Origin of the sequence: Acinetobacter sp. Brlt_5 (assembly GCF_051949055.1) — a bacterium.
Classification (GTDB): Bacteria; Pseudomonadota; Gammaproteobacteria; order Pseudomonadales; family Moraxellaceae; genus Acinetobacter; species Acinetobacter indicus.
Genome location: NZ_JAYJLP010000001.1, coordinates 285,561 through 393,831, shown reverse-complemented (window position 1 = coordinate 393,831; position 108,271 = coordinate 285,561). Strand labels below are relative to the sequence as shown.

Below are 108,271 nucleotides of genomic sequence, written 5' to 3'. Positions count from 1 at the left end.
CCTGATAGGTCGTTAACAGATTAAAAGACTGGTTCGGATTGAAGGTACGGGCATCTCCGCCGTTGATCAGATCTTTGAGGCTAAACTGGGTATAACCAAAACTGAGATTGAGATGATCGCTTAACTGTCCGGCAAGGCTGAATTCATACCCTTGAGAACGTAAATCGCTGACCTGGGTTTTGCGTAACGTCGGAATGCCATCAGAGTCGCGTAGCGGATAATTACTTTGTTCTGTCCTGAAGATGGCCATGGTGGCAGTCAGTCTGTCATCTAACCAGGAACTTTTAATGCCGGCTTCGTAACTTTCACCTTCAATCGGTTTATTGAGATTGCCATCTGCCGCTTTGCTGGTTTGCGGACGGAAAATGGAGGTATAGCTTAAATAGCCGGTATATTCAGGACTGAAGTTATACGTCAGGCCGGCATAGGGGAGGACTTTATCTTCATCATAAATGGTGTCGGTACCATAACTGCTGCCTGTACTTTTGGCTTGTACATAATTGGCACCAAGCAGTACTTTGAGATCATCATTCAGATGCAGACGGGTGGCGGCATACAGGCTCTGATTTTTCTGCCGGATATGCATTTCCCCACTGGTTTTCGATAGATCCCAGCTCGGTTCTTCCGGGGTAAAACTGGCTAAATCTGTGGTGAGAGGCTGGGCAAAACGACCTCCGTAACCCAGTTCATCCAGCTGGTTTTCTGCCCAGATATACCCGACAGATGCTTCATGACGTTGTCCCCAGAGCAGATAAGTACCACTGAAACTCAGACTGGCTTGCTGCTGTTTATTGTCATCCAGATACATGCCCGGATAGAGAAACACGCCTGATGTGCCATCAGCCCCTGGCCGGCCGGACAGATATAAAAGTTTTGCATCCCGTTTTGTCCGCTTTTTGTCATAGCTGAGTTTGGCCGTCCAGTCACCCCCGAGTTTTTTTTCAATCTCGGCAAAATAGTTTTTAATATTGCTATCCCAATAGGCCCAGTCCGGACTGTAATTATAGTTTTGTGGATAATGAAGCTGTTCGCCTTCGGTGTTGATGAGCGGATTGGAACCCCAGTTCACGCTATTCGGTTGATGCTGGGTTTCGCTATACCCGGCGGTCAACAGGGTGGTATCGGTCAGATCTGCTTCTAGCACAGCCCCGACACCGTTTTTCTCCAGGCTATAACGCTCCAGATAACTGTCACCCGTCTGCTGATAACCAAACAGTCGCCCTCGGATTCTGCCATCTTCCGTCAGGGCGGAGGATACATCGGCTTCATAGCGCTGGGTATTCCATGAACCGTAACTGGCATTGAGTGCTGCCTGAAAGTCCTGAGTCGGGCGTTTTCGAATCAGGTTAATGGTTGCGCCCGGATCGCCAATCCCATTATTCAAGGCATTGGCACCTTTAACGACTTCAATCCGGTCAAATAAAAAACTGTCCGGATTGTCATTATTATAATTATAGCCTTCAAGCGGCAGCCCAACGCCGTCGACCAGCACATTGGAAATTTCAAAGCCGCGTGAGAGGTAAGAGCTTCGTTCCGTTTCCTGATTGCTCACCATAATACCGGGGGTGTTGCGCAGGACATCGCGGGTATTGTTCAGACTAAAGTCATCCAGTTGCTGGCGCGTGACCACGTTGACCGTTTGTGGCGTTTCTTTGAGCGGAATATTGAGCTTGGAGGCTGTTGCAGAGTTTTGAATCATATAGCTTTGAGTATGTTCAGAACTTTGATTTGCCTTAGCGGGTTCAGCGGTCATGGTAATGGTGGCGAGCTGCTGCGTATCTTCTGCAAAACTTTGTTGACTCACTAAAATTGTAAGACTTAGCAAAGATAGCTTGAAGGATGGGTGCACGATGTAGGACATTTTTGTTAATGAAAATGATAATAATTATCATAAATATTATTTGTTAATTTATTGCAAAGCAATCCTGAATCCATAGGAAATATGAATGAAAGATGAATAAATCATAGAAAAATTAGGAGGTCGTGCGCTTAAGTGTGAGATAGACGGTAATTATTATTAGAAATAAGAAAGGGTTAGTGTATTAGCTATTTCTGGCCAGTTCATCTTGTATATATTGCTATATATTCTTTTAAATATTCTGGTTGGATGTTTTGGTGTTAAGTGATTGGCTTTTGAATAAGAATTGGGGGATAGAGGAGGTATTTTGCATCTTAGTCTATAAGAGATGACCTCAATTCAATGATCGGGATAATGCAAAGCTTCTTTATCAAAGTTTTGCTCTGGTGAACAGGATTGGTGTCATATTGCTGTCAGCCATTTTTCAGTTCAACCACCTGAGTTCCTGTTCGCATCGAGATGACTTCATTTTTGAGCTACTCATATCAGCCCCTATGAATGACAGATAATTCAGTGACCTAGATGTTTTCATAAAGATAGACCATACAAAGAACTGAGCCTATTTAAGCATCTTTATTCAATCCGGTATTCAAAGGTATTTTTAATTTTAGCAACTTCAACAGCCTGACCATTGACGATCCGTGGCTGGTATTTGAACTGCCGGGCTGCATTGAGTGAAGGACGCACAAATATCGGATCACAGTCTGTTAATGCTTTAGGATTTACCACTTGGCCTTGAGTATTCACGCTATATTCGACCGTGCAGTTGCCTTCCAATTCATTCTCCAGTGCTCGCATAGGGTAATCCGGTTTCACTTTTGAAATCGGTTTGTAGTTTTTTTCATCAAATACAGGCGGAGGTTGTGTATTTTCCGCCACTATCGGTTTGCTGACAGATGGCGCCGGCTGTGTGGTCGCAGCAGGCTGGGCCGGTGCAGGAGGAGCCTCATGTGTCACTACTGCAGTAGTTTGCATGGTGGTGGATGTATGATCTGTCATTGCTTGTGAGCTGGTGATTTTGGGTTGAGGATTTGGCTCTGGTCTGGCTTTGGCAGATTGGTTTGAAACTGGCTTCGCTTTAACCGGCTGAACGGGTTGAGTTGGCGCGGACTGGACTGGTGCAGCGACTGGGGGCATTACTTGAGATTGAGCTGGTTCTTGAGTTGGCGCATGTTTAGGTCGGAGCTGAGATGATATGTCATCTTTTGGAAGCTGTACAAATTTAACCTGTACTGACCTGGGTGTGACTTCTTGGATGGGACGGTCAAAATTCTGGTTTAACACGCTGTAGACCAGGGTGGCATGCAATACAGCCGTCACAGAGAAAGCGACAGCAGTGGCTGGATTGATCCGTGATATGCTTTTCACTGATCCTGCTCCTCGGTGACTAGGCCCAATTGCTCAACGCCACTTTGTTGTAGCAATCCAATGGTTTGTGCAACAAGCTCATAATTGGCGCTACGATCCGCACGAATAAACACCTGAATATCCTGATGGATTTGTAGCAGTGGAGATAATTTTTCTTTCATTTCTGTCAGACTCGTTGCCCGATCGGTGACTTGTGTAGTATCGACACTTTCTCCCACATTCCAGTAATAGCGGCCATCTTCTTGAATCGAAATAGTAATGACTTTTTGTTCCTTGGGGGTGACCAGAGTTTCAGCTTCCAAATTCGGCAAGTTCACTTTTATGCCTTGGGTGAGCATGGGGGCAGTGATCATAAAAATCACCAGCAGCACGAGCATCACGTCGATATAGGGAACAACGTTCATTTCTGCGTTGAGTGCGTGCTTTTTCTGACGTTTCTGCATGTGGTATTAATTCCCTGCCTGTAAAAAACGCAGCATTCGGGTTTGTAATTCATTGCCGAAACTGTAATAACTATTAGAAATTTTTTCTGCACGGGCACTCAGGCGGTTATAGGCAATCACCGCAGGAATGGCTGCAAATAAACCAATGGCGGTGGCAATTAATGCTTCCGCAATACCCGGTGCGACAGCGGAAAGGGTGGCTTGTTCAAGCTGAGACAGGCCAATAAAAGAATTCATGATGCCCCAGACGGTGCCAAACAAACCGATATAGGGGCTGACTGAACCCACAGTCGCCAGAAAACTCAGGTGCTTTTCCAGCTTTTCTTCCTGTTCACTGACACTGGTGAGCAAACGTCGTTCAACTTGATCGGTCACCGCTGCCGAGGAGAGGCGAGTGCTGGTATGTTGAAGTGTATGAAATTCATCCAGGCCGGCCTGATAGATCTGCCCAAGCCCCCCTGATTTCGGTTCGGATGGTTCGGTTGTGGCAAGCGGAAAAGGCTGTTGGCGGAACTGGCTTAAAAAGACTTTATTCGCAGCTGTTTCCTGACGCAGACGAATACTCTGTTTGATAATGACATACCAGCTAATAATGGATGCCAGTAATAAAATCAGCATTACTGCTTGAACCAGCAGACTGGCATGGCTAATCAATTCCCATACTGAAAGCTGTGCTGCAGATGGATTCGACATAAAAACCTCAATAAAATTATTCTTAGATGAAACACAGGTACAGCGCCGTAGGCTGTACCTGAGGCAAGGGCTTATTCCAGACCCAAGGCTTGTGCAATTTTTTCCCAGGCCACATATTTGTAGTTCTGATTGCCTTCTGGCATACGCTTACGTCCGTCCTGAACCACCAGCATACCTTTTTTCCAGATACCTCCCAGATTGGCTGAGGTCACCTCAAGCCCGTCCGTTTCAGAGACCGCATCAATCTCGTGATTCAGATTGGCCGAGATTTTAAATTTCCCGCGCAGCTGATAAGGGGCGGCAGCATCGACCACAACATAACTGTCATCTCCCTGGCTGGAAATGACCAGATAATCACGTACTTGACTTTTATAAATGGCCAGTCCTTCAATGTCTGCCTTGACCTGTTCCCCAACAGTAATCACCGGTTGTAGCTGAATCTGTTTAGGGTCATCCAGCCTGGTGGTCCACACCACTTTTGCTTCTTCACCGACATAGATCCGGTCATGTTCATCATCCACCACACAGCCTTCAGGCTGGCTAGACACTTTAAACCTAAGGACTTCCTCTGCGCTCAGGCCGCTTGCCTTGCTTTGAATCTTATATTGCACAAAAGTGCCATTTTTATCGTTTGGAATGGCAAAGGTTTCACCTTGCCGGTTCTGGTACATACAGAATCCATAGATGTTATTGAGATCTGTTGGCAGTTCTCCTAAATCTTTGACCTGTCCAGTTTTTTGATGGATGCTGAACAGGTGAAGGCTGTTCTGATCGCGGTTGGTGGCGATGGCTAAATCGACTGTCTGTTGCCCCAGTTTGAAATTCGGTCGAATATCAACATTATTCAGACGGCCGACTTTTAAGTATTGCAGCTGTTTCCCGTTCAGGTCGTAGACCGCAAGGCCACCTTGTTTATCTGTACCCACTACACGTGACAGACGTGGGTTAGCCTGATTGACCCAGATTGCGGGATCATCAGCCGCATCACCACGGCTTGGAACCAAATCGGTTTCGACATCTGCCGGAATGGCTAAGCCTGCTTTTTTAGGAGGCAGGGCTTGCGTGGTCCAGTTAATGTTCAATAGCTTGATCTGATCATCAACCAGTAACAGCTGTTTCTGGTCTTGGGTACCTTTCAGGCTGATACGTTCAGGCTCATCTACATTCTGTAGAGAGAGCGGAGGTAATTTGTGCCATGAAGTACCCTCAATGCGATAGCGGTACAGCATAGCTTTGGATTCATCCATTGCTGCCAGTGCATTGTCGATCAAGCTTAGTCCGCTAACATTGCCTAGAATTGATCCATGCGGATGATTCAAATCTACTGGATAGCGGATCAGATCTGCTTCAGGATCTGCCTCATAGGCCCAAATGCCCACATCTTCTTCATTGATATACAATTTGTCATGATGGTCATCTACCACACAAAAACCACTGTTGGGTGGCAGGCTCATGTTACGAATAAAACGAGGGCTAATCTGGTTTGAGCCTCCAGACTGAATCATCCATTGCTCCCCGATACCTTCTTCTCCCACCAGAAAGCTATATAAAGATTGATCAGGCGTGAGATACAGGCAGTTATCTTCGGTTTTAAAGCTACGGGCCGCCAGATAGACAGGCTTTGCCCAGGTTCCGGTGTTTAAATCAAAACGGAAAATGACCGGTCGCTGCTGAAGTAAATCAGTGGTCTGGATAATCAGCTGTTGGCCAATGCTGCGATAGTCAATTTTACTGAACGAGCCGGGAATATGCTGTACACGTTGGGCATTTGAATTCCACAGGCTTAGGCCTTGGGTTTTGCTGCTGGTGAGCACTTGAGCATTTAAACCATCAATCTCAATCCAATGTGCATCTTCGACGGTGATGGGTAACTTGAAAATTTGCTCCACCGGCAGCACAGGCTGATCCAATGCTGAAAGAGTCTGTTCCAGATGAAGCGGGCTGCTGATGGTATTCTTTTGGGTATGAGCAGAGGAGGTGCAGCCAGATAAAGCCACAAGCGCTGCACAGAAGGTGCTTAATTTAAAAAGCATTGTCATGATTTTTCTCTAAATAAAAAGTACCCAAAGCCAAAGTGGCTTTGGGTGAGCTAAAGGCTTAGAAATGTGTGAATTTCAGACCAACTTTATAGCTCGGGCCGTATTCTTCGTATTGCGCGTTATAATGACGATTGCCGTTATAGTTGTAATACACTTCATCGGTCAGGTTTTGTGCATTAAAGAACAGCTGGATATTTTTGTTAAAATTCACATGACCGCTCAAATCAACAAACACCTGATCATCGGTATATAAATCTTTTTCTGGCTCATCAATGCCAGAAATTTCATTCAGATAACGGGATTTATAGTTGGCGGCAAGACGCAGACCCACACGGTCGTTTTCCCAGCCGATCATGGCATTACCGACCACTTTAGATTGGCTTGGAAAATTAATGGTTCGGGTCATTAATTCACCATCGACCATACCATCAATATCGGCTTTGGCACGACTGAAGGTGCTGTTGAGACCAAAGATGAAGTTATGCCATTTTTGGCTATAGCCGAGTTCTACACCGTAAATTTTGGCGGATGAACCGTTTTTGAAAGTCATGGCTTCATCAAAATCAGTCCAGTCCCCAGTGCCTGCAACGTTAGCGTTATAAATAAAGTGATCAATATCTTTATAGAACGCATTCATGGAAATTACGCTGGCATCACCAAAGTATTTCTCTACGCCTAAATCGAAGTTGGAGGCTTCCAGCGCTTTAAGATTTGGATTACCAAACTCGGCTTCATCACCATCAATATAAATTCCCGGTCGGGATTGTTCAAAGTTTGGACGTACCACAGTATTGGTCCATGCGGCTCTTAAAATAGCATCACTACTTAATTGATATTTAAGATGCAGGCTCGGTAACCAGTGATCATAATCATTTTGGGTGGAAACAGAGCTGCTTTCACCGTCCAGAATCCGATAGCCTTGTGTTTCAAAATCGGTATCTTCATAGCGTAAACCCGCAATCACCCGTAACCGATCAAAATCAATGGTATTCATGACGTAAGCGGCATGAATATCTTCCGAAGTTTTATAATCGTTGATGACCGATTCTTCAGCATCTCGCCAGTCATTCAGGTTGAGCTGGGCCAGTTGGTTATGGATCGGGCCACTAGACAAGGTCGGGCCGAACTGTGCCAGTTCATAATGACCGTTTGAACCAAAATGGGCAGGGGATGTGTCTAAATCTTCAACTTTCCAGATTTCAGTATCATTGGTTTTGGTGCGCTGGCTGACTTTTGCCCCAAATTTGAAGATAGATGCATAATCGTTGAGCAGATAATCGCGGCTCAGATCGAATTTGGCATTTTTCTCTTTATCTTTGGCTGTGCTTTTTTCCCATTCTACTTCATCGAGTTCATATTGGCTTGGGTCATAGAAGCTGGCCGCGCCTTTCACGACAGGAATACGCGTGCTTGAATATTGCAGATCATCAAATTCACCGACAAATCCGGCACCGGCAATACCGCCCGGATTCTTTTCCGAGGCTTCGCTATAGCCGAGCTGAGCTTCCAGCGTCCACTGATCAAAACGGTTTTTACCGCCTAGCACAAAGGATTTAATTTCCTGGGTTTCTTCACGTTCTTTCAGTTCACGAACTACTTCTGCACTGCCTGGTGTATTTATGGCGAGCGGATCGGAAAATTCAACACCTGCAGCCTGACGGGTTTCATTGTCCTGGAAGCGGCTATATAAGGTACGTAAATAGTATTCACTGTTCTTATTTGGTCGAAAATCGAAATTCAGGCCCGCGCCCAGACGTTCACGTTCAATATCATATTGACGCATTTCTGTTTCTTCGAGCAGGCCATCCTCCCATTTCCCTCCGGTTTCAACGTTATCTGAACCAAAGGTACGCTCTTGCCAGCTCAGGGCTGCAGCGACACCAAAATTATCGGTGCCGGAACCGAGACTGAATTTCTGGCTCACCGCACCTGATACTTTCGGGCTATATTCTTCACGTTTTTCATCATAACCGCCTTCAACTGCAGCCGTATAAAACAGGCCGTCATGATCAAACGCCGACAGACTTTCAACCTGAATGGTCCCGCCCAGTGAGTTTGCATCCATATCTGGAGTTAAGGTTTTAACCACGGTTAAAGACTGCACTAGTTCTGCAGGTAAGACATCCAGCGCTACACCACGGCGCGATGCTTCTGGTGCAGGAACCAGCGTGCCATTAATCGTAACCGCATTCAGATCGGTGCCCAAACCTCGCACTGTAACAAAACGGCCTTCACCCTGGTCACGTTCAGTTGACACTCCAGGAATCCGTTGTAAGGCTTCCGCTGCGTTATCATCAGGTAGTTTTGCAATGGCATCGGCATGCACCACGCTGGAAATCGAATCGGATTTGCGCTGTTCTTTTAATGCTTCATTGATACTTGCGGCCTGTCCAATTACACGGACGTATTCGGTTGCGGTTTCGGCTGCCAGACTATGGCCAGTGGCCAACATACATAACACTAAAGTGCTGACCTTAAAGGTAAATGCTGCTGTTTTATTACTGCAATGAGTGCTCATTTATATTATCCCCAAAGAGCGCAATGGCTGTTTGTTGAGCACCTTAAATTTGGTCAATGACTAAATGATGACAATAATAAAAGCTGAAATGATATCCACCGATGTTTCAGTCCGGTTTGAGCTGATTTGATGGAAATATTGAGGCTCATGAAGAGCAGAAACGCGTATAAGCACCTGTTAGCAGTGGCATTAAAAGCGAAGCGACAGACTTTTTAAAATTTATCCTGAGCTGATTTGAAAATCGGGCAAAAGCGGCTTGCAATTAAATTGTCATAAAATACTGCTTAGCTTATGAAAACAATAATTATGTTCGGGCTATGCTAAAACCATTCTTCTACTATCCACGGCACTTTTTACTGGTGATGATCATGGCCATCGCCTGTCTGGCTTTTTTTATGCTGTCCGGAAATTTTAAAGCACACTGTGAAATTCAGGTGATTGACGTGATTGGGGAGGGGCTGGCCTGTTTACTGACTTTGTTATGGATTTATCTCATTCTGAAAAGCCGTCCAAGAGGCTATGTGACCCGATATTTTTATTGGGGACTGACCTTTGTCTTTCTGGCTTTATGGATGGATGTGCTGGATGAATTTATTGCCATCCCCAAAACATTGGTTTGGGATGATTTACTGGAATCCTTTACTACCCCTATCGGTTTTATTGTGCTGACCATTGCTATGGTGAACTGGCATAAAGAGCAGCTGGTCTTGTCCAGAAAATTGCAAACCAAAGAGCATGTATTTCGGGATCACCGTTTATTTGATGCGATTACACCGCTGGCAGATGCCCAATACTTTAAACAGCAATTACAGCATGAAATTAACCAGCGCCATCATTCGGCAAAAAATATCCATCTGATGATGATCAATATTAAAGATTTAAGCGCCATCAATAGAGAGTTTGGTTTTGATACGGGCAATCAGGTCTTGTCGGTCATTGCACAAACCATCAGTCTGAATATCCGACCGTGTGATCTGGTCTGCCGTTTGGCCGGTGACAAATTTATTTTGATGCTGCTGGATCTGGCTGATGCACAGGTTGAGATCATGGCCAGAGAACTGCAGAAATGTATTCAGTCACAAATTTTTTATACACATCAGGATTTTCAGAAATTTAACATCGACTGCCGCTATACCATCAGTGAAGTTCAACAAGACAGCCCAGCTACGGAAATCCAGAAATTATATAAACAGATGAAACATCAGCAGATTATCAAGTTAAGAACAAGGATGTCGGTATGAGCTATCAGAATGATCAGTTGATTCTGCCGACTTATCTGGCACCTGCATTATTGATTGATTTAGCTGAGATGTACGGTGTAAATCCTAACCGTATTTTAAAAGGAACACCGGTGTTTATTGAGGGGCTGATCTCGGTGAATCAGTGTGTTAGTGTCGAACAGCTGATACACATGATCAGGAATTTGCATGAGAGTATTGTGCATCCTGAAGTGCAATTTTTATTTGGTCAGCGTTATATTGAAACTTTAACGCATCCGGCCTTAAATGCCATTGCGTATAGCCAGAATATTAAAGAAGCGATACAGCGCTATGTCGAGTTTCATATATATTTAAGCCCTTGGCTGACGCCGGTGGCTTACTATTCTGATCATAAAATTATTCTGTTCTGGCTAAATAGCCAGGAGCGTCATGCCACCTCTCTGGTTATTAGTGCCATGACGGCTGTCCGGACAATTTTGCTCAATAGTACCCAGGAAGAGCTGAAGATGAACTATCACTTTGTCGGTGCAGAGCCAGAATTTATTGAGCAGTTCTGGGAACATCTGGGAGAGAATATTCAATTTAACAGTCTGGTGAATGCCATACAGATTGATATTCAGGAGTGCACACAAAAACAGAATTATCAGACCAGTGCGATGCGCCAAGCCTACTATCATCAGGCGAAAGTGCTGCAACAACAGTCCGGTCTGGAGCAGAGCTTTCTGCAAGAGGTACATCATTTTTTGATTCGTAACATTCATCAGGCACCGAATCTGGAAGAATGTGCAGAATATTTTCAAATCAGTATTGCGAGTTTTAAGCGAAGATTGAATAAACATAATACCAGTTATCAGCAAATGCTGGATCAGGCCCGTTTGTTCACGTCTATACAATTAAAGACCTTATTTGCCTATAACGATGAGCAGGTCGCCGACTATTTAAATATTAATGATATTCATAATTTTAGAAGGGCATTTAAGCGCTGGAGTAATGTGGTTGTATCCTGATTTAGAGGATTTTATAGAGAGCTGAGACAGGTTTCGGCTTTGAGTTGAGGCCTTGATTGATGTCTCGGATTTCCAAGTGAGTTGCAATTTAATTTCCGTTATTTGTAAGCGTCCGCTGAGCCCCACTTTTTCTAACTCATTAATACCGCGATAGTGTCCACTAAATTTTAAGTGGACACCTATTTATGGATTTAAAGATAGTTATAGACAGCACACCAACGCTAAAAAAGCCCCGTCGAACCTTCACTGCTGAATTTAAACATCAACTTATTCAGCAATGCCAGCAGCCAGATACATCGGTGGCTAAGGTCACAATGCAACATCAGATCAATGCCAATCTGTTGCATAAATGGATTCGTCAGTCCAGATCAATGGTTCCATCATTAACAACCCCATCTTGTCCACAGACCGACTTCCTTCCCGTCATTCTTCACCCGACGCCAGTCAAACAAGAAGCACCTTCGCCACCTGTGCCAGAGAGGAAAGCTACCGCTCATATCAGGATTCCATTACATGATGAACAATGTTCCGTAAGGGATCAGATGATCGAAATCGAATGACCGGTGGAGTCTGCAACTGAATTACTGCTTTTACTTCAGGGCTTGATCAAATGATCCGTATCGATGAAATCTGGTTGTCTACCCAGCCCATGGACATGCGTGCGGGTATGGATACGACCCCATACAGGCAGCTTAGAAAATTCGCCAAAGCAATCAGCGCCTCTTCACCACGTTCACTGCCATGTAGGCAGCTTAGAAAATTCACCAGAATTTTCAGTATGACAGGACCAGGTTCACTGCCATGTAGGCAGCTTAGAAATGGGTGCTTTTTTATTGCCAGATCAAGAGGAGGTTCAGTGCCATGTAGGCAGCTTAAAAACACCCAAAATAAAACCGGAGCATTGCCCCGGTTTTATTCATCATCTATTTATTCTTCTAATAGACTTCTTAACATCCAGGCAGTTTTTTCATGTACTTCCAGTCGTTGGGTTAGTACATCCGCAGTTGGCTGGTCATTGGCTTCTTCCACCACATCAAAAATACTGCGTGCGGTCCGTGCAACTGTTTCATGGGCACGAACCAATAACTCCACCATTTCATTGGCTTTTGGTACACCTTCGACTTCTTCAATTGATGCCAGTTTCACAAATTCTTTATAGGTACCCGGTGCCGGAAAACCCAGCGCACGAATCCGCTCGGCAATAACATCCAGCGCATTCCATTGCTCGGTATATTGGGTCATAAACATGGTGTGCAGGCTGTTAAACTGTGGCCCGGTCACGTTCCAGTGGAAATTATGGGTCATTAAATATAGGGTATAACTGTCGGCCAGAAGTCGGGAAAGCCCTTCGACAATTTTGGCCCGGTTATCTTCAGAAATACCAATATCAATATGCATCGATGCTTTTTTCATTTTCGCCATGAGTCGCTCCCAAAGCTTGTCGTTATAAGGAATCAGATGATCAACATACATGAATGTAGCACAGTTGCTGCTGCAAAAAGATTGCAGATGGTAGTAATACTGTATAAGCATCATCACCAGAAATCAGATGAATTTTGAAGATGCTGAGAACGCGCAGATTAGGAGATAGAAAAGTCAATTTGAACAGGGAAGATGAGATAGGATGGATGATCTGCCAGAAATAAATGAAGAATGAGGCCGGCTCATTCTTCATCAGGGATGGAGCACTTAGTTCAATTTTTCATGCTGGATACTGTCACGATAATAGCGACAACCTTTATATAGCAGGAATACGCCAATCACACCGGCTACTGCATTGACAATAGAAATCGAGTGGCCGACCATCAGCGTGTTTTCAAAATAGTTATCGGTAATTAAAGCCACAGCCGTAGTACCCACACCCAGGGCAATCAGGTTGGAGATTAGCAGGAATTTGGCAGAAACCTGAGCACGGAGCTGGTTAGGGGTCAGCATTTGTGTTGCGGCAGCCGAGGCTGGAATCGGGAAGGTCGAGAAGAACATGGCCACAAAAATCAGTGCAAACGATAAGTACAGATTATCTACCTGGGTAAACAGCACACTTGGAATAATCAGCGCTGCACAGCCCAAAGCACCGGCACGAATAGCCGCATCGCTATAGCCACGTTTGGAGAAAAAGTCGATGAGCCAGCCGCAGAACAGCGCGCCCGCCGTATTCGCCACCAGAATAATACAGCCCAAGACATAACCGGTCTGACTGGCATCGAGACCAAAATGACGCATGTAATAGGCCGGTGCCCAGCCTAATAACGAATACAGCATCATGGTGTAGAAAGAGAAGCCAATAAAATGACAGAAGAAGGTTTTCTTGTGCAATTTAATAAAAGCCACCGAGTTTTTAAATGAGGCTTTAACGACTTCACCATCCTGACCGACTTTCACACCTTTACGGCTGGGTTCACGTACGGTCAGAATCATCACCAGGGCCAATAATACACCCGGTAAACCGACAATAAAGAAAGTCAGTTGCCAGGTTTTTAATTCACCAATTATTGGCAATACCACAAAATCGACTTCTTTTAATAAGCCAATCACGTAGCCGCCAATCAGGAAGGCCAGACCAGAACCAATAAAGGCACCAATCGCATAAACACCTAAAGCACGGCCAAGTTTTTCTTTCGGGAACAGGTCAGCCACAATCGAGTAGAAGGCAGGTGACAGGGCCGCTTCACCGGCGCCGACACTTAAACGTGCTAAAAACATCTGGATGAAGTTTTTACTTAAACCACAAGCCGCTGTGGCCAGACTCCAGAAGGCAATGCCGATAGAAATAATTTTAATCCGTGATTTTTTATCGGCCAGTGCGGCAATGGGCACACCCATAAAGGCATAGAACAGCGAGAAGGCCAGGCCTTGCAATAAGCTGAACTGGGTATCACTGAGCATTAAATCGGCCTTAATTGGCTCAATCATTAAGGACAGAATCTGGCGGTCTACAAAAGACAGGATATAGGCCACCATACAGATAATCACCACATACCACTGATAGGTACTGCTGCTGTCCTGCGAACTAGGCGTGACCGGCAGGTCAATGGGATGAGCCGCTTCAAACTGTTTGCTTTCGGGTTGAATATTCCTTTCAACCGCATCTATCTCTAGAGTTTTATCATTCATTGTGCAACTTCCTGTGCTGAACGTATAAGATAATATGATACGTTTTAAACCTTGTTATTTTTGTTTTGTATCGTCTATCTTCAATTTATTCCTTTCTGCACAGCGGGTCAATCTGTTCTGAATAAAAAGATACATATTTTTAAGTATAAATAAAAAAAAGGAATCATAAAGATTCCTTTTCTTGGTTCAATATAGTTCGGCTTAAGCTTCGCCACGTTCTACCAGTGTCAGAATATCGTAGGTGGCGACCAGTTCATTACGCTGGTTTTTCACTTTAATATCCCACACCACCACGCCGTGTGGCTTCTGGCTTGGGTCGCGTTGCTGTTTCGGGGTTTTCTGCTTGCAGGTCAGCTCGACCTGAATGGTATCACCAATTTTCACCGGCTCGACAAAGCGCAGGTTGTCCATGCCGTAGTTGGCAATCACCGGGCCAGGCGCAGCATCAACAAACAGACCGGCTGCGGCCGACACCACAAAGTAGCCGTGTGCGACACGCTCTTCAAACAGCGATTCTGCCGCGGCAATTTTGTCCATATGTGCATAGAAATAATCACCGCTTAAGCAGGCGAAGTTCACCAGATCGGCCTCGGTTACGGTACGGCGTGCGGTGAGCAGACGTTCACCAACACGTAATTCATCAAACGATTTTTTAAATGGATGAACCCGATCTTCAAACACCTGAGCACCGGCGGTCCAGCTATGCCCAATCTGGGTCATGGCATTCGGTGAACCTTGAATTGCGGTGCGTTGCATATAATGTTTTACCGCGCGCAAGCCGCCCAGTTCCTCACCTCCACCAGCACGACCCGGACCACCATGCACCAGATGCGGCAATGGCGAACCATGACCGGTACTTTCTTTGGCGCTTTCCTCATCCAGCACATGCACACGGCCATGCCACGGGGCAATCTTGGCAATCAGCTGTTCAATATTCTGCTCGCAATCACGTACCACCGAGGCCACCAGACTACCTTCACCGCGTGCCACCAGACCGGCCAGTTGTGCCAGATTATCATAGGCCATCAGCGTTACCACCGGACCAAAGGCTTCAATCTGATGCAGGCTGCTGGCCTGTTCAGGCTGTTCACAGACCAGTACAGTTGGCGGATAGAATGCGCCGAGTTCGGGTTGATCGGCCTGAATACTAAAGTCCTGACGTAAATGGCTACCAAAGACAATTTGGGCTTCCTGGCTTAACTGTTCCACCTTGGCCGCCACGTCCTGTTTCTGTTTGAGGCTGGCCAGTGCACCTATGGTGACCTGATCCAGCTCCGGATTACCGACTACCACTTTTTGCAGCTTGGCAATCAAACGTTCCTGCACGGTCGCTAAAAGTTCACGTGGCACAAAAGCGCGACGAATTGCAGTACATTTCTGTCCGGCTTTGCTGGTCATTTCACGGAAGACTTCACGCACAAACAGGTCAATCGCCGTATCGCTGGCCTGTTCCGTCAGAATGGCGCTGTTGACAGAATCGGCTTCCATGCTAAATGGAATCGAGTACTGATTCAGGTGCGGATGCGCACGTAATTTCTGGCCGGTTGCAGCAGAACCGGTGAAAGTCACGGTATCTTGTGGATTCAGCTGCTCAAACAGGTCATAAGTCTGGCCGCAAATCAGCTGTAATGCACCTTCCGGTAAATACCCGCTGGCATGAATAGCTTTAACTACGGCATGGGTCAGCTCGGCACCTTCGGTCGCCGGTTTAACAATACACGGTACACCGGCCAATAAGGTTGGCGCGATTTTTTCCAGCATGCCCCAGATCGGGAAGTTAAAGGCATTAATATGCACCGCCACGCCTGCTTTCGGGCTTAAGAGGTGTTTGGCGCCAAAAGCGCCATGCTTGGACAGCGGAATCCAGCTGTCTTCCACCCAGGCGGTTTCATCGCTCAGTTCGCGGCGCACCAGACTGGAGTAGGCAAACAGGGTACCAATACCACCTTCGACATCAATCCAGGCATCTTTACGGGTACAGCCGGTGGCTTTGGCCAGTTCATAAAAATCTTCTTTACGTTCCAGTAGATATTGCGCCACCTGTTTTAGTGCATTGGCACGCTGATGAAAAGTCCAGGAGGCAATCGCCGGGCCATGCTGTTTGGCATAGTCGACCACCGCACGGGTATCGAGGCCAAAGCTGCTGACCTGATAAATGGTTTCACCGGTAATGGCATGCTGTACCGGACGGAAATCCTGACTCGCAACAAATTCCTGACCGCATACCAGTGAGCTTAAGGTCTTCAGTGCCGGGCGAACGCTTGAATAATCAGTCGCTTGCGATTCCGTCTGCGCTGTCTGGGTGTCTAACTCAAGCATGATATAACTCCTTTTATGATACGTTTTGAGTAATATTTTAGTTTTGATGTTTTATAATTTCTGATTTTAACGCGATTTTGTCAATCATATTTCTACTCAAATTTTGCAATAAAAAATTTTTTAAAAAATAAAAATATTAAAAAACAATAAATTGATTTAATTTTGTGAATTATTTTATTTGATACTTAAAAATTAATATTGATTTTTAAAATGTATCGTTTTAATTTTAATGCCAGAACACTTGGGATAAGTGAGGATAAAATGACAAATCAACTTCACAGCTTTGAGCAGGCAATTGAAAAGGACATTTCAATTGAACCTAAAAACTGGATGCCAGAGGCTTACCGTAAAACCCTGATTCGCCAGATTGGTCAGCATGCACATTCCGAAGTGGTTGGCATGTTGCCAGAAGGCAACTGGATTACCCGTGCACCTAGCTTAAAACGTAAGGCCGTATTGCTTGCCAAAGTGCAGGATGAAGCCGGTCATGCGCTGTATCTGTACAGCGCGGCAGAAACTCTGGGCGCCGACCGTGATGACATGATGGACAAGCTGATTGCCGGTCGCATGAAATATTCATCCATCTTTAACTATCCAACCCTGAGCTGGGCCGATGTAGCCGCGATTGGCTGGCTGGTCGATGGCGCAGCGATTGTGAATCAGGTCGCGCTTTGCCGCACCTCTTATGGTCCATATGCCCGTGCCATGGTGCGCATCTGTAAAGAAGAAAGTTTCCATCAGCGCCAGGGCTTTGAAGCCATGATGCAACTGGCCAACGGTACGCCAGAACAAAAACAGATGGCGCAAGATGCAGTTAACCGTTTCTGGTGGCCGGCGCTGATGATGTTTGGTCCAAGCGATGACAACTCGCCGAACAGCGCGCAAAGCATGGCCTGGAAAATCAAACGTTTCAGTAATGATGAACTGCGTCAGAAGTTTGTCGATAACACCGTACCGCAAGTGTTGCAGCTTGGCCTGAGCGTGCCAGATCCGGATTTACGTTTTAATCAAGACACTGGTCACTACGAGTTTGGCGAAATTAACTGGACCGAATTCTTTGATGTGATTGCCGGCAAAGGCGCATGTAACCACGAACGCATTGAAGCGCGTCGTAAAGCCTGGGAAGGCGGCAAATGGGTGCGTGATACCGCAGCCGTTTATGCCCAGAAACAACAGACCCAGCAACAACAACAGAAAGTTGCTTAAGCAGCTCACATACGGAAATGAAGAAGGAATACGCTCATGGACAATAAAAATCACTGGTCGTTATATGAAGTGTTTGTACGCAGCAAACAGGGTTTAAGCCATCGTCATGTTGGCAGTCTGCGTGCATCTGATGATGAAGTGGCGCTGCAAAATGCACGTGACGTTTATACCCGCCGCAATGAAGGGGTGAGCATCTGGGTGGTGAAATCGGAACTGATTACTTCATCTCAACCAGATGAAAAACCGGAATTTTTTGATCCTTCACTGGACAAAGTCTATCGTCATCCGACGTTTTACAATATTCCAGATGGCATTGAGCACATGTAAGGAGCAGTACAATGAATCAAACTGTATTAGCACAATTTCTCCTGCATGTGGGCGACAGCCAGCTGATTTTATCGCACCGTCTGGCCGAGTGGTGTGGCCATGCGCCGGAACTGGAGCTGGACATTGCACTGGCCAATATCGGTCTGGACCTGCTCGGTCAGGCACGTACCGCTTTAAGTCTGGCTGGTGAGATTGAAGGTTTGGGCCGTGATGAAGACAAACTGGCTTATTTCCGCACCGAACGTGAATACCGCAACCTGTTGTTATGTGAACAGCCGAATGGTGACTTTGCCCAGACCATGGTACGCCAATGGTTAATGGATCTGTATCACCTAGAACTGTTTACAGCTTTAAGCCAGAGCCAGCAGGCCGATGTCGCTGCTTTTGCGGTGAAATCTTTAAAAGAAGTCAAATATCATCTGCGTTTTTCTACCACCTGGATGGAGCGCTTAAGTCTGGGCACCGCCGAAGCGCATGAGAAAACCCAGCAGGGTTTGAACCAGTTATGGCGTTTTACTGCAGAGCTGTTTGAACAGAACGCGGACGAGCAGCAGCTGGTCGCACAGGGCATTTTACCAGACTTTGCACCTTTAAAAGCCGCCTGGACGGCTCAGGTACAGACCGAACTGCAACGTTTTGGCCTGAGCCTGCCAGACACGGGTGCGTATCGTAGCGGTGCCAAACAGGGCCTGCATACCGAACACCTGGGCTTTATTCTGGCCGAACTGCAATATATGCAGCGTTCCTATCCAAATATGGCCTGGTAATTCAGCTTGATCACAGGGAGTGAGTCGCATGAATTTAATTCGACATTGTCTAGATGAATGCTGGGATGCGCTGGCGCAGGTGTCTGATCCGGAAATTCCAGTGCTGTCGGTGCTGGATCTGGGCATGATTCGCGGCGTTGAACTCAACGCGCAAGATGAAATTGTGGTGCGACTGACCCCGACCTATAGCGGCTGTCCGGCCACAGATCTGCTTAAAGATGAAATTACCGCGGCGTTTCAAAGTAAAGGTCTAACCCCGGTTCAGGTGGTGGTGGATTTATCTGAAGCCTGGACCACCGACTGGATGAGCGAAAGCGGCAAGCAGAAGCTGCAGCAGTACGGTATTGCACCGCCACAAGGCCAGTCACATCAATGTGGTACGCATGTGGCGCTCAGTGATGGCATTCGCTGTCCACACTGTCATAGCCAGCAGACCAAATTATTAAGTGAATTCAGTTCCACAGCCTGCAAAGCCTTATACAAGTGTCAGGACTGTCTTGAACCGTTCGACTATTTCAAATGTATATAAGCATGACAAGCACCGTCGGCATGCAAGAGGGATTTTTACATGAGCCAATTTATACCTTTAACCATTAAATCAATTCAGCCACAAACCGAACAGGCCATCTGTATTGCCTTTGATCTGGCACCTGAACAGGCTGATTTATTCCAGTATCAGCCAGGCCAGCATCTTACCATCCGTCATTTGACCGAGCAGGGTGAAATCCGTCGTTGTTATTCAATTTGCAGTGATCGTGCTGAAGACATGAGCATTGCCATCAAGAAAATTGATCAGGGCCAGTTTTCGACCTGGGCCAATGAACATCTTAAAGCCGGTGATGTACTGGAAGTGATGCCACCACAAGGCGTATTTTTTCAAAAAGCAGCCAAAACTGGCGGCCAGAATTATCTTGGCTTTGCTGCTGGTAGCGGCATTACCCCAATTTTGTCGATTGTGAAATCGGTGCTAAACCATCAGCCGGGCGCGCACTTTACCTTGGTTTATGGTAACCGTTCCTGGAAACAGACCATGTTCTCGGAACAGATCATGGATTTAAAAGACCGTTATAAAGAGCGTCTGCAACTGGTCAATGTTTTCTCGCGTGAACTGAATGACAGCCAGTTACTCAATGGCCGGATTGATGCGGAAAAACTGCAACAGCTGTTTCAGGCCGGTCTGATTCATTCCCAGTTCGATCACTGCTTTGCCTGTGGCCCGGAAGAGATGATGAATGCAGTGGAAACAGTGTTACCAGAACTGGGCATCGAGCGCAGCAAAATTCACACCGAGCGTTTTAATACCGGCACTGCACCGAAAGCCAGCGCGGCACAAATTGAAAGCCGTAGCGAAGAGAAGGTTAATATTATTCTCGATGGCCGTGAGCTGATTGTCGACGTTTCCAAACAGGATGACAGCATTCTCGATGCCGCCTTACGTGCCGGTGCTGACTTGCCTTATGCCTGTAAAGGTGGGGTCTGTGCGACCTGTAAATGCAAGGTGCTGGAAGGTGAGGTCGAAATGGCCATCAACTACAGCCTGGAAGAAGATGAAGTGGCCAAAGGCTATGTGCTGAGCTGTCAGGCACGTCCGACCAGTGCCAATGTGCGCTTGAGTTTTGACGAATAAGCAGCGGACAGGGAGTCACAAGCCATGGATTATTTAAAAAGCAGTCTGGCTGCGCCGGGTGTGGTGTTAATTGAACTGAACCGCCCGGAAAAGCGTAATGCCTTGAACAATGCCACCTTAAAAGAACTGGCTGGTCATCTGCAGCAGCTGGATGCAGATTCCAGTGTAAAAGCCGTGGTGATTACCGGCAATCCGCAGTGTTTTGCTGCCGGGGCAGATTTAAATGAACTGGCACAACTGGATGTGGTGAGCATCCAGCAGGATCAGCGTCCATTGCTGTGGAAAGGTATTGATGAATTTTCCAAGCCACTGATTATGGCGGTCAATGGTTATGCGCTGGGGGCAGGTTTTGAACTGGCCCTGCATGGCGACATGATCATCACCGGTGAAAATGCCCAGTTTGCACTCCCTGAAATTGGTTTGGGCATGTTACCAGGCGCCGGTGGGACCCAGCGTTTGGCGCGTCTGGTCGGACAGCAACTGGCGATGCGCTGGGCCATGACCGGGGAGATGGTCTCCGCCAATACCGCCTTGCAACACGGCATTAGCAGTCAGGTCTGTCCAAGCGGCCTTACGGTGCAATATGCACTGGAACTGGCAACAAAAATTGCAGCGCAGGCGCCACTGGCCATCCGCGCCATCAAACAGTCCTTAAAGTCGATTCATGAAGTGACCTTGAGCCAGGGCCTCAAATTAGAACGTCAACATTTTGTCTGGCTGGCCGCGACCCAAGACCGTCAGGAAGGCATTCAGGCATTTTTAGAAAAAAGAAAACCGGAATTTAGAGGTGTGTAATGGATTACCAAACAATTATTGTCGAAGAAAAAAATGCAGTGGGCTATTTGACCTTTAACCGTCCGAAGCAGCTCAACAGTTTTAATGAAACCATGCATCAGGAAGTGTCCAAGGTTATGAAGGCCTGGGCCAAAGACAGCAAGATTCGCGCGGTGGTCATTTCTGCCGAAGGTCGTGGTTTCTGTGCCGGACAGGATTTGAATGACCGCGTGGTCGATCCGAATGCCGATGCACCAGATTTAGGCCTGTCAATTGAAAAATATTACAACCCTTTAATCAAGCTAATTACCGATATGCCCAAACCGGTGCTGTGCGCAGTCAATGGGGTTGCGGCCGGTGCTGGTGCCAATATTGCTTTGGCCTGTGACATTGTACTGGCGGCAAAATCGGCGTCTTTTATTCAGGCTTTCTGCCGTTTAGGTCTGGTTCCGGATTCTGGCGGCACCTGGTTCCTGCCGCGTCTGGTTGGCCGTGCCCAAGCCATGGGGCTGGCCATGCTGGGTGATAAAGTCAGCGCAGAACAGGCGCTGCAACTGGGCATGATTTGGCAGGTGGTAGAAGATGATCAGCTGAAAGCCGAAGCCGAGAAAATGGCCGAGCATTTAGCCAAACAGCCGACCTATGGCCTGTCCTTAATTAAAAAAGCCATTCATGCTGCAGCCGACAATAATCTGGATGAACAGCTCATTCTGGAACGTGACCTGCAGCGTCTGGCCGGCCGTTCAAGTGATTATAAAGAAGGCGTCCAAGCCTTTATGCAAAAACGCACACCGCAATATACAGGATGCTAATCATGGAACAACTTTGTTTACAGCAGGCCCGTGTCGCGGTGATTGGCGCCGGCACCATGGGCATTGGTATTGCACAATTGGCGGCGATGCATGGCCATCCAACCCAGCTGTTTGATGTGGATGTGCAAAAATCTGAGGCTGGTTTGACGCAATTGAAAACACAGCTGGAAAAACGTGTTACGGCCGGGAAAATGACAGCGCAGCTGTTAGAGCAAACGCTGGCCAATTTAACGATTGCCAGCGATCTTCAGGCACTGGCGAATGCGCAACTGGTGGTTGAAGCCATTGTGGAAAAGAAAGAGGTCAAACAAGCGCTGTTTCAGCAACTGGCAGCACTGTGTCCGGTAGAAACCATTTTTGCCTCTAACACCTCATCCATTTCCATTACCGCCATTGCCGCGGCAATTCCACAGCCTGAGCGTGTGGTCGGACTGCACTTTTTTAATCCGGCACCGGTAATGAAACTGGTAGAAATTATTCGTGGCCTGAAAACCTCAGCAGAGATTGCACAGGCATTGTTCAGCCTGATGCAAAGTTGGAATAAAGTGCCAGTGACGGCCAAATCAACTCCGGGTTTCATTGTCAACCGGGTAGCGCGTCCTTATTATGCCGAAGCTTTTCGTGCCTTACAGGAAAATGTCACCACGCCTGAACAATTGGATTTTATCATGAGTGAATGTGGCCGCTTTGCCATGGGGCCATGTGAACTGACCGACTTAATCGGGCAGGATGTCAATTTTTCCGTGACCCAAAGCGTGTATCAGGAATTCTTTTATGAGCCGCGCTATCGTCCGTCTTTAATCCAGAAAGAACTGGTGGATGCCGGCTGTTTCGGCCGTAAAAGCGGGCAGGGTTTTTATGATTATCGTCAGGCTGAACGTTCACCGGCCTATCGTTTGCCGGCCATGCCGAGCGTTGCACCGGGTGAACTTGAGATTGAGGTCAATGGGAGCTGGTCACATTCTAGCGGCTTGATCTCGCGGATTCAGGCTGCCTCACAGCTGAAAGTACAGTGTCAGCCACAGGCAGATGAAGAGATTGTACTAGGTGATGTATGCCTGCGTTTAAGCCGCGGTGAATCGGTCGAGCTGGACTATAGCAAGGACAAAGTGGTGCTGATGGACTGGCATGCTGACTGGAATGCAGCACAGGCACTACCAATCGTGGCATCACCGGCCTGTAACGCAGCCGATATCGCCAAAGTCGAGCAGTTTTTTGCCGCGATTGATCTGATACCAATCTGGACTAAAGATCATGCAGGTCTGTATGTGCTGCGTACCATTTCCATGCTGGTGAATGAAGCCAGTGAAGCAGTGCTGCATGCTATAGCAACCGAACAAGATATTGATTCAGCAATGAAATATGGTGTGAATTATCCGCAAGGTCCATTCCAGTGGGCAGAAAAAATTGGATATAACACTATTTTACAAATTTTGAAAAATATGTATCGTATTTATGGTGAAGAACGCTACCGTTGTAGTATATATTTAAGCAAGAAGGCTGCACAGGAACGTACGCAGTCAGAGCAAGAATTAGAATTTCGCCAAGCAGGCTAAGGAAACCACAGGACATGGAACAGGTATTTATTTGCGATGGAATTCGCACCCCAATTGGCCGTTATGCCGGTGCATTCAGCAGCATCCGTGCAGATGACCTGGCTGCCTTGCCAATACAGTATTTAAAAGCCCAGCATCCTGAACTGCCTTGGCAGGAACTGGATGAGGTGATTTTAGGCTGTGCCAATCAGGCTGGTGAAGATAACCGTAATGTGGCGCGTATGGCTGCCTTGCTGGCCGGCATGCCGGACAATGTCGCGGGCATTACCCTAAACCGTCTTTGTGCTTCAGGTTTAGATGCGGTTGCCACAGGCGCGCGTATGATCAAGGCTGGTGAAGCGCGGTTTGTACTGGCCGGTGGGGTCGAGTCCATGAGCCGTGCGCCTTTTGTCCAGTCCAAACCGGAAACCGCTTTTAGCCGTACCCCGGAAATTTTTGACACCACCATCGGCTGGCGCTTTATTAACCCGAAATTTAAAGCGCAGTTTGGCGTCGATAGCATGCCGGAAACCGCCGAGAACGTTGCAGAAAAATACCAGATACATCGTGCCGATCAGGACCTGTTTGCCTATCGCAGTCAGCAGAAAACTGCAGTGGCCCAGCAAAACGGGATTCTGGCCGAAGAAATTATGCCGGTTGAGATTAAAGACCGTAAGAAAAACAGCATCATCTTCCAGACCGATGAGCATCCACGTGCTGACACCACGCTGGAGGCTTTAGGCAGCCTGAAAACCCCGTTTCGTAAAGAAGGTGGTTCAGTCACTGCTGGTAATGCTTCCGGGGTAAATGATGGCGCTGCCTGTGTCATGCTGGCCAATCAGGCTTTTGTCGATCAGCATCAGCTCAAGCCTTTGGCAAAAGTGGTGGCTTCGGCCAGTGCCGGTGTTGAAGCTAAATATATGGGCATTGGGCCGGTGCCGGCGGTACGTAAAGTACTGGCGCTGACCGGGCTAACCCTGGACCAGATGGATATCATTGAGTTGAACGAGGCCTTCGCCGCACAGGCACTGGCGGTGACCCGTGAACTGGGCTTGCAGGATGATGATGCCCGGGTCAATCCAAATGGCGGCGCGATTGCCTTGGGACATCCACTCGGGATGAGTGGAACGCGTCTGGTGATTACCGCCATGAAAGAATTAAAACGTCGTCAAGGGAAATATGCACTGTGCACCATGTGTGTCGGTGTGGGCCAGGGCGTGGCCATGATTATCGAAAATGTGGATGAGGACACATCCAAGTAAAAAATACAGCACTCAATCAGGATGATTGAAAAGGAGTAATAAGATGAATAACAATGTAATGGAAAAAATCGAAACTGTTTCAATCGATGAGTTACGTAGCATCCAGCTGCAACGCATGAAAAAAACGCTGCAGCATGCCTACCAGAACAGCCCGGTGTATCAAAAGAAGTTTGATGAAGCAGGGGTCCATCCTGATGATTTCAACACTTTGGAAGATCTGGCCAAATTCCCGTTTACCACCAAACAAGATTTACGAGACAACTATCCGTTTGGCATGTTTGCCGTGCCACAGGAACAGATTGTGCGTGTGCATGCCTCATCAGGCACCACCGGCCAGCCGACCGTGGTCGGGTATACCCAGCAGGATATTCAGACCTGGTCAGATGTGGTAGCACGTTCCTTACGTGCAGCCGGTTTAAGTGCCAAAGATACCATTCAGGTGTCCTATGGTTATGGTCTGTTTACTGGCGGTTTGGGGGCGCATTATGGCGTAGAGCGCTTAGGTGCCACGGTTATTCCAATGTCGGGCGGCCAAACCGAGCGTCAGGCGCAGCTGATTCATGACTTTAAGCCTACTGCTTTAATGGTTACGCCATCTTACTGCCTGAATATTATTGAAGCGCTGGAAAAGAAATTTGGCACAGCCAAAGACTGTTCTATCCGTACCGGTATTTTTGGTGCCGAGCCGTGGACCAATGAAATGCGCAAGGAGATTGAAGAGCGCTTGGGCATTGATGCACTGGATATTTACGGCCTGTCTGAAGTAATGGGGCCGGGTGTAGCAATGGAATGTCTGGAAAGCAAAGACGGCCCAACCATCTGGGAAGATCATTTCTATCCGGAAATTATCAATCCGGAAACTGGTGAAGTCCTGCCAGATGGTGAACTGGGCGAGCTGGTCTTTACCACCATCACCAAAGAAGGCATGCCGGTGATCCGTTACCGTACCCGTGACCTGACCCGTCTGTTACCCGGCACGGCACGCACCATGCGTCGTATGGACAAAATCGTTGGACGTAGCGATGATATGATGATTATCCGCGGTGTGAACGTGTTCCCGTCACAAATTGAAGAGCAGATTTTGCACATTCCGCAGCTGATTCCGAATTATCAGATTCATATTTGTAAACAGGGACGCCTCGACACATTGCATATTCAGGCAGAAATGCGTAAAGATACCAATGATGTTATGGCGCACCAGTTGGCGGGGCAGTTAAAAGCCCAGATTAAAACCATGGTGGGCATTAGCGTGACGGTGGATGTGTTGCCGGAAGGCAGCCTGCCACGCTCAGAAGGTAAGGCGCAGCGGGTATTTGATATCCGAAAGTCTGCATAGGTTCAGTGGGCGATTGACTGCGGTCAATTGCCCTCACAAACAGGGTGTGAATACATCGCAATGAATCCAAAATTAAAACAAAGTATTGATGATTTTATTCAGCATGAAGCCTTAAGTGGCACATCGCTGATTATGACCGTATTTGGTGACTGTATTTTTCATCGCGGTGGGATTATCAGTCTGGCCAGCCTGATCCAGCTGATGGATGTGTTTGGCCTGAACGAACGTTCGGTGCGTACCGCTGTGTTTCGTCTGGTACAAAACGGCTGGTTGGTGTCGGAAAAAATTGGCCGCACCAGTTATTACCGTATTACCGAAAACAGCCGCCAGCGTTTTATTATGGCGGACCAGAAAATTTACAGCTTCCAGCACAAGGAATGGGATCAGAAATGGGATCTGGTACTGCTCAGTTCGGTCGAGCTGGAAAATAAAGCCATTTTAAAGAAAGAACTGGAATGGCTCGGTTTTGCCAATATTGCCACCAACGTGATGGCTTATCCGGGTTGTGATCATCTGAAACTGCAAAATCTGCTACTGAATCTGCAAATGACCGATCAGGTGGTGATCTTTAAAGCTGAAACCTTGCAGTTATGGCAGGAGTCGTATCCAACCATTAAACGCATGGTGGCAACCAACTGGCCAGTGCCAGAATTGCATCAGCGTTATGAAAAATTCATGGGTGATTTCCGTGAATTTCTGAATCTGGTTGATGCCGAAGATGAACTGGACCCGGTACAGGCCTTCCAGATCCGGATTTTGCTGATTCATCAGTATCGCCGGATTTTGCTGAAAGATCCGAACCTGCCGTTTGAGCTGCTGCCATCGGACTGGTTATCGCTGAATGCACGCAACTTAAGTAGCAATCTGTATCAGCGTGTGGTCAGTGCCGGAGAAGAATTCTTTATGGAACTGGCGCGCACGTCGGAAGGTTCAATGCCACCGGCGCATCCGCAATTCTTCAAGCGTTTTGGCGGTATTAAAATAGAAGAACCCAGCTCATTGGCTTGAGTCTATTCATAGAGCTTCCTTGCTTCGTGGTGGGGAAGCATCTACTCTGCTTATTTTAAAGGAATAAAATATGCCGTGTTACTCCATTGATGGTGTGATTCCTGTGGTGCATCCGCAGGCTTATGTGCATCCAACTGCTGTACTTATTGGCGATGTGATTATTGAAGCCGGGGCTTATATTGGCCCATTTGCTGCCTTACGTGCCGACTTTGGCCGGATTCATATTCAGCAAAATGCCAATGTGCAGGATTCCTGTACCGTGCATGGTTTTCCAGACAGCGTGACGCTGGTAGAAGAATATGGCCATATCGGACATGGGGCAATTTTGCATGGCTGCATCATTCGTAAAAACGTACTGGTTGGCATGAATAGCGTGATTCTGGATGAAGCGGAAATTGGTGAAAATACCATTATTGGCGCCAACAGTACCGTGAAAGCCAAAGCTCAGATTCCGGCCAATGTCCTGGCACTCGGCAGTCCGGCTAAGGTGGTGCGGCCACTGGAAGACAAGGAAATTGCCTGGAAACGTCATGGCACCCAGCAATATATTGAACTGACTGCACGCTGTCTGCAGAGCATGCACGAGGTTGAGCCATTGCCTGAACAAACTGCCTCACGCCGTACCTATCGCGATTTTTCCGCCGAGCATGTGATTAAAAAACAGGCTTAAGTGAATATAAAAACCTGTGATCTTTAGGTATATCGCATTGTTGATCCCATAAAAAAGCGCTGAATCTATCAGCGCTTTTTCTATCTTATCTCTACATAGACCAATATTTACACGGGCGCTTCCATCAACACCTGACCATATTGTTCGCGTAAATCTTTTTTCAGCATTTTGCCGGTCCCGCTGAGCGGAATACTGTCAACAAAAATAACCTTATCGGGAATCTGCCATTTGGCCACTTTATCGGCATAATAATCCAGCAGTTCGTTTTCGGTAAGCTGGCTATCCGGCACTTTCATGGCAATCACTACCGGACGTTCATCCCATTTTGGATGGCTGGCGGCAATCACTGCGGCCATGGCAATTTCCGGATGGCACATGGCCAGATTTTCCAGTTCTACCGATGAAATCCATTCACCACCCGATTTAATCAGGTCTTTAGAACGGTCACTAATGTGCAGGAAACCATCACTGTTCAGACTGGCAATATCGCCGGTATCGAACCAGCCATCACTGGTCAGGGCAGATTCCTCTTTGCCAAAGTAACGCTCAATAATCCAGTGGCCTTTAATCTGTAAATTGCCGGTGGTCTGGCCATCACGTGGCAGCAAGTCGGTGCCTTTTTCTGCCGAAGCCAGACGTAAATCTACCCCAAATGGTGGACGACCTTGAGACAGTCGTAACTGGGTTTTCTCCTCCGGACTGAGCAGTTCATGCTTGGCTTTGAGCTGGTTGGCAGAACCCAGCGGACTGGTTTCAGTCATGCCCCAGGCATGAATGGTGTCGCAGTTATACTGCTCTTTAAAGGTTTTCAGCATCGCTGGCGGACAGGCCGAGCCACCAACCACATTGCGGTTCATGCTTTCCAGCGTGCTGCCAGACTGTTTGGCTGCGGCCAGTAGACCTTGCCAGATGGTTGGTACCCCCAAGGCCACGGTGACTTTATAATTATCAATGAGCTGTACCAGACTGGCACCGTCCAGCCCTGGTCCCGGTAAAACCAGGGTTGAGCCAACCATCGCCGCAGCATACGGTGTGCCCCAAGCATTGACATGGAACATTGGAACCACGGGCAGCATTACATCTTTGGCCGATAAATTCAGGGAGTCGGGCAGGCTGATGCCATAACTGTGCAACAAGGTGGAACGGTGACTGTAGAGCACGCCTTTTGGATTACCGGTGGTGCCTGAGGTGTAGCACAGGGAACTGGCCATATTCTCATCCAGTTCTGGCCAGTCAAATGTCTTGGACTGGGCGGCAATCAAATCATCATAAAACTGAACTTCAGGCAGTTTTTTCCGGACCGCATCATCCGGTGCATCCAGACAGATAAAATGCTCCACCTGAGGTAAATGCTGTTTTACCCCGACAATTAGCGGCAGGAAGGTTTTATCAAAAATTACCACCCGGTCCTGAGCATCATTAATAATAAAAATCAGCTGTTCAGGAAACAGACGCGGGTTAATGGTATGGCAGACCAGACCACTCCCGGAAATTGCATACCAGCTTTCCAGGTGACGATGATTGTTCCAGGCAATGGTCGCCACACGGTCACTCTGCTCTAGGCCCAAGGCCTGCAGGGCATTGGCAAAGCGTTTGGCATTCTCTGCCACAGCGGCCCAGTCGGTGCTGCTCATGCTGCCATCGGTATTTTTTGAAATGATGGGTGTATCGCCATGATAGCGTGCTGCATGTTCAATCAGCGAGCTAATCAATAACGGTTGATACATCATACGTCCAAGCATGTTGATATCCTTATTCCATTTTTTTTGTTTAAATAATGTCTTGTTTCTTGACTACTTTTCCGAGGCATCATTGCCGAAAAAGGCTGTTTTTTTAATCCTAAACACTTGCGTGATGAAATCAAGAGGGGATTACAAAAAATCTGTTTTGTACCACTTTTAAACCAAAAAATGCGCTAGCTATTTGAATATAGAGTAAAAGCTTCAATAAGTATGATGAATGAAGTTCAAAAGAAGTCATTGAAATAACATTTGATCTTTTTAAAAAATGTGTTAAAAAATGAGTATAACCAATTTTGGTTATGCTTGTTTCAGGATGAAATAAGCGGTAAGAAGCTGAATGAAAAAATAATCAAAAATAGGAGTGTTAGGATGCTTCAATTATTAAAAAACTTTTTCTGTTTACATATTTATGAATATGAGCAAATGGAGGAAATTGGTGCGCATATTGAGTGTCGTAAGTGTGGGGCCAATAAATCATAGAGGGGATCAAACCGGATTCAAAAAAGAAGTGGGCTAGACTCACTTCTTTTTGTTTATACGCTGCATTAACATCCGCGCAGGCTCATCTCAGCCGTTAAATAAATCTCATTCCAAGCTGCTTTATTTACTGCCGTTTCAGGCTAAAATCCTGACATCTCTCTATAACTGAATATGCATATGGCCAAAGATTTTAATGCCCCAACCTATATTGTAGATGATCAGCTCAGCGATACCTTAACCTGGCTGTGTCAGCATCAGGACTGTTTTGATGCTTTTCATTTTGATGTCATCAAGCAGGAACTCACGGTTTATCATGCCAATGGTGCCGATCTGATTAAACCGGGTATGTATCTGAATGCCAATTATGGCCTGTTGATTACTTCATAAAAAAAGCCCATCCAGAAGATTAATGCCAGTCAGTTAAGCAAACATTAGCAAAATGTAGTAAAAATGAGTGTATGCCAATACGCTCATTTTTTTATGACTTTATCTGAAAATTTAGATTGCACTCATCAGGAGAAGAAAATTACCTGCCGAACATGTTGTATGGTTGGTGATTGGGCTTGCCTTGTTTCGAGATCAGCCGATTCGATATGTCGTAGAGCAACTCAAACTTGTATTTGGTACAACAGACTATTGTGTCCCTAGTGCAGCAGTACAGGCTCGACAACGCTTAGGACACGAGCCTTTGAATGCTTTATTCTCTTTACTTAGTCAGGCTTGGTTTCAAGAGTCCCAACAACAATATGCCAACTTTCAAGGGCTTAGTGTTTGTGCTGTTGATGGGGTAGTTTGGTCTATGCCACTGACAGATGAAAACTTTAATCACTTTGGTTCATCTAAAGGCAAAACCGCTCCTGCACCGTATCCTCATGTGAGAGCAACCTGTCTGGTGAATACCCATACCCATGAAATTATTGATGCCCAAATAGGGAGCATGGATCAAGGTGAACTTACCCTGGCAAATCGATTATCTCCTCCATCACAGAGTGTTACTTTGTTTGATCGAGCCTATTTCTCTGCTGACTTTCTGATTGAATGGCAAGCACGTGCAGAGGAAAGTCACTGGCTTATGCGAGCAAAAGATAATTTACGCTACGAGATCATTCAGCGTCATTCCTCACATGATTTTCATATCAGAATGCCAATCTCAGCAAGAGCTAGGAAGCTTAATCCTACACTAAGAGAGTATTGGGAAGCACGTTTGATTGAAGTTGAGCAAGCAAGGAAAATTAGACGTTGTATCACTTCACTCACTGATTCAAAGACTTATCCATTAATTTCCTTAGCCAAGTTGTATGTTCAGCGCTGGGAAGTCGAAATGTGTTATCGAGAAATTAAAAGTGATTTACAGGAAGGCAGACATTTAAGAAGTAAACAGCCTGATTTAGTTTATCAAGAATTATGGGGTGTATTTATTGCTTATAACGTGCTGAGAAGACAAATGAAATATATGGCTCAACGGGCAAAAGTGAGTCCTCTGAGAATCAGCTTTCATATTGCATCCATCAGTATTCTGAATATTTTAAGATTCACTTCATTGGATTCAGCAGGTAATTTACCCAAGCATTTAGAAGGTTTACTGGAAAAATCCAAGAAATACATTTTACCTGAGAGAAGAGCGAGAAGTTGCCCTAGGGTTGTGAAGGGAAAACCGCAGAAATACCCAAGAAAATGCCAGTCAATTTCTTAACTGACTGGCATTACATCCAGAAGATGGGCTTTTTCGTGTGATGCGGATTAAACCGCCATCGCATCTACCGACAGTTCCTGAACGGTCGGTTTGGCTTTTTCCGCCACTAGTCCCAGTTTCTGGAACAGTTGACGGTCTTTACCTTCACCGGCATTCGGGGTGGTCAGCAGCTTTTCACCCGAGAACAGCGAGTTGGCACCGGCCATAAAGGCCAGGGCCTGATCTGAATCAGATAAAGATTCACGACCGGCAGACAGGCGGATATAACTGGTTGGCATGATAATGCGCGCCACGGCAATAGTACGAATCCATTCGGTGACATCCAGTTTTTCTACATCGGCCAGTGGTGTACCTTCAATTGGCACCAGCATGTTAATCGGTACAGATTCCGGATGAATCGGCAAGGTGGCCAGTTCATGTAACAGGCCAATCCGATCCTGGGTATCTTCACCTAAACCGACAATACCGCCGCTACAGACTTTCATGCCGGCATTACGCACATGCTCTAGGGTATTTAAACGGTCATCGAAGCTGCGGGTACTAATAATATTGGCATAGTATTCGCGCGAAGTATCGAGGTTATGGTTGTAATAATCCAGGCCGGCATCTTTCAGGCGTTCTGCCTGAGACTGGTTCAGCATACCCAGCGTCATACAGGTTTCCAGACCCAGCGCTTTTACTTCACGCACCATTTCCAGCACATAAGGCATATCGCGTTCATGCGGATTGCGCCACGCTGCGCCCATACAAAAACGTGAAGAACCTGATTCCAGCGCTTCCTTGGCTTCCTGAATCACTTTTTCAACGGCAATACGTTTTTCAGCTTCCAGCTGTGAATCATAATGAGCCGATTGAGAGCAGTATTTGCAGTCTTCCGGGCATTTACCGGTTTTAATCGAGAGTAAGGTACTCACCTGAATGGTATTGGCAGCAAAATGCTCACGATGTACACGCTGCGCCTCAAAAACCAAATCTAAAAACGGTTGCTGATAAAGTGCCTCAATTTCTTCACGAGACCAATCATTACGTACCGGACGCATACTGCTCATAAGTCTGTCCCTAATTATCCATATTTTACATACTACATATTAAGCAAAAGCGGCAGGCGCTTCATTAGCAAAATATGACGTAATCCAAAAACAAAGTCCACCTGAAGTGGACTTTGTTGAGTGAGGGAACATGAACTTCAGCATTATTCACGATGGTTGCCGTGCATGTTCTGGTTTTGCAGATCGGCACGGTGCTGTTTATTCAGCATCCGGTCATCCTGTTCATGCTGGTTGTTTTTAGGGCTATCAATAGGCCCTTGGGGTTGCTGCTGTTGCTGTTTTAAATGTTCAGTCTGCTGTTCAAGTTCCTGCTTTTGCTGTTGTTTCTGCTGCTGTTGGTTTTTATGATGCGTTTGCATAATAAATTCCTCCTGATGACAACATCTTTTCTGTTGGATTCCTCTATTGAGCCACAATTCAGTACCACGCGCTGTAGGGCTTGTGTGGGGATCTGTGAGCTCAGGTAAAGAAATGAAAAATTATGCAGATTTGGTCAACTGCTCCTGAATGGCCCAGTCAATATGCACATTCACCACCTCATCATGCGGCGTTTTGGCCTGTTGTAGCTGGGCAATAATATCTGCGGAATAAGGCGCATTGCCCAGACCAATCGCAATATTGCGTTTAAAACTCTGATAACCGGTCCGTCTGAGTGGACTGCCTTCGGTGCAGGCCAGGAAGGTGGCTTCATCCCATTGCCAGAGTTCCAGCAGGCTCATCCGGTCTAGCCCATGACGCGGGGCAAAATCATCCAGCGGAGTCAGCTGGGCAAAACTGTTCCAGGGGCAAATTAACTGGCAGTCATCACAGCCAAAAACCCGGTTGCCAATCGGTCGGCGCAAATCTTCTGGAATAATGCCTTTATATTCAATGGTTAAATAGGCAATACATTTGCCCGCATCCAGCACATAGGGTTCCACAATGGCTTTGGTCGGGCAGATGTCGATACAGGCACTACAGGAACCGCAGTGCGCCGTGGCCGGTTCATCAAACGGCAACTCAAGCGAGCTAAACAGCTCACCTAATACAAAGAACGAACCGGATTTTTTATGAATCAGCAGGGTGTGTTTACCGGTCCAACCCATGCCGGCACTTTCGGCCAGCGATTTTTCAAAGATCGGGGCTGAATCGGCAAAAGGGCGCGATTCAAAATCACCGATTTTGTCCCGAATTCGGCTGGCCAGAGTTTTAAGACGACCACGCATGACTTTATGATAATCACGGCCGCGGGCATAACGCGCAATAATGGCGCTATTGGGTGCATCTGGGACTTGTCTTGGCGCAGGCCGATCGACCAGATAATTCATGCGCACACAAATAATGCTTTTGGTGCCCGGCACCAGTAAAGCCGGGTTGGCACGTTTCTCCAGATTTTCGCCCAGAAAATGCATATCTGCCTGATAACCTTGCGCTAAATAGGCTTCCAAACGGGGTAATTCTGCTTGAGCATCGGGCCGGGCAATGACACAATCAGCAAAGCCCAGTGCTAAAGCCTGCGCTTTAATCCATGCTTTTAACTGGACGGGATCGAGTTGATTGACCGGAATATTTTGCATGGCAGGCGATGAGTTCATAATGACAAAACAAGGGAAAAACAATGCATCCACAAGTTTATCATAGCCGTGATATTCAAGCATGGGAGCAGCGCTGGTTTGCTCGGCAAAACTCGTCTTATGGCCTGATGCAGCAGGTGGCCTGGTCGATTGCCCAGCGCGTCGTTCCCGTTTTACAGCAGCACGACTATCAATATGTAGCCGTTTGCTGCGGGCAGGGCAATAATGCCGGGGATGGCTATCTGCTGGCTAAATATTTACAGCAGGCCGGTTTTCAGGTGCATATTTATGCGGCTGAATTGGGTTCCTCGCCTGATTTGCAGCAGGCTGAACACGAGGCCCGAGCGGCTGGCCTGGATATTCAATCCGGTTTTCAGTTTCAGCAGTCGTATGAGGTCTATATCGATGCGCTGTTTGGGATTGGCCTGAATCGTGAACTGAGCGCTGAGTGGCAACAGATTATTCATCAGATGAATCAGCAACGTGGCTTGAAAGTCGCAATTGATATTCCAAGTGGCTTGGATGCCAATTGCGGTCAGCCTTTACCCTGTGCAATTCAGGCCGATTTAACCTATAGCGTATTGGGTTTAAAAGCTGGACTCTTTACCGGTAAGGGCAAAGCCTACGCCGGACAGGTGGAAGTGATTGCTGCCATTCCTCCCGATGCCGAATTACATGCCATCGCCCAATTGGTACCCACCCAGATTCAGCTGCCACCACGACAGGCTTTTGGTCATAAAGGCAGTTATGGGCATGTGCTAGTGGTCGGCGGTCATGCTGATATGGGTGGCGCGGTAATAATGGCGGCGGAAGCAGCGTTTGCGGCCGGTTGTGGCAAAGTGACCGTGGTTTGTGATGCCAAACATCATACGGCTATTTTAAGTCGCGCTCCGAATATCATGCTGCGCGATATTAACACTCTGCAGGATGATGCCATTGAACAGCTGCTACAGCAGGTCGATGCCATCTGTTTTGGTATGGGACTTGGACGTGATGACTGGGCTGCCCGTCAATATGCACTATGGTTGCCGAAACTGTTACAGGCTGAACTGGAACGGGTACTCGATGCAGATGCCTTATGGTTTCTGGCCGCACATCCGCAGCAGTTACCTGAAGGTAGTTATTTAACGCCACATCCGGGTGAGGTGGCGAAACTTTTAGGCCTAACGACAATGGAGGTTGAGCAGAACCGTTTACAGGCCATTCAGGAATTACAGGCCCGTTATGGCGGCCAGTGGGTGCTTAAAGGCGCGGGCAGCTTGATTCTGGAAGATCAGCTCTGGCTATGTACTGCCGGCAATGCCGGGATGGGCACGGGCGGCATGGGTGATGTTCTGTCCGGCATGATCGCCAGTTTAAAAGCACAATATCATACTGAACTCAGTTTACATGAGATTGTCACTTTACATGCGCAAGCTGGAGATGTACTGGCGGAATCCGGTATGCGCGGACTTCAGGCACAGCAGATGAATCAGGCCATTTATCAGGTCGTGAACAGGTGAGAGATGCAAGCACTTAAAATTATTATTCAGGGAAATGTGCAGGGCGTGGGGTATCGCCGCTGGTTTGAACAGCAGGCGCAAGAACTGCAGCTAACCGGCTATGTCAAAAATCTGGACAATGGTGATGTCGAAGCAGAAATTATTGGCGAGGAAATGCAGATTCAGGAAATTCTGAAACGCAGTCTGGTTGGACCATTGCGGGCACAGGTCACTAAAATTGAGCGCATCCCGTTTGATCCGGCAGAACGTGAATACACCCATTTCCAGATGATCCGTTAAGTAGAAACTCCCGATTTGGACATCCCCTCACCGGGATCAAGATGGCTTCCAGTTAGCGCCGTCTGCTGCTAGAACGGCTACGGCCGCGCGCCATACCACCCAGGGCATTCAGTACCGCCATTTTGCTCATACTGCCGGAGGCGTGGGCATGGCAGATGGCAGCGGCCAGCGCATCAGCTGCATCAGCTTGCGGTTTAATGCTTAAATTTAACAGCTTCATCACCATCATCTGCACCTGTTCTTTATCGGCTGCCCCATAGCCGACCACAGACTGCTTGATTTGGCGGGCGGTATATTCCGCCACCTGTAAATCCAGATTGGTCAGTGCGGCAATGGCAGCACCACGCGCTTGACCCAGTTTCAGTGCCGAGTCCGGGTTTTGCGCCATAAAAACCTGTTCAACTGCGGCCTCAGTCGGGCCATGAAATTTTACAATCCGGTCAATACCACCAAAAATACGTTTCAGGCGTTCAGGCATTTCCGTGGTTTCGGTCCGAATGGTGCCGGCATCTACAAAACGCAATTTTGAGCCATCACGCTCAATAATGCCGTAACCGGTAAGCCGGGAACCGGGATCGATACCAATAATCAGTGACATGCCAAGCCTTAAAAAATTACATCAAAATGAATTATATGATTTTACAGCGGTATTGTGTGAGGGAATTTGCAGCAACCGGTGCGGATACTCAAGACTATCAACAATGCTTCAAACTCGCTGGAGCTGCTATTAAAAATAGCAGGGACAATATATAGGTTATCTTGGTAAAAAAGGCTGCATCTTCATTTTGGCTTAAGTTTCGGGGTTTATACTGTACATCTACAGTCAAAAGCCGTGCAGTACAGTGGCCGCGGCAGTGTTTATCGGGCTGTGGCTGCTGCTCGTGTATGCGGCTTATGTTTATTTTTATCGTGCTACAGCATAAAGCTCAGGTCTGTCATTGAAAATATTAATGACAGGCCTGCACTTTAAAAATAGAATAATGCCCATATTGTTACATAAGCGTGTCAAAAAAAGCTTGATGCTGATTAAGCAGTTGATGCCTGCACTCTATTTATTTTGTTGAGATTAGATTAATTTTCATGAAATTATTTCTTATTATTCTGGCTGGTTTAATTCTGGAAGTATTCGTCTGGATCGGCGTGGGTGACCTGGTCGGTAGCATGTGGTACGTGTTCTTCTGGTTTATTGCCGCCTTCTTTATTGGTATGAATCTGATCCGTAAGTATTCTGCGGGCATCATGCCACAAATGCAGCAGATGCAGATGGGACAAATGAGTGCAGATCCGGCATTAAGCAATAACTTGCCTAAAATCTTTGCAGGTTTCCTGCTGTTGATTCCAGGTCTGATCACCGATGTGCTGGCTGTGCTGATTATGATTCCGGGCGTACAAAATGCCTTTAAAGCGGCCATGATGAAAGCGATGATGAAACGTCAGCAAGCCATGATGAACCAGATGATGGGGGGCATGATGGGCAATATGAATGGCATGGGTGGTGGTGCACAAGGCCAGAATCCGTTCGCCGATCTGATGCGTCAGATGCAGGACATGCAAAACCAGCAGGCGGGCCGCGACTCGACTATTATTGATGGTGAAGCGCGCGAAGTGACGCCAGAAGCAAAAAAAATTGAAATGAAAGATGTGAATAAACACTAAGCCATCTTTATTTGAAAAACCGGATCTGCAAGGATTCGGTTTTTTTATGCTTGCAGTGCTCGTATATTTTTGAACGGGCGATATAATAAATGACTTTTTAAGCTTCTCCCTGTGTTATGTCCTTACTGTTGACCATTTGTGCCTTACATTTTGTGGCACAGCTTAGTCCCGGCCCCGATATTATTCTGATTGCCAAAAGCTCGGCATCGACCACACGTCGCAATACCATTCATATTATTGCCGGAATTTCATTGGGCATTGTGCTGTGGGTGGTTTTAACCCTGCTGGGCTTTACCGTTCTGGTCGAGCAGTTTCCATGGATTCAGCAGGTGCTAATGCTGATAGGCGGTTTGTTTCTGGCGAAAATGGGCTGGGCCATGCTCAGTGGCGGACTACGCAGTTTAAAACAGTCTAGTGCACTGGAGGATGTGCAGGCACAGAGCTCTGCACAGAAAAACTATTTTTTACTGGGCCTGTTCACCAATTTATCTAATCCTAAAACCCTGATTTATTTTAGCAGTGTATTTTCATTGGCGCTCAGTTCATCGGCCAGTGATTATTTAAAAGCACAGCTGGCAGTGATTATTCCGCTGCAAACCTTCCTGACCTTTGTGTTGCTGATGCTATTATTGTCACAGCCGAAAATTAAGGCGGTGTACCAGCGTTCAGGCAGTTATATTGATATTTTATCGGGCGCCTTATTCCTGATTTTTGCCCTGTGGCTGGGCTATGACGCCATCGGTATGTTCTGATTCAGAATCTGGTTGATCCTGTTCACTAACCAAAGCAGAAACAGCCGTTTCTGCTTTTTTATGGGCAGATGAATAACGGTTTGGTGCCAGAGTGGTTTCGGTATTTTCAGAGCCATGAAAACGGCGGCTGCGGTTGGCGCGTTCGCGTAATCCGCCTTTTTTGATCAGTTGTACCATCTTCATCCTCCTGTATTTCAGTCCGCTAGTTTAAACAAAAGGGCAGCCGGATGCATCTGACTTAAGAGTAGTCCGATAAAATTATTGGCAGAGAATACGGTGTTAAAGCAGCAGCTTAAGTGTCTGAAAGCGTGCATAAAAAGATAAATAAAGTCAACAAAAGCAGGCAGGGTTTACTTAAGCTTACATAGACTCACCAGTAATAGAGCTTGCTATGCTACACAGGCTCACATAAGATAAAACAATATTACAAAAAGCGTTTTTCGCATGATGTAAAAATAAAAACAAGAATTACAGTAAATTAGGAGAACTGCCTATGCTGTACCATCAATACCATTGCTCATGTTGCAATCAAGTGGTGGCGTCAACAGAAAAAGAATGTCCAAATTGCGGTTCACACAATATTCGTAGTCCTTATGGTTTCTGGATGTTCTGTATTTTAAGTTGTCTGGCCTTTGCGGTTATTTTTAAAGTCGTGCATGTCTATTTGCAGGACCATCAGGAAACCCCAACACAGCCGACTTTATTGGAAGTCTTAAAACAGGAATCCAGCTAACTGGATTCCTTGAATCTGATGAGCTTAACTCAACTTTCGTTTAGCGGGATGACGCCAGAAAAGCGGCCTGATTCAGCACCGACAGTTCAGTATTAATGTCAAAAATTTTCCCGTGAATCTTGTCGATGCCAAAACTTTGCAGACGCGCCGTGTGCATCTGTAAATATTGTTCTGCATGATGCTTTGTATCAAACAGGTAAATCCCGCCAGCCTGCTGGGTGTCACTATTTTCGGTCCAGATTTTCCAGATGAGACCTGGTTCCTGGTTAATACTGGCTGCCAGCTCGCGATAGGCCGTGGTCATTTCTGCGCCAAAAGGGCCATTTGAAGGGAAATCAACCTGAAGAATTACCGCCATCATGTTCATCCTGTTTTAAATGTTCCATCTTATTGTAAACAGTTTATGTTTTTATAAAATGATATTTCTGCCCAGAATTGCGATAAAGCAGACAATAAAAGACCCATCACGTGGATGGGTCTTTTAATATCTTCAGAGCTTAAAGGCCAGCAGCGGCTTTTAAGATATCGACTTTGTCGGTTTTTTCCCAGGTAAAGGCAGTGTCTGAACCTTCGCGGCCAAAGTGACCGTAGGCAGCAGTCTGCTTGTACATTGGTTGTAACAGGTCCAGCATACGGGTAATGCCGTATGGACGCAGGTCAAAGTGTTCACGGACCAGCTGAACAATCAGTTCATCAGCCACTTTACCGGTGTTAAAGGTATTAATTGAAATTGAAGTTGGCTCAGCCACACCAATTGCATAAGACACCTGAATTTCACATTTGTCTGCCAGGCCAGCAGCGACAATATTTTTCGCCACATAACGACCCGCATAAGCAGCAGAGCGGTCTACTTTCGATGGGTCTTTACCAGAGAAGGCACCACCACCATGACGCGCCATACCACCGTAGGTATCTACAATAATTTTACGGCCAGTCAGACCACAGTCACCCACTGGGCCACCAATCACAAACATCCCGGTCGGGTTGATGTGGAATTTGGTGTCAGCATGGAACATGTCAGCAGGAATGATCTTTTTCACGATTTCTTCAATCACAGCTTCTTTCAGCTGTGCTTGACTAATTTCAGGATCATGCTGGGTTGACAGCACCACCGCATCTAAACGTACTGGTTTGCCATTTTCATAGGCAAAAGTCACCTGGCTTTTCGCATCTGGACGTAACCAAGGCAGGGCACCGCTACGACGCAGTTCAGCCTGTTTTTCCATTAAGCGATGCGCATAAGAAATTGGCGCAGGCATCAGCACATCCGTTTCACGGCTGGCATAACCAAACATCAAGCCCTGGTCGCCGGCACCCTGATCTTCAGGTTTTTGACGGTCTACACCTTGGGCAATTTCTGGTGACTGCTTACCAATCATGTTAATCACGGCACAGGTTGAACCATCAAAGCCGAGGTCAGAATGATGATAGCCAATACCATTTACGGTTTGACGTACAATCGCTTCAAAGTCCACATTGGCTGTGGTTGTGATTTCACCCGCAAGTACGACCGCACCGGTTTTTACAAGCGTTTCACAAGCAACCCGCGCATATGGGTCTTCTTTTAAGATTGCATCCAAAATGGCATCACTGATTTGGTCAGCCATTTTATCTGGATGGCCTTCGCTTACAGATTCCGAGGTAAATACAGCGTACTCGCGCATAAGTCCTATCACAGTTATTTCAAAAGACGCAATATGTTACATCGAGTTAGACTTTAGGACTAGCTCAATACGACCAAATTGGCTGAATTTATTTCAATTCAATGACTTTTTATCTGATATAGGCATTTAAAAAACTGATATAAAATCCAAAACGGTATAGATTCATCATCCGGATAAACTTGAGTTTTAATTCAATAAATCACTATTTTAAAAGCGGCTGTATTCTTATAATTTATATTAGGAATCAACCAATTATCTTGTTTTTAGAGTTTTGGGGAAATGCTGTCTGTCATCTTTTGGTCGTCATCATGCTCTAAAATGAAGTCTGTTACTGTTGAGCAGGATTGTGCAGTTTTGAATTAAATTGAATGAATTTCACAATGAGCGCTTTTTTGTATAAAAAACCATCCAAAAAGGTCAGTTATGTAACGGGGAAATCCGGATGAGCTACCCGGTTATTCGCCAGAACTTCAATTTTCTCATGCCTCTAGCCAGGAATTGTACGAAAATGCGCAGGCAAACGAATAAATACCGAAAAATTACCGCTGAGGCTTTACCCCATACGCTTTTTTTAAGACAATAGACGTGTTTTGAATTCCTATTCATCTTCCTTTATTAAACGATTTATTTGGACTCTGACCTATGACGACCCCGCTTAATGAACGTCGTATTGCAAACGCAATTCGTGTATTGGCTATGGATGCCGTGCAAAAAGCAAATTCCGGACATCCAGGTGCGCCGATGGGGATGGCAGACATCGCTGACGTGGTGTGGCGTGAATTTTTAAATCATAACCCGACAAACCCGCAATGGGCTAACCGCGACCGTTTTGTTTTATCCAATGGTCATGGTTCTATGCTGCATTATGCGCTGTTACATTTAACCGGTTATGATCTTTCAATTGAAGATTTAAAAGCATTCCGTCAACTACACTCTAAAACACCAGGTCACCCGGAATACGGCTATGCACCAGGGGTTGAAACCACCACTGGTCCACTTGGTCAGGGTATTGCCAATGCGGTTGGTTTTGCTCTGGCTGAAAAGACACTGGCAGCGCAGTTCAATAAAGATGATATGCAAGTGGTTGACCATTACACCTACTGTTTCCTGGGTGATGGCTGCCTGATGGAAGGTATTTCTCACGAAGTATGTTCACTGGCCGGTACTTTAGGTCTGGGTAAACTGGTGGTTTACTATGATGACAACGGTATTTCAATTGATGGTGAAGTTGAAGGCTGGTTCTCTGATGACACTGAACAGCGCTTCCTGTCTTATGGCTGGCAAGTACTGAAAGTTGATGGTCATGATGCAGATGCTATTCGTGAAGCAACTGTGGCTGCCAAAGCTGAAACCGCTAAACCAACCATTATTATCTGTAAAACCATTATCGGTTTAGGTTCACCAAACAAACAGGGTAAAGAAGATTGCCACGGTGCACCGCTGGGTAATGATGAAATCGTGTTAACCCGCGAAGCGCTGGGCTGGACCGATGAAGCGTTTGTAATTCCTGAAGATGTGTATGCTGCTTGGGATGCGAAAACCAAAGGTGCTGAAACTGAAGCTGCCTGGAATGCTACTTTTGCTGCCTATGCAGCAAAATATCCTGCAGAAGCGGCTGAATTAAAACGCCGTTTAAGCGGTGAATTACCAGCAGAATTCCTGGCACAGGCCGATGCCTATATTGCTGAAGTGAACGCGAAAGCAGAAACCATTGCGACCCGTAAAGCCAGCCAGGATACGCTACAGGCTTTTGGTCCATTATTACCTGAATTATTGGGTGGTTCTGCGGACCTGGCTGGTTCAAACCTGACGCTTTGGAAAGGTTGCCAGGGCGTACAAGACAATGCCGCAGGTAACTATGTGCACTACGGCGTACGTGAATTTGGTATGACCGCGATTGCCAACGGTGTGGCGCTGCACGGCGGTTTCATTCCTTATGTAGCAACATTCTTAATGTTCATGGAATATGCGCGTAATGCCGTACGTATGTCGGCGTTAATGAAGCAACGCGTAATTCACGTTTATACTCACGACTCGATTGGTCTGGGTGAGGATGGTCCTACGCACCAGCCAATCGAGCAGATCGCATCGTTACGTGGTACGCCAAACCTGAACACATGGCGTCCATGTGACACGGTTGAAGCTGCGATTTCCTGGAAATCTGCTTTAAGCCGTGCGGAAGGTCCATCTGCGTTAATCTTCTCTCGTCAAAACCTGCCATTCCAGGCGCGTACTCAAGCGCAAATTGAAAACGCGGCCAAAGGTGGTTATGTGCTGGCTGAAGAAAAAGGGGAATTGAAAGCAATCATCATTGCGACTGGTTCTGAAGTGGCCTTGGCGATGGAAGCACATGCACAGCTTGAAGGTGTACGTGTAGTATCTATGCCATGTGCTGAAGAATTCATGCAGCAAGATGCGGCGTATCGTGAAGCGGTTCTGCCATCGAATATCCGTGCCCGTGTTGCGGTTGAAGCAGCGCATGTCGATTACTGGTGGAAATTTGTGGGTCTGGACGGCCGCGTGATTGGTATGACCACTTACGGCGAATCTGCACCAGCCAAAGATTTGTTCCAGCACTTTGGTATTACCACGGAAGCAGTAGTTGCTGCGGTGAAAGAACTGACGGCTTAATCGCTCAGAAATTTCAAAAAAGACGCTCCGAATGGGGCGTTTTTTTATGCTAGTTTAAAAGGCTGAATGATATAAAAGAAGACCCACATGACAGCAATCAGTATTGTGCCTTTGGCACAGACCAGTCAGCCGCAATGGCAAGCACTTTGGGTCGGTTATCAGGCCTTTTATCAAACCAAGTTATCAGATGAACTGAGTGCCCATACCTGGCAGCGTCTGACATCAGCCGAGTCTGCGCATATGTATGGTTTTGCGGCACTGTTTGAACAGCAGATGGTCGGCTTTGTTCATGTGATGGAACATGACAGCTGCTGGACATTCAGGCCTTATGCCTATTTGCAGGATTTATTTACTCACCCCGATTATCGCGGGCAGGGTGTGGCCAGATTACTGATTGAACAGGTCTATATGGAAGCCAAAAAACGCCAGTGCGACCGGGTTTACTGGCTGACACAAGAAGCCAATCAAACTGCACAAATATTGTATGATAAAGTGGCACACAAGACCGGATTTATTCAATATAAACAAAGTCTGTAACGGCATCCATGCGTTAATCGTTTCATTGCTGCAACAGAACGTTTTATCTGTAGCAATGAACTCTAACAAGAAATCTATACACTAATAAGCATTCAAAAAGCGAGATAAAAGCATGAACTTTAAAGCACTTGTACTTGGTTTGGCGGTTACTTCAGTAGCAACAGCTGCGTTGGCAAAACCAGTGGCGTATCAAATTGACCCGACCCATACTGCAACTGTATTTAGCTGGGATCACTTTGGTTTCTCTACGCCATCAGGTAACTTCTCTAACATTCAAGGTACCATTAATGTTGATGAGAAACAGCCAGAAAAATCATCTGTAAACGTGACTATTCCATTAAACAGCCTGAACACCAACGTCAAAGCGCTGGATGAGCACTTAATGGCAGCAGACTGGTTTGATGCAGCAAAATATCCAACTATTACTTTCAAAAGTACCAAAGTTGAAACTCAGGACAAAAAGAACTTTAAAATCACAGGTGATTTAACCGTGAAAGGTGTAACGAAACCTGTAGTTCTGGATGTAGTACTGAACAAACAGGGTCCACATCCAATGACCAAAGCGGCAACTGTTGGTTTTAATGCCACCACGTCATTTGACCGTTCAGCATTTGGTATCGCCGGTTTTGTACCAAATGTAGGTGATAAAATTACTGTAAACATCACCACTGAAGCTTCTGTTGCTGCGAAAAAATAATTGCAAAAACAGCTAAAAAAAGCACCCGCTTCAGGGTGCTTTTTTTATGACGATGATAAATGTAAGGGCAATCTAAAGCTTCCGGTCAGCTTTGAGATTTTAAGCCGGCCAGAAACTGACCCAGAACCGTCGCGCTGACCTGTTGCAGTTGCGGCGCGTATTGCTGATGAGCGGCGCGTAAGGCGGGAATATTAATCTGGGCCTGACGTAATTCACAGGTATGGCCAATCAGCCATTTTTCTAAACTGTCTGCTGCAACTTCAGCATGAAACTGTAGTGCCAGAATATGTGGTCCGACCCGGAATGCCTGATTCGGATACAGGTCGGAGCTGGCCAGTAATTCAGCCTGTGCTGGTAAATCAAAAGTATCGCCGTGCCAATGCAAGACCGGTGTGTTGGCTAATGCCGCCAGTGGGTTATGCGCTGCATCTGCCAGACTGAGGCGGCTCCAGCCAATTTCTTTGGCATGGCCAGCATAGACTTTGGCACCCAAGGCATGAGCAATGAGCTGTGCACCCAAACAAATACCAATAGTGGGTAAATTCCTCTCTAAACGTACTTTTAGTAAGTCTATTTCTTGTTGTAAGAAAGGGTAGTCTGTGGTTTCATAAACGCCAATTGGGCCACCCAAAATAATCACTAATCCTTCATGCGCAAACGCCTTTTCTAGATTTTCCACACCAGCTTCAAAATACCGTACCCGTAAACCTTGTTCATACAGGACATCTTCCCACGCGCCGAGGTCTTCAAATGCAAGATGTTGAATGGCATAGACAGTGTCGGGTAAATCGAACATGGCAGATACTTCAGGCTGAAAGGGAGATTTAATGTAACGTGAAATAATCCTGAACTAAAGTGTAATACTTTAATAAAGGATAGATTTTTAATTTTATCTTCCGGTTTATAACACGCTGAAAGAGCGTGCTGCGAAAGTCATAGCATTTTATGTCGCAATAAAAACGCCCGATGCAAATACATCGGGCGCAGCTTGAAACGGTAACTTCAACGCTGTTGGAATCCTAAAGACGAGTCTTTAGAAAAAGCCAGCAGGTTTAGTTGAGTAGCTCACCAACAAGTTTTTGGTTTGTTGATAATGTTCTAACATCATCTTGTGGTTTTCACGGCCAATACCTGATTTTTTATAACCACCGAAAGCTGCATGCGCAGGGTAAATGTGGTAACAGTTCGTCCAAACGCGGCCCGCTTGAATAGCACGACCTGCACGGTAAGAAGTGTGCGCAGAACGTGACCAAACACCTGCACCTAAACCGTAAATGGTGTCATTGGCAATTTTAATGGCTTCATCAAAGTCTTTAAATGTAGTCACAGAAAGCACTGGGCCGAAAATTTCTTCTTGGAAAATTTTCATGTCATTGGTGCCTTTGAAAATTGTCGGCTCAATATAGAAACCACTGCCAACTTCATGACGTTCACCGCCACCCGTTAAAACTTGCGCACCTTCGGCACGACCTGTCGCAATACAACCCAAGATTTTGTCTTGTTGTTCTTGTGACGCCTGCGCACCAATCATAGTTTCAGTATCAAGCGGGTGACCTGTTTTAATACGTTTAACACGTTCTATCGCTTTTTCAAGGAAACGGTCAGCAATACTTTCCTGTACGAGCGCACGTGATGGACAAGTACAAATTTCACCCTGATTCAGCGCAAACATAGCAAAGCCTTCGAGTGCTTTGTCTAAGTAGTCGTCATCTTGCGCCATAATATCTTCAAAGAAAATATTTGGAGATTTACCACCAAGCTCCAAAGTCACTGGAATGATGTTTTCAGTGGCGTATTGCATGATCAATTGACCGACCTGGGTCGAACCTGTGAATGCAATTTTGGCAATACGTGGATTGGTTGCCAATGGGCGACCCACTTCTACACCGTAACCATTGACTACGTTTAATACGCCTGCTGGCAATAAATCTTGAATCAGTTCGACCAAAACTAAAATGCTGGCAGGGGTTTGTTCTGCAGGTTTAAGTACGATACAGTTACCCGCAGCCAAAGCAGGTGCAAGTTTCCATGTTGCCATTAAAATTGGGAAGTTCCATGGAATAATTTGCCCCACAACGCCCAACGGCTCATGAAAGTGATAGGCAATGGTATCTTCATCAATTTCAGAAATTCCGCCTTCTTGGGCACGAATACAGCCTGCAAAATAACGGAAATGGTCAATCGCCAATGGAATGTCGGCAGCCAATGTTTCCCGAACAGGCTTACCATTATCCCATGTTTCTGCCACTGCCAATAATTCTAGATTTTGTTCTAAACGGTCTGCAATTTTTAATAAAATGTTAGAACGTGTCGTTGGAGATGAACTGTTCCATTGTGCTTTGGCTTTATGGGCTGCATCTAAAGCCAGTTCAATGTCTTCTGCCGATGAACGTGGGACTTTGGTAAATACTTTGCCATCTACAGGAGAGATATTTTCAAAGTATTCGCCTTTTACAGGGGCGACCCACTCGCCACCAATAAAGTTTTCGTATTGTGCTTTAAATTGAACTTTTGAACCGGGTTGATTGGGATCTACGTAACGCATAATTCTCTTCCTTTGATGGTTTTTTATAATCTGCCGTCATCTTTACCGTTTAGCACAATCCTGTATCTAAAATCAGGTTAAATTTACGGCTAAGGTATAAGGTACTTTAGTACGTTATTTGTTTAGCATACCAATATAAGGTTGGAAAAAGGTTGGAAAGTTGCAGGTTTACAAGCAGCGAACAAATCCTTACAAAAGTAAGCGGTACAATGGATGTAATGCCCACAGGATTGTGAGAATCAATAATGATGAAAAAACAAGACCTATTGAAAAAAAGGCAGCATATTGAACAGTTTAGACAAAGCAGCAGTTTATCGCCGCTGCATGCTCAGCAAATTCAGCAGAGTATTTTAAAATCATGGCAACGCTCTCAAATTGCTGAAATTCCTGTTGATCGGTTGGCAGCCCCGTTAAATTATAGTCTAACGCATACACATGGTGGTTCGGCCTTACAACGTGCTGTGCAAAACTGCGCAGAAGATTTAAGACATATCGCACAGCAGTCCGACATGGTGGCAGCCGTGGGCGATGTGGGCAGTACAATTATTTGGACGGCAGCGAGCGCGCAAATGCGTAATGTGGCGGAACAGGTGCATTTTGTAGAGGGCGGGCAGTGGCGTGAGGAGTTGGTAGGTACCAATGCTTTGGCTTTGTCACTTAAAACGCAGCAAGCAAGTTGTGTGTTTTCCAGTGAACACTTTATGTCATCATTACATGACTGGGTTTGTTATGCAGCGCCTATTTTAGACCCTTATTCCAAACAAGTATTGGGCGTAATTGATTTATCGACTACTTGGAAAAACCATAACAGTTTGGGGATGTTGGCAGCAGAACGCTGTGCTTCTTTGATTCAAAATGCACTGCTTGATCAGCAAAAACAGCAGCTTTATATTCGCGCGTTTCGCGTGCCACAAGTGTTATTTAATGGCAAAGTGGTGGTGATGACACCACGTCAAATTGAAATATTGGTGATTTTAGCACTTTGTCCACAAGGCATGAGTTTAGATACTTTACACCAAGCTCTATATGGTGAGCGTAAAGTCAGTATGGGCACGCTTAAAGCTGAGATGTCTCAATTACGTGATATTCTAGGCGGGATGCTTGGTTCGCGTCCTTACCGAATTTTGGCGCATATAGAAGCCGATTTTTTACAAGCCGAGCAGGCTTTAGATGCTGGTTATGTGCAGTCTGCCTTACAAACGTGTGCAGGAGTATTTTTGGCGAAAACTGAAAGTCCATTTTTATGTGCATGGCGAGATTGCTTAGAATCTCGCCTGAGTGATGCCATTTTTAATGCACAAGATACCGATGTATTGCTAAAACATTTGGCACGCAGCCCTGAAGCGATTGACGCAGTGGAGCGTTTAATTGAATTGATGCCCAAGGGGCATCCTGCACATCAAATTTTATTAAAATACACAGCTTAAGGGATGCATCAAGTCATTTAGCCGTTAATTCACTTCCTTTAGTTCTAGTTTTTAGTTTTATAGCCCCTTGCGGTTTAACCAGTCAAACAAGGACTGATACACTTCCGCACGGACTTCGGGCGCAGAAAGTACCAAATCATGCACGCCATTTTCAATTTGGCAAAGCTGAATATCGCCATGCATGTGATGTCCATATTTTTGCATATCTGCAACATTTAAAATTACGTCAGTGCGTTGCGCAATCTCATTCCATTGGCGTGGATAACTACTTTGACTCGCATGCATAATTAAGGTGGGTACACCTAAATGCACACTGGCATGAATTTCTTTTTGCGCTTCATGAATTGCACGTACAAAACTTAATCGCACTTTAGGATAGCGCGGTTTTTTCCATTCCAAATTAAATAACCATTCACCATGATATTGCTTGTGTAGACTTGGTACATAAAATGGATTAAGGCGGCTTGGAAATTTCATTTCTGGCAGTAATTTGCCCAATTGGCTTAAACGAGGAATGCCGACTTTTTTCTCAATTTCGCTCATATTGAAATCATAAAAAGGGCTGTTACACCATAAACCACGAATCAGTGGATGATTGGGATGATGTGCTACATATAACGTGGTGATTAATCCACCTGTTGAATGTCCCGCCAAAATCACTGAGTCATGTTCTTCTGCGGCAATTTGCTCAAGTGCAGCGGAAATTTCTGCATCATATTCAGACAAGTTGCGCACGTTGTACCAATGCTGATGTGACAAATGCGAACGCCCGTATTTGCGCAAATCTAAGGCATAAAAGTCGTAGCCGTGCTGATTAAACTGGTCTGCCATTTCTGTTTGAAAGAAATAGTCAATAAAACCATGAATATAAAGTACGGCTTTACGGGTTTCCTGTTCGGCTTTTTTGCGTACCAAGGTAGAAATGACTTTGCCTTCATAATCCGAAGGAAAATCCAGCGTCATTTGTTGGTAATCGGCACCCAAAATATCGGGTTGATAGCTTGGTGTTGTTTTTTGTTTTTTGCTTAACAGCATAAGGTGTTCGTCATCCATTTTATTTTGACTATATCCTTGATGAGCTGTGCGCATTTGTCAAATTGAATTATGCAAACCCTCTGCATCTACATCGCTTTAGTTTTATGCTGCGAGTTCATTTTGTTCTAAACAGCAAAAAAAAAGCAGAACACATCTGAGATGGTTCTGCCAAAGGGAAGGATAAAAATAAAACAGCAAAAGAGAAAAATTGAAAAAAAATGGGAGATGCTGAGCAAATCGTGATTCACTCAGCAGGAGATTCAAATTACATCGCGGCTTTAAAAATTTCGACCACTTGTGCATGATTGGCTTTACGTGGGTTGGTGAGCATGCAGGCATCTTTTTGTGCATTTTCAGCCATAATAGCCAAGTCATTTTCTTTCACGCCTAACTCTGCTAAACCTGTTGGAATACCAATCGAGCTAGATAGTTCACGAATTGCATCAATCGCGGCATAGGCGGCTTCTGTGGTGGTTAATCCGTCAGTATTGACTCCCATCAATTCTGCAATATCTGCATAACGCTCAGGGCAGGCAATCAGGTTAAATTCGCAAACATGCGGCAATAAAATTGCATTACAGACGCCGTGCGGCAAGTTGTAGAAACCACCGAGTTGATGCGCCATGGCATGCACATAGCCCAATGAGGCATTGTTAAATGCCATACCTGCCAAATATTGCGCATAGCTCATGGCATCACGCGCTTCAATATTTTCACCATTTGCCACGGCAGGGCTGAGCCACTGACTAATCATACGGATAGCTTTTTCAGCACAGGCATCGGTAATAGGATTGGCTGCGGTTGAAACGTAGGCTTCTACAGCATGGGTTAAGGCATCCATGCCTGTTGCTGCGGTTAAACCTGCAGGTTTGGCAATCATGAGTTTTGGATCATCAATGGCGATGAGTGGTGTACAGCGCCAATCGACAATTGCCATTTTAACGTGCGTGTCTGTATTGGTAATAATACAGAAACGGGTCATTTCCGAAGCTGTACCTGCAGTGGTGTTAATGGCAATAAGTGGGGTCATTGGCACGGTACTTTTATCAATGCCTTCATAATCACGAATATGCCCACCACCTGCGGTCACTAAGCCAATGCCTTTGGCACAGTCGTGGGAAGAACCACCACCTAAGGACACAATAAAGTCGCAGTGATTGGCATTGTAGGCATCAACACCGTTATGCACGTTAATATCGGTCGGATTTGGCTCTGCACCAGCAAAGATATGGCTGGCAACGCCTGCTTCGGTGAGATAGCCTGCAATGGTATCGGCAACGCCAAATTTAAACAGTCCTTCATCAGTCACAATTAGGGCTTTTTTGGCGCCTAAATTTTGTGCTCTTACGCCAATTTCTTTGGCACAACCAGGGCCGAAGAGTGACACACAAGGAATATAAAAACCGTTGGTTTGATCTGCAATATTTTTAAAAGCCATGCTCAGATTCCTTCTTGCATTGGATATTGGAATAATGTGTTGTTATCGCGGTGTTGAACCGTAATTTGAGTATCCATTGCTTTGTTGTGAAATCCTACCTACCAAATACCAACCCTAGTTGCTGATCAAAGAGTGTAAAATAATCACTTGAAAATTATGGATTTTTAATTTGTTTTATTATCTGAAGTAGTGCGCAGTCTATAGGCAAGAGCACAAATCTTGTTTATAGTATTTTTTGTATCTCTAATTTTAAGGTGTGAATACAGCACACACATATTTAAAATGTAATTCAATTAATAAGTGGCTTAAGCTAGATTGAAGAATTGTCCACTTTTTGCGGATGGGAAATAAAAAACAAAAAATAGGGATGTATCACGTGATGGGTCTATTCGGTGTAATCAAATAAAAATAAGATGACACTTAGATAGACCGCACTTAAGCATGAGGAGCGTATATGCAGCCAAGTCGCCAGCATAGCCAGTTGCATGCCGTTGCACAGCAATTGGTTCGTATTTCCAGTGTGGCCGCAGAAATCTATCAAGATCAAATGGATCTGGTTGGGCATTTTACAGCACAAAATATGTTTCGAATTGATCCTTTGCAGCATCGGGTCGAATTGTTGAATGGTCTGTTTAGCCTTGAATTTTATTCGCCAAAATCGCATACAAATTTAATAGAAACCCACTTTGAATTTGCGCGGCAACAGCAAGAAGCGTTTGAAGATTTTTTCTTACATGATCTGCATTTTTTGACAGGGGATTTAAAACCGCAGCATTCCTTATTTTTGCGTAAGCAGGCGCAGCAATTGCGGCAATTGATTCTGCAGCAAGTTTATCTTTGGGTAGATGGTGCAGCACGGGTTAAGCAATTGTTGTTGCATTTAGATGCAATGCAGGCACAAATTTTAGATCAGGCATTAATGCAGGTAGACGATCAGTATCAACCAGTATTGACCAAATTTGTGCAGCAAGGGCAGCCAATTCCTGAAGATGTTTTAACTGCTTTATCGACACTATGCGCTTTGGAATTTGTAGAGGGTGAAACCTTTTTGCCAGTGCAAGCACTGATGCTAAGTTATGATGATTTTTGTTTTAGTGCAGCAGAATTTCTGCCTGAAGCCATGTATCGTATTTTAAGTATCTCATTTCCAGAGCGATTTAATTTACAGGATTTAATCGATCATCAGGACGATATTCGGCTGTTGTATCGACACGCGGTAGAGCAGAGTCATTTATTAGGCTTTGTGCGGATTATGAACCGCGCGGTCTGGGCCGAAGATAATATTCTGGCCAAGCAGCATTTTCTGGAAAAAAATACCCGCATCTGGCAGACCAAAGTTGCGCGCTTGCCACTGTTTGATTATCCACGCGCAGTCAACTGGCTGTTTCGGCAATCGAAGCTGGTGCTGGACTGGCTCAGTGACAATATTCATCATTCCAGTGTCCGTGTCGCGGTGGTGGCGCTAAGTTTTGTCGATTGCAGCCAGATTCATCCACGCATTATTCTGGCCACCTTGCAGTATTTCCAGTATGCCTCGGCGCGGCTGTTTATTCAGAGCTGTGATCATTTTGCGCTGCAACATCAGTGGTTTGAGCATCAGCATAATTCCCGGGTGGTGCAAAAAGGTCAGCGCCAGTCACTGGAAGACCCGCGCATTAGCATCAGTCCGTCTATCTTATATTTAGATGAATGGATGAATTTGCTGGCGATTGTTGCGGCGCAGGATGAACTGCAGGTGAAACAGGTCTATGCACGCTTAAGCCGGGTGATGCAGGCCTATATGCTGCATCTGCATAAGGTTACGGCAGAACTGCCGGCTGAATTAATGCAGTTTATTCATCCGGAGAGTCAGCAATCGCGTGATTTTATGCACTGTTTACGCCGTCATCAGCTGACCTTGGAGCAATTCCGGCAGCTGTTTTATTTAAAGGCCGGGCTGGTGCGTGAATCGGTGTTTGATGCCTATGTACGCGATTATCTGGTCGATTATTTTAATGAAAAAAATTACACCCCAAAAAATGTCAGCTGGAGCAGTATTTTTCAGCGCGCGGTGCGCTGGCATCATGAGGTGCATAAAGCCGAAATTCTGGCCAAGCTGAAAAAACAGTTAAACGTCCGCCACTGGCCGCCCGTATCGCTACAAGGCAGAACCCAGTATCTGGGCTGGTGCTTTGAGGAACTGAACAGTCTGGACCGGATTATTCAGGAGTCGCGCAGTTTTCATCATTGTCTGGCGGTGAGTTATAGCCAGAAAATTATTGAAGGCGAATATGTGGCTTTTCATATGTCATCGCCGTGTTATCGCCAGTCCTTAACGCTGGGTTGTCATCTGCTCGATGGACAGCTGCGCTTTGATCAGCTGGAATATCCGAACAATCATAAAGCCGAACAGTTGCTGGTCAATATTGCGGAACAGTTTATTCAATGGCTGAACAGCCGCTTAAAACAGGACCCATCTGCCGGAACTTTATGACAAGTGATGTCGCCAGATGTGGTTTTTGCCTTAACTTTTTGCTGAAAAATGGGTAGGCTATAGCCGTTCATCTACGGTATAGGTCTTATGAAACAGGAAACTGCACTCAAACTCTTAAAAGCGGGCGAAAATGTATTTTTAACAGGCTCGGCCGGTGCAGGGAAAACCTATACGCTCAATCAGTACATCAACTATTTAAAAGCACGTAAAGTGCCGGTGGCGATTACGGCCTCGACCGGAATTGCCGCCACACATATGAATGGTATGACCATTCACACCTGGGCCGGCATTGGTATTAAAGATGTCTTGTCTGATGCCGACCTGAAAAATATGAAAGAGCGCAAATACCTGAAAGAACATCTGGAAAATGCGCAGGTCTTGATTATTGACGAAATTTCGATGCTGCATGCCAAGCAGTTGAATCTGGTCAATCAGGTGCTCAAATATTTTAAGGAAAGTGATGAAGCCTTTGGTGGCATTCAGGTGATTGTCGCTGGTGATTTCTTCCAGTTGCCGCCAGTGGGCAGAAATGATGAACGCAATCGCGATAAATTCTGCTTTATGTCAGAGGCCTGGGTTGAGGCCAAATTCCGGGTCTGCTATTTGACCGAGCAGCATCGTCAGGGCGACGATTATTTAAATGATATTCTCAATGCGATTCGTCGTCAGGATATTGGCCCGCAGCATCTGCAGGCGCTGCAAAATACCCGTCAGCAGGATATTGGTGACACCTTTACCCGTTTATATACTCACAATATGGATGTCGATACCATCAACTTTAAGCATTTAAATGAAATTGATGCTGAAAGTCGCCAGTTCGATGCCAGCTGTGATGGGAATGACAAACTGATTGAAACCTTAAAATCTTCGGTGCGTGCGCCTGAAACCTTGACCCTGAAAAAACATGCCAAAGTGATGTTTGTTAAAAACAACTTTGATATGGGCTATATCAACGGTAGTCTGGGCGAGGTGATTGGCTTTGAAGAAGATGATGAATATGGCTGCCTGCCGAAAGTCAAACTGACTGATGGTACGGAGCTACTGGTCGAACCGGAAACCTGGTCGATTGACAATGAAGCCGGAAAAACCATAGCTAGTTTCCAGCAAATTCCATTGCGTCTGGCCTGGGCAATTACCATTCATAAATCACAAGGCATGACTTTAGAAGCGGCAGAAATTAACCTGAGCCATACCTTTGAAAAAGGTCAGGGCTATGTGGCACTGTCACGTTTAAAAACTCTAGATAGCCTGCGTTTATTGGGTTTTAACGAGCAGGCACTGGAGCTGGACAGTCTGGCAATTAAAGCCGATCGCCGTTTTCAGGAACTGTCAGATGAAGCAGAACAGAATTTCGCCGAGATTGACCTGACCGCACAGCATAAAGCCTTTATCCGGCATTGTGGCGGTACCTTGAATGAGGTTGAAATTGAACGCAATGAACGGAAAATCGCACGCAGTGGCGGCAAGCAGAATTATGCCTCAGCAACGCTAGATGAAACCCGGGCCTTGTTTGAAGAAGGTTATGAGATTGAAGATATTGCCCATGAACGTGGCCTGACTCCAGCGACGATTATTAATCATCTGGCGCGTTTGCATAAGGAACAGGGACTAGATATTTCGGTGGCGCATCCGGGTGAGGAAGTGGTGGAGCAAATCCGAAAAATTTATAAACGCCTGCAAAAACGTCAGCAAAGTGATCATTTTAATGATGATGGCACGATCAAGCTGCGCCCGATTGTCGAGCTGACCAGTCCGCGCATGGGCTATGATCAGGTGCGTCTGGCCTTGCTATATGTAGAATAAACTTTTCATCCTTCCGTAATAAAAGAGCATCTTAAAGATGCTCTTTTTTATGCTTATTCGGTATTTAGGCGTATTTCAAATTCAACTTCATCTTGCTTAAAAACAGCGCCATCTCTTAAAAGCTGCCTTATTTAGAATAATGAAACCAACTCATGGAATTTATGCTAAGATGAATTTAATTCATATTTTTATTTTTAGGGCGACATTGCATTCAGCGCAGTGCATCTCCTGATTTTGAGATACTTCATTTCCCATGCTTGAAATTCGTCATTTAAAAACCTTATTGGCCTTACGCGAACATGGTTCACTGGTGGCCGCGGCCAATGATTTATGTCTGACTCCATCTGCCATTTCCCATCAGTTGAAAGAGCTGGATCACTGGTATGGGGTGGAAGTGGTCAATCGTCGCTCGCGTCCGGTGACGTTTTCCAATGTGGGGCAGCGTTTGCTGAAACTGGCAGATGATATTTTGCCGCAGATCCAGATTGCCCAAACCGATATTACCCGGATTGTGCATGGGCAAACCGGCCGGATTATTTTTTCTTCGGAATGTCATAGCTGTTTTGACTGGCTGATGCCGCTGTTAAATCAGTACCGCCAGCAATATCCCGATGTTGATTTGGACTTTGCTTCCGGTTTTGAAGCCAATCCGCATGAACTGTTACAACATGCCGAATTTGATTTGCTGATTACCGCCGACCCGATTGCCTTAAAAGGCATCGAGTATTTCCCGATTTTTGAATATGAGTCGCGTCTGGTGCTGTCCAATACCCATCCATTGGTACGTGCTGCGGACATTTCGGTGCAGGACCTGGCCGAAGAAACCTTAATTACCTATCCGGTGGATAAGCACCGTCTGGATATTATGGCCAAGCTGTTTATTCCGGCCAATATCTATCCGAAAGCCATTCGCACCACAGATTTAACCCAGATGTTAATCCAGCTGGTGGCCAGCGGTCGGGGTGTGGCGGCCTTACCGGACTGGGTGGTAAATGAATATGAACAAAAAGGTTGGGTCACTTCACGCCGTCTGCATTGTGTTTCGGCAGAAGGACTACGCCGCACGCTGTATGCTGGTTATCGCAGTGAAGAAAAAGAAAAAAGCTATTTTGAAGGCTTCCTGAAACAGCTGGAAAAATTTTCGCAAAAGCGTAGTCATTACTATGCACAATAACATCCGCACAAATAGCGTAATTTTTGAGTAAATAATGGTGAGGATTCAGGTCGTTGAATCATCTGCCAGCTACGCCATTTATTCAGGAAAAACATAAGATGAGATGTTTTTTTAATAAATGGCAGTTACTGAACTTGATAAGCTCAAGTCACAAGATTGAAGTGAGTAAGGGTATGTCCAAAGTACAATGGTTCAGCAGGGATATTTGGATTATTTGTGCAGGTTTTGTTGCGGCGATGCATGTCGGTAAATTACCGCCAGCGGTGCCGGTATTACAGCAGGAACTGGGGATCGGGCTGGTACAAGCTGGTTTGTTGCTGTCGCTGGTGCAAGGGGCTGGTATGCTGTTTGCACTGACCTTGGGCAGTTATGTCGAAAAAATTGGACTGAAACGCTGTGTCTTGCTTGGACTGGGCTTACTAAGCGCAGCCAGTTTGCTCGGTGGGTTTAGCCAAAGCGTCAGCAGTTTGCTGCTGCTGCGGGTAATGGAAGGATTTGGCTTTTTACTAGTGACCTTAAGTGGTCCGGCCTATATTCGCCAGCTGGTGCCGGCAGAAGAAATTTCCGCCAAAATGGGCTTGTGGAGTGCCTACATGGGCGGCGGAATGGGGATTTCCTTATTGCTGACGCCGTGGCTAATCACCATGATGGGCTGGCAAGGGGTGTGGCTGACGTTAACGCTGCTGACCTTAAGCCTGTTTGCGCTGGTCGCCACCCGTGTGCCGAAACCGCAGCAATCAACCCAAAAAATTGAAGTATTTCAGCTAATCAAAACCACGCTCAAACATCCACCAGCCTGGATGCTGGCATTGATGTTCGGGACCTATGCCGGACAATGGTTTAGTCTGGTGGGTTTCTTGCCAACCATCTATCAGCAAAACGAGATTTCCTTGACGCTGGCAGGTGCATTAACTGCCTCGGTAGCGATTGCCAATGCAGTCGGGACCTTTGCCTGCGGCATCATGTTGCAGCGCGGTTTGCTGCCTAAAACTTTAGTCCAAACCGGTTTTATCATCTTGATGCTGTGTGCCTTAAGTTTCTATATCTTTCAGGCCCAGTTACCATTTTTACTGCAGTTTGCCTGCGTGTTTAGCTTTTCGTTATTTGGTGGTCTGGTCGCCGCGGTGGTCTTTGCTCAAGCCTTGCGTTTTGCGCCTAGTCCGGTGGCCATTAGTGCGACCATTGGCATGATTTTACAGTGCTCAGCGACATCGCAGTTTCTGTTACCGCCGGCAATTGCTGCGATTGTTTCTGCCACCGGGGACTGGTTCTGGGTCGGTATTGTGATGGCTGCGTTCTCGGCAATGGGCTGGCTATTATGTCAAAAGCTGTTTCAGGCCGATGTACGTGCCTAATCGTGTATCCGTATCTCTTTAAAGCCGTGTCTGTATGAAGCGGCTATTTAGAACCAATCAATAACGATAAAATGCCAGCGGCAATTAATGGTCCGACCGGCACACCGCGCAGCAAGGCCACACCGGCAACCGTACCAATCAGCAGGCCAGCGACAATATTCGGTTGATGGCTCATCAGCTGTACCCCACGTGCACCGAGCCAGGCCACAAACAGGCCTATGCCAATCGCGAGTATGGATTTCCAGTGCATAAATGATTTCAGGATTTCATCACCGGGGATTTTACCGCTGGCAATGGGCGTTAGTACGCCAATGGTCAAAATGATAATGCCAATATTTAAACCATGCTGTTGCAAGAGCGGAAAATATACTTCCAGTGGTGTGATGCGAAACACGATTAACACCGCGGCGGCAATGGTGACGGCAGTATTGTGACTAAAAATACCGCAGGCCAATAAAATAAGCAGAACAATCAGGTTTAAATCGAGGTGTGACATACAGGCTGAACACGGTGGCATGGGAGAAAAAGAGGCCGTTATTGTAGCCTTTTTCAGCGGGGCCTGCTGATAGATTCCAACTCCAGCGCGGTTTCAGTATAAAATACGCCATCTTCCATATTGATACAGCTTTCACTCCACAGGTAATTCGATGACTTTAGAAAAAATGTTGCAATCGCAAGGCTTTGGTTCACGCAAACACTGCCTGCAGCTGATTCAAAATGGTGCGATTGCCATTGAGGGTGAAGTCATCACCCAACCCAAACAGAAACTGCAGTTGCAGGGTTTAAAATTTTCGGTCTATGGGCAGGACTATACCTATCGGGAGAAGGTCTATATCGCGTTAAACAAACCGCAAGGTTATGAGTGTTCACATCAGGCCACCCATCATTTTAGTGTGTTTGATCTGTTTGACGATATTTTGCTGAATCGTGGCCTGCAATGTGTGGGACGTTTAGATCAGGACACCACCGGTTTGTTATTGCTAACTGATGATGGCCAGTTTTTACAGGCGCTGACCCATCCGAAAAAGCATGTGGCCAAAGTCTATCGCATGTACACCGCAGATCCGGTCACAGATGCGCAAATCCAGCAACTGGCAGATGGAGTCGAACTGCGCAATGAAAGCGGCATTTTTGCTGCCACCGATATTTGCCGTCTGGCCGAGCACGAGCTGGAAATGACCATTCATCAGGGTGTCTATCATCAGGTAAAGCGGATGCTGGCAGCAGTTGGCAATAAGGTGGAAAAGCTGCATCGTCAGCAAATTGGCGCTTTAAACCTGCCAGAACTCGAGTTGGGGCAGTGGATCTATTTAGATGACGCCCAGGTACAGCAGGCGCGTACCCGGATGCAGGATTAAACCGGCTTTTAATAGATTGGGCTATTTTAAGAAACAGTGGTAGGTCTGAAACTCATTGTCTTTAATAAAGCCCATCTGTTCATACAGTTGATGCGATTGATAGTTGTTGTTCTGGGTTTGCAGACTAATCCGTAGTGCATTGTTATGACGGGCAAAATGAATTGCGGTATCAATCAGCTGTTTGGCCGAGCCTTGACGACGATAGACCGGCGTCACATAGACATCATCTAGAATATAATAGGTGGTACAGGCCACCGAAGAAAAGCCTAAATACAGCAGGATAAAACCGGTAATCACCTCATCTTTCACATGAATAAAAATCACGCTTTCATGATTTTCAAAACGCTGTTGTAAAAACTGGTGTGAAAGCTTCAGGTTAGAAGATGCACCATAAAATTGACGATATTCATCAAATAATACGGCCAGCTGCTCGAGGTCTGCTACGGTTGCGCGTCTGACAATCATCCATGACTCCCTGCATATCTTATTGTTGTCTATGCAGCATAACCAAGTTTTCAGCAGATTAAATTAAAATATTGTTTATAAATACAACACTGTTAACTTTTGTCAGTTTCACCCAGCAGGGCATTTAATTCGGCAAACAGGTCCAGATCTTCATCGTCCAGTGGGGAAGTGTCGGTGCTGACGGGCGCAGGTGTTGGTGTGGCCTGAGTATTTTGCTGTTCCTGCTTGAGCTTTCTTAACTTGATCAGCTGCTCCAGATTAATGTTCTGATTTTCGATAGAAAAAGGAATAGATTTGGTCAGAACGACCTGTTTAAAGAACAGACGAACCGCTTGTGCCGGTGTAATCCCTAACTGTTTAAACACGGCAAAAGCCTGTTTCTTTTCCTGAGAATCCAGGCGAATTTGATAAACTTCAGTTTTTCTCATGATTTTAATTAATTTAAGTGCACTTAACTGTGTAGACACATTTTAATCTAACCATTTGTAATTTCAATCTTCATACACAGGAAAAATTGAAATAAATGTAATGACAATTAGATTACAGTGTCAGGTCAAATTGCGAGCTAAACGCCATTGCTGCTTTACTGATCGGGTCCTGAAAGCAAATGTCTTTGGCCAGAAGCTGTAAAGGCGCAGAAAAATCATCTTCCGTTTTATGCTGCACCTGCGGATAAAATGGATCGTTTAAAATAGCAATTCCAAGCTGATTTAAATGCACCCGCAATTGATGCTGCTTACCGGTGACAGGTTTAAGCAAATACTTTGCCAAATGACCGTTATGCGCTAACAGCTCAATATCGGTTTCGCTGTTGGGTACTCCATCCACCACCTGCATGGTATAAAACGGCTGACCTTTTTCCATGCGGTAACGGGTGGTGCAAGGAAAACTTAAATCGGCACGAAAAGGTGCAATCGCATGATAGGTCTTGCGGACCTGACGTTCGGCAAACATTTGCTGATAAAGACCACGACTGGCCGGCTGTTTGGAAAATAGCACCACGCCGGCAGTTTCCCGGTCTAAACGGTGAATCGGGGTCAGCTGTTCATTGCCAGTTTGCTGTTTCAAACGCACCAGTAAGGTTTGCTGCACATATTGTCCGGTTGGGCTCATGGTCAGAAAATGCGGTTTATCTACCACCAGCAAATCTTCATTTTCAAATAAAATCTGGTGTTGAAACGGTACTGTTACTTCATGGGCTAAAAAACGATAGTAAAAACAGTGTGTATGTGCCTGAAAGGGACTGTCTGTGTTTAGACGCTGACCATGTGCATCATAGACCAGACCATCCTGAAAGCGCGACAGCCATTCAGCTGCAGAAATATGCGGAAACTGCTGGCACAGGTAGGCATACACTGTACGTGCCGATGATGGCTGCAAGTAAACTTTGCTGGCGTTAACACCATTAATCATCGGGGGAATAAAATCGGCAGTGGAGCTCATGAACGGGTGCACATCTCAAATTAGGTAACAAATGCTGTGAAAAAATACAGATTCTGACGCAGTCGAATAGGCTTTTAAACGGCTGCGATGCTATCATAATTGCTGTTTTGAATCATGTCGCGAGTATTATGCAGTATTCATTTTGTCTGAACCTGAACAATGAACAAGAGACCCAAAATCTGGCTCAGGTTTTGGCGGCGCATTTCCCGCGCGGGGTGATTTATCTGATTGGGGATTTGGGCGCAGGGAAAACCACGCTGACCCGTTATCTGTTACAAAGCTTAGGTCATCAGGGATCGGTAAAAAGTCCCACCTATACCCTGGTGGAGCCGTATCAGGTCAATGGTCAGGATATTTTCCACTTTGACCTGTATCGCCTGAATGACCCGTATGAACTGGAGCTGATGGGCATCCGCGATTATCTGGATACAGCAAACGCCTTATTTTTATTTGAATGGCCATCAAAAGGTGGGGATGAAATTCCAGCACCGGACCTGATTATTAATATTCTAAAGTCTGAAGATGAACTGAGCCGCACCGCAACTCTCAACTCGTCTTCTGCCGCTTTGCAACACGCTCTGGAGCAGAATTTTACCCATGTCGGCTGATTTAAGTACACGTCGTATCCGCGCGCTTGATCCGGCACTGGCCAACCAGATTGCCGCCGGAGAAGTTATTGAGCGTCCGGCTTCTGTGGTCAAAGAATTATTAGAAAATGCGATTGATGCCGGTGCGACCGAACTGATTATCCGGGTGGAACAGGGCGGCAGTACCCTGATTGAAATTATTGACAATGGGCGTGGCATTCACCCTGAAGATCTGCCCTTGGCAGTGATGCGTCATGCCACCAGTAAAATTCAAACTGCCGATGACTTGCATGCCATTGTCAGCCTCGGTTTTCGCGGTGAAGCGCTGGCGTCCATTGCCGCAGTATCGCGTTTAAGCCTGATCAGTAGCCAGACAGATGAAGGGGTGGGCTATCAGGTTGAAGTGAATGGCACGGCTTTTGATCATCAGGAGATTGTGCCGGTGGCTGCACCGAAAGGAACCCATATTCGGGTACAGGACCTGTTTTTTAATGTGCCGGCACGCCGTAAATTTTTAAAAAAGCCGGGCACCGAATTTGGCCATATTGAAGAAATCGTGCGTCGTCTGGCGCTAACGCATTTTGATATCCGTTTTGTATTGGAACATAATAACAGCATCAAGCTGAACCTGCCGGTTGCTGACAGCGGCGAGCTGCGTTTTCAGCGTGTGCAGCAATTGCTGGGACGACAGTTTACCGAAAATGCTTACTGGATTGATGCCGATAGTATCAGCATGCGTCTGTCGGGCTGGTTGGGCCATCCTTCCGATGCGCGGGCACAGGCCGATTTACAATATGTCTATGTAAATGGCCGGATTGTCAAAGACAAGACCATCTCACATGCGCTACGCATGGCCTATGATGGTATTTTGCATGGTCATCAGCATGCGGCGTATTTGCTGTTTCTGGAAGTTGAACCTGAAAATATTGATGTCAATGTGCATCCAACCAAGCATGAAATCCGCTTTTTAAACCAGCGTGAAGTGCATGAGTTTGTGCGTCATTATGGCAAAGAAACCCTGGCACAGTTCCAAACCGCCAGTGCCGACTTGGCCACGACCATGAAAACTGAAACCTCGGAGCCGGTGTTTGCGGCGCAGCCACGTTATCAGGAACAGTTCCAGCTGCATAAAGCAGCCGAAGCCATCGTGCCAGGATCTAATCAGGCGGCACCAGAATTACTGACAGATTTTAGCGATGCCCGCCCGCAAAGTGTGGATTATGCATTGCCACAAGGCCAGAAAATGGCCAGTGGTCAGAATACCGGTTATAGCAATGGCTATACCGGCTCACAGCAGCTGAACAATGCGCTAAAAAGCTATCTGGCACCGTTACGTGAGCTGGATGAATCTGCATTGTCCAGCCCACAGTCGGCCGCAGGTGAGACGCAGCCAGCTCCGGTAGATGAACATCCGCTTGGGATTGCCATTGCCCAGTTACACGGAATTTATATTCTGGCGCAAAATACCGAAGGCTTGATTATTGTCGATATGCACGCGGCGCATGAGCGGATTTTATTACAGCAAATGAAATCGGCTTGGGATAAGCCGGAATTCTGGACCTCACAGCAGCTGCTAATTCCTAAAGTGATTAGCATTAGCCGGATGCAGGCGATGCGGATTGAAGAGCTAAAACCGCAGCTGGCACGTTTAGGGCTGGATCTGGATCAATATGGTGATGAGCAGGTGATTGTGCGTGGGGTGCCGGCGATTTTGCATAAGGCCAATTTTGATGCGCTGATTCCTGAATTGTTGAATGATCTGGACCCGGCCGATGAAGCACAAGCGCTGCTACAAAAACGTGACCAGATTCTGGCCGGCATGGCCTGTCATGGTGCCGTGCGTGCGCATCGTATGCTCAGCCTGTCTGAAATGAACGCCTTGCTGCGCCAGATGGAACAAACCGAATTTGCCAGCCAATGTAATCATGGCCGCCCGACCTGGCGTGCCTTTCCATTGGCTCAATTAGATAAACTTTTTGCTCGAGGAGAGTAGTGGTACATGTCAAATCAATTGCCGGTCATCAATTTAATGGGACCTACTGCAAGCGGTAAAACTGCTTTGGCGTGTGAACTCTATGAACTGGGGCATTTTGAGCTGATTTCAGTCGATTCCGCTTTGGTATATCAGGATATGGATATTGGCACCGCCAAACCAAGCAAAGCCGAGCAGGCGCGTTATCCGCATCATCTGATTGATATTATTACCCCTTTAGAGGTGTATTCTGCTGCGCAGTTTGTAGAAGATGCCTGTGCTTTAATTGATGATATGCATGCGCGTGGCAAAACCCCGATTCTGGTGGGCGGAACTATGCTGTATTTCAAGGCCTTGCTGGAAGGGTTGTCCAGTAATTTGCCAAGTGCAGATTATGCGGTGCGCGCTGAAATTGAAGATAAGGCTGCACGTGAAGGCTGGGAAGCGGTGTATGCCGAATTGTGCACGGTAGATGCTTTAGCCGGACAGAAATTTAAAGTCAGCGATAAGCAACGGATTATCCGGGCCTTGGAAGTGTTCAAGTTAACCGGTCAACCTATTACCAAACTACAAGCAGAACAGCCCAAAAATGTATTATATCGTTACACTTTTCATAATCACGCCTTGCTGCCAGATCGGGTAGAATTACATCAACGTATAGAAAAACGATTAGAAATAATGTGGTCAATGGGTTTTTTGAATGAAGTAGAAAGGCTTATTGAAAAATACGATTTAGATGAGAATTTACCCTCTATGCGCTCTGTTGGATACCGACAAGCTTTAGAATTTCTAAAGAAAAGTGATAAAAGTCTCAATAAAAAGCAGGAAATGGAGGATAAGGCCCTATTTGCAACACGACAACTTGCAAAACGTCAATATACTTGGCTCAGATCGTTGCAGGAATCGCATAAAATTCAAACATATTTTACGATAAAGCAGGCTCAAGAAGACTTGCGAAACTGTTACGGATAAAGCAAAATTTATGAACTGTCTTTTTTATAAATTTTAATTGAAAAATAAAGATAGTTTTTGCGCTGATTTTTAATTATTTTTGGAGTTATAACATGTCTAAAGGTCAAACTTTACAAGATCCGTTCTTGAATTCTCTCCGTAAAGAACGTATTCCAGTTTCTATTTTCCTTGTAAACGGTATTAAATTACAGGGTCATATCGAATCTTTTGACCAGTATGTGGTGCTATTAAAAAATACAGTAAGCCAAATGGTTTACAAACACGCGATTTCTACAGTTGTACCTGCACGTAATCCACGTCCTGCTGGTGCACCTGCTGGTGCTCAAGGCGCTGGTGGCTTCGGTGGTCAAGGCGGTGGCTTCGGCGGCGGTCAAGGTGGTGGCTTTGGCGGTCAAGGCGGCTTCGGTGGTCAAGGCGGCTTCGGTGGTCAAGGTGGCTTCGGTGGTCAAGGCGGCTTCGGCGGTCAAGGTGGCTTCGGTGGTCAAGGTGCTGGCTTCGGTGGTCAAGGTGGCTTTGGGGGTCAAGGCGCTGGCTTCGGTGGTCAAGCTTCTGGTTTTGACAACGACTCTAAATTTGAAGATTCTCAAGAAGATGACAACAACCGTTAATCAATATTAATGGCTTAAGTCCTCTTATAAAAAACCGCTGAATTCAGCGGTTTTTTTATTGCTATTGATGGCGAGGTGAAAAGCCAGAATTAAAAAAACCAGTGCAGGCACTGGTTTTTCATTTTTTAAGACCTAGTTATTTTTACGGTCCAGGTTTGGATCTTTAATATCGACAAAGGCATTGCTGCGAATTTCACGTAACCAGCTGTCCAGTTCGGTATCAAACTGACGTTCACCTAGAATCTGGCGTGCCATACGTTCCTGGTATTCGCGGGTCATGTCCTGCTGGCGGGTATCTGTCACCTGTAGAATATGCCAGCCAAACTGGGTTTGAAATGGCTGGCTGATTTCACCTACCGGGGTGCTTTTTATTTGCTGTTCAAATTCAGGCACCATCACTCCAGGGCTAACCCAGCCCAGGCTACCGCCATCACGGGCAGAACCGGTATCGGTTGAGAAAGTACCGGCCAACACTGCAAAATCTTCACCGGCTTTGAGGCGGTTATACAAACTGTCAATCATGTGCTTGGCATTTTCTGGGCTCACCACTTCTGTTGGCTGAATCAGAATATGACGGGTTTGATATTGTGGGACCAGCGCGCGCTGTTCACCGGCTTTACGATCGACCAGTTTCAGCACATGAATACCATCATTGACTGCAATCAGCTCAGTGGTCTGACCGACGTCAAGTGCACTTACACGTGCAGCCAGTTCAGCCGGAATTTCAGAAAGGCTGCGGAAACCCATATCAGCCGATTCAACTTTGGTGGCAGCTGTGCTGAACTGCTTGTTAATGGCATTGAGGTCATTGCTGTTATTCAGTGCAGTTTTAACCTGTTCCGCGGTGGCCTGTGCATTTTCACCGGATACGCGCACATGCAACACATGCGCCTGACTGCCTAAAGCGGCCTGACCTTGCGGGGTTTTCAGGAAGTTATCGACATCCTGATCGCTAATTTTAATCCGCGACATCACCACTTGCTGACGCAGACGGTTAATTGCCAAATCTTCAGCAATACGGTTGCGTAAAGAGGCGTAGGTCCCCGGTGCAATACGGTCGACTTTCTGCTGGAAATCTTCCAGACTTTTACTGCCATTTTGCTGGGCCACACGCATTACCGCTTCATTTAAGGCTTTTTCATCAGGCTTGATGTTATAGCGTTTGACCTGTTCCAGCTGTGCCTGACGCACGATCAGTTGTTCTAAGGCCTGTTGTTGTAGATATTGAGCCGGTGGCACGGTTTTGTTCTGTGCCTGTAATTGTTGCTGCATTTCAGCAGCGGTTTGCGCTAAATCACTTTGTAGGATGACACTGTTATCCACCACGGCCACGACCTGATCTACAGTTTGTGCAAAAGCAGGTGCAGCTGAAGAAATACATAAAGCTAAGGCAGTGGCTTTAAAAAATTGTTTTAACTGTGGTGTCTTCATTAACGTTGTGTCCAAGTTTGATTAGTTCTATTAAACCCTAAAATACGGTTTTCAAGTAAAGATGCAAGTTTATTGTTGAAACTGCCGAGGCCTTTCAGGTTTAATTCGGCCATGATGGCGCGTTTCGGCTTGACGTTGTGATCGGAGACATCATCCAGATCATTATAATAAGAGCGGCCGTAGACCGAGATGCCCCAGCAGCAGGATTCATAGTTCACACCGAGTAAATATTCACGGGCGACGCTATTGTCCAAATCGTATTGGGCATGACCCAGAATACGCCAGTTGTTGTAGACCGGTTGAATGAACGAGGCCACCACCTGATCATAATGATCCTGACGGTTTGGAATATGACGACGGTTAATATAGCCGACATTGTATAAATTGCCTTGTTCACCGGTATAGAACAGGTGCAGATCGCGCTGGGCATTGTCACCGTTTGACATCCAGGCGGCATTGGCACCAATATTCAGGTTTTCGGTTAACTGGCTGGCCAGACTCACTACCGGGCCGGTGCGGCTTTCGGTATCAAAGCTGTCTGCAGTATTTTCCAGGGTCACACGGCGATCTTCAAAGAAGAAGCTTTGACCCAGGCTGGCACGAATCCGCTCTAAACCTACTTCATCAAACAGGCTGTAGCTTAAACCGAGTGACAGGAAGTTGTTGTCTTCCAGGCGGTCATGGCCGTAGAAACGGTATGGGCTAAACAGCTGGTCATAATTAATGGAAGCAGTGGCTGAATCAAAATTTGGATGGCCATCCTGCTTCTGATACGGCGCGTAGGCATAGAAGGCTCGCGGGGTAATTGTTTGCAGGAAGCGACCTTCTTTTTCAAAGGTCAGACCGGCGTCCAGGGTAAACTGCGGTACCGTCACCGATTTGGTTTCGCTAGATGAATCAAACTGATTCAGCGCGTTTTGGGTGTCTTTGTCAAAGAAGGTGTTGACGTTGCGAAGTGATACTTCTGGAATCACAAAAGACCATGGGTTGCGGTAGTTATAACGTACTTTAAAATCGTTATAGATACGGGTACCACTTGGCTCATAGCTGTTCAGGTCGGTGGTACTGGCTTCCAGATTGTTAATATCTTTCTTGAAGTAAGCCGTGTCGTGGTTAAACTCGATCTGGAAACCTTGAGGATTCCCGGTTTTATAGTTCAATAAGAACTGTGGTAAACGCGCATACGGACGGTCTTCATCTGGAATAGTTGGGTCCAGCGTCTGGAAATCTTCAACTTTTAGCTGCGCTCTTAAACCCGGAATGCCATTGCGATAATTTAGTTCCCAGGCGCGGCGTAAGTTCAGGTCGGTTCTGGAGTTCGGGTTGTTGTTTAAGTCAGCAAAATAGTCTTTATCTGAAGCGTAGTTATATTCCAGATTGGTATTGAACTGCTCGTTAATCTGCCAGTTATGCAGAAAGTGAAAATCCTTACGATCTTCATCATTGTATTTATTGTCAGAGGCCAGGTAGCCGCCCCAGATCTGACCCTGACCAAAATTCTCGGTCAGATAGCGAAATTCACCTTCTAACATCGGACCGCGGTCACCAATATAGCGTGGTGTCACGGTGGCATCATAGTTTGGAGCCAGGTTCAGGTAGACCGGTACCGCCAGTTCAACTCCACCATCATTGGTAAAGCCAAAGCTTGGGGTCAAAATACCGGTAGTACGCCGGTCATCAATCGGAAAGTTAAAATATGGCACCGCCAGCACCGGTACATCTTTTACATACAGCTTGGTGCCACGGGTTTCACCGCGACCGGTTTCCTGATTTAGCTTGATTTCATCGGCCTGAATTTTCCAAGTCGGTGCCTGTTCAGGCGGGCAGGTACTATAGGTGGCATTATTCAATACCAAGGTATTGGTTGAAGTGCGGGCAATCTTTTCCGCCATGCCATGTGCGTGCTGTTCTTCTGCAATATAGAAGCTGTTGTGTAAATCGCCTTGCTGGGTTTTCAGGTTGTAATTGATCTGGTCGCTTTGCGCCAGTAAACCGGCTTGCGCCATTTGTACCCGGCCTTCGGCACTGGCATAGGTCTGGGTCTGGTCAATGGTAATTTTATCGGCGCGAATCTGGCGGCCTTGCTGGTCAATGACCACATTGCCTTCTAAGACCGAATCCCCATTAGGATTATAGTGACCATAATCAGCGGTAACGGTCGAGGTGGCTTCTTCCGCAGCAACGGCCACGGTGTCCGGGCTAATTGGCGTAACCCAGGCGCCCTGGCAATAGGCTGAACTCAGCTCTTGGCCAAAACGCTGCTGGGCTTCTGGCGCGGTTTTATCGACATAATACTGTTCAAAAAACGACTGGCCCGGATAAGCATCTTGAATGCTCTGTTTGAGTTGTTGATTGGTGATGGATGAAGCGGGCTCTGTGGTCTCTGCATGACTGCTCATCGCGTGTCCACATAACAGGGTCAAGATCGCAGTCGCTAAAGGATTAAATTTAAACTGATGCTTCATTTGTCTCATTAACCAAGAGTGCTTAATCGCAATTAATTATTGTCGCATCATAGAGAAAAAGCGCAGAAGTAGCTACACTTAGCACTTTAAAAACTCAGCCTGTATTAGAATTTATTGCAAATGAATACACAACGTGAACAATTGATACAAACATGGATTACATCTGTACTCGGTTCAGATCAATTTGAAACTCATTTTTTAGCAGGCGATGCAAGCTTCCGTCGTTATGCACGAATCAAATTGAATAATAAAACATTTATGCTGATGGATGCACCACCAGAAAAAGAAGATTGTGGTCCTTTTGTGACGATTGATGAATTTTTTGATGCGCATGGTGTACGCGTGCCGCATATCATCGCCAAAGATCTGCAGCAGGGCTTTTTGCTACTGGAAGATTTTGGTGATGTATTGCTCTCGACCCTGTTAAATGAACAGACTGTCGATGACTACTATGCACAAAGCTTCAAGCAGCTGATCCAATTGCAGTCCATTGCTGGCGAAGGCCATTTCCCGGACTATTCCTATGAAAAACTGATCAGTGAAATGGAGCTGCTCACCGACTGGATGTTACCCTCATTACAGATTCAGCCAACCGCAGAAGAAAGCGCGTTAATCAAGCGTACCTTTGCTATTCTGGCCAATGCGGCTTTGGCCCAGCCACAAGTGATTGTACATCGTGATTTTCACAGCCGGAACCTGATGAAAATTGCAGGTGAAACCGAACTTGGGGTGATTGATTTTCAGGATGCGGTAATTGGCGCCGATACCTATGATCTGATTTCAATTACCCGTGATGCCTACGTGCAGTGGAATGCAGATCGTGTCTATCGCTGGTTTAAAACCTTTTATGATTTGCTGCCGGAAAGCGCCAAGCAGGAGCGTGATTTTGAGCAGTTCAAGAAAGACGCCGACCTGATGGCGATTCAGCGTCATATCAAGATTCTGGGTATTTTTGTGCGCCTGTTCGAGCGTGATGGCAAATCGGGTTACTTAAAAGATTTGCCGCGCGTGATGTGGTATCTACTGGAAGAATCGCAGCCTTATGCCGAATTGCAGCCTTTTATGCAGTTTATTCGTGAAAAAGTTATGCCGGCATTTGAAGCCAAATATGGCCGTTATGAGGTAGCTGCCTGATGAAAGCCATGATTCTTGCTGCCGGTTTAGGTAACCGGATGCGTCCTTTAACCTTGCATACGCCTAAACCCTTGCTGGAAGTGGGCGGTAAGCCGCTGATTGTTTGGCATATCGAAAAACTGCAGCGCATTGGCGTAACCGAAATTGTGATCAATACCGCCTGGCTGGGTGAAAAACTGGCTCAGGCTTTGGGGGATGGCAGCCAGTTTGGCGTTAATATTCTCTGGTCGCATGAAGGCGAAGGTCTGGAAACCGCAGGCGGGATTATTAACGCGCTGCCGCTGCTCGGTAATGAGCCCTTTATTCTGGTCAATGGCGATGTCTGGACCACCATGGATTTTGCGCCATTATTGTCGGTACAGCTAGAGAATCAGCTGGCGCATCTGGTGCTGGTAGAGAATCCGGCACAGCATCCGCAAGGCGATTTCACCTTATCGGAACAAAAAGCCTATACCTTTGATCAGGAAAAATCCGGTGAAAATCTGACCTATAGCGGTATTGCCGTGATTGATCCGCAGATGTTTCAGGGCCTGGAAGGTGGCAAGCGTCCACTGGCACCGTTATTGAAACAGGCCATGCAGGATGAAAAAATTGCCGCCAGCAAATTGCAGGGTGTCTGGGTAGATGTTGGCACTCCTGAGCGATTAAATGCACTGGATCAACAAATTCAGCAAGGTGTGTACGCTTAAGTGCATATTCACTAAGCACTCGCTGCTGTGACTTGGCAGATAAATCGGTATACTTTCAGCTAACTTTTTCGAGACGTTCATTGTTTATGCATACGTTTTTTCAGGAACTCAAGCAGGGTAGTCAGGCCTTGGGTTTAGAGCTCAGCGATGAGACTTTAAATTTATTACTCCAATATCAAGATGCTTTGGTGCTATGGAACAAAGCGTATAACTTGACCGCAATTCGTGATCCGAAAGAAATGCTGGTCAAGCATTTGCTCGACAGCCTGAGTATTCTCAAAGATTTACCTGCCGGCCGTTTGCTGGACATTGGTACCGGTGGCGGTATGCCGGGCATGATCATTGCCTTATGTCAGCCGGAACGTCAGTGCGTGTTGCTGGACTCGAATGGCAAAAAAATCCGTTTCTTGAAGCAGTTTATTGCCGATCTGAAACTGCAAAACGTGGTGGCGGTCCAAACCCGAGTCGAAAATGAAGACAGTATCCGTGAGTTAGGCCAGTTTGATGTCATCACCAGCCGTGCCTTTGCATCTCTGACCGATTTTGTGGCGGCATCAAAACCGTTTATGCATGGACAGAGTATTATTGCTTCCATGAAAGGTCTGATTCCGGCCGATGAGGTTGAAGCATTGAAAGATGAGTTCAGCTGTGAAATTATCGAGCTAAAAGTTCCACGTCTGGACGAACAGCGTCATCTACTTTTATTAAAACATATTTAATTCATTCTAAGGATTGGGGTTACCATGGCACAAATTATTGCGATTGCGAACCAGAAAGGTGGTGTCGGTAAAACTACAACCGCAGTAAATTTGGCAGCATCGTTAGCTGTTTTGAAAAAGCGCGTTTTACTTGTGGATATGGATTCACAGGGAAATGCCACGATGGGTTCTGGTATCCAAAAAAACGACCTTCTATATTCCATTACCGATGTGTTGCTGGGCGAAGTGCCAATTGAAACGGCCATTACCAAATCGGAAGTGGGTTATAAGGTTTTAGGTGCAAACCGTGATTTGTCCGGTGTGGAACTGGCTATTGCCGAGCAGGAAGGGCGCGAGTTTATTCTGCGTGATGCACTGGGCGAAATTGAAAAAAGTTTTGACTACATTATTGTCGATTGTGCGCCAAGCTTAAGCTTAATTACCGTGAATGCGCTGGCTGCGGTACAGGGCGTGATGATTCCAATGCAATGTGAATACTATGCGCTGGAAGGTCTGGCCGATTTAACCCAGACCATCGACCGGATTCAGCAGGCTTTAAATCCAGAGCTGGAAATTATTGGTGTGCTGCGAACCATGTACGATGCGCGTAATGCATTAACCCGTGATGTGTCTGAAGAGCTGCAACAGTATTTTGGCAAAAAGCTGTATGACACCGTGATTCCACGTAATGTGCGTCTGGCCGAAGCACCGGCGCATGGTTTGCCTGTAATTTATTTTGAGAAAAGTTCAAAGGGTGCAGTTGCTTACCTGAATCTGGCAGCTGAAATGTTAAAGAAAAGCAAAGTGAAAAAAGGAAGTAAAGCATGACCATAAAAAAACGCGGACTCGCCAAAGGTCGTGGTTTGGATGCCTTACTTGGGTCGATCCAGAAAGAAAAATTACAACTTGAAGCCCAGTCTTTGGATCATGGTCAGCTAAAACAGATTGATGTGCATTTATTAAAACGGGGTGAATATCAGCCACGCCGTTTTATCCATGAACAGGACTTACAGGAACTTGCCGCCTCGATTGAAAAACACGGGGTCATGCAACCGATTGTGATTCGTCCGATTGATGACGAACAGCATCCGTATGAAATTATTGCTGGTGAACGTCGCTGGCGTGCCGCACAGCTGGCGGGACTCACCGAAGTTCCGGCAATTGTCCGTGACCTGACCGATCAGGTGGCGATTGCACTGGCTTTAATTGAAAATATTCAGCGTCAGGATCTGAATCCGATTGATCAGGCCATGGCCTTGCAGCGCTTCCATGACGAGTTTGGTCTGAGCCATCAGGAAATTGCCGACACCGTCGGTAAGGCACGAACTACGGTCAGTAACCTGTTGCGTTTGTTGACTTTAACTGAAGAAGTTAAAGACCTGATGCAGCAAGGGCTGCTGGATATGGGCCATGCGCGCGCCATTTTGACCTTAAAAGCCAAAGATCAGCTGAAAGTGGCTGAACTGGTGATTGAAAAGAGTTTGTCGGTCCGTCAGACCGAACAGCTGGTGCGTGACTGGAGCGCACCAAAAACAGAAAAACCAAAAGCAGAACCGGCACCGGATATTCAGCAACTGACACAACGTCTGTCAGAGCGTTTCAGTGCCAATGTCAAAATTGATCATAACAAGCAGGGTAAGGGGAAGCTGGTGATCAGCTATCACTCCTTAGAAGAACTAGATGGTATTTTAAATATCTGCTTGGCTGATTAATTTTTATTGTAGATTTATTGGGGAAAATCGAATGTGGGAATTGGTAAAAGCAGGCGGCTGGCTGATGCTGCCGTTACTGTTGTGCTCTGTGTTTACGCTGGCCATCAGTATTGAGCGTTTTTTACGTCTTAAGCGTGCCGGTGTGGTGCCGAAAGCCTTGCAATTACAAACCGGACAGCCGGTGCAAGGCGTGTTACAGCAGTTGCAGCAATCGGAAAATTTACAGCACAGTACTTTGGGCCGAATCTTTATGGCTGGTGCGCAAAATAAACACCAGTCTGAACAGTTTGCGCGTGCGCAGATGGAAGCGACAGCCTCTCAGGAAATTGGCTATCTGGAAAAAAATATTAATTTCCTCGGGACTTTAAGTGCTGTGGCGCCGCTGCTGGGCTTATTGGGGACCGTTCTGGGGATTATTGAATCTTTCCTGATGATTGATATCAGTTCAAGCAATCCGACTTTAATGATTCCGGGGATTTCCAAAGCACTGATTACCACCGCAGCGGGTATGCTGATTGCAGTGCCGGCTTTATTTGCTTACCGTTATTTCCAGCGTCTGGTACAGGAATATGTGGCCGAGCTGGAACAGCAGGCGACATTGTTTCATGCTGCGCTGTTTCATCAAACCCAGATTGTTGATGAAGACATTAAAAAAGCAGGCTAAGGTGACCTATGAAATTCAAACGCTCGCAAGTGGAAGATATTCATATTAACCTGACACCGATGATTGACTGTTTGCTGTTTATTCTGGTGTTCCTGTTACTGTCCACCAGTTTTAACCAGTTTAGCCGGATGAACCTGACCTTGCCGGAAGCGCAAGGGGTGCCACCGAAAGCCTATGACCAGAAAGTCGAGGTGGTGGTCGATGCTTCCGGGCATTATTCGGTCAACGGGCAGGCGCTTTCCAGCAAGGAAGTTGCTGATTTAAATACAGCAATTAAACAAATTTCCAATGATCGACGTGATTTAATGTTTATCATTGCGGCAGACGCGAAAGCTTCTCATCAGGATGTGATTCGTGTCATGGATGTTGCGGGACAACTGGGTTTCGTCAACATTAACATCAGTACGAAAGTACCAACTCGAGGCTATTAGTGAATCCGGATTATAAAGTCTACCTGCGTCTACTCGGTTATTTAAAACCTTTCTGGGGAATCGCGATTCTGGTTGTGGTGGGTTTTGCCATCAATGCGGCGACTGAGGTATCAGTGGCCAAGTTGCTGGAAAAAATTATTACGGCAATTCAGGAAAAAGACTACACCTTCACCCACCTGTTTCCTTTTCTGGTGGTGCTGTTGATGTTTTTCCGTGGTGTCGGCCTGTTTCTGGGCGGCTACTATACCGCGGTCATTTCACGTAATCTGGTGTTTAATGTGCGCCAGGAAGTATTTGCCAAATTGCTGCGCTTACCGTCGCAGTATTATCTGGACAATACCAGTGGCCACATTACTGCCAAAATCATGTATAACGTGGAGCAACTGACAGCGGCTTCCACCGAATCTTTACGTACCTTGCTGCAACAGGGTTTAATTACCATCGCCTTGCTTGGTTACCTGTTTTATAGCAACTGGCGTTTGACCATCTGTATCCTGATTTTTGCCCCGCTGATTGGCCTGTTAATCCGGAAAGCCGCCAAGCGTATGCGTAAGCTGTCAATTCAGGTGCAGGATACCATGGGTGATGTGAACCACGTGGTGCAGGAAACTGTAAACGGCAATCTGGTGGTGAAAGGTTTTGCCGGTCATCAATACGAGCAGGAACGCTTTAAACAGAACTCACTGGAAAACTTGCGCCGCGGCCTGAAAATGGTAGCTGTGCAGCAGCTCAACAGTCCGGTGGTACAGCTGATCATGTCGATTGCACTTTCCATTGTGATCTGGATTGCACTGCGCCCGGAAATTTTACGCGATACCTCAGCTGGTGAATTTGTGGCTTATATTACTGCTGCCGGGATGCTGAGCAAACCAATTAAAGCGCTAACCGATATCAACGAAAAACTGCAACGCGGTATGGCGGCGGCGCATTCTGTATTTGAACTGCTGGATATGCCGGAAGAAAAAAATACTGGTACCTTAACTCCAGCCTTAAAAGGCAATATTGAATTTGATCAGGCCAATCTGGTCTATGCCGATGGCCATCATGCCATTCATGACTTTAGCCTGAATGTTAAAGCCGGTGAAACCGTGGCACTGGTCGGACGTTCAGGGGCGGGCAAAAGCTCACTGGTTAATTTGCTGGTGCGTTTTCAGGAATTATCTTCAGGCCAGATCAAGCTGGATGGGTTGGATATTCACGAGATTGAACTGAATAGTCTGCGTACCCAAATTGCCATGGTGAATCAGCAGGTGGTGCTGTTTAACCGTACCGTGCGTGAAAATATTGCGTATGGTCAGCTGGAAGGTGCGTCGGATGAAGAGATCATCGCGGCGGCCAAAGCGGCGTATGCGCATGATTTTATTATGGCCTTACCACAAGGTTATGACACACCACTCGGTGCGCAGGGTTTAAACCTGTCCGGTGGTCAGCGTCAGCGTATCGCGATTGCCCGTGCCATTTTGAAAAATGCGCCGATCCTGATTTTGGATGAGGCGACCAGTGCATTAGACAATGAATCTGAATACTTTATTCAACGTGCCTTTGATGCAGCGATGCAGAATCGTACCACCATTGTCATTGCACACCGTTTATCTACCATTGAAAATGCCGACCGTATTGTGGTGATGGATCAGGGGCGTATTATTGAGCAGGGTACCCATCAGGAACTGTTAAACCAGCAGGGTGCTTATTATCAGTTGCATCAGCGCAATTTCGAGGAATAATCAGCCATGTCATTTGCACAATTCATTCAGGACGCTTGGAATAAGCAAGCCAAATGGTTGGTTGTGCTACGGCCGTTGGCGCTGTTATATCGTGGTGGCAGTGTGCTGAATCAGAAGCTGTATGCTTCGGGGATGAAAGCAGCCTATACCGCACCAGTGCCGGTGATGGTGATTGGCAACATTACCGTAGGCGGTAGCGGCAAAACGCCGCTGCTGATTCATCTGGTTAATTATCTGCATAGCCTGAATGTGCGTGTTGGCGTAATTAGCCGCGGCTATGGCGGCAAAGGCCCATTCCCGGCCTATGTTGATTTTGAATCGACGCCGGACATGGTCGGCGATGAACCCTGTCTGATTGTACAATCTACCGGTGCGCCAATGGCGGTCGGTGCCAATCGTCAGCAGAGTATTGAATTGCTGCTGTCCAGACATGAACTGGACCTGATTATTAGTGATGATGGTTTACAACATCTGGCGCTCAATCGCCAGTTGGAATGGATTGTGCTGGACAATAACCGCGGTCTGGGCAATGAAAAAATTCTGCCTGAAGGTTATTTGCGAGAGCCGAAAAGCCGCCTGAATACAGCAACCGTGATTGAACATGCGGCACAGCCAAGTTCAGCGCTGAATATGCATCTAGAAGTGGCTGAGCCTTATTTACTTAATGCCATAGAGGGTAAGGTGTTTAATCCGCAAGATGCTTTTTATGCCGTGGTTGGGATTGGTTTTCCGCAGCGTTTTTATCGCACCTTAGAGTCGATGGGCATCCAGCAATTCCAGTGCCACGAATTTCCAGATCATCATGATTATGAAATTGATGACTTGCAGTTTGAAGATCATCAACCGATTATTACCACCGAAAAAGATGCGGTGAAAATTTTGCCCTTGCTGAAACAGTATCCTGATTTTAACCGGGAAATCTGGGTGGTGCCGGTTGAAGCGGTATTGTCACCTGCTTGTTATCAGGTTTTGCATCAACAGTTAGCGCAACTGGGTTTGACCCTGAATGAAGGACAGTTATGAAACACATCGTTATTCCTGCACGTTTTGCCAGTTCACGCTTACCGGGTAAGCCCTTACTTGAAATTCATGGCCGTCCCATGATTTTACGGGTGGTGGATCAGGCCAAAAAAGTTGAAGGTTTTGATGACTTATGTGTGGCGACAGATGATGTGCGTATTGCCGATGTCTGCCGCGCTGAAGGGGTGGATGTGGTCTTGACTTCAGCGGATCATCCTTCTGGGACTGACCGTTTAAGTGAAGTAGCGCGGATTAAAGGCTGGGCCAGTGATGACATTATTGTCAATGTGCAAGGTGATGAACCTTTGTTGCCCGCGCAGCTGGTGAAACAGGTGGCGCAGCTCTTGGTTGATCAGCCCGGCTGTTCGATGTCGACACTGTGTGAACCGATTCATGCACTGGATGAGTTCCAGCGTGACAGCATTGTCAAAGTGGTGATGTCCAAGCACAATCAGGCTTTGTATTTTAGCCGCGCGACCATTCCTTATGATCGTGACGGGGCGAAAAATGCCGCGCCGCAATTGCATGATCAGGCTTATCGTCATTTGGGCCTGTATGCCTATCGGGTAAAACTGTTACAGGAATATGTGACTTGGGAGATGGGTCTGCTGGAGCGTCTGGAAAGTCTGGAGCAGCTGCGGGTGCTGGAAAATGGTCATCGGATTGCGATTGCCGTGGCCGAAGCCAATTTACCACCGGGTGTCGATACCCAGGAAGATCTGGATCGCCTGAATGCGCTTGATCTTGCACATTTTGAATAATAGAGCTGGCCATGCAGAATGAAGTGACTGCGCAGATTTATCCTTGGCAGCAAACGGTTTGGGATACACTGACAGGCAGGTTTCCCCAGTTGGGCCATGGACTGCTGTTCTATGGTAAAAAAGGCTGTGGCAAAGAAGCTTTTACGCAGCAGTTTCTGGCCTGGATTTTGTGCCAGCATCGTCATGAGCGCAATCTGCCCTGTGGCGAGTGCGGCAGTTGTCAATGGTTAAAATCAGATACGCATCCGAATTATGTTTATGTCACGATCGATGAAGAGAATAAAAAACAAAACGCGAAAATTAAGATCGAGAAGATCCGTGATTTATTACCATTTGTGCAACAAACCGTAGATGGCTGGCGGGTCATTGTGATTGAGCCGGCAGAAGCCTTGAATATTGCTTCTGCCAATGCCTTGCTAAAAACACTGGAAGAGCCGGGCGAGCGGGTGGTGATTATCCTGCTGGCCGATCATTACCTAAAGCTGCCCGCGACTATTCGCAGTCGTTTACAGCATTTTGCCCTTGACCGGATTGCTCCGGAACTGGCCCATGATTTTTTAAGCCAGCACTTGCCGGAAAGCAGCGAGCAGCAAAAACAGCTGCTGATGAACCTGTCCAATCAGATGCCGCTGCAAGCCATTCAGGTGGCCGAGCAGGACTGGTTCTTTAAGCGCGCTGACTTTGTGCAAGACTGGCAAAAATTGGTCAGTCAAAAAAATATGCCGATGGCAATTGCGACCAAGTGGAATAAAGAGCTGAGTTTTAGTGAATTTGGTCAGATGTTTGAATACTTGTTGTCAGATTTGATTTGTGTCAAGCTAAATCAACCGGTGAAAAACATCGACCTGACACTAAGCGCGCTGGCCGAGCAGTATTCGCTGGAAGCATTATTTGATATTTATAGTGATATACAACAATCAAAACAGATGACAGAGCAGAACGTTCAAAGCAATCTGATTCTTGATCAGCTGTGTATAAAATTGATGAATCTTTAAGGGGAAACAGTATGCAGCCACGTATGGGCGGAATTATCCAGGCCAATATTCCAGATCTAGAAACGCTCTATTTAAGTTATATGCCCTATGTGGTCGATGGCGGACTGTTTATTCCTTCCAAGCAACCGGTGCAGATGGGCGAAGAAATCTTTGTACTGGCCACTTTGCCGGAACAATCACAAAAAATTCCACTGACCGGTAAAGTAATCTGGATTTCACAAAAACAGAATGGGGTGAAATTACAGGGCTTTGGTATTCAGCTTAGTGGTGAAAAGGGTCTGTATTACAAAGCAGAAGCAGAAAGACTACTGGCAGGACTTAAGTCTTCAAATCGAAACAGTTACACTATGTAGTCTGTTCTAAGCTGTTGTAGGAAACGCCTGTGTTTGTAGATACGCATTGTCATTTAACCATGCTCGATTTAACTCCGTATGATGGAAATCTGGATCTGGCATTGGCGCAGGCGCGAGAAGCCGGCGTATCTAAATTTATGAGTATTTCGGTCGATCTGGACGACCATATCGAACTGGCAAAAATTGCCGCACGCCATGCAGATGTCGGTTATACCGTGGGTGTGCATCCTTGTGAAGATGCGGCCACTATGGCGCGTGCCACCACTGACTATCTGGTCGAGCTGGCACAACCGGAAAAAGTCTGGGCGCTGGGGGAAACCGGGCTGGATTATTATCACAGTACCGATTTTATTGCCGAGCAGAAAGACTGTTTTGCCCGCCATATTCATGCCTCGCAAATCGTAAAAAAACCGGTGGTGGTACATACCCGTTCAGCTAAGCATGATACGGTTGATATTATCCGCGCGGAAAAATCAACCCATGGGATTTTGCACTGTTTTACCGAAGATTGGGAAACCGCCAAAGCGGTACTGGACTGCGGTTACTATGTCTCTTTCTCGGGTATTGTGTCTTTTAAAAATGCCCAGGATTTACGGGATGTGGCCAAGCAGGTGCCACTAGATCGTGTCCTGATTGAAACCGATTCACCGTATCTGGCGCCAATGCCATATCGTGGTAAATCAAATGAACCAAAATATGTCCCGTATGTAGCCAAAGCCTTGAGTGATGTATATGATAAGTCACTGGAAGAGATGGCTTTCATAACCATGCAGAATTTTGAAAACCTCTTGAACCAAAAGTAAAAATCTAGAAGTTTTTAAAACTGACCGATAAGTGCATAAGAGAGAGTTTATAGGGTGAAGATGGATCGTCAGGCTCAATTTCGAGCAAGAGAAACCTTAATTTTTCAAGTGGCAGAGCAATTGCTATTAGAAAATGGTGAAGCAGGGATGACGCTTGATGCCTTGGCCGCAGAATTGGACCTGGCCAAAGGCACGCTTTATAAACATTTCCAGAGTAAAGACGAGCTGTACATGTTGCTGATTATTCGTAATGAGAACATGCTGCTTGAAATGATCAAGGATGCTGAGAAAAAGTTTCCTGAACATTTGGCCTTCTTTATGCTGCATCACTTGCATCATCCAGAGCGTACGGTACTGTTCCATCAGATTGAAGAGCGCCTGTCGACTACCGGTATGGGCATCAACCATCTGTTTAACGAACTGTATCAGGTGCGTAAACAGCGCCTGCGTCTGATTATTCGCATGACCGAGCATTATCTGGAATCAATTCAGAGCAAAATGTCAGTGCGTGATTATCTGGCCTCGATCTGGTCATTGACGCACGGTGCGGCGGCCATTCTAAATTCCAGTTTTTACCAGCGTTATCTGGGTTCACGTGACACCTTGCGCGTGGCCTATATCGATCAGGCACTGGCCTTGCCGAAACAAGTTCAACATCTCGAACAGATCGTCTAAATCTCATGACTAGATCGCATCACTTCTCATCTGTTCGTGGTTTTACACTCATTGAATTGATGGTGGTGATTGTGGTCATGGCCATTGCTGCTTCATTGGTGCTGATGAATATCGGCGGGGTGGACCAGCGCAGTGCCATGCAGGCACGTGAAGTGTTTTTGATGGATGTGAAGAAGCTGCAACGCGAAGCAGATGATCAGTCGCGTGTGCTGGCCCTAAATGTGCAAAATGCCAGCGATGTGTCACCATTTCGTTATGAAGTTCTGGAATATTTGCCAGCAACCACCGCTACCGACAGTTCAAGCGTCATGCTCAGTCAAACCGCGACCCGCTGGCAAAAATATGCCGAATTTGAGATGCAAAGTTTGCCCGATGGGGTGAGCTTTCAGATTCAGCCTTTACAACACGGATTTGAGAATGCCCAGAATGCCGCCTTGTTGCAAGGCGATGCCCCGAAACTGATCTGGCTGGGTAATGGTGAAGTCAAGCCGGTTCGAATTCAGTTTTATTTCGAGCAGCGTCCGGTTGGGGCTGAAATAGAAATTGATCATCTGGGTAAGATCGTGAATGAAGAATAAATTATTTTCAGCGTTCTCGCCTGATCTGCAAAAACTAGACCGGCTTTCCAGCTGTTCAACATCCGCGTACCGATTACGAGCACATCCGCATCAGACCCGATTCAAACGTATTGCCGGTTTTACCTTATTAGAAGTGATGGTGGCACTGGCGATTTTCGCTACAGCTGCCATGGCGCTGACTCAAGTGGCCATGCAATATACCCAGTCGACCTCTCATGCCATTTTAAGAACCAAAGCACAGTTTGTGGCCTTAAATGAACAGGCTCTAATGGAAATCCAGCAGGACTGGCTCACGGGTACGCAATCAAAACAGGTCACCCTGCAAGGTGAAAGCTGGCAAATTGATAAAAGCGCACAGCCGACCATTAGCCCGAATGTGCAGCGGGTAGAAGTGCAGGTCAGCTTATTTAACCTCGATACCGGTCAGGTTGAAGCCGGCATCACCCATTTGGTGTTTTTTAATCATCGGGCGGCGCAATGATTAAGGCTAAACGCGGATTTACCCTGGTCGAGCTGCTGGTGGCCATTGCCATCTTTGCGGTGCTGTCTGCCTTAGGCTGGAAAGTATTTGATTATCTGGTCAAGGTCAAAGACCGTAACCAGTGGCATGAACAGCAGTTAGAAGGATTGCAGGGTGCCTATCAGCAAATCTTGCGTGACAGCATTCAGATTGTACCGCTGACCGCAAACATCAATAATGATATTCAGCCAGCTTTGGTATTACAAAACGGCCGTTTTAATTTTAGCAAGACCGGTGTGACCGATCCTTTGCAGCAGGGCATTGCCCCCACTGAACGGATTGAATATCAGTACCGGGCCGACGAACAAAAACTGTATCGTCTGAAATATGCCAATTTGCATCAATCCGGGCAGGATCAGCCGGTTTCCAGCGTATTATTGGACAATGTTAGCCAGTTTCAGGTTAGTGTGCTGAATCCGCAGGAACTGAGTAACTGGCCAGACAGCAGTATTGACTTAAATGATAATCAACAAAAACGCAAACTGCCAAAAGGCATTAAAATAAATTTAACCGTACAAGATGTACAATATGAATGGATTTTTAGCCTGTTAAATACTGACTTCCTGAAATCAGACAATAAAACCACATCATAAAACAGGCACTAAAGATAGGCAGTGAATGGGGCAATGGGACAGAACATGAAGCAGCAACAGGGTATTGCGCTAATCACCATTTTAATGATGGTGGTATTGGCCACCATTTTGGCGGCGACCATTGCCAAACGTCAGGCCTATACCGCAGAAAGTACCGCTTATTTAATGCGGCAGAACCAGTCCTTGCTCTATGCCAAAAGTGCCGAAGCCTTCTTTGCCGAATTACTCAAAGATGATGCTGAAAATGCTGCCGAGGTCGATCATCTGCAAGAAAACTGGGCCCAGCCAATGCCAGCTTTTCCTGTCGAAGATGGTTTTGTGGCGGGTGTGTTGAGTGATGAATCGGGGAAGTTCAATTTAAATGCCTTGCTGAATGACAATGGCAATGTTAATGAAAATGCCAAACTGTATTTTGAGCGGCTGCTGGTGCGTGTTGGCTTGCCTGCCCAAATCAGTGAAGCGGTAATTGACTGGCAAGATGCCGATGATTTACCCATCGGGCCGATGGGTGCCGAGAGTAGCTATTATCAGGGCCTACCTAATGGTTATTTGCCTTCAAATTCCCTGTTTTATAGTGTCGAAGAGCTGAAGCAGGTGCGCGGCTTTGAAGAAGGCCGATATCAGCTGTTGCTGCCTTATGTTAGTGCTTTGCCGAACCGCAGTACCAGCATCAACATTAACACAGCGCCGGCTTTGGTGCTGGCCAGTATTGATGACAAGCTGGATGTGAATCAGATTCAGCAGGTGCTGGAACAGCGTCAGGCCAATCTGGAGCATTTTGCCAATACGCAGGAACTGTGGGAGCTGGATGCCTTTAAACAGGTGGATGCCGCCCTGAAAGCTCAGGTCGGTGCTTTACTGGGGGTACAGTCCAATTACTTTAAGGCAAAAATTGAAGTGATGCTGAGTGAACGCAAACGCCAGTTTAGTAGTGATCTGGTGCGCGATAAAAAAACGGTTTATGTGGCCTATCGCAGCATGGCACCATTTTAAAACACAGCCTTTCAGCGCAATTTTCACTGTGCATAAAGCGAGATAGGTTTTAGCTATCAAGTTAAACAGCAAATTTAATGCTTATTCCTTTAATTTTGCTTTATAATTAATAGTCGATTCACAAATAATCTGGCCTGATCGGGACACATGTTAATTCGTAAGTTATTTAAGTTTGAAAATGCTCATATTGTGCGTAACTGCACTTCAGACCGCTGTAAACGTTCAATACACGGCCATAGCTATAAAGTTGAGCTGTTACTTAAGGCAACGAAATTAGATCATGGTCAAATGGTCTATGATTTTGGCTTGCTAAAAGGTGTGATTAAAGAAATTTTTGATTCTTTCGATCATGCGATCTGTTTCTGGCAACAGGACAATCCGGATTATATTCAGGCCTGCCAAAACTTCAGTGCACGCTGGGTCTCTTTACCAGTATCGCCATCTGCCGAGCAGTTTTCCCGTATTTTCTTCTTTCTGGCGCAGCAGGTGCTGGCCTCAACCATCACCCAGAATGGTGAAGGTGATGTTGAAGTCTATTCGGTAATTGTGCATGAAACCGATACCGGTTATGCGCAAAGCTTTTTAGAAGATATTGAAAACGAACAAATGGGACGGCTTGCCCTGGATCAGATCGAGTTTTCAGCGCAGGTGCGCGCGGAATGGTCAGATCCCGAGATGTATGAAAAATTGAAACAGGGTATTAAATTCCAAAACCCAAGCGTAGATTTACAGGTTAAACTCTAATACACACATCCTGACATGGATATAAAGGATTTAATACAGGTATGTCTTTAACTGAACAGCAACACGCGAAACTGGAGAAGGTTCAGTTAGATGCGAGCTGGAAATATGCCCTGAGCGATTTTTTGCTGGGTGAGAAAATGGATGCCTTAAAAGCATTCCTACTCGAAGAAAAACAAGCCAATAAAGTGATTTATCCACCAAGTGGCTTAATTTTTAATGCACTAAATACCACGCCGCTAGAGCAGGTCAAAGTCGTTATTCTGGGCCAAGATCCTTATCATGGTCCGAATCAGGCACATGGCCTGAGCTTTTCTGTGCAGAGAGGGGTTGCATTACCGCCATCTTTACGTAATATTTTCCATGAGTTACATACCGACTTGGGGCTAGATATTCCCAAGCATGGCGATTTAACCCGTTGGGCGGAACAGGGTGTGCTGCTGTTAAACAGTGTCCTGACTGTTGAGGCTGCACAGCCAACATCGCATCAGAAGCGGGGCTGGGAAGAATTTACAGATCATGTGATTGATGTCCTAAATGAACAGCGTGAGCATATTGTGTTCATTTTATGGGGTGCCTATGCACAGCGTAAGGGACAACGCATTGATCCGAATAAACACTTAATCTTGAAAGCCGCACATCCGTCGCCGCTGGCGGCAAACCGTGGTGGTTTTTTTGGATGTAAAGTGTTTTCAAAAACAAATAATTACCTGAAACAACATGGCATTGAGCCTATAGACTGGCAGCTGGACGCATGACACAAACTCCCGTATTGAAACAGTATCATCCCGATTTAATTGTTGAAGAAGCACAAAATGGCTGGCGTATTGTTCGTTTGAACCGTCCAAAGTCGTTGCATGCACTGGATGAATCTATCGTGACTGCTTTACTGGAAGTCTTTCAGGACTTTCATACGGATGAGCAGGTGAAAGCCATTTGGCTCGATTCCACTACACCAAAAGCTTTCTGTGCCGGTGGCGATGTGCGCAAACTGCGTCAACTGGTGATTAATGACGAAGTTGAGGCAGCCAATAAATTCTTTGAACAGGAATATGCGCTGGATTTGTTGCTGCATAACTATGCCAAACCGGTTCTGGTCTGGGGTGAAGGTTATGTGATGGGCGGTGGTTTGGGTCTGTTTATGGCAGCGCCGTTCCGTCTGGTAACCCCGCATTCACGTCTGGCAATGCCGGAAATTAATATCGGTCTTTATCCAGATGTAGGTGCATCGCGCTTTCTGGCAGATCGGGGTGCTATTGGTTTGTTCACTGGTTTAACCGGTTCGATTATGACTGCCGCCGGCGCTTACGGAATTGGCTGGGCCACACATATCTGTGATGTCGCACGTGATGTGGTGTTGGACCGGATGATTAATATTGACTGGGATCATTATCCGGCCGGGGATTTCCGTGCTATTGATGATACCTTAAACAGTATGCACCGTCCGGTTGGACCGGGGCCATTACAGAATTCGTTGGATGTGATTCATAGCGTGTGTCGTGGTGTCAACTTTGAACATGACTATGAAGCAATTGTCGGTCTAAGTGATGCGCGTAGTGACTGGTTGCGTCAGGCCAGTGAAAACCTGCAAAAAGGTTCACTGACAACTGCAGCCCTAAGCTGGTTATTATGGCAATGGGGCAAACAGGTGCATTCATGGAATGAAGTGTTTGAACTGGAAACCCAGATTTCGGCCTGGAAAATCAATCATCCTGACTTTGTCGAGGGTGTGCGTGCCCGTCTGGTCGATAAGGATTTATCTCCAGAGTGGAAGCAGGGCGCTGATCGCAGCCTGAAAGGTATTCTGGCTGATGATCCACCGGTGACGTCAATTCAAAGCTGGAATGACCTGCTGAAACGTCATGGTGTTATCAGCTGATTTATGTCTGATGTAGAAGTTTATTCTGATGAATACTGGATGCAGCATGCTTTTGAGCAGGCTGCATTAGCGGCCTCGCAGGGAGAAATTCCTGTCGGGGCAATTTTAGTCAGTCGGAACCAGATTATTGGGTCAGGCTATAATGCGCCCATTTCCCTGAATGATCCTACTGCGCATGCTGAAATTCTGGCGATTCGTCAGGCCTGTAGCCACATTGCAAATTACCGTTTGCCGGAAGATACCACGCTCTATGTCACGCTAGAGCCGTGTACCATGTGTGTGGGTGCACTGATTCATGCCCGGGTAAAACGGGTAGTATTTGGCACCACCGAGCCGAAAGCTGGTTCTCTGGTTAGTGCACGCCAATTGCTGGACAGCGGCTATTATAATCATCTGTTTGAATTTGAAGCGGGCTGTTTGCAAACCCAGTGTGCAGCCCAGTTGAGCGATTTTTTCAAGCTGCGTCGTGAGCAGAAAAGACAGCAAAAATTACAACAAAAGTCCTTAAATGATCAGAATCTTTAAAGCATTTTCCTCTACACTAAGCCGTGTATGTGATTGAATCCCTTTAGGAACAATAAAATGAACGCTATTCAAATTAAAAAAGAATTTAATGCGCCTGTAGCACAGGTATTTGAATTAATGTCGAAACATGCCACCTATAACACCGCTTTTGCACCTTTGCAGGTTAAGCGTGTCAAGGATTCCGCTGATCCTGAACGCCCGGATGGTGTGGGTTCGGTGCGCCGGATGGGTTTTGGCCCGGTTAAGCCTTTGCAGGAGCAGATTACGGTGCTCGAGCCAAATCAGCGGATTGAATATAAAATTATTAAAAATCCGTTGGTGAAACATCATTTGGGCGTGATTGAATTTGAGCCTGTGGCAGAAGATAAAACCCTGGTGACCTACCGGATTGAGCTGCAGGCACGCGCGCCTTTTGTCAGTAAACTCATTCTTGCCCAGTTGAAAACTGCAATTAAAATCGGTTTAAGTAAACTGGCTAAATCTGTATAAAAATCTGTAAATATGTCTGGAAACGCAATGACAGTTCAAATTATTACCATTGATGGGCCAAGTGGCTCAGGTAAAGGTACGCTTGCCGCCAAACTGGCTGCACATTATCAATTTCACTTGCTGGATTCAGGCGCGCTGTATCGTCTGCTTGGGCTGTCATTGCATAAGGCAGATTTGCTGGAAAGTCTGAGTAACGAACTAAGCAAATGCATCGAAATTGCAACAAATTTAGACATCAAATTTCAGAGCACAGCAACCGGCACTCAGGTCATGCTGGATGGCGAAGATGTTAGCCAGACCATCCGTACCGAACGTGTCGGAGAATATGCTTCAAAAGTAGCAGCAATTCCGGAACTTAGAACGGCATTGTTGGCCCGTCAGCGTGCTTTTGCCCAGGCGCCGGGGCTGGTAGCCGATGGTCGTGACATGGCCACCTCCATTTTTCCTGAAGCACAAGCCAAAATTTATCTGACTGCATCGGCAGAGTCGCGCGCGCAAAGACGTGTAAAACAGTTGCAGGGTATGGGGCTGGATGCTAAAATAAACGACATTTTAGCTAATATCGAAGCTCGCGACAAACGGGATATGGAGCGCGAAGTTGCTCCACTGAAGCCAGCGGTTGATGCTTACATCATTGACAGTTCAGATTTGAACATCGATGAAGTCTTTCAACTGATGACACGTTATGTCGATCAGCAGTTAGCAAACTAAATTTATTCAGCGAATGCATAGCTTGATCAGTTTTATACGGACTATGTAAACGCTTAACTAAACCGGCCTTGTCTGATCCAAGACCGCTGACTTTATCGGAAATATCATGACCGAATCTTTTGCAGCCCTCTTTGAAGAAAGCGAATTAAACCTCAACGTTGAAAAGGGTGCTGTCATCCAAGGCGTTGTAGTAAGCATCGACTCTGATTGGGTAACAGTTGACACTGGCCTTAAATCTGAAGGTATTGTTGACCGTGCTGAATTCTTAAATGAACAACGTGAACTTGAAGTTCAAGTTGGTGATACTGTTGATGTTGTTGTTGAAGCTCTCGACAACGGTATGGGTCAAACAGTTTTATCACGTGAAAAAGCGAAACGTGCTGAAACTTGGACTAAACTTGAAAAAATCTTTGAAGACGGCGAAATCGTTACTGGTGTTATCTCTGGTAAAGTTAAAGGCGGTTTCACTGTTGACATCGGTCCAGTTCGTGCGTTCTTACCAGGTTCTTTGGTAGACACTCGTCCTATCCGTGACACCACTCACCTTGAAGGTAAAGAGTTAGAATTCAAAGTTATCAAGCTTGACGCTAAACGTAACAACGTTGTTGTTTCTCGTCGTGCTGTTATGGAAGCTGAATCTTCAGCTGACCGTGAAGCGCTTCTTGCTCAGCTTGAAGAAGGTCAAACAGTTACAGGTACGATCAAGAACCTTACTGATTACGGCGCGTTCGTTGACCTTGGCGGTATCGACGGTCTTCTTCACATCACTGACATGGCTTGGAAACGTATCAAGCACCCATCAGAAGTTGTTGAAGTTGGTCAAGAAGTTACTGTTAAAGTACTTAAGTTTGACAAAGAACGTAACCGCGTATCTTTAGGCCTGAAACAATTAGGCGAAGATCCATGGTTAGCGATCATGAGCCGTTATCCTAAAGGTTCTATTGTTAAAGCTCGTGTAACGAACTTAACTGACTACGGCTGTTTCGCAGAAATCGCTGAAGGCGTTGAAGGTTTAGTACACGTTTCAGAAATGGACCACACTAACAAAAACATCCACCCATCTAAAGTTGTTCAGATTGGTGACGAAGTTGATGTTATGGTTCTTGAGGTGGACGAAGAGCGTCGTCGTATTTCTCTTGGTATCAAACAAACTCGTGCTAACCCATGGGAAGAGTTTGCTAAGAACCACGACAAAGGTGAAAAAGTTTCAGGTACAATCAAGTCAATCACTGACTTCGGTATCTTCATCGGTTTACCAGGCGGTATCGATGGTCTAGTTCACTTGTCTGACATCTCTTGGAACGAACAAGGCGAAGAAGCGATTCGTCGTTACAAGAAAGGTGACACTGTTGAAGCGGTTATCCTGTCTGTAGACGCTGAAGGCAACCGTATCAGCCTTGGTATCAAGCAATTGAACAGCGATCCATTCAACGATTTCTTGGCTGCTAACGAACGCGGTGCGCTGGTTAAAGGTACTGTAACTGCAGTTGACGCGAAAGGCGCGACTGTTAAGTTAGCTGACGAAGTTGAAGCAACTCTGAAAGCATCTGAAATCAACCGTGATCGCGTTGAAGATGCAACTAAGTTCTTAGAAGTTGGTCAAGAAGTTGAAGCGAAAATCATCAACGTTGACCGTAAGTCTCGCTCTATCAACTTGTCTATCAAAGCGAAAGACGAAGCTGAAGAGAAAGAAGCAGTAGCTAACTTACGTCAAGCAACAGCTTCTCAAGACAATGGTCCTAAGACTATTGGTGATCTGATCAAAGCTCAGATGAACCACTAAGTAGCCGTGGAAAAGTATGATTAATGTAATTTAACTCTTACTTTTTACACAAATACTGTAAACGGTAGCGTAGTATTAACTTATTGCGCTACCGTTTTGTATTTAAACAGGTTATTATCGGTTTTAAGTTAAAGTAGCTTGATAATTAAAGAGGTCGCAGATGACTACTGAAGCACTTAATAAGTCTGACTTAATAGAGCGAATTTCCCTAAAAAATCCACATTTAGCGGAACCTTTAGTTGAAGAAGCTGTTAAGATTATGATTGATCAAATGATTGAATCACTGTCTGCAGATAACCGAATTGAAATTCGTGGATTTGGTAGCTTTGCATTGCATCATCGTGAGCCACGTGTAGGTCGTAACCCGAAAACGGGCAAGTCAGTTAAAGTGGCGGCAAAAGCGGTACCTCATTTCAAACCAGGTAAAGCATTGCGCGATGCAGTGAACGCATCTGCAGAGAAATAATTAATTTATATCCTGAGGTGTGTTTATGCGTTACGTCTTAGTCGCATTATTGATTGTACTGTTTGGCTATTCATTGGCTCTGGTTTTACAAAATGGGACCGAGCTGTCGGTTGACCTTTTGTTCACTCAAGTTCCAGCCATGCGTTTGGGGTTATTGTTATTACTGACCCTGGCACTGGGTGTTGTTGTTGGACTTTTACTGGGTGTGCAGATTTTCCGCGTATTCCAGACCAGCTGGGAAATCAAGCGACTGCGTAAAGATATTGACCATCTGCGCAAAGAGCAAATTCATACGGCACAGTTGGCAGCGGCTGAGGCGGCTGCAAATACACGCCATGAAAAAACGGTAGTCGATATTCATCCGAATGATCGTTCATCTACACCTTTATAGTGGACGCTTGAATAAAGTTGAATGGCTTTTTTGAGGTCTGCAACTTGAAATATTTAACGCTTAAGAGCTGATCTCCTAAGCGTTTTTTTATGCAGCCATGTTTTGAAACGCTTAGTTTGTTCTATAAGGTTTTATAAATAAGCAGTTTAATTTAACTGCTTTGCTTATATTCAATAAAATTCACTTGGTTGCCAGATTTGAAATTCGTATAATGCTTTAATTTTGTCAGTTTTAAGGGTCTTCTCATGAGTATTATCGTTGCTTTAGATGCAAAAAGTCATTACGACGCAATGACAATTGCTGAGCAGCTAGACCCAGCCTTATGTCGGGTTAAGGTCGGTAAAGAGCTGTTTACCCATGAAGGGCCAGCAGTGGTCAAAGCACTGCAAGATAAAGGCTTTGAAGTTTTTCTGGATTTGAAATTCCACGATATTCCTAATACCACGGCTCAGGCTGTATGTGCGGCAGCAGACTTAGGGGTGTGGATGGTAAATGTGCATGCCTCTGGCGGCCGAAAAATGATGGAAACCTGTGTAGAGCGCTTAAAAGCAGGGAATTACAACACCCAGCTTATTGCGGTGACTGTTCTGACCTCAATGGGCCGTGAAGATTTACGTGATATCGGTTTAGATATTGAGCCATTTGAACAGGTGAAGCGTTTAGCCGCCTTAACCAAAGACAGCGGTTTGGATGGCGTAGTTTGTTCAGCGCAAGAAGCCAAGATGCTACGTGAAAGCTTGGGTCAAGAATTTGCTCTGGTAACGCCGGGGATTCGCCCTGAAGGTTCAGCTGCAGATGACCAGAAGCGTATCGTCACGCCTAAACAGGCGATGATGGATGGTTCAACACATCTGGTGATTGGTCGCCCAATTACCAAGGCGGAACATCCTCGTCAAATGCTTAAAGATATTCTAGCGACGTTGTAATCTCCCTAAACCCCCCCTTTTCCAAAGGGGGACTCCTCCCTTTGTAAAGGGAGGTTGGAAGAGGTTAAATCTAAATCACTGCCAGAATACTGACCACGATAGGTGCCAATACTGACAACACAAAACCACTGACCATGGCATGAGGAATAAAGTCATTGCCACAGGCCTGTTTCACCATTGGTAAGGTCACATCCATCGCTGTAGCGCCGGCAGAAGAAATGGCCGCACGCGGATAACGCCAACCAATCAGATACATCAGCACAATCGCAAAGATTTCGCGGAATAAATCATTCATCAGGGCAATACTGCCCAGTTCAGCTGTACGCAGTTCACTAATTACAATCCCGCTCATGGAATAAAAGCCATAGCCTTGCGACAGCATGATCAGATCTTTTAGGGAAATATGTGATAGCCAGAATAAGCAGAACAGCGCCCCTAATATCGAGCCAACAATACAGCCCACTGGCACCAGCAGGATGTTCCAGTTTAACCAGGAACGGTCAAGCGGTGCGCGTGCGAGATCAAAACCAATCATTAGCATAAAGACCAGCAATAAATGCCAGGTACTAATATGTAAATTGAACTGCCAATATTCACTGCCCAGATAAAGCAGATAACCTGCGGCTAAAGCAATGAAGGCATAACTGATATTGAGTAAGGATTGTAGTACCAGACTGAAGGATACGCGTCCTTGGCTGGGCTGAAAGCCGGCCCATTTAAACAGGCCATAACAGCAGGCGAAAGCGCCGAGACTGGTGCTAAATGAAATCAGCATTGCGCTGGTTAAAATACGTTCCGGTTGAGGGATTTGGTTTAAAGTCTGGGCAAATTCAAGTGAAATGGCGATGAGGAGAATATAGCTGAAATAAGGTAACAGTTTCAGCATAAGCTGTTGCAGCCAGCGGGGAAACCGGGCTGCAAAGGCATAGCCGAGATAGAGACAAAATAGTAGCTGGAAAATAAGCCAAAAGGATTGCATCTATACTCGCCTAAAATCAATTCCTGCTTATTATGCCTGAATTAGCTGGCCAGCTGTTGTTTTGCACGTTTATTCAGTAAGCGATAATCAGCCGGATTCACTTTCTGGGTTTTTAACCAGTATTTCCAGGTATAGGTCGGCCAGAGGGCAAAGTTTTTACCGCCATCTTGCTGATACCAGCTGACACAACCGGATTGCCAGATGGTCCCGGCCAGCATCTCCTGAACATAACGGTTATAGTCATCATGAACCTGATCTTTAATGACTATGGCATCGGTCTGGGTACGTTCGACCAGCTTGATCATCTGCAAAATATAGTCAACCTGTGCCTCAATCATAAACACTACGGAATTATGCGCCAGCACGGTATTGGGGCCTAGCAGCTGGAACAGGTTGGGAAAGCCTTTGGTGCAAATGCCATAATAACTTTCGGCGCCATCTTTCCAGGCCTGTTTCAGCTCCACGCCATGTTCACCGACACAATCAAACGATTTCAGATAAATGCGCGGATCGGTAATAAAACCGGTGCCATAAATCAGACAATCAATTGGGCGTTCTTTGCCATCTTTGGTGATGATGCTGTGTTCAGTCAGCTCCTGAATGGCATCAGTCACCAGTTCGACATTGGTGCGATTAAAGGTCGGATAATATTTATTGGAGACCAGAATACGTTTACAACCCATAATATAGTCAGGAATCAGCTTGGCGGCGATGCGTTTGTCCTTGACCTGATATTTTAAAAAGGCTTCGGCCAGTTTCTGGGTATATTTCATTACCCCTGGTTTTACAATCGGCACCACGCGGGATTCATTGGACCAGTACAGGCGGGCGCGGTGCAGTTTTCTAAACCAGTCAAACTTTTTAAACAGCTTTTTTTCAAGCTGGCTATAGAGTCGTTCATCGCGTGGAATCACCCAGGCGGCGGTACGCTGAAACACATACAGTTGTCTGGTTTGTGGGGCAATTTCCGGAATATATTGAATGGCACTGCCGCCAGTACCAATTGAGGCGACATTTTTACCGTTTAAATCGTATTGATGATCCCACTGCGATGAATGAAAGACCTTGCCTTTAAATTTTTCGATCCCTGGAATATGCGGAATTTGCAGTACATGCAAGGGTCCGGAGGCAAATACCACATATTGGGCAATCAGCTTGCGCTGCTGATTGAGCTCTAAATGCCATTCGCAGTCCTGTTCCTGATAATGCGCAGACAGGACTTCAGTCTGAAACTGGCAATAATCTCTGAGCTGGAACTGATCGGTCAGGCCCTGAATATAGGCAAAAATCTCTGGCGCTTCGGCATAGCGTTTTGACCAGTCGGTTTTGGGCGCAAATGACAGGGAATACATATGCGATTGCACATCACAGGCCGCACCCGGATACTGGTTTTCCCGCCAGGTACCACCAACCTCATTGGCTTTTTCCAGAATAATAAAATCGGTGATCTGTTGCTGCAGCAGGCGAATGGCCATCGCCAAGCCACCAAAACCGGCACCAATAATGGCAATTTTAGTTTTTTGAACGGCATGATTTGTAGAAAAATCATGATTTGACAATGCATCATGCATAGTTGTATATCCTTTTCTTTTTATTTCTATGATTAGCATATAAGCGGGTCAGTGCAGATGCCATGATAGCACTGACAAAAAAATTGATATTTTCGGCAATTTAAAAATAGTGAATGATATAGTAAAACAGATACACAGACGTGACTCAAGCGCCCCTATGAAACGATCCATTCTCGGTCTCATGTACTTAATTCAAGGTATGCGAAATGCCGGAATTGATGTGGATGAGCGTTTGCAAAGTATCGGGCTGCATGCAGATGCACTGGATGCCAGTTCGGTGATTCATCCGCGACTGGAACTGGATATTCTGAAGATTATTGGCGCCGGGGTGCGACCTGAGCAGGGTATTTTTATTGGCCAGCATTATGCACTGGCCGGTTATGGTCCCTTGCTGATGTTACTGGTGACCTCTGACACTATTGCGACCGCGATTGAAAAAGGCATTCAGTATCAGGGGCTGACTCATCTGACCGGGCAGCTAAAGCTGAAACATGAAGCAGATCGGGTGGCGCTGCAATATCTGCCGAATGATCTGGATAGCGATTTGGGTATGCTGCGGGCGCAATGTGAAATTTCCGGGACTTTCAAGTTTATTCAGGATCTTTACAAGATGATGAGCCTGAATGTGCCGCAAATACGTATTGAACTGCCATTTGCACGTCCAGATCAGGCACAGGCCCTGGTGGCTTATCATGACTATTATGGTCATGACTTGTGTTTTGGCCATGACCATGCAGCGTTCTGGTTCGAGCAGTCGGTGCTGGAAGTGAAAATTCCATCCGCCGATTCAATTACCTTTAAGACCTTTGAAGAAAAGTGTATTGAAGAGCTGCAGCGCTTAAAACTGGAAGATCAGGCACCGACCTTGGTGCAGCGAGTCAAAGATTATCTGGAATTGCAGCAGGGCGTGATGCCGACCATGGCAGAAACCGCGCAGGCCTTACAGATTCCAGAGCGTACCTTGCGTCATCAGTTGCAGCAGCTGAACACCAGTTATAAACAGATTCGTGAAGATTTAATTAAAGACAAGGCATTGAGATTAATTGAATATCAAGCTTATTCAATTGAAATGATTGCAGAGTTACTGGGTTATTCAGAACCTGCCGCTTTTAATCATGCCTTTAAACGCTGGTTTGGACAAAGTCCGCGCCAGTATGGGAAATAGCCTAAGCATTTTAAACCCAAAGTGGTATATTGTGCGGCGGTTATCTTCGTTATCATTTATTAACCCCAAAAGTACTGAATAATATGTCTGACTTCAACTCATCCCACAACACAGCATATACTCCATTGTCTCCGGCAGAACGCTATGCACAGGCGTTGGCGTCGGGGCAGTTCATGCCAGATGAAGCACAGGCCGAAGCGGTACACGAGCTGGATCGGGTGTGGCAAGAGTTAATTCAGCGTTATAAAGCCTCGAAAAAGGCCTTTCGCCGTTTTCGTCGTCAGACATCTCCGCGCGGTGTGTATATGTGGGGTGGGGTTGGACGCGGTAAAACCTGGCTGATGGACCAGTTCTATGAATCAATTCCGTTTCGCCGCAAAATCCGTATGCACTTCCATCACTTTATGCAGCATGTGCATCGTGAACTGAACAAACTGTCAGGGCAGCGTAACCCGCTCGATACAGTGGCTGACCAGATTTATAAAGATGCGGTGATCATCTGTTTTGATGAATTCTTTGTATCTAACGTGACCGATGCCATGATTCTCAGCGACCTGTTCCAGAAGCTGTTTAATCGCGGTATTACTTTGGTGGCCACCTCAAACATCGCGCCAGATGGCTTGTATAAAAATGGTATTCACCGTGACCGCTTTATTCCAACCATTGAAATGGTGAAAAAGAACTGTGCCATTTTAAATGTCGATGCAGGAGTGGATTACCGTTTACGCGTGTTAAAACAGGCGCAACTGTTTAAATCGCCGCTGACACATGATCATAATGTCTGGATGGCGCAACGTTTTGATGCGCTGACTCATACCCAAACCCATTCGGATGAGCCCATTACCATCAACAACCGTTTAATTGAAACGGTGGCGCATACTGAAGATGTGCTGTGGTGTGAATTCTCGGAAATGTGCCTGAAACCGCGTAGCCCGGCTGACTATATTGAAATTGCTAACCTGTACAATACCGTGCTGGTCAGCAATGTGCCGCATTTAACCGATTATCTGGCCGATGGTACACGCCGTTTTATTTATCTGGTCGATGAGTTTTATGATCGTGGTGTAAAACTGCTATTAACCTCTGAAGATTCGATTATTGAACTGTATCAGGGTGAAAAACTGGCCTTTGAAATTGAACGGACGCGTTCACGTTTGCTGGAAATGCAGTCAGATGATTATTTACATGCAGCGCATCGTCAGATTTCAGCTGCGGGTGCATCGACTGAAGCATCTTAATACTGAATTCGACATATTTAAAAAGCGTCCAACCGGGCGCTTTTTTTTGTAGCAAAAAATCTTTGCTGCTTTTATCGACATTTTGTTCAATTCATGGCTTAATCTTGGCTAATAATAAAACCCGGAAGGGCTGAAGTGCCGAATTTTCTTTACAATTCTGAACTTAAGTCTAATTCCGACATTTCAAAAACTTTATACACTGTAGGTTATATATTTCGCTTAATGATAATGTCACATCCTAAGATTATTTTATTTTTAAATAGCAACATTTATTTAATAAAAAATGATCACTATTTAGCAATGTGATAATACTATTCAGCCAAATATAAATCGGTATACTAGAATCTCTTGTATAAAAAGTAGCAATATCAGGAAAGACAATGACTGCACGTATTCAAAAAGGCAAGTTAGCGATTGCTAAAGAACTTTACGATTTCATCGAAAATGAAGCATTACCAGGTTCTGGTTTAGACAGTGACACCTACTGGAAAAACTTTGAGCAAGTCGTTGTCGACCTTACGCCTAAGAACAAGGCATTGCTTGCCAAACGTGATGATCTGCAAGCGAAGATTGACGAATGGCATCGCAATAACACATTTGAACTAGAAGCTTACAAAGCCTTCTTGTCTGAAATTGGCTACTTATTACCAGAAGTAGAAGATTTTCAAATTACGACTGAAAATGTAGATGAAGAAATTGCATTACTGGCAGGCCCACAGTTAGTTGTCCCTGTACGTAATGCGCGTTACTGCCTGAACGCAGCCAATGCACGTTGGGGTTCTCTATATGACGCACTATACGGCTTTGACGTAATCTCTGAAGAAGATGGCGCAGAAAAAGGCAAAGGCTATAACCCGAAACGTGGTGAGAAAGTTATCGCATTCGCGAAAAACTTCCTGGATGAAACTTTCCCGTTGGCGCAAGGTTCACACGCAGATGCAACAAAATATGCGGTTGAAGGTAATGCATTGGTTGTTAGCCTGAAAGATGGCTCAACTACGACTGTTGCAGATGCTGCTAAATTTGTCGGTTATAATGGCGAAGCGGCTGCACCAACTGAAGTTGTGCTGAAAAATAACGGCCTGCATGTCATCATCCAGATTGATGCCAACAGCCCAATTGGCCAAAATGATGCTGCTGGTGTTAAAGACGTAGTTCTTGAAGCTGCAGTAACAACAATCCAAGACTTGGAAGACTCTGTTGCAGCGGTTGATGCTGAAGAAAAAGTAGAAGGCTACCGTAACTGGTTAGGCCTGATGAAAGGTACACTGGAAGAGTCGATTGAGAAAAATGGTAAAACCATTACCCGTAAACTCAATGCTGACCGTACCTTCAAAAATGTTGAAGGCGGTGAAACCAAGGTTCATGGCCGTTCATTGATGCTGCTTCGTAACGTAGGTCACTTGATGACCAACCCGGCGATTCTGGTCGATGGTGAAGAAATTTATGAAGGCATCATGGATGCATTGGTAACACCTCTGCTTACCGTGGCTGACATCCGCGGTGAAAACACGATCAAGAACTCGCGTAAAGGTTCAATGTACATCGTGAAGCCAAAAATGCATGGTCCAGAAGAAGTGGCATTTGCAGTTGAGTTGTTTGAACGTGCTGAACAGGCGCTAGGCTTACCTGCGAAGACTTTAAAAATTGGTATCATGGATGAAGAACGTCGTACTTCTGTGAACCTGAAGAACTGTATTGCACAGGCGAAAGACCGTACCATCTTCATTAACACAGGCTTCATGGATCGTACTGGTGACGAAATCCATACCTTCATGGAAGCGGGTCCATTCGTTCGTAAAGGCGAAATCAAAGGCCAAAAATGGTTCCCAGCGTACGAAAACCGTAACGTGATGGTCGGTCTGCAAACCGGTTTACGTGGTAAAGCACAGATTGGTAAAGGCATGTGGCCTAAACCAGACATGCTGCTAGACATGTACAAAACCAAGACTGAACATCCAGAAGCGGGCGCAAGCTGTGCATGGGTTCCATCACCAACAGGTGCAGTGGTTCACGCGATTCACTACCATCAAATTAATGTCGCGAACCGTCAGCAGGAACTGCTTGCGACTGAAGCGCTGCCATTAGATGACCTGTTAACGCCACCACTGGCAACAGACACCAACTGGTCTGACGAAGAGAAACTGAAAGAGCTTGAAAATAACTGTCAGGGTATCCTAGGTTATGTGGTTCGTTGGGTTGACCTGGGTGTGGGCTGTTCGAAAGTTCCAGACATCAACGATGTTGGCCTTATGGAAGACCGCGCAACTTTACGTATTTCTTCTCAGCACGTTGCTAACTGGTTACGTCACGGTATCGTCACGCGTGCACAGGTTGAAGAAGTGATGCAACGTATGGCGAAAATTGTGGATGAGCAAAATGCCAACGATCCACTGTACACGCCAATGGCAGCAGACTTTGCCAACAACGTTGCATTCCAGGCAGCGTCTGACCTGATCTTCAAAGGTGGCGAGCAGCCAGCAGGTTATACCGAGCCGCTATTGCACGCAGCACGTTTAAAATTAAAAGGCTATACAGGTGACTAATCCTGAATTTGCCTGATCTAAAAAAGCCTTCTTCGGAAGGCTTTTTTTATGGCAATAATTACACACCGAATAGCACTAGAACTTTCTGTGCAGACCTTTTAGAGTGAGGGAAATCATCAAAATCTGGAAGATGTTATGGGCGCGTATCAATTTCTTGATCAACAGTTTATTGCCGGTGAATGGATCAAGGGCACTTCAACCCGAATCCTGGACAATCTGAATCCTTATACCCAAGAAAGCATTTTAAAATTACAAGGTGCCAGTATTGTCGATGTTGACAGTGCCTATGCGGCGGCTTTGGAGTATGCCGCAAAGTGGGCAGACAGTTCAGCTGAAGCGCGAAAAAATCTGCTGCTGCGTGTGATTGAGATTATTCAGGCGCGTCGGGAGGAAATTATCGACTGGCTGATTCAGGAGTCGGGCAGTACCCGTTTAAAAGCCAATATTGAAGTCGATGCTGCAATAGGCATTTTAAAAGAAAGCTCGACTTTCCCGGAGCGTATGTTAACTCAGGAACTACCATCTCCCGATTCGACCCGTCAAAGCTATGCGGTACGTAAACCACTGGGCGTGGTGGCGGTAATTAGCCCATGGAATTTTCCTTTTCATTTAAGTATGCGTTCGGTGGCGGCGGCGTTGGCACTGGGCAACACTGTGGTACTGAAACCGGCCAGTGATACGCCAATTACCGGTGGCTTGCTGCTGGCGAAACTGTTTGAAGAAGCCGGTGCACCAGTGGGCAGCCTTAGTGTGCTGGCAGGTGCAGGTAGTGAAATCGGTGATTATTTTGTGGAACATGAAGTGCCGAAACTGATTTCCTTTACTGGTTCCACCGAAGTGGGCAAGCGCGTAGGGCAATTGGCAGTGGGCAGTCCGAATTTAAAACGGCTGGCGCTGGAGCTGGGCGGAAACGCACCTTTGGTGGTGCTGGATGATGCCGATCTGGACTTGGCGGTAGAACTGGCGGTGATGGGGCGCTTTTTGCATCAGGGGCAGATTTGCATGAGTACCAACCGCATTATTGTTGATGCAAAAGTGCATGACAGTTTTGTCGGTAAACTGGTTGAACGCAGTAAAAGCATTCCTTTTGGTGATCCGAATGAAGATACTACAGTGATTGGCCCAATTATTAACCGCGATCAGGTGCAGAAGATTCAGCATATTATCCAGCAAGGACAAGAGGCTGGCGCGACGCTGGTACTGCAAGGTGCCACGCGCGGTCATGTGATTCCACCGCATATTTTTATTGATGTTGACCCGGCGTCGAGTCTGGCGCAAGAAGAAAGTTTTGGGCCGGTACTGCCGGTGATTAAAGCGCAAAATGAAGCTGAAGCACTGATGCTGGCCAATGCCACACGTTTTGGCTTATCGAGCGCGGTCTGTAGCGCCAATATTGAACGTGCCAAAGCCTTTGCCTTAAAAATTGACGCTGGGATGACGCATATCAATGCCATTACCGTGGCGGATTATCCGAATGCGCCTTTTGGTGGCGAGAAAAATTCCGGTCTGGGGCGTTTTAATGGTCAATGGGTCTTAGAAGAGTTTTGTCGCACCCACTGGTTAACGCTACCTAGTTAAAGCGTAGGCGCAACTTAACCGCCTGAAGGCGTATAATAGAGCTGTCTAAACTGAGCAGCCATATTGCCATGTGTGCCAACTTTAAACCGCTTACGCCACAACAGCGACAGGATTTAAATCTCCCGGATATTCCTTTTGAATATGAAGATGAGGTCTATCCGGGCTATCACTTGCCGTTGCTGTTCAAATCTGAACAGGGACTGGAATGGCGTAAGGTGATGTTTGGTTTGGTACCCAAATGGGCGGAAGATAAGAGCATTGCCCATAAAACCTATAATGCCCGTAATGAAACCCTGTTACAGAAACCCAGCTTTCAGGAAGCGGTGCTGAAACGCAAGTTTGGGGTCATTCCGGTAACGGAGTTTTATGAGTCCAAATATATTGACAATAAACCGCAGCGCTGGGGCGTGCGCCGTAAAGATGGGCAGGCATTTTATATTGCGGCTTTATATGAAATTTGCAAAATTCAGGATGAGATTATTCGTTCCTGCACCATGATTACCATGGATGCAATTGACCATCCAATGATGAAAGACTTTCATGAGCCGGGCAATGTAAAACGTTCGGTAATTGTGATTCCACATGCACGTTTGCAGGAATGGCTTGGTCAAACTCAGCCGGATATTCAGCGTTTTGTCGAAGGCTTTCCGGTTGAAGAGTTTGAATGTTCGCATGTGCCAAAAATAAAAATCGAAAAAGTTAGTCCCCAACTGAACTTTTTCGATTCTTTGTCATAAGCAGTGTGCAGAATGCTGGATGATTAACGCGATAAGTTATTAAAAATATGACGCAAACTGTCCATCATTTTTTCAATCTGTAGCGGGGTTAAACCTTCAAAGGACTGTTCCAGTACCACACCGGTCAGGTCATTGATTTTTTCGGTCATGGCATGGCCCTGATCGGTCAAAATAACCCGGGTGATGCGTGCATCATCTTCACAGGAGTAGGTTTCCACCAGGCCTTCTTCTTTCAGGCGATAGACAATTTTGGTGGTGGTCGACATCTTTGATACCACCATGTCTGACAGGTCGGAAACGCTGGCATTCGGTTTGGCTTTTAGCGCAATCAGAATGCGGCGGCGTGAGTTATCCAGACCATATTTCTTGAGTGCATGATCGACATTTAACACATATTGAGCATGGACTTGGGTTACCCAGTAATAAGGAAACTGCTCAATATTGAAGTCTTCAGTAGAAGGCAGAAATTTGGAATATTTCTTGGTCATTTAGTTATTCCTTGCATTTTTAATTGTATTTGTGTGAAATCCCATCACATTTTATTTGAAATGTCATATGCTTAGCAAGTCGTTTTAATCGTATTCGTCAATAAAAGGCTCAGTCAAAGCGTTTTTATCGGGAGATCAGCTGGCTTAGACTGGGATAGTTAGGGAGAGATCATCCCTATTTTAGTCCTGATAAATGGTCACAATCTTCTGTGTAAACTTCAGTATTTCATCTTAAAGATGCGTATTTTTAAAGTGGTTTAGATGAGTAATGAGGATGAAGGTTTTATCCAGCAATCATTCTGCCTAAAACACCCCAAAGTCTTGTCTCCTAAAAAAACAACCATTTTCACTTGATCTTAATTGGCTGTTTTTTTCTGCTTGAAATAGCAACTGATAGAGCGTGACACCTCTCTCGCGCAGTACTTTGATAAACGTATATTTGTTGTATTGTCATATATTTTTATTCGTTATTTTTTGCATGAAAATGATCATGATGATGTTAAGAGTGAAGCATTGAGGTTAGGGACTTGCTTATCTTTCTTCAGGATTTACTTTCAAACCGTTTAAGTAAAAGTAACAAATTGAAAACTGGGCTACATTTATCTCAATACTAGAAATTTGAGTCTTTTAGATAGAAAAATAATATCTTGGAATTTATTTTTTAATAAAATAATAAAAATCAAATATTTATATTTAAGTTGTGAAATCTAGCCCCGATTTTTGCTCTGATTGCAGTCATTTATCTCTCTTTGGAAGTTTTAATAAAACCTGAAATTTAATTACAAACTTGTACTTTTTTTTTAAGCAGAAAACTTGGCTTAATTTAATCAATACAGGAATTTACCAAAAAAATTCCGAAAAAATGATTACAAAAATAGAAGATTATGCATAATGTTTTTATCTACAGTTGAAAAGGTTAAATTTATGGATCCGTCGCCGGGCCCAGGTCTACATTTCGAATTACACGCTAACCCTATCGGAGAGATGAACTAATGGAGTTTTTATTAGATCCGGGAATTTGGGTTGGTTTAATAACACTTATTATTTTAGAAATTGTTCTAGGTATTGATAACCTAGTCTTTATTGCCATTCTGGCAGAAAAATTACCTCCTGAGCAGCGTGATAAAGCCCGTGTGATTGGCTTGTCTTTGGCTTTGCTCATGCGTTTGGGGTTATTATTCGCAATCTCTTGGTTAGTCACCTTGACTCAACCGCTTATTTCGATATTTGATTTAACATTCTCAGGGCGGGATTTGATTCTCCTGTTCGGTGGTTTGTTCCTGGTCTATAAGGCTGTGACCGAATTACACGAGAAGATGGAAGGCAAGCCGGAAGTTAAAGTGACCACCAATGTGGTTTATGCCAGCTTCACCGCAGTGGTTGCCCAGATCGTAATTTTGGATGCCGTATTCTCTTTAGACTCTGTTATTACCGCAATTGGTATGGTCGACAACATCTATGTGATGATGGCTGCCATGATTGTAGCGATGGCGGTGATGCTACTGGCGTCTAAACCGTTAACGGCCTTTGTTAACCGTCATCCAACCGTGGTAATCCTGTGTTTAAGCTTCCTGCTGTTGATTGGTATCAGCCTGATTGCAGAAGGTTTTGGTTTCCACATTCCGAAAGGTTATATCTATTCAGGTATTGGTGTAGCCATTGCCATTGAAGCCTTTAACCAGTTTGGTCAGCGTAATGCGGCAAAACATGAAGCGAAAATTCCACTGCGTCACCGTACTGCAGATTCGATTCTGAAGTTAATGGGCGGTCGTATTGAAACTACGGACATGCATTCAAGCGAAGCACAAGAAACCTTTGCGCATGAAGAACGTTATATGATTGGCGGCGTATTAACGCTGGCAGAACGTTCGGTTGCGTCGATTATGACGCCGCGTAACCAGATTTCCTGGGTGAACATTGAAGATACACCAGAACAGATTCGTGAGCAGGTATTGTCGGTACCGCACAGTTTATTCCCGGTGTGTCGTGGTAGCCTTGACAAAGTCATCAGTATTGTTCGTGCCAAAGAGCTACTGGATGTGCTAGATGATGAAGAAGCCTTTAAGGCGCTGGTGAAACGTCACCGTCCAATTTACATTTTTGAAAAAATGAAAGTCATTGATGCGATCAATACTTTGCGTACTTCAAAAGGTTCATTGGTATTGGTGAGTGACGAGTTTGGTAATGTGCAAGGTCTGATTTCGCCGCTGGATGTGTTTGAAGCGATTGCCGGTGAGTTCCCGGATGCCGATGAACAGCCAGATTTAATCCGTGTTAACGAGACCACCTGGAAAGCGACCGGTATGCTGGACGTTTATCAGCTTGAGCTGGAACTGGGTATGCTGGATCTGGTGGAAGAAGATGCAGGCTATATTAGTGTTGCCGGCTTAATCTTGGATAAAACCCAGGGCGATGTACAAGTCGGTACGCATCTGGACTATCAGGGCGTACACTTTGAAGTCACCGAGCTGGAAGGTAACCGCATTAAAACCGTGATGATTACCTACGCTTAATTGCCAAAAGTTGGTAAATCAAAAAAGCCTCACTGATGTGGGGCTTTTTCTGTTCTGGTGTTTATTTAAAGCTCATCTTTTTTCAAGAGAGTTGCAGTTTTAGATACGTAACTCGGCCGCAATCACCGGCCACAGGTTCTGGTGAGAGCGTTTAAACATCAGCATATGACCAATTGTTTTATGACCATACTGCTGTGGTTTTAGTTCAATCATCCGGGTAGAAGCATTGGGATAAAGGCGCAGTAAATCTTTGACGTTGGCTTCAGTGGCAATTTCGTCATCGGAACTCCAGAGTACGCTCATCGGGCTACGGATGTCAGCATGAAAATCTTCAAATACACTTTTACCAATAGCATTGATCACATAACCGGGTTTGCCGCAAAACTCTGCCCATTGCCGGGCCACATTTTTCGGTAAATTTTCACCCATACCAATAGCCTGGGTCGGGCCATATCCATGGGTAATACGAGCAATTGGGAAAATGACCTGAAACATCAGCGGCGCCAGTAATTTGGTGCGTCCCTTAAGACCTTTGACATGACCAGTCGAACCCGATACCGCTACAACTTTGGCTACCTTGGCATGGTTGGGGCAAATCCCCAGCAGCTGGCCGCCAGCACTATGTCCCAATAAAATCACCTGTTCGGCCTGGCTCAGTTGCAATAGATGCTCGATGCCGGCTGCAATGTCCAGTTGGCCCCAATCGACAATACTGGCTTGCGAGTGCTTTAATTTCCCTTGTAAAGAGCCGCCAATACCGCGAAAATCAAAACTGAGCACGTCATAACCTTGCTGGCTTAACCATTCGGAAAAAGGATGATAAAACCCTTGCGTGATGCCAGTCGCGGGACAAATTAGAACAGGGTAAGGCTGCTTTTTAGCCTGATGGGTGTAGAAGCGCCCACTCAGCTGATAGCCATCTGCGCAGGTAATATGGACGGGGTCAAACGAAGTCATAGGATGAACATTAAAAAAAGTGAATGACTCTAATGTAAAGGAGTTTGCTGTGAATGCAGTTGCAATCTCTGACTTTGGGGTCATGCGGACAGGCAATTCAAATAAGGACAAAACGAAATGAATGCAATGGATCTTGATGTTGCGGTGAAAGGGGCGATTCTGGCCAGCGGTATATTTTTATGGGTGGGCATGCTGACCGGGGTATGGAAATACTGGCAGATTCGGCATTCACCACAGGCGCGTGCTCATTATTATGTCGATATTGCGCATCGTAGCAGTTTGCTCTATGCGCCGGCCAGTCTGATTCTGGCAGCCATGGCTTATTTTTCGGTATGGTCCACCGAACTGAATTTGCTACTGGTGGCAATTAACCTGTTTTTCTTTGCTTTTTCGATTTTGAGCTATGCACTGCATGGTTATTTAAAGGACACCACCAATCAGTTTAAAACTCCGCATCAGTTGGGTAAATGGCATCTGCCGAAAAGCTTAATGAGTCTGGCGATGTTGCTGCTGGTACTGGGTGAGGTGCTGGCCACCTTGCTACTGGTGGTGGGTGCGGGATTATATTTATGGGCTTAAGCGAGTGTTGCCAAGACGTATAAAAAATATTTATCTCATTCTGAGCAGATGGATGAAGGCTCATCCATCTGGGTCGGTTAAAAATTAAGAGTTGTGCTGATCGATGGGAGCCGGCTGTCGATATTTTTCATCGACCACAGCCCAAATATAGAAGGCGATACAGACGATTAGTGCGTACATAAAATATGCCGGTTTCAGGTTACCCTGAATCAATCCTTGAAAGACCAGCGTCAGCAGCAGTGCAAAGGTGGTGCTGAGGAAAGTCACTAAATTGTTATTTGCCTTCAGAGCGTTAATGAAGACTTGCTTATTGAAATGTAATGATAACATCTCCATCCCTCCTGTATTTTGATCAAAAACAGACTATTTTGATCGGATTAGTTTGTTTAGTTGTACTGCGAATTGCAGTGTATTTCAAGCGCCTATCGCAATATTTTGAAAGAACATAGTGTGTATAAATAAATGCTCAAATTCAGTTCATTTATTTACGGAATATTAGGGCATCACTGTAAAGAAGTGAGTAAAGATGTAGCATTATTTATGCCAGCTTAACAATAGGGCAGCTATTAGGCTTTGGTAGAAGGTATGCAAAAAGAGGGTAAAGAGCAGCATTGCGCTGAATTGAAGGGTTTCAGAGAATGAGGAGAAGCGAAAGTGGATGAGCTTACTTCAATTGACCTGGAAGTTGAGCAAGATTGAGCTAAACCAGACTGAAAGAAAGTGACACAATAAGAGTCAGTTTGGGTAAAACTTGACCATTATTGAGCAATTTAAAATCGGGTTTGGGTAAAACCAGACTTTAACGACTCGGGTTAAGGCTTAGTGTTTAACCTTGTCGATCACAATACAAATCAGCAGGACAATGGTAGATGGAATCAGCCAGGCCAGGTTTTGCGCGCTTAATGGTAAGTTCAGTAAAGCTTCAGGTAAAAAGCCATCTAGACCCGCTACTTTTAAGCCATCAATCACGCCAAAGAATAAGGCTACTGCGGTGACCGGACGAATTACACGCGCTGGAGAATGGAAGTTTTTCCAGAAAAAGCCCAGTAAGATCACTACAATCGCAGGTGGATAAATCGCGCTTAATACCGGCACTGAGAGTGCAATCAGTTTGGTCAGACCGAGGTTGGAAATCACCAGCGAGAAACCGACTAATACAAATACCCAAGTACGATACCTAATGCGGGTAATTTGCGAGAAGTATTCTGCACAGGCACAGGTCAGGCCAATCGCGGTTACCATACAGGCAATGAAAATCATGGCACTTAAGAACAGGGAACCTAAGTCACCAAAAGCATGTTGCACATAGGCATGCAGGATCACTGCGCCATTGGCTGCATTCGGTGCTACTTCATGACTGCCCAAGCCCAGTTTAAACAGGCTTAAATACACCAGGGTTAAACCGATACCAGAGATCAGTCCGGCAATCATGGCGTATTTGGTCATCAGCTTTTTATCGCTGACCCCACGCGAACGCATGGCATTAATAATCACAATACCAAATACCAAGGCACCCAGGGTATCCATGGTTAAATAACCATTGACGAAACCTTCAGAGACTGGACTGTTGATATAGTTATTAATGGCTGGCGGAATATGACCCGCGGGAATGAACGTTGCTGCAACACCCAGAATAATTAACGATAAAATTTTCAGGGGCGACAGGAAATAACCCACCGTATCCAGAATCTTGTTGGGATACAGCGCAACAATAGTCACTACAATAAAGTAGATCAGACTGTAAATCAGCAAGCTGCTCGGAGCTGCACCAAAATAAGAAGAGAAACCAATTTCATAAGAAACGGTTACGGTACGGGGAATGGCAAATAAAGGGCCTACCGCTAAATAACACACCACGGTCAAAATCAGACTGGCTGCTTTGCCCAGTGGCGAACTTAAAAGCTGGATCGAACCTTCTACACGAGACAGGGCAATAATGGTCAACACCGGCAAGCCCACGGCTGTAATTAAAAAGCCGAAAGCTGCTAACCAAACGTGTTCACCTGCCTGCTGTGCAACAATAGGCGGAAAGATAATATTGCCGGCACCGATAAATAGTGCAAAGGTCATTAAACCTAAGGCAATAATATCCCGTGTACGTAAACTCGTCATAAGGGAGATAGATCGGTTAAACAAAAGAAAGCGATTCTAGAACATGGCAACTGCTTTGGCTAATTTATTTTATAAATCTTATGAATTATTTTTATATCTTGGCTTGGGAAATTGATCGGGTTGTCAAAAATT

102 protein-coding genes and 1 pseudogene are annotated in these 108,271 nt (G+C 45.9%); 70 read left to right on the top strand and 33 right to left on the bottom strand.

What is annotated here, in order from left to right:
• From VF685_RS01935 to VF685_RS01910, 6 genes are all read right to left on the bottom strand, one after another.
• Positions 1–1,861 (bottom strand): TonB-dependent siderophore receptor (locus tag VF685_RS01935; protein WP_440203530.1); only part of this gene is annotated, 1,861 nt, incomplete at its 3' end.
• Between the two features lie 570 nt (positions 1,862–2,431).
• A complete protein-coding gene (locus VF685_RS01930) occupies positions 2,432–3,226 on the bottom strand; it encodes an energy transducer TonB (RefSeq protein ID WP_168405985.1) in 795 nt (264 codons plus the stop codon).
• Positions 3,223–3,669 carry a protein TolR gene (gene tolR / locus VF685_RS01925; RefSeq protein WP_286384751.1) on the bottom strand — a complete coding sequence of 149 codons (447 nt, stop codon included), beginning with the start codon at positions 3,667–3,669 and terminating at the stop codon, positions 3,223–3,225. The genes VF685_RS01930 and tolR overlap by 4 nt, the downstream gene beginning before the upstream one ends.
• 6 nt (positions 3,670–3,675) lie before the next feature.
• Positions 3,676–4,362 (bottom strand): protein TolQ, encoded by a 687-nt coding sequence (tolQ, locus tag VF685_RS01920; RefSeq protein ID WP_104472268.1) that lies wholly within the window; start codon positions 4,360–4,362, stop codon positions 3,676–3,678.
• 71 nt (positions 4,363–4,433) lie between these two features.
• On the bottom strand, positions 4,434–6,401 hold the full coding sequence (locus VF685_RS01915) for a phytase (protein ID WP_286384752.1): 1,968 nt from the start codon (positions 6,399–6,401) through the stop codon (positions 4,434–4,436).
• Positions 6,402–6,459: 58 nt separating this feature from the next.
• Complete coding sequence (locus VF685_RS01910; protein ID WP_440203529.1) at positions 6,460–8,919, bottom strand: TonB-dependent receptor; 2,460 nt, start codon at positions 8,917–8,919, stop codon at positions 6,460–6,462.
• A 317-nt stretch (positions 8,920–9,236) separates the two neighbouring features.
• Between VF685_RS01910 and VF685_RS01905 the strand changes: the two genes are divergently transcribed.
• From VF685_RS01905 to tnpA, 3 genes are all read left to right on the top strand, one after another.
• On the top strand, positions 9,237–10,160 hold the full coding sequence (locus VF685_RS01905) for a GGDEF domain-containing protein (protein ID WP_286384754.1): 924 nt from the start codon (positions 9,237–9,239) through the stop codon (positions 10,158–10,160).
• On the top strand, positions 10,157–11,146 hold the full coding sequence (locus VF685_RS01900; protein WP_104484309.1) for a helix-turn-helix domain-containing protein: 990 nt from the start codon (positions 10,157–10,159) through the stop codon (positions 11,144–11,146). The genes VF685_RS01905 and VF685_RS01900 overlap by 4 nt, the downstream gene beginning before the upstream one ends.
• A gap of 185 nt (positions 11,147–11,331) precedes the next feature.
• Positions 11,332–11,706, top strand: coding sequence for an IS66-like element accessory protein TnpA (gene tnpA / locus VF685_RS01895; RefSeq protein ID WP_286384755.1), 375 nt, complete (start codon positions 11,332–11,334; stop codon positions 11,704–11,706).
• Between the two features lie 367 nt (positions 11,707–12,073).
• On the opposite strand, the gene VF685_RS01890 is transcribed toward tnpA, so the two are convergent.
• From VF685_RS01890 to paaZ, 3 genes are all read right to left on the bottom strand, one after another.
• On the bottom strand, positions 12,074–12,568 hold the full coding sequence (locus VF685_RS01890; RefSeq protein ID WP_005177343.1) for a Dps family protein: 495 nt from the start codon (positions 12,566–12,568) through the stop codon (positions 12,074–12,076).
• A gap of 267 nt (positions 12,569–12,835) precedes the next feature.
• Complete coding sequence (locus VF685_RS01885) at positions 12,836–14,260, bottom strand: spinster family MFS transporter (protein WP_253096747.1); 1,425 nt, start codon at positions 14,258–14,260, stop codon at positions 12,836–12,838.
• A 201-nt stretch (positions 14,261–14,461) separates the two neighbouring features.
• The gene (paaZ, locus tag VF685_RS01880; RefSeq protein ID WP_286384757.1) at positions 14,462–16,579 is read right to left on the bottom strand and encodes a phenylacetic acid degradation bifunctional protein PaaZ; all 2,118 of its coding nucleotides are present in this window, start codon (positions 16,577–16,579) and stop codon (positions 14,462–14,464) included.
• A gap of 261 nt (positions 16,580–16,840) precedes the next feature.
• Between paaZ and paaA the strand changes: the two genes are divergently transcribed.
• The 12 genes from paaA to VF685_RS01820 all read left to right on the top strand — a co-directional run bounded on the left by paaA (position 16,841) and on the right by VF685_RS01820 (position 27,903).
• Positions 16,841–17,785 carry a 1,2-phenylacetyl-CoA epoxidase subunit PaaA gene (paaA, locus tag VF685_RS01875; RefSeq protein WP_180181956.1) on the top strand — a complete coding sequence of 315 codons (945 nt, stop codon included), beginning with the start codon at positions 16,841–16,843 and terminating at the stop codon, positions 17,783–17,785.
• A gap of 36 nt (positions 17,786–17,821) precedes the next feature.
• A complete protein-coding gene (gene paaB, locus VF685_RS01870; RefSeq protein WP_005177351.1) occupies positions 17,822–18,112 on the top strand; it encodes a 1,2-phenylacetyl-CoA epoxidase subunit PaaB in 291 nt (96 codons plus the stop codon).
• An 11-nt stretch (positions 18,113–18,123) separates the two neighbouring features.
• On the top strand, positions 18,124–18,879 hold the full coding sequence (paaC, locus tag VF685_RS01865) for a 1,2-phenylacetyl-CoA epoxidase subunit PaaC (protein ID WP_205779701.1): 756 nt from the start codon (positions 18,124–18,126) through the stop codon (positions 18,877–18,879).
• 28 nt (positions 18,880–18,907) lie between these two features.
• Complete coding sequence (gene paaD, locus VF685_RS01860) at positions 18,908–19,408, top strand: 1,2-phenylacetyl-CoA epoxidase subunit PaaD (protein ID WP_016658268.1); 501 nt, start codon at positions 18,908–18,910, stop codon at positions 19,406–19,408.
• Positions 19,409–19,447: 39 nt separating this feature from the next.
• Positions 19,448–20,506, top strand: a complete 1,059-nt coding sequence (gene paaE / locus VF685_RS01855) for a 1,2-phenylacetyl-CoA epoxidase subunit PaaE (protein WP_005177359.1) — start codon at positions 19,448–19,450, stop codon at positions 20,504–20,506.
• A 24-nt stretch (positions 20,507–20,530) separates the two neighbouring features.
• Complete coding sequence (locus VF685_RS01850) at positions 20,531–21,301, top strand: enoyl-CoA hydratase-related protein (RefSeq protein ID WP_171431973.1); 771 nt, start codon at positions 20,531–20,533, stop codon at positions 21,299–21,301.
• A complete protein-coding gene (gene paaG / locus VF685_RS01845) occupies positions 21,301–22,092 on the top strand; it encodes a 2-(1,2-epoxy-1,2-dihydrophenyl)acetyl-CoA isomerase PaaG (protein ID WP_016658265.1) in 792 nt (263 codons plus the stop codon). The genes VF685_RS01850 and paaG overlap by 1 nt, the downstream gene beginning before the upstream one ends.
• A gap of 2 nt (positions 22,093–22,094) precedes the next feature.
• Positions 22,095–23,648 carry a 3-hydroxyacyl-CoA dehydrogenase gene (locus VF685_RS01840; protein ID WP_286384763.1) on the top strand — a complete coding sequence of 518 codons (1,554 nt, stop codon included), beginning with the start codon at positions 22,095–22,097 and terminating at the stop codon, positions 23,646–23,648.
• A 14-nt stretch (positions 23,649–23,662) separates the two neighbouring features.
• Positions 23,663–24,889, top strand: a complete 1,227-nt coding sequence (gene pcaF, locus VF685_RS01835; RefSeq protein ID WP_171431971.1) for a 3-oxoadipyl-CoA thiolase — start codon at positions 23,663–23,665, stop codon at positions 24,887–24,889.
• A 43-nt stretch (positions 24,890–24,932) separates the two neighbouring features.
• Positions 24,933–26,225 carry a phenylacetate--CoA ligase PaaK gene (paaK, locus tag VF685_RS01830; protein WP_440203528.1) on the top strand — a complete coding sequence of 431 codons (1,293 nt, stop codon included), beginning with the start codon at positions 24,933–24,935 and terminating at the stop codon, positions 26,223–26,225.
• A gap of 60 nt (positions 26,226–26,285) precedes the next feature.
• Complete coding sequence (gene paaX / locus VF685_RS01825; RefSeq protein WP_005177380.1) at positions 26,286–27,233, top strand: phenylacetic acid degradation operon negative regulatory protein PaaX; 948 nt, start codon at positions 26,286–26,288, stop codon at positions 27,231–27,233.
• Between the two features lie 70 nt (positions 27,234–27,303).
• Positions 27,304–27,903 (top strand): hypothetical protein, encoded by a 600-nt coding sequence (locus VF685_RS01820; protein ID WP_005177381.1) that lies wholly within the window; start codon positions 27,304–27,306, stop codon positions 27,901–27,903.
• A 107-nt stretch (positions 27,904–28,010) separates the two neighbouring features.
• On the opposite strand, the gene VF685_RS01815 is transcribed toward VF685_RS01820, so the two are convergent.
• Positions 28,011–29,645, bottom strand: coding sequence for a long-chain-fatty-acid--CoA ligase (locus VF685_RS01815; protein ID WP_286384770.1), 1,635 nt, complete (start codon positions 29,643–29,645; stop codon positions 28,011–28,013).
• A gap of 657 nt (positions 29,646–30,302) precedes the next feature.
• Here VF685_RS01815 and VF685_RS01810 point away from each other — a divergent pair.
• Positions 30,303–30,512, top strand: a complete 210-nt coding sequence (locus VF685_RS01810) for a hypothetical protein (RefSeq protein ID WP_286384771.1) — start codon at positions 30,303–30,305, stop codon at positions 30,510–30,512.
• A 118-nt stretch (positions 30,513–30,630) separates the two neighbouring features.
• Positions 30,631–31,818: pseudogene (locus VF685_RS01805) on the top strand (IS4 family transposase); the annotation flags it as partial.
• A 47-nt stretch (positions 31,819–31,865) separates the two neighbouring features.
• Here the strand turns inward: VF685_RS01805 and bioB are convergent.
• The 3 genes from bioB to queG form a co-directional block, all read right to left on the bottom strand.
• On the bottom strand, positions 31,866–32,867 hold the full coding sequence (gene bioB, locus VF685_RS01800; RefSeq protein ID WP_016658258.1) for a biotin synthase BioB: 1,002 nt from the start codon (positions 32,865–32,867) through the stop codon (positions 31,866–31,868).
• 143 nt (positions 32,868–33,010) lie between these two features.
• Entirely contained in the window at positions 33,011–33,226 is a 216-nt protein-coding gene (locus tag VF685_RS01795; protein ID WP_005177388.1) for a hypothetical protein, read from the bottom strand.
• A gap of 120 nt (positions 33,227–33,346) precedes the next feature.
• Positions 33,347–34,423 carry a tRNA epoxyqueuosine(34) reductase QueG gene (queG, locus tag VF685_RS01790; protein WP_005177394.1) on the bottom strand — a complete coding sequence of 359 codons (1,077 nt, stop codon included), beginning with the start codon at positions 34,421–34,423 and terminating at the stop codon, positions 33,347–33,349.
• Between the two features lie 41 nt (positions 34,424–34,464).
• Here queG and VF685_RS01785 point away from each other — a divergent pair, with 41 nt between their 5' ends.
• Both VF685_RS01785 and VF685_RS01780 read left to right on the top strand, forming a co-directional pair.
• Entirely contained in the window at positions 34,465–35,922 is a 1,458-nt protein-coding gene (locus tag VF685_RS01785; protein WP_286384772.1) for an NAD(P)H-hydrate dehydratase, read from the top strand.
• A gap of 3 nt (positions 35,923–35,925) precedes the next feature.
• Positions 35,926–36,201 carry an acylphosphatase gene (locus tag VF685_RS01780; protein ID WP_005177399.1) on the top strand — a complete coding sequence of 92 codons (276 nt, stop codon included), beginning with the start codon at positions 35,926–35,928 and terminating at the stop codon, positions 36,199–36,201.
• Between the two features lie 52 nt (positions 36,202–36,253).
• Here VF685_RS01780 and ruvC read toward each other — a convergent pair whose 3' ends face one another.
• Positions 36,254–36,799 carry a crossover junction endodeoxyribonuclease RuvC gene (ruvC, locus tag VF685_RS01775; RefSeq protein WP_045795787.1) on the bottom strand — a complete coding sequence of 182 codons (546 nt, stop codon included), beginning with the start codon at positions 36,797–36,799 and terminating at the stop codon, positions 36,254–36,256.
• Between the two features lie 482 nt (positions 36,800–37,281).
• Here ruvC and VF685_RS01770 point away from each other — a divergent pair, with 482 nt between their 5' ends.
• Together VF685_RS01770 and VF685_RS01765 are read left to right on the top strand one after the other, a co-directional pair.
• Positions 37,282–37,857 carry an FxsA family protein gene (locus VF685_RS01770; protein WP_168407111.1) on the top strand — a complete coding sequence of 192 codons (576 nt, stop codon included), beginning with the start codon at positions 37,282–37,284 and terminating at the stop codon, positions 37,855–37,857.
• Positions 37,858–37,973: 116 nt separating this feature from the next.
• The gene (locus VF685_RS01765) at positions 37,974–38,609 is read left to right on the top strand and encodes a LysE family transporter (RefSeq protein ID WP_005177415.1); all 636 of its coding nucleotides are present in this window, start codon (positions 37,974–37,976) and stop codon (positions 38,607–38,609) included.
• Here VF685_RS01765 and VF685_RS01760 read toward each other — a convergent pair.
• Positions 38,556–38,786 (bottom strand): hypothetical protein, encoded by a 231-nt coding sequence (locus VF685_RS01760; protein WP_005177416.1) that lies wholly within the window; start codon positions 38,784–38,786, stop codon positions 38,556–38,558. The genes VF685_RS01765 and VF685_RS01760 overlap by 54 nt on opposite strands.
• A 319-nt stretch (positions 38,787–39,105) precedes the next feature.
• Between VF685_RS01760 and VF685_RS01755 the strand changes: the two genes are divergently transcribed.
• Complete coding sequence (locus VF685_RS01755; protein WP_370459256.1) at positions 39,106–39,342, top strand: hypothetical protein; 237 nt, start codon at positions 39,106–39,108, stop codon at positions 39,340–39,342.
• Between the two features lie 40 nt (positions 39,343–39,382).
• Here VF685_RS01755 and VF685_RS01750 read toward each other — a convergent pair whose 3' ends face one another.
• On the bottom strand, positions 39,383–39,700 hold the full coding sequence (locus VF685_RS01750; protein ID WP_168407110.1) for a monooxygenase: 318 nt from the start codon (positions 39,698–39,700) through the stop codon (positions 39,383–39,385).
• Between the two features lie 139 nt (positions 39,701–39,839).
• Positions 39,840–41,006, bottom strand: a complete 1,167-nt coding sequence (gene metK / locus VF685_RS01745; RefSeq protein WP_005177421.1) for a methionine adenosyltransferase — start codon at positions 41,004–41,006, stop codon at positions 39,840–39,842.
• A gap of 642 nt (positions 41,007–41,648) precedes the next feature.
• On the opposite strand from metK, the gene tkt reads away from it, so the two are divergent.
• The 3 genes from tkt (at position 41,649) to VF685_RS01730 (ending at position 44,871) form a co-directional block, all read left to right on the top strand.
• Positions 41,649–43,637, top strand: a complete 1,989-nt coding sequence (gene tkt, locus VF685_RS01740; RefSeq protein ID WP_440203527.1) for a transketolase — start codon at positions 41,649–41,651, stop codon at positions 43,635–43,637.
• A gap of 87 nt (positions 43,638–43,724) precedes the next feature.
• Entirely contained in the window at positions 43,725–44,174 is a 450-nt protein-coding gene (locus VF685_RS01735) for a GNAT family N-acetyltransferase (protein ID WP_016658250.1), read from the top strand.
• Positions 44,175–44,286: 112 nt separating this feature from the next.
• Positions 44,287–44,871 carry a YceI family protein gene (locus VF685_RS01730; protein ID WP_440203526.1) on the top strand — a complete coding sequence of 195 codons (585 nt, stop codon included), beginning with the start codon at positions 44,287–44,289 and terminating at the stop codon, positions 44,869–44,871.
• Positions 44,872–44,956: 85 nt separating this feature from the next.
• Here VF685_RS01730 and VF685_RS01725 read toward each other — a convergent pair whose 3' ends face one another.
• A complete protein-coding gene (locus tag VF685_RS01725) occupies positions 44,957–45,667 on the bottom strand; it encodes a glutamine amidotransferase (protein ID WP_127799377.1) in 711 nt (236 codons plus the stop codon).
• Between the two features lie 237 nt (positions 45,668–45,904).
• Positions 45,905–47,416 (bottom strand): acetaldehyde dehydrogenase ExaC, encoded by a 1,512-nt coding sequence (exaC, locus tag VF685_RS01720; RefSeq protein ID WP_016658247.1) that lies wholly within the window; start codon positions 47,414–47,416, stop codon positions 45,905–45,907.
• 245 nt (positions 47,417–47,661) lie between these two features.
• On the opposite strand from exaC, the gene VF685_RS01715 reads away from it, so the two are divergent.
• Positions 47,662–48,843: a transcriptional regulator gene (locus tag VF685_RS01715; RefSeq protein ID WP_286384775.1), complete on the top strand. Its 1,182-nt coding sequence runs from the start codon at positions 47,662–47,664 to the stop codon at positions 48,841–48,843.
• 57 nt (positions 48,844–48,900) lie between these two features.
• Here the strand turns inward: VF685_RS01715 and VF685_RS01710 are convergent, their stop codons facing one another.
• A complete protein-coding gene (locus VF685_RS01710) occupies positions 48,901–49,896 on the bottom strand; it encodes an alpha/beta hydrolase (protein ID WP_286384776.1) in 996 nt (331 codons plus the stop codon).
• 247 nt (positions 49,897–50,143) lie between these two features.
• Positions 50,144–51,316, bottom strand: coding sequence for an iron-dependent methanol dehydrogenase (mdh, locus tag VF685_RS01705; protein ID WP_104491824.1), 1,173 nt, complete (start codon positions 51,314–51,316; stop codon positions 50,144–50,146).
• A 454-nt stretch (positions 51,317–51,770) separates the two neighbouring features.
• Here mdh and VF685_RS01700 point away from each other — a divergent pair, with 454 nt between their 5' ends.
• The 4 genes from VF685_RS01700 to VF685_RS01685 all read left to right on the top strand — a co-directional run bounded on the left by VF685_RS01700 (position 51,771) and on the right by VF685_RS01685 (position 58,121).
• The gene (locus tag VF685_RS01700) at positions 51,771–53,789 is read left to right on the top strand and encodes a hypothetical protein (RefSeq protein ID WP_440203525.1); all 2,019 of its coding nucleotides are present in this window, start codon (positions 51,771–51,773) and stop codon (positions 53,787–53,789) included.
• A gap of 87 nt (positions 53,790–53,876) precedes the next feature.
• Positions 53,877–55,592 (top strand): AAA family ATPase, encoded by a 1,716-nt coding sequence (locus VF685_RS01695; protein ID WP_286384778.1) that lies wholly within the window; start codon positions 53,877–53,879, stop codon positions 55,590–55,592.
• Positions 55,593–55,845: 253 nt separating this feature from the next.
• Positions 55,846–56,766: a LysR family transcriptional regulator gene (locus VF685_RS01690; RefSeq protein WP_005177438.1), complete on the top strand. Its 921-nt coding sequence runs from the start codon at positions 55,846–55,848 to the stop codon at positions 56,764–56,766.
• 173 nt (positions 56,767–56,939) lie between these two features.
• Positions 56,940–58,121 carry an MFS transporter gene (locus VF685_RS01685; RefSeq protein ID WP_440203524.1) on the top strand — a complete coding sequence of 394 codons (1,182 nt, stop codon included), beginning with the start codon at positions 56,940–56,942 and terminating at the stop codon, positions 58,119–58,121.
• Positions 58,122–58,164: 43 nt separating this feature from the next.
• Here the strand turns inward: VF685_RS01685 and VF685_RS01680 are convergent, their stop codons facing one another.
• Positions 58,165–58,617, bottom strand: a complete 453-nt coding sequence (locus tag VF685_RS01680; RefSeq protein WP_034597660.1) for a DUF441 domain-containing protein — start codon at positions 58,615–58,617, stop codon at positions 58,165–58,167.
• 151 nt (positions 58,618–58,768) lie between these two features.
• On the opposite strand from VF685_RS01680, the gene VF685_RS01675 reads away from it, so the two are divergent.
• Positions 58,769–59,479 (top strand): pseudouridine synthase, encoded by a 711-nt coding sequence (locus tag VF685_RS01675; protein WP_286384780.1) that lies wholly within the window; start codon positions 58,769–58,771, stop codon positions 59,477–59,479.
• A 21-nt stretch (positions 59,480–59,500) separates the two neighbouring features.
• Here the strand turns inward: VF685_RS01675 and VF685_RS01670 are convergent, their stop codons facing one another.
• From VF685_RS01670 to VF685_RS01660, 3 genes are all read right to left on the bottom strand, one after another.
• Positions 59,501–59,944: a GNAT family N-acetyltransferase gene (locus VF685_RS01670; protein WP_005177446.1), complete on the bottom strand. Its 444-nt coding sequence runs from the start codon at positions 59,942–59,944 to the stop codon at positions 59,501–59,503.
• A 92-nt stretch (positions 59,945–60,036) separates the two neighbouring features.
• On the bottom strand, positions 60,037–60,372 hold the full coding sequence (locus VF685_RS01665) for a type II toxin-antitoxin system RelB/DinJ family antitoxin (RefSeq protein ID WP_005177448.1): 336 nt from the start codon (positions 60,370–60,372) through the stop codon (positions 60,037–60,039).
• Between the two features lie 112 nt (positions 60,373–60,484).
• On the bottom strand, positions 60,485–61,387 hold the full coding sequence (locus tag VF685_RS01660; protein WP_127799390.1) for an RluA family pseudouridine synthase: 903 nt from the start codon (positions 61,385–61,387) through the stop codon (positions 60,485–60,487).
• Positions 61,388–61,515: 128 nt separating this feature from the next.
• On the opposite strand from VF685_RS01660, the gene tsaE reads away from it, so the two are divergent.
• From tsaE to hfq, 4 genes are all read left to right on the top strand, one after another.
• Positions 61,516–61,995 (top strand): tRNA (adenosine(37)-N6)-threonylcarbamoyltransferase complex ATPase subunit type 1 TsaE, encoded by a 480-nt coding sequence (gene tsaE, locus VF685_RS01655; protein WP_075166770.1) that lies wholly within the window; start codon positions 61,516–61,518, stop codon positions 61,993–61,995.
• Positions 61,985–63,967, top strand: a complete 1,983-nt coding sequence (gene mutL, locus VF685_RS01650; protein WP_168381351.1) for a DNA mismatch repair endonuclease MutL — start codon at positions 61,985–61,987, stop codon at positions 63,965–63,967. The genes tsaE and mutL overlap by 11 nt, the downstream gene beginning before the upstream one ends.
• A gap of 6 nt (positions 63,968–63,973) precedes the next feature.
• Entirely contained in the window at positions 63,974–64,918 is a 945-nt protein-coding gene (gene miaA / locus VF685_RS01645) for a tRNA (adenosine(37)-N6)-dimethylallyltransferase MiaA (protein WP_440203523.1), read from the top strand.
• A 92-nt stretch (positions 64,919–65,010) separates the two neighbouring features.
• Positions 65,011–65,526 (top strand): RNA chaperone Hfq, encoded by a 516-nt coding sequence (gene hfq / locus VF685_RS01640; RefSeq protein ID WP_440203522.1) that lies wholly within the window; start codon positions 65,011–65,013, stop codon positions 65,524–65,526.
• 132 nt (positions 65,527–65,658) lie between these two features.
• Here hfq and VF685_RS01635 read toward each other — a convergent pair whose 3' ends face one another.
• On the bottom strand, positions 65,659–66,957 hold the full coding sequence (locus tag VF685_RS01635; RefSeq protein WP_440203521.1) for a peptidylprolyl isomerase: 1,299 nt from the start codon (positions 66,955–66,957) through the stop codon (positions 65,659–65,661).
• On the bottom strand, positions 66,957–69,422 hold the full coding sequence (locus tag VF685_RS01630; protein ID WP_104505484.1) for an LPS-assembly protein LptD: 2,466 nt from the start codon (positions 69,420–69,422) through the stop codon (positions 66,957–66,959). The genes VF685_RS01635 and VF685_RS01630 overlap by 1 nt, the downstream gene beginning before the upstream one ends.
• Before the next feature lie 120 nt (positions 69,423–69,542).
• Here VF685_RS01630 and VF685_RS01625 point away from each other — a divergent pair, with 120 nt between their 5' ends.
• The 28 genes from VF685_RS01625 to pyrF all read left to right on the top strand — a co-directional run bounded on the left by VF685_RS01625 (position 69,543) and on the right by pyrF (position 91,676).
• Positions 69,543–70,556 carry an aminoglycoside phosphotransferase family protein gene (locus tag VF685_RS01625; protein WP_005177470.1) on the top strand — a complete coding sequence of 338 codons (1,014 nt, stop codon included), beginning with the start codon at positions 69,543–69,545 and terminating at the stop codon, positions 70,554–70,556.
• Positions 70,556–71,245 (top strand): N-acetylmuramate alpha-1-phosphate uridylyltransferase MurU, encoded by a 690-nt coding sequence (murU, locus tag VF685_RS01620; RefSeq protein ID WP_005177471.1) that lies wholly within the window; start codon positions 70,556–70,558, stop codon positions 71,243–71,245. Before VF685_RS01625 ends, murU begins: the two co-directional genes overlap by 1 nt.
• An 86-nt stretch (positions 71,246–71,331) precedes the next feature.
• Positions 71,332–71,964, top strand: a complete 633-nt coding sequence (gene rsmG / locus VF685_RS01615; RefSeq protein ID WP_075166778.1) for a 16S rRNA (guanine(527)-N(7))-methyltransferase RsmG — start codon at positions 71,332–71,334, stop codon at positions 71,962–71,964.
• A 24-nt stretch (positions 71,965–71,988) separates the two neighbouring features.
• Entirely contained in the window at positions 71,989–72,771 is a 783-nt protein-coding gene (locus VF685_RS01610; RefSeq protein WP_005177476.1) for a ParA family protein, read from the top strand.
• Positions 72,768–73,655, top strand: coding sequence for a ParB/RepB/Spo0J family partition protein (locus VF685_RS01605; protein ID WP_005177477.1), 888 nt, complete (start codon positions 72,768–72,770; stop codon positions 73,653–73,655). Before VF685_RS01610 ends, VF685_RS01605 begins: the two co-directional genes overlap by 4 nt.
• A gap of 31 nt (positions 73,656–73,686) precedes the next feature.
• Positions 73,687–74,319, top strand: coding sequence for a MotA/TolQ/ExbB proton channel family protein (locus VF685_RS01600; RefSeq protein WP_005177480.1), 633 nt, complete (start codon positions 73,687–73,689; stop codon positions 74,317–74,319).
• A gap of 8 nt (positions 74,320–74,327) precedes the next feature.
• Positions 74,328–74,750 carry an ExbD/TolR family protein gene (locus tag VF685_RS01595; protein ID WP_005177483.1) on the top strand — a complete coding sequence of 141 codons (423 nt, stop codon included), beginning with the start codon at positions 74,328–74,330 and terminating at the stop codon, positions 74,748–74,750.
• On the top strand, positions 74,750–76,474 hold the full coding sequence (msbA, locus tag VF685_RS01590) for a lipid A export permease/ATP-binding protein MsbA (RefSeq protein ID WP_075166780.1): 1,725 nt from the start codon (positions 74,750–74,752) through the stop codon (positions 76,472–76,474). Before VF685_RS01595 ends, msbA begins: the two co-directional genes overlap by 1 nt.
• 6 nt (positions 76,475–76,480) lie before the next feature.
• Positions 76,481–77,497, top strand: a complete 1,017-nt coding sequence (gene lpxK / locus VF685_RS01585; protein WP_075174512.1) for a tetraacyldisaccharide 4'-kinase — start codon at positions 76,481–76,483, stop codon at positions 77,495–77,497.
• Complete coding sequence (kdsB, locus tag VF685_RS01580) at positions 77,494–78,255, top strand: 3-deoxy-manno-octulosonate cytidylyltransferase (RefSeq protein WP_205779727.1); 762 nt, start codon at positions 77,494–77,496, stop codon at positions 78,253–78,255. The genes lpxK and kdsB overlap by 4 nt, the downstream gene beginning before the upstream one ends.
• Positions 78,256–78,266: 11 nt before the next feature.
• A complete protein-coding gene (locus tag VF685_RS01575; protein ID WP_205779728.1) occupies positions 78,267–79,250 on the top strand; it encodes a DNA polymerase III subunit delta' in 984 nt (327 codons plus the stop codon).
• Positions 79,251–79,261: 11 nt separating this feature from the next.
• Positions 79,262–79,603 carry a PilZ domain-containing protein gene (locus tag VF685_RS01570; protein WP_005177501.1) on the top strand — a complete coding sequence of 114 codons (342 nt, stop codon included), beginning with the start codon at positions 79,262–79,264 and terminating at the stop codon, positions 79,601–79,603.
• A 29-nt stretch (positions 79,604–79,632) separates the two neighbouring features.
• Complete coding sequence (locus VF685_RS01565) at positions 79,633–80,406, top strand: TatD family hydrolase (protein ID WP_005177502.1); 774 nt, start codon at positions 79,633–79,635, stop codon at positions 80,404–80,406.
• Between the two features lie 60 nt (positions 80,407–80,466).
• Positions 80,467–81,081 (top strand): TetR/AcrR family transcriptional regulator, encoded by a 615-nt coding sequence (locus tag VF685_RS01560; protein ID WP_016658223.1) that lies wholly within the window; start codon positions 80,467–80,469, stop codon positions 81,079–81,081.
• Between the two features lie 5 nt (positions 81,082–81,086).
• Positions 81,087–81,659, top strand: a complete 573-nt coding sequence (locus VF685_RS01555; RefSeq protein ID WP_168407097.1) for a prepilin-type N-terminal cleavage/methylation domain-containing protein — start codon at positions 81,087–81,089, stop codon at positions 81,657–81,659.
• A gap of 109 nt (positions 81,660–81,768) precedes the next feature.
• Complete coding sequence (gene gspI, locus VF685_RS01550) at positions 81,769–82,140, top strand: type II secretion system minor pseudopilin GspI (protein WP_225876427.1); 372 nt, start codon at positions 81,769–81,771, stop codon at positions 82,138–82,140.
• Complete coding sequence (gspJ, locus tag VF685_RS01545; RefSeq protein WP_152342358.1) at positions 82,137–82,772, top strand: type II secretion system minor pseudopilin GspJ; 636 nt, start codon at positions 82,137–82,139, stop codon at positions 82,770–82,772. The genes gspI and gspJ overlap by 4 nt, the downstream gene beginning before the upstream one ends.
• Positions 82,773–82,817: 45 nt before the next feature.
• Positions 82,818–83,765, top strand: a complete 948-nt coding sequence (gspK, locus tag VF685_RS01540) for a type II secretion system minor pseudopilin GspK (RefSeq protein WP_152342359.1) — start codon at positions 82,818–82,820, stop codon at positions 83,763–83,765.
• Between the two features lie 147 nt (positions 83,766–83,912).
• Positions 83,913–84,509 (top strand): 6-pyruvoyl trahydropterin synthase family protein, encoded by a 597-nt coding sequence (locus VF685_RS01535; RefSeq protein WP_005177512.1) that lies wholly within the window; start codon positions 83,913–83,915, stop codon positions 84,507–84,509.
• 41 nt (positions 84,510–84,550) lie between these two features.
• The gene (gene ung, locus VF685_RS01530) at positions 84,551–85,264 is read left to right on the top strand and encodes a uracil-DNA glycosylase (RefSeq protein ID WP_005177514.1); all 714 of its coding nucleotides are present in this window, start codon (positions 84,551–84,553) and stop codon (positions 85,262–85,264) included.
• Entirely contained in the window at positions 85,261–86,385 is a 1,125-nt protein-coding gene (locus VF685_RS01525) for an enoyl-CoA hydratase/isomerase family protein (protein ID WP_005177517.1), read from the top strand. The genes ung and VF685_RS01525 overlap by 4 nt, the downstream gene beginning before the upstream one ends.
• A gap of 3 nt (positions 86,386–86,388) precedes the next feature.
• Entirely contained in the window at positions 86,389–86,910 is a 522-nt protein-coding gene (gene tadA, locus VF685_RS01520; protein WP_163170064.1) for a tRNA adenosine(34) deaminase TadA, read from the top strand.
• A gap of 57 nt (positions 86,911–86,967) precedes the next feature.
• Positions 86,968–87,399, top strand: a complete 432-nt coding sequence (locus VF685_RS01515) for an SRPBCC family protein (RefSeq protein WP_104473640.1) — start codon at positions 86,968–86,970, stop codon at positions 87,397–87,399.
• 27 nt (positions 87,400–87,426) lie between these two features.
• Positions 87,427–88,110 carry a (d)CMP kinase gene (gene cmk, locus VF685_RS01510; protein WP_016658215.1) on the top strand — a complete coding sequence of 228 codons (684 nt, stop codon included), beginning with the start codon at positions 87,427–87,429 and terminating at the stop codon, positions 88,108–88,110.
• 106 nt (positions 88,111–88,216) lie between these two features.
• Positions 88,217–89,893, top strand: coding sequence for a 30S ribosomal protein S1 (gene rpsA, locus VF685_RS01505; protein WP_005177527.1), 1,677 nt, complete (start codon positions 88,217–88,219; stop codon positions 89,891–89,893).
• Positions 89,894–90,053: 160 nt separating this feature from the next.
• Positions 90,054–90,359 carry an integration host factor subunit beta gene (locus VF685_RS01500; protein ID WP_005177533.1) on the top strand — a complete coding sequence of 102 codons (306 nt, stop codon included), beginning with the start codon at positions 90,054–90,056 and terminating at the stop codon, positions 90,357–90,359.
• A gap of 25 nt (positions 90,360–90,384) precedes the next feature.
• Complete coding sequence (locus VF685_RS01495) at positions 90,385–90,750, top strand: lipopolysaccharide assembly protein LapA domain-containing protein (RefSeq protein ID WP_005177535.1); 366 nt, start codon at positions 90,385–90,387, stop codon at positions 90,748–90,750.
• A 245-nt stretch (positions 90,751–90,995) separates the two neighbouring features.
• On the top strand, positions 90,996–91,676 hold the full coding sequence (pyrF, locus tag VF685_RS01490) for an orotidine-5'-phosphate decarboxylase (RefSeq protein WP_005177537.1): 681 nt from the start codon (positions 90,996–90,998) through the stop codon (positions 91,674–91,676).
• 70 nt (positions 91,677–91,746) lie between these two features.
• Here pyrF and VF685_RS01485 read toward each other — a convergent pair whose 3' ends face one another.
• Entirely contained in the window at positions 91,747–92,655 is a 909-nt protein-coding gene (locus VF685_RS01485) for a lysine exporter LysO family protein (RefSeq protein WP_286384784.1), read from the bottom strand.
• A gap of 41 nt (positions 92,656–92,696) precedes the next feature.
• A complete protein-coding gene (locus VF685_RS01480; protein ID WP_286384785.1) occupies positions 92,697–94,226 on the bottom strand; it encodes a flavin-containing monooxygenase in 1,530 nt (509 codons plus the stop codon).
• Between the two features lie 157 nt (positions 94,227–94,383).
• On the opposite strand from VF685_RS01480, the gene VF685_RS01475 reads away from it, so the two are divergent.
• From VF685_RS01475 to VF685_RS01455, 5 genes are all read left to right on the top strand, one after another.
• A complete protein-coding gene (locus VF685_RS01475; protein ID WP_168389801.1) occupies positions 94,384–95,391 on the top strand; it encodes an AraC family transcriptional regulator in 1,008 nt (335 codons plus the stop codon).
• A gap of 83 nt (positions 95,392–95,474) precedes the next feature.
• Entirely contained in the window at positions 95,475–96,629 is a 1,155-nt protein-coding gene (gene zapE / locus VF685_RS01470; RefSeq protein ID WP_005177549.1) for a cell division protein ZapE, read from the top strand.
• A gap of 380 nt (positions 96,630–97,009) precedes the next feature.
• Positions 97,010–99,175, top strand: coding sequence for a malate synthase G (locus VF685_RS01465; RefSeq protein WP_205779736.1), 2,166 nt, complete (start codon positions 97,010–97,012; stop codon positions 99,173–99,175).
• Positions 99,176–99,310: 135 nt separating this feature from the next.
• Positions 99,311–100,753: an aldehyde dehydrogenase family protein gene (locus VF685_RS01460; protein ID WP_286384788.1), complete on the top strand. Its 1,443-nt coding sequence runs from the start codon at positions 99,311–99,313 to the stop codon at positions 100,751–100,753.
• A 68-nt stretch (positions 100,754–100,821) separates the two neighbouring features.
• The gene (locus VF685_RS01455) at positions 100,822–101,490 is read left to right on the top strand and encodes an SOS response-associated peptidase (protein ID WP_005177558.1); all 669 of its coding nucleotides are present in this window, start codon (positions 100,822–100,824) and stop codon (positions 101,488–101,490) included.
• A 23-nt stretch (positions 101,491–101,513) separates the two neighbouring features.
• Here the strand turns inward: VF685_RS01455 and VF685_RS01450 are convergent, their stop codons facing one another.
• A complete protein-coding gene (locus tag VF685_RS01450; protein WP_005177561.1) occupies positions 101,514–101,978 on the bottom strand; it encodes a MarR family winged helix-turn-helix transcriptional regulator in 465 nt (154 codons plus the stop codon).
• Between the two features lie 992 nt (positions 101,979–102,970).
• Here VF685_RS01450 and VF685_RS01445 point away from each other — a divergent pair.
• Positions 102,971–104,491 (top strand): TerC family protein, encoded by a 1,521-nt coding sequence (locus tag VF685_RS01445; RefSeq protein WP_005177562.1) that lies wholly within the window; start codon positions 102,971–102,973, stop codon positions 104,489–104,491.
• A 99-nt stretch (positions 104,492–104,590) separates the two neighbouring features.
• Here VF685_RS01445 and VF685_RS01440 read toward each other — a convergent pair whose 3' ends face one another.
• Positions 104,591–105,448, bottom strand: coding sequence for an alpha/beta hydrolase family protein (locus VF685_RS01440; RefSeq protein WP_168384125.1), 858 nt, complete (start codon positions 105,446–105,448; stop codon positions 104,591–104,593).
• 117 nt (positions 105,449–105,565) lie between these two features.
• Here VF685_RS01440 and VF685_RS01435 point away from each other — a divergent pair, with 117 nt between their 5' ends.
• Positions 105,566–106,027 carry a hypothetical protein gene (locus VF685_RS01435; protein WP_005177567.1) on the top strand — a complete coding sequence of 154 codons (462 nt, stop codon included), beginning with the start codon at positions 105,566–105,568 and terminating at the stop codon, positions 106,025–106,027.
• Between the two features lie 84 nt (positions 106,028–106,111).
• On the opposite strand, the gene VF685_RS01430 is transcribed toward VF685_RS01435, so the two are convergent.
• Together VF685_RS01430 and brnQ are read right to left on the bottom strand one after the other, a co-directional pair.
• Complete coding sequence (locus VF685_RS01430) at positions 106,112–106,357, bottom strand: hypothetical protein (RefSeq protein ID WP_005177570.1); 246 nt, start codon at positions 106,355–106,357, stop codon at positions 106,112–106,114.
• A 489-nt stretch (positions 106,358–106,846) separates the two neighbouring features.
• A complete protein-coding gene (brnQ, locus tag VF685_RS01425) occupies positions 106,847–108,139 on the bottom strand; it encodes a branched-chain amino acid transport system II carrier protein (RefSeq protein ID WP_127799491.1) in 1,293 nt (430 codons plus the stop codon).
• Positions 108,140–108,271: the final 132 nt, after the last annotated feature.

Excerpts from the sequence above, each read along its gene's own strand:
- VF685_RS01500 (WP_005177533.1), top strand. The coding sequence starts at position 90,054 with ATGACTACTGAAGCACTTAATAAGTCTGACTTAATAGAGCGAATTTCC.
- VF685_RS01525 (WP_005177517.1), top strand. The coding sequence starts at position 85,261 with ATGACACAAACTCCCGTATTGAAACAGTATCATCCCGATTTAATTGTT.
- paaA (WP_180181956.1), top strand. The coding sequence starts at position 16,841 with ATGACAAATCAACTTCACAGCTTTGAGCAGGCAATTGAAAAGGACATT.
- VF685_RS01460 (WP_286384788.1), top strand. The coding sequence starts at position 99,311 with ATGGGCGCGTATCAATTTCTTGATCAACAGTTTATTGCCGGTGAATGG.
- tadA (WP_163170064.1), top strand. The coding sequence starts at position 86,389 with ATGTCTGATGTAGAAGTTTATTCTGATGAATACTGGATGCAGCATGCT.
- paaD (WP_016658268.1), top strand. The coding sequence starts at position 18,908 with ATGAATTTAATTCGACATTGTCTAGATGAATGCTGGGATGCGCTGGCG.
- tsaE (WP_075166770.1), top strand. The coding sequence starts at position 61,516 with ATGCAGTATTCATTTTGTCTGAACCTGAACAATGAACAAGAGACCCAA.
- VF685_RS01465 (WP_205779736.1), top strand. The coding sequence starts at position 97,010 with ATGACTGCACGTATTCAAAAAGGCAAGTTAGCGATTGCTAAAGAACTT.
- VF685_RS01795 (WP_005177388.1), bottom strand. The coding sequence starts at position 33,226 with ATGCAAACGCATCATAAAAACCAACAGCAGCAGAAACAACAGCAAAAG.
- VF685_RS01605 (WP_005177477.1), top strand. The coding sequence starts at position 72,768 with ATGACCATAAAAAAACGCGGACTCGCCAAAGGTCGTGGTTTGGATGCC.
- VF685_RS01455 (WP_005177558.1), top strand. The coding sequence starts at position 100,822 with ATGTGTGCCAACTTTAAACCGCTTACGCCACAACAGCGACAGGATTTA.
- VF685_RS01435 (WP_005177567.1), top strand. The coding sequence starts at position 105,566 with ATGAATGCAATGGATCTTGATGTTGCGGTGAAAGGGGCGATTCTGGCC.
- VF685_RS01660 (WP_127799390.1), bottom strand. The coding sequence starts at position 61,387 with ATGAGCTCCACTGCCGATTTTATTCCCCCGATGATTAATGGTGTTAAC.
- ung (WP_005177514.1), top strand. The coding sequence starts at position 84,551 with ATGTCTTTAACTGAACAGCAACACGCGAAACTGGAGAAGGTTCAGTTA.
- VF685_RS01700 (WP_440203525.1), top strand. The coding sequence starts at position 51,771 with ATGCAGCCAAGTCGCCAGCATAGCCAGTTGCATGCCGTTGCACAGCAA.
- pcaF (WP_171431971.1), top strand. The coding sequence starts at position 23,663 with ATGGAACAGGTATTTATTTGCGATGGAATTCGCACCCCAATTGGCCGT.
- tolR (WP_286384751.1), bottom strand. The coding sequence starts at position 3,669 with ATGCAGAAACGTCAGAAAAAGCACGCACTCAACGCAGAAATGAACGTT.
- VF685_RS01595 (WP_005177483.1), top strand. The coding sequence starts at position 74,328 with ATGAAATTCAAACGCTCGCAAGTGGAAGATATTCATATTAACCTGACA.
- VF685_RS01850 (WP_171431973.1), top strand. The coding sequence starts at position 20,531 with ATGGATTATTTAAAAAGCAGTCTGGCTGCGCCGGGTGTGGTGTTAATT.
- hfq (WP_440203522.1), top strand. The coding sequence starts at position 65,011 with ATGTCTAAAGGTCAAACTTTACAAGATCCGTTCTTGAATTCTCTCCGT.
- VF685_RS01430 (WP_005177570.1), bottom strand. The coding sequence starts at position 106,357 with ATGTTATCATTACATTTCAATAAGCAAGTCTTCATTAACGCTCTGAAG.
- VF685_RS01560 (WP_016658223.1), top strand. The coding sequence starts at position 80,467 with ATGGATCGTCAGGCTCAATTTCGAGCAAGAGAAACCTTAATTTTTCAA.
- paaK (WP_440203528.1), top strand. The coding sequence starts at position 24,933 with ATGAATAACAATGTAATGGAAAAAATCGAAACTGTTTCAATCGATGAG.
- tnpA (WP_286384755.1), top strand. The coding sequence starts at position 11,332 with ATGGATTTAAAGATAGTTATAGACAGCACACCAACGCTAAAAAAGCCC.
- gspJ (WP_152342358.1), top strand. The coding sequence starts at position 82,137 with ATGATTAAGGCTAAACGCGGATTTACCCTGGTCGAGCTGCTGGTGGCC.
- brnQ (WP_127799491.1), bottom strand. The coding sequence starts at position 108,139 with ATGACGAGTTTACGTACACGGGATATTATTGCCTTAGGTTTAATGACC.
- mdh (WP_104491824.1), bottom strand. The coding sequence starts at position 51,316 with ATGGCTTTTAAAAATATTGCAGATCAAACCAACGGTTTTTATATTCCT.
- VF685_RS01600 (WP_005177480.1), top strand. The coding sequence starts at position 73,687 with ATGTGGGAATTGGTAAAAGCAGGCGGCTGGCTGATGCTGCCGTTACTG.
- exaC (WP_016658247.1), bottom strand. The coding sequence starts at position 47,416 with ATGCGTTACGTAGATCCCAATCAACCCGGTTCAAAAGTTCAATTTAAA.
- VF685_RS01555 (WP_168407097.1), top strand. The coding sequence starts at position 81,087 with ATGACTAGATCGCATCACTTCTCATCTGTTCGTGGTTTTACACTCATT.
- VF685_RS01905 (WP_286384754.1), top strand. The coding sequence starts at position 9,237 with ATGCTAAAACCATTCTTCTACTATCCACGGCACTTTTTACTGGTGATG.
- VF685_RS01735 (WP_016658250.1), top strand. The coding sequence starts at position 43,725 with ATGACAGCAATCAGTATTGTGCCTTTGGCACAGACCAGTCAGCCGCAA.
- paaG (WP_016658265.1), top strand. The coding sequence starts at position 21,301 with ATGGATTACCAAACAATTATTGTCGAAGAAAAAAATGCAGTGGGCTAT.
- kdsB (WP_205779727.1), top strand. The coding sequence starts at position 77,494 with ATGAAACACATCGTTATTCCTGCACGTTTTGCCAGTTCACGCTTACCG.
- VF685_RS01440 (WP_168384125.1), bottom strand. The coding sequence starts at position 105,448 with ATGACTTCGTTTGACCCCGTCCATATTACCTGCGCAGATGGCTATCAG.
- VF685_RS01780 (WP_005177399.1), top strand. The coding sequence starts at position 35,926 with ATGCAAGCACTTAAAATTATTATTCAGGGAAATGTGCAGGGCGTGGGG.
- VF685_RS01670 (WP_005177446.1), bottom strand. The coding sequence starts at position 59,944 with ATGATTGTCAGACGCGCAACCGTAGCAGACCTCGAGCAGCTGGCCGTA.
- VF685_RS01675 (WP_286384780.1), top strand. The coding sequence starts at position 58,769 with ATGACTTTAGAAAAAATGTTGCAATCGCAAGGCTTTGGTTCACGCAAA.
- VF685_RS01630 (WP_104505484.1), bottom strand. The coding sequence starts at position 69,422 with ATGAAGCATCAGTTTAAATTTAATCCTTTAGCGACTGCGATCTTGACC.
- VF685_RS01725 (WP_127799377.1), bottom strand. The coding sequence starts at position 45,667 with ATGTTCGATTTACCCGACACTGTCTATGCCATTCAACATCTTGCATTT.
- metK (WP_005177421.1), bottom strand. The coding sequence starts at position 41,006 with ATGCGCGAGTACGCTGTATTTACCTCGGAATCTGTAAGCGAAGGCCAT.
- VF685_RS01485 (WP_286384784.1), bottom strand. The coding sequence starts at position 92,655 with ATGCAATCCTTTTGGCTTATTTTCCAGCTACTATTTTGTCTCTATCTC.
- miaA (WP_440203523.1), top strand. The coding sequence starts at position 63,974 with ATGTCAAATCAATTGCCGGTCATCAATTTAATGGGACCTACTGCAAGC.
- VF685_RS01610 (WP_005177476.1), top strand. The coding sequence starts at position 71,989 with ATGGCACAAATTATTGCGATTGCGAACCAGAAAGGTGGTGTCGGTAAA.
- VF685_RS01480 (WP_286384785.1), bottom strand. The coding sequence starts at position 94,226 with ATGCATGATGCATTGTCAAATCATGATTTTTCTACAAATCATGCCGTT.
- VF685_RS01750 (WP_168407110.1), bottom strand. The coding sequence starts at position 39,700 with ATGGCGGTAATTCTTCAGGTTGATTTCCCTTCAAATGGCCCTTTTGGC.
- VF685_RS01900 (WP_104484309.1), top strand. The coding sequence starts at position 10,157 with ATGAGCTATCAGAATGATCAGTTGATTCTGCCGACTTATCTGGCACCT.
- rsmG (WP_075166778.1), top strand. The coding sequence starts at position 71,332 with ATGCATACGTTTTTTCAGGAACTCAAGCAGGGTAGTCAGGCCTTGGGT.
- VF685_RS01710 (WP_286384776.1), bottom strand. The coding sequence starts at position 49,896 with ATGGATGACGAACACCTTATGCTGTTAAGCAAAAAACAAAAAACAACA.
- VF685_RS01450 (WP_005177561.1), bottom strand. The coding sequence starts at position 101,978 with ATGACCAAGAAATATTCCAAATTTCTGCCTTCTACTGAAGACTTCAAT.
- VF685_RS01760 (WP_005177416.1), bottom strand. The coding sequence starts at position 38,786 with ATGGTACAACTGATCAAAAAAGGCGGATTACGCGAACGCGCCAACCGC.
- VF685_RS01685 (WP_440203524.1), top strand. The coding sequence starts at position 56,940 with ATGTCCAAAGTACAATGGTTCAGCAGGGATATTTGGATTATTTGTGCA.
- VF685_RS01820 (WP_005177381.1), top strand. The coding sequence starts at position 27,304 with ATGCCGTGTTACTCCATTGATGGTGTGATTCCTGTGGTGCATCCGCAG.
- paaE (WP_005177359.1), top strand. The coding sequence starts at position 19,448 with ATGAGCCAATTTATACCTTTAACCATTAAATCAATTCAGCCACAAACC.
- VF685_RS01690 (WP_005177438.1), top strand. The coding sequence starts at position 55,846 with ATGCTTGAAATTCGTCATTTAAAAACCTTATTGGCCTTACGCGAACAT.
- bioB (WP_016658258.1), bottom strand. The coding sequence starts at position 32,867 with ATGAGCAGTATGCGTCCGGTACGTAATGATTGGTCTCGTGAAGAAATT.
- rpsA (WP_005177527.1), top strand. The coding sequence starts at position 88,217 with ATGACCGAATCTTTTGCAGCCCTCTTTGAAGAAAGCGAATTAAACCTC.
- paaZ (WP_286384757.1), bottom strand. The coding sequence starts at position 16,579 with ATGCTTGAGTTAGACACCCAGACAGCGCAGACGGAATCGCAAGCGACT.
- VF685_RS01910 (WP_440203529.1), bottom strand. The coding sequence starts at position 8,919 with ATGAGCACTCATTGCAGTAATAAAACAGCAGCATTTACCTTTAAGGTC.
- ruvC (WP_045795787.1), bottom strand. The coding sequence starts at position 36,799 with ATGTCACTGATTATTGGTATCGATCCCGGTTCCCGGCTTACCGGTTAC.
- VF685_RS01765 (WP_005177415.1), top strand. The coding sequence starts at position 37,974 with ATGTCCTTACTGTTGACCATTTGTGCCTTACATTTTGTGGCACAGCTT.
- murU (WP_005177471.1), top strand. The coding sequence starts at position 70,556 with ATGAAAGCCATGATTCTTGCTGCCGGTTTAGGTAACCGGATGCGTCCT.
- paaX (WP_005177380.1), top strand. The coding sequence starts at position 26,286 with ATGAATCCAAAATTAAAACAAAGTATTGATGATTTTATTCAGCATGAA.
- gspK (WP_152342359.1), top strand. The coding sequence starts at position 82,818 with ATGAAGCAGCAACAGGGTATTGCGCTAATCACCATTTTAATGATGGTG.
- VF685_RS01785 (WP_286384772.1), top strand. The coding sequence starts at position 34,465 with ATGCATCCACAAGTTTATCATAGCCGTGATATTCAAGCATGGGAGCAG.
- VF685_RS01635 (WP_440203521.1), bottom strand. The coding sequence starts at position 66,957 with ATGAAGACACCACAGTTAAAACAATTTTTTAAAGCCACTGCCTTAGCT.
- VF685_RS01475 (WP_168389801.1), top strand. The coding sequence starts at position 94,384 with ATGAAACGATCCATTCTCGGTCTCATGTACTTAATTCAAGGTATGCGA.
- tolQ (WP_104472268.1), bottom strand. The coding sequence starts at position 4,362 with ATGTCGAATCCATCTGCAGCACAGCTTTCAGTATGGGAATTGATTAGC.
- VF685_RS01515 (WP_104473640.1), top strand. The coding sequence starts at position 86,968 with ATGAACGCTATTCAAATTAAAAAAGAATTTAATGCGCCTGTAGCACAG.
- VF685_RS01570 (WP_005177501.1), top strand. The coding sequence starts at position 79,262 with ATGCAGCCACGTATGGGCGGAATTATCCAGGCCAATATTCCAGATCTA.
- VF685_RS01770 (WP_168407111.1), top strand. The coding sequence starts at position 37,282 with ATGAAATTATTTCTTATTATTCTGGCTGGTTTAATTCTGGAAGTATTC.
- paaB (WP_005177351.1), top strand. The coding sequence starts at position 17,822 with ATGGACAATAAAAATCACTGGTCGTTATATGAAGTGTTTGTACGCAGC.
- zapE (WP_005177549.1), top strand. The coding sequence starts at position 95,475 with ATGTCTGACTTCAACTCATCCCACAACACAGCATATACTCCATTGTCT.
- VF685_RS01680 (WP_034597660.1), bottom strand. The coding sequence starts at position 58,617 with ATGTCACACCTCGATTTAAACCTGATTGTTCTGCTTATTTTATTGGCC.
- paaC (WP_205779701.1), top strand. The coding sequence starts at position 18,124 with ATGAATCAAACTGTATTAGCACAATTTCTCCTGCATGTGGGCGACAGC.
- VF685_RS01575 (WP_205779728.1), top strand. The coding sequence starts at position 78,267 with ATGCAGAATGAAGTGACTGCGCAGATTTATCCTTGGCAGCAAACGGTT.
- VF685_RS01495 (WP_005177535.1), top strand. The coding sequence starts at position 90,385 with ATGCGTTACGTCTTAGTCGCATTATTGATTGTACTGTTTGGCTATTCA.
- VF685_RS01695 (WP_286384778.1), top strand. The coding sequence starts at position 53,877 with ATGAAACAGGAAACTGCACTCAAACTCTTAAAAGCGGGCGAAAATGTA.
- VF685_RS01535 (WP_005177512.1), top strand. The coding sequence starts at position 83,913 with ATGTTAATTCGTAAGTTATTTAAGTTTGAAAATGCTCATATTGTGCGT.
- mutL (WP_168381351.1), top strand. The coding sequence starts at position 61,985 with ATGTCGGCTGATTTAAGTACACGTCGTATCCGCGCGCTTGATCCGGCA.
- pyrF (WP_005177537.1), top strand. The coding sequence starts at position 90,996 with ATGAGTATTATCGTTGCTTTAGATGCAAAAAGTCATTACGACGCAATG.
- queG (WP_005177394.1), bottom strand. The coding sequence starts at position 34,423 with ATGCAAAATATTCCGGTCAATCAACTCGATCCCGTCCAGTTAAAAGCA.
- VF685_RS01915 (WP_286384752.1), bottom strand. The coding sequence starts at position 6,401 with ATGACAATGCTTTTTAAATTAAGCACCTTCTGTGCAGCGCTTGTGGCT.
- lpxK (WP_075174512.1), top strand. The coding sequence starts at position 76,481 with ATGTCATTTGCACAATTCATTCAGGACGCTTGGAATAAGCAAGCCAAA.
- VF685_RS01625 (WP_005177470.1), top strand. The coding sequence starts at position 69,543 with ATGAATACACAACGTGAACAATTGATACAAACATGGATTACATCTGTA.
- VF685_RS01885 (WP_253096747.1), bottom strand. The coding sequence starts at position 14,260 with ATGAATGATAAAACTCTAGAGATAGATGCGGTTGAAAGGAATATTCAA.
- VF685_RS01715 (WP_286384775.1), top strand. The coding sequence starts at position 47,662 with ATGATGAAAAAACAAGACCTATTGAAAAAAAGGCAGCATATTGAACAG.
- VF685_RS01730 (WP_440203526.1), top strand. The coding sequence starts at position 44,287 with ATGAACTTTAAAGCACTTGTACTTGGTTTGGCGGTTACTTCAGTAGCA.
- VF685_RS01815 (WP_286384770.1), bottom strand. The coding sequence starts at position 29,645 with ATGCTTGGACGTATGATGTATCAACCGTTATTGATTAGCTCGCTGATT.
- VF685_RS01445 (WP_005177562.1), top strand. The coding sequence starts at position 102,971 with ATGGAGTTTTTATTAGATCCGGGAATTTGGGTTGGTTTAATAACACTT.
- VF685_RS01890 (WP_005177343.1), bottom strand. The coding sequence starts at position 12,568 with ATGGCGAAAATGAAAAAAGCATCGATGCATATTGATATTGGTATTTCT.
- VF685_RS01840 (WP_286384763.1), top strand. The coding sequence starts at position 22,095 with ATGGAACAACTTTGTTTACAGCAGGCCCGTGTCGCGGTGATTGGCGCC.
- cmk (WP_016658215.1), top strand. The coding sequence starts at position 87,427 with ATGACAGTTCAAATTATTACCATTGATGGGCCAAGTGGCTCAGGTAAA.
- VF685_RS01810 (WP_286384771.1), top strand. The coding sequence starts at position 30,303 with ATGGCCAAAGATTTTAATGCCCCAACCTATATTGTAGATGATCAGCTC.
- VF685_RS01665 (WP_005177448.1), bottom strand. The coding sequence starts at position 60,372 with ATGAGAAAAACTGAAGTTTATCAAATTCGCCTGGATTCTCAGGAAAAG.
- tkt (WP_440203527.1), top strand. The coding sequence starts at position 41,649 with ATGACGACCCCGCTTAATGAACGTCGTATTGCAAACGCAATTCGTGTA.